The sequence below is a fragment of the Methylomonas aurea genome (genome assembly GCF_024505045.1).
GTDB lineage: Bacteria > Pseudomonadota > Gammaproteobacteria > Methylococcales > Methylomonadaceae > Methylomonas > Methylomonas aurea.
The window spans coordinates 1-115,343 of sequence record NZ_JANIBM010000003.1 but is presented as its reverse complement, the minus strand read 5'-3'; the positions used below and the strand labels follow the sequence as shown (position 1 = coordinate 115,343).

Below are 115,343 nucleotides of genomic sequence, written 5' to 3'. Positions count from 1 at the left end.
CGGCAGCGTTTGTGCATAAGTTGAATAGGTTGTTGCAGGGGTTGTTGAAATAACCTGATTCGATTTGGAAAAGGCCGGGGAACCGGCCTTTTTTTTATCATGCCAATCAAACAGTTACCTCAGAATTATTAGTCACCAATTGTATTTGGCAATACCTTAATTTGAGGATGAAAAGTGACAATTGACTGGATGCTTGTAGCAAGTAGCCTCGATGGAATCGAGGATTCGGAGGCCGATTCCCTATCGTTTGCCGATGCTGTTTTGAGGTGTTGAAGGCCAATTTTGCCAATTGCCGAGGTGAGCTTGAGACCGGATAGCTAACGCCCTCGATTCCGCTGACGCTCCATCGAGGCTACACTTGGCTCGTCTCAAACTGATTGTGGAATTGTCATGGTGGTGTATCGGCGTAATTTCGTGGCGGGGGGAACGTACTTTTTCACGGTGACGCTGCGCGACCGCCGGGCACGTTTTCTGGTTGATTATGTCGATGAATTGCACGCTGCTTTTGCGCAATCACGCGCCCGCAAACCGTTTGTAATCGAGGCGATGGTGGTTTTGCCCGACCATTTACACACCATCTGGCGTTTGCCGGATCACGACACCGATTATCCTGGACGCTGGAAATCGATTAAATCCCTATTTACCCAATCGCTAGCACGCAACGGCCTCGATGTCGGAAAACGCCGCGACGGCAGCGCATCCATTTGGCAACGGCGTTATTGGGAGCATACCATTCGCGACGAACAGGATTGGCAACATCATATCGATTACATTCACTTCAATCCGGTGAAACACGGTTGGGTACATCGGGCTCGGGATTGGCCGTTTTCATCATTTCACCGTTATGTTCGGCGTGGGATATTGCCCTTGGATTGGGCTGGCGACGGAATTGAGGATTGGAGCCTAAAAGCCACGGATAAACTTGGTTGCCCGCATAGCCCCCGTAGCTCCGATTAGCAAAGCGTAATCGGAGGAATGTAAATTCGAATCTCAAATATTGTTTCGCTACCGAGAAGCTAAAGTTAACGCCTTGCAGATCAGCCCGATTAAGTGCCCAACCACGACGCGCTGTCGGTGTCCTCAGACGAAGCGTCGATCAAAGCCATTGCCAGCCAGCGACGGCCGGCGCGCTATAACTTGCGATCGCGGCGGTTTTTCTTAGCGCAGAACGACGACAATCGATTCCGCTTTGTCGGGTTAGCAAATGTATCCGCCGTTGCGGCAGGCATGATGGCTGTTTTCCAGCAAAGTCAAAGCCGAACCATTGCGCTGCGCCCTTGCCGCGAGAAACGTTGCGGTAACTTCCCGAAGCTGCATGGATTTCCCCGCTTTATGGCGCCAAAGACGGCGCCGGCCGGCGGTTTTAGAACAACTCGACCTTTTGGTCGGGCGTGAGCCGGCGGCGATCGGCAGATTGCGCTTCGAGCGCATTATCCAGCAATAATACGCGCAAGCCGCGAATGCGCTGGTCGAAGCGCTGCAGCCCGTCGGCTTGGTCGCGGTCCTGGTGCAGCCGCAAAATCGCCTGCAGATATCCGCCGACATTCTGAGTCTCTTGGGCGATGCCGTCTATCATCTGCGTGACGATATCTTCGAACTGGATCGCCACCACCCCCTCCTGGGCCAAGTACTGAATGCGGTCGCTGACTTCGGTAATGTGGCTGGAATGCCCGTGGGCCATCGTCGTCAACTCGAGCAGTTCCCGATTCAGGCTAGCGATGTTCTCGTGCGAACGTTCGGCCAAGCTCAAATCGGTCTGCGCCGCTTGCGCCACGCGCAAGCCTACCTCGCCGAGGGAACGAATGATGTCCTGCAACGTGCTGCCGATTTCGTCGCTGAAGCGGCGGGTCTGCGCCGCCAGATTGCGGATTTCGTCGGCCACCACGCCGAAGCCGCGGCCGGCGTTGCCGGCTCTTGCCGCCTCGACTGAAGCGTTCAAGGCCAGCGTATCGGTTTGCCGGGTGATTTTACTGACCGCCCGTAGCGAGTTTTCGATACGGGCCGCCTTTTTCTGAACTTCGCCGAAACTGGAGGCGACTTCCTGGCTGGAGTCCTGCAACTCGTCCATTTTCGCCACGAACTCTTTGACCAAGCCCTGGGTATGGTCGAAAAACTTCTGCAATCCGACGGAATCGCGGCCGGTTCCGCTATCCAGCCCGGTCATCTGCAACACCTCGCCGATCAGCGCGCGCAACACCCGACGCTGTTCGGCCGATTGCGTTTCCAACCCGGTCAGGCTCGCCGACAATTTGCCGGTCGAATCGCAAATGGTTTGCCTGGCCACGGCCATTTTGTCTTCCAGCGCCGAAAAACGCCGCTCGGCGTAATCGAGGGCCTGATGGGACAATTGTTGGTATTCCAGCATTGCCTGTTCCAATTGCTCCATGCGTCGGCGCTGGTTGTCCTGCCATTGCCTTCGGCCGCTGAACGAACAGAACAAGGAGCCGCACAGCAATGCGGCGACTAGCAGCGGCCAGTCGGCGAAAACCGGACCAAAGGTTCGGCTCCATAACCAGCAACCGCAGGTCAGCGCCAACGCCGAGTAAGTCAAAACGGTATCCGGCCGCTTCATATCAGGCCTCCGCCGGGCTGGCGTCCGCAACGACGCAATTGCGACCGTTGCGCTTCGCCCGGTATAAGGCGTTATCGACCCGCTCGAAGAATGCCCGCTCGGTTTCGGCGGCGGCGAACTCGCCGGCGCCGATGCTGACGGTGGCGCGGATCTGCTGCGGCAAGTCCATATTTTCGATGGCTCGGCTTGCGCGCGCGGCAAATTCGGAGGCGCGGGCAAGCGGCGTATGCGGCAGTAGGACTGCAAATTCTTCGCCGCCCCAGCGGGTCACGTGGTCGACGGCACGGACCAAACTACACAGGGTCGCCGCCACCCTTTTCAAGACTTCGTCGCCGACCACATGCCCGTAGCTATCGTTGATGCGTTGAAAATGATCGATATCGATCAGCAACAACGAAAACGGCGCAGACTGGTAACGGCGCATACGCTGAACTTCCTCCGCCAGGCGTTTTTGCAACATGCGCCGGTTGCCGATGCCGGTCAGCGGATCGTTCACTGCGGACTTTTCCAGGCCTTGCGCCTTCGATTCCAATACCCCGACCAGTTCCTTCAATTCGCAGGAGTGGTGTTTGACCAAATCGATCCAGGTTCCGTAAGCGAACCCGACCAGTTCGCTTTGGGTCACGACACCGACCAGGCGGCGGTTTTCGTCGACCACTACCGAGCGCTTGATCTTCAGGGTTTTCAGTTGCATCAAGGCATCGTTTATCGTCGCGTCGGTACGGGTGGTCACGACCGGGCTGGTCATGTATTTCGCCAGCGGCAAATCCGTGGCGCTGCCGGACGACAGAATCCGAAAAATGTCCTTGGTCGTGACGATGCCGACCGGTACTTCGGCATCGACGACGATAATCGAATCTTCCATTTTGCGCAGGTGGCTGAATACGTCCTCGAGGATCCAATCCGGCGAAAAAGTGACCGGTTCCGTGCGCGAGATCAGCTCGCCTATGGTTTTTTTTTGGACCAGCACGGTCGGATCAACGGCCGACAAGATATCGGTATAGGTCAATATCCCCACCAGTTCGCCGCCGCTGCCGACCACACCCAAGTAGCGGTCGCCGCTCTTCTCCAGCCGATCCAAGCCGGCCAGGATATGTTCGTTTTCGTCGATGCAGGCGACTTTGCGGATCGGCAGGTCACTCAGCTTAGCGGAAGTTTGGCCGCCGTCGTGGACATAGGACAACAGGTCTTCGACCGAAAATACATAATGTCCGTCCGCTTGCTCTATCACAACGCTGCTGACGTTGTACCGGCTCAGCAGCTCCGATACCTCGCGCAGGTCGGTATCGAGCGTGGCTCGTAAAATTTCGCGCTGGGCAATCTTGCCTACGGTGGGAAACAGAGTTAATTCCATGAAAGTTGAAATGGGGTTAACGGTTGGTTTGAGCCAGGATGGCGGAAGGTATGGCCGGTTGATGAATGGCGCGAATCGGCAGTGCCGACTGGCCATCTCTGCTGTCAGCGCCGGCCTCATGTACCGGCGGAAAATTTTTTCGCCGCGCCGGGTGCGGCATTGACCGAGGCCCTGAATTCGTCGTAGCCGCGCAACAACTCGGTAACCGATTTGGCCCGTACCTTGCGCATCAGGTTGGCGCGGTGGACCTTGACCGTTTTGATGGAAATATCCAATTGCTCGGAAATTTCCCGGTTGGTCAGGCCGCTGACCACCATCTCGCAGGTCTGCAACTCTCGGCGAGTCAAACTCTTGAATTCGCTGACCCGCCGGGTATCGCACTCATATGCCGTCAGTGCCTGCTCCAAGGCGATCTGCATCCGGTCCAGCCGAAACGGTTTCTCGATCAAGTCGAAAACACCGGAGTTGATTGCCTGCACCGCCTTGGACATGCGTCCGGCTCGACTGATACAGACCCGCGGACACTGGCCGAAAAAACCGTCCGCCGGCCAACGCTCGAAAACATCCAGAAACTCCGGATCGAACACCACGCATAAAGCCAGCTTGGCGGAGTCGAAACGCAAACGGTTTTCGGTGGTCCAGTGGCTTAACGCAGTTCTACAGGAAAAATGCACCACCTCGGCAGCAAGCCGTTCGGCCATCCGCAAAATGCCTTTGTAAGAGGAGATGTCTGCATCGACAACCAGAATCACTCTGTCGAATTTCATGGAATCGGATCAAAATTGTTAATTTTCGGTAACGCGGTGCGCCGGAAATTTTTTGGATTCTAGCTGCATACGTTGGTTTGTCTATAGGTCTAAATACCTAGGCCTTCAGCGGCCGCGCTGAGCAGGCATACTTTGCGCGAAGACTTTCCGCCTGCCTGTTTGTATAATCCAAACAACACATCCAATACAGCCTAATCCATGCCAAGTCCATTCCAGCGCATCGGCCTCGTCGGCAAGTTCGGCGACCCCGGTATCGCGCCGACGCTGAACCAACTTTACCGCTATCTGCTGCGCCGGGGTTTTCAAGTGGCGGTGGAAAGCCAAAGCGCCGATCTGATCGAGAACGCCGAGGTCACCGGCGTCTACATCGAACGTCTGCCGGAGCATTGCGATCTGATGATTGCATTAGGCGGCGACGGTACTTTCCTGGCCGCGGCGCGCGCGGTGGCCGATTTCGACGTGCCGTTGCTGGGCGTGAATCTGGGCCGGCTCGGTTTTTTGGCGGATATCTCGCCGGAACAACTGTCCGGCAGCCTGGAGCAGATTCTGGCCGGTAATTACATCACCGAACAGCGCCACTTATTGAATGCGGCCATCATCCGCGACGGCACGCTGATCCACCAGCAAACTGCGGTCAACGAGGTCGTGGTGCACCGTTGGGTCACGCCGAGCATGATCGAGATCGTCACCAGCATAGACGGCATCTATCTGAACACGCAACGCTCGGACGGCTTGATCGTCGCCACGCCGACCGGCTCCACCGCCTATTCGCTATCGGCCGGCGGCCCCATCCTGCATCCTGCGTTGCACGCCCTGGTCTTGGTGCCGCTGAATCCGCATACCTTGTCCAACCGGCCGCTGGTGATCGACGACAACGTCACCATCGAAGTCCGCTTCAGCCGCGCCAAACAAATCAATGCGTTGGTGACCTGCGACCATCTGGAAATTCCGGACGTCCGCATCAACGACAAGATCGTGATCAAGAAGGCCGAGAAACCGATTAAAATTCTGCACCCGGCAGACCACGACTTTTTCCACATCCTGAGAAGCAAACTGAACTGGAGCGGCTACCCCGCCTGAACCCATGCTGCTAAACCTGAACATTCTCGATCTGGCCGTGGTCGACGCCCTGGATCTGGACCTCGACCCGGGCATGTCGGTATTGACCGGCGAAACCGGCGCCGGCAAATCCATCCTGTTGACCGCGTTGGGCCTGGCGCTCGGCGACCGCGCCGATTCCGGTTACGTCCGTCCCGGCAGCAAGCGGGCCGAGATCAATATCGAATTCGATTTGAGCAAAGCGCCACTGGTCAAACAATGGCTGGCCGACCACGAACTGGACGACGACAGCCAGTGCCTGATCCGGCGCACGGTCAGCGAGGACGGCCGCTCCAAAGCTTACATAAACAACCGGCCGGTCAATCTGCAGACCCTGCAGACCCTGAGCCGGCAATTGGTCGAAATCCACGGCCAACACGCCCATTTGACCTTGCTGGACGGCGAAGAGCAACGCCGGCTGCTGGACGGTTTCGCCAACAACCAGGCCTTATTGGAACAACTCAACGCTTGCTACCAAAACTGGCGCCAGGCGCACAAGGAATTGCAGCAACTGTTGAAGGCCGGTAGCGACCAGGCCGAGCGCGAGGAATTGCTGCGCTACCAACTGGAGGAATTGCAGCAACTGGACCTGGAAAATTTCGATTACCAGGCCCTGGCCGACGAACACCACAAGCTGGCTAACCTCGGCAAAATTCTCGGCGTCGGCCAACAGCAACTCGAGATTTTGTACGACAACGACCAGCAGTCGGTTGCCGACATGCTGGGCCACGTGATCCACGCGCTACAAGAGCTGGGCCAATACGCGGCCGAGCTGAACGGCGTGGCGGAACTGCTCGGCGACGCCGAAATCCAGATCGGCGAAGCCACCCAGCAATTGCGCCGTTTCCTGGAAAACCAGGAGGCCGATCCGCAACAGCTGGCTTGGCTGGAAACCCAAATTGGCGTGATCCAGTCGCTCAGCCGCAAACACAAAGTGCAGCCGGAAGAACTGCCGGCCCTGGCCACGGGCTTGAGCGAAGAATTGCACAATCTCAGCCACAGCAGCGAACGCATCGAAGCGCTGCACGCCGATTGCCAACGCTTGCTGAACCAGTACCGCAAACTGGCCGCCGACCTCAGCGACAGCAGGCGCCAGGCTGGCGCCGAGCTGCAGCAACGGATTTCCGATGCGATCAAGGAACTGGGCATGCCGCACGGCGAATTCATCGTCAAACTGCAGACGCCGGAACCGGCCGAACCGCAGCGCAACGGCCTGGACCAGATCGAATTCCTGGTCAGCACCAATCCCGGCCTGCCGGCCAAACCTTTGGCTAAAGTAGCCTCCGGCGGCGAATTGTCGCGCATCAGTCTGGCGATTCAAGTTACAACCAGCACCGACAAAACCACGCCGACCATGATATTCGACGAGGTCGATTCCGGTATCGGCGGCGGCATCGCCGAAATCGTCGGCCAGAAATTGCGCCGGCTCAGCCGCAATCGCCAGGTGTTGTGCGTGACTCACCTGCCGCAGGTCGCCGCCCAAGCTCACCAGCACCTGTTCGTCGCCAAAAACCAGAAGGCCGCCGTCACCTCGTCCAGCGTCCGCCGACTCAGCGATGAGGAACGGGTGCACGAAGTGGCGCGGATGCTGGGCGGCGTCACCATCACCGAAAACACGCTGGCCCATGCCAGGGAAATGCTGGCCTCGGGCGGATCGGCCGACGACCGGCACTAAGGCCTGCGCCGCGGTTCATTTTCGCGACAGGCTCAACACCCCGGCCAACACCAGCGCCGCACCGGCCATTTGCAAGGTGCTCAGTTGTTCGCCGAGAAACACGTTCGCTAAAAACAGCGTCGCCACCGGCCCCAACGCGCCGATCAGCGAAGCATGGCTGGAGCCTATGATCCGGATCGCCGCCGACAACATGAATACCGGCAACACGGTCGACACAATCGCCATCCACAAACTCAATTGATAGACCCGAGCCGAGACCAGCAGCGCCTGCGGCGGATGGGTCAACAGGAATTGGATCAGCGTTGCCGCACAGGCCACCAGCATCGCGTAGGCGGTAAAGCGCGACGCGCCTATCCTGGCCACCGTCTCGCCGGTGCCGATCAGATACGCCGCGTAAGTCAACGTGCTGGCAAACACGAAACCGGCACCCAACCACAAATGTTCGGCCTGCAACGTCACTTGCTCGCTGAACACCACGCCGATCCCGACGTAACTGAGCAGCAAGGCGACGATCTCTTTGCGGCCGAACGGTTTGTGCAACAACAGCGCCGACAACACCACGACCAAGGTCGGGTACAAAAACAGAATCAAGCGCTCCAGACCGGCAGAGATATATTGCAGGCCGATGAAGTCGAACAGGCTGGACAGGTAGTAACCCAGCAGGCCCAATAACAACAGCGCCGCGTAATCTCGCCGGCTCAAGGCCTGCGTCGGTTTTCGCCAGGCATGGCGCAAGGCCACGATCAGGAAAAACGGCGCCGAAAACAGCATCCGCAACGCTAACAAAGTCACGGCATCGACCGCTTCGCCATAAGCCAGTTTGACGAAAATGGCTTTGCCGGAAAAACCGATCGCGGCCAAAGTCGCCAAACCGAAGCCGAGCAAACGGCGGTGTTGAAATGAATGGGTGGAAACGGTTGTTGCCATTAGGCCTCCTGAATCGATGCGGGCCTTTGGCAAATGACGAAGCAACTGCGGCAAGCCCGCGGTTGCTTGAAAGTTTTTAGAAAAACGCAAACACCACGGCGAGAGGCAAGCCCCATAGCCAGCGGCGTTTATTGACGAGAAATAACGGATTAGAAAATAACATGCGCAGGATAGTAGCCGGATTTGGTCCGTTAGTACAACAAAAATTGGCCATTGCATGCCAAGGTTGGAATGAAAGCCGCTGGGAGTTATGTTGAGCCACGTTACTTTGGCTGGATTTCGGTTCTCAGGAAATTCGCCGACTGGTGGGCAAGGGGGATTGTCTTGTTACGACCCATAAGCGACAATCGCTTTGGCTTTTCAAATGGCGGTAAATTGATTATAAGCCGACGTTGGGTTTGTAAAGGTAGGCTGGGTTGAATGATAATGAAACCCAGCTTGGAAGTGCTTAAATTTTCGAATCTAACGAGCCGTTTTAACGTAAAGAAACTTGGATAGTTCACTGCGATTGCTGGGTTTCGCGTTGCTCTACCCAGCCTACGCGCTAACATTGAGCTGAACCAAAATGTCTAAAATATCACCCCTTGATTCTAGCGTTCTCGGCTAGTGTAAGCCAACCTGTGCGGACACCGATCTATGATATTCAATGGCTAAACTTAACCTTTAGCAGTCATAATTCCTTTTTAAACGATGATATAGCGGTATGTATGCCTGTGCCGCTACCTTCAAACTTTTACCTGTACTCTAGACTCACGGATATATAGGATAAAAAAATGAGTATCACCCCTCGCGGAATGAGTGTCCAAGAAGCATATCGCCTGTTTCGAGATAATCGATTAATCGTAAATCGCAAGTATCAACGGAAGCTTGTTTGGACCTTAGAGGAAAAGCAGAGCCTAATTGATAGCTTGATCAGAGATTACCCCATACCCTTGATTCTCTTCGCCGACGCTTCTGAAGCTGGATCGACTTATTACGAAATCATGGATGGCATGCAGAGATTGAATGCAATCTTCTCATTTATTGATAACGTATTTCCAATAGGTGATAAATATTTCGACATCAATGAGTTCTCAAGGGCCAAACAAGCAGCTGAGGCAGGTATATTTATTCCTGTTAACCGTGAGGAGCACGCATTTCTACCTCCTTCAGTCTGTGCCGATCTTCTAGATTACCAATTGGCGGTAACTATTTTTCCGATCGAAACTGACGATCAGGTTACTGATGTATTTGGACGGATAAATTCAGGTGGGCGCCAGCTGAGTGCACAAGAAAAACGTCAAGCTGGCATGGTCGATGACTTCTCGATGTTAATTCGTGAGCTTGCATCTGAGATTCGTGGTGATTCTTCTAAGGATCGCCTCCCTCTCGCAGGTATGCCTGAAATTAGTATTGATACTAGTAGGACTGATATGGGCTACGCCTTAAAAGCGGAGGAAATTTTCTGGTGTAAGCAAGGAGTGCTTTGGACAAAGCAGTTACGTGATAGTGAAGATGAGGAAATGATTGTGGATATTTGCGCCTCAATAGTTCTCGGAGATCCCATCGCAAGAAGCAAAGAGTTTTTCGACAAAATCTATGAAGAAAATGACGTTGAATATGAACGATTACGCCGAGAGTTTTATCACTATGGTCCGGATCGTCTTAAGGAAGAGGTAAAGGTGACTCTTTCGGTACTTAAAGAGGTCATTGAGTCGTACAGTCTGGAACCGAATGCTTTAAGGGCTGTGGTTAATCCAAGTGCAAGAAACCCTATCAAGAGTTCTTTCTTTGCAATATTTATGGCCTTCCACAAACTCGTTATTGTCGAGGCGAAAACGCCAGACGATAGCTCAAAAATAATGGCCGCGCTTCAGGGTTTGCAAAAATCGCTAATTTCTAGTGCAAAATATTCCACTACCGAAGATCGAATAAAGAATGTTGATAAGACAACAGGCTTAATCCAAAGATATTTTATTAAAAAAGACCCTCCTTTACTTAGGCATGGCGCGGGCTTGGCTCTTGATATGGAAAACTCTCTTCGCAGATCAAGAATAGAAACTTCACGATACGAATGTAAACAAGGGTTTGTGGATCTATCTCCGAATAGGAAGTTCGATAAAAACTTGTGCAATAGAATTATTGAAACGATATGCGGTATCGCTAACGTCGGCCCAGATTCTGATGGATTTATTTTTATCGGCGTTGCGGACAAGAAAACGGATGCAGAGAGAATAGCCGAACTAGATGGTATAACGCCAATTGCTGTTGGAGCGCGTTATGTTGTCGGTTTAGATAGAGAAATGTTGTTGTTATCTATGAACCAAGAGCAATGCTTGGAAAAAATAATGGGGTTCGTAAGAAACTCCGAATTATCAGAGCCGTTGAAAAGCCAAGTATTGTCACAATCTGATTATGTAGATTACAAAGGAATGTCGGTTCTTAGAATAAGAATTCCGCCGCAAAAACAAATATCATTCGATGGCGAAAAGGTCTTTATTCGAGAAAACTCCTCGACTATCGAAGCTACAGGTAAAAAATTACTGGCAGCAAATGCACTCTTTAAATAACTTACAGCCAAGCTACAACTAAGATAGCAAACTAGAGAGTTGCATCTGTATGTCTCGGCGCTAAGCGGCAGCTTTCAGCTTTCTGCTGCCATTTACTGGCTATCTTTGAATGTCGCAAAATGGCCGGCATCAAACATTGCCCCCAACCAAGTTTTGCTTAAAACAGTCCGGGTTAAAAGCAAGAACCGATCTGCGTTCCAACCCTAGCATGCAAAAACCGCAAAAAATCGGACTCTCGGCAGCCGACGGCGATCATCGGACGTTTTCAGCCAGCATTGCCTTGCCCCGGCAACACCCCGCCCAAAGCGCGCACCAGCGCGACGTAACTCAACAAATTCAACGACGTCAATTTCCGGCTTTCCGCCTGAATTTTGCGGTAGCGGTTCAAGCCGGCCCGCAATTGTTTCTGTTCGATATATTCGGCGCAGGAACTGCAACCGTGGGCCAGCATTTGCTTGACCCATTCGCCGGCGAAACGGCGCAAATCCGCCTGCAATGCGGCGCAAACGCTCCGGACCCAAAAATCGCGTTGCGGAATCTGCGCCAATTGCTGAGCCAGCGGGCGAATAACCAAGGTTTGGTCGACGGATTGCAGCAAGCGGTCGACGCTGGCGAAATCGCGTCCCGATTCGCTGACCAGCGCCGCCAGCCACAAAAAGTCGGGCAGGCTTTCGATAAAAACCATCTCGGCCGCCAAAGCCCCCGCCATTCCGGCTTGCGCATACTCGCTGGTCTCCGGGACCGGATCGTCGGCAAGGCGGTAGCGCCGGTAATCCGCCAGCAATGTCCGATACGCAGCGACCGTTTCGCTATCAGGTTCGACGGCCGGCCGCCGGCTCGCAGCCCAGACACAAAAGTCTAATAAAGCCTGCTCCAGCTTGAGCAAAGCGCGGTAGCGGCTAGCGTTTGCCAGCTCCGGCCCGGCTGCCGCAATCCGCGTCCGCAATGCTTCGCCGGCCAACGCCTGATCGAAAGCCAGATAGGCGTCGACTACCGCCAATATGCTGCCGTTCTCACCGTCGTCGAGCGCCAGAAAGCTGCTGCCGGCCTGGTTGACGATCCGGTTGGCGATCACGGTGGCCTTGATCTCGGCCGCCAACGGATGCTCGGCCAGATGGGCGCCGAAGCGCTCGCGCAGCGGCGCGGGAAAATAGGCCGCCAGGTACGGCTGGTAGCAAGGCGCATCCAGGTGGGCGCGCGCTTTCTCCAATTGCCGCGCCAGAAACATTTTCGCGGCGGCCATCAACACGGCCAATTCCGGGCGCGTCAGGATCTGCCCCGGCCGACTCAGAATATCCTTGGTCTCCGGAAACGATTCGACGCCACGATCCAGAAAACCGGCCGCCTCCAGCCGCTCAGCGACCTGGATGAACAAGCCCGGATCGGCCTGGCAACGAATTTGGTCCAGCGACAGGCACTGGCTTTGGGCGATGTTGTCCTGCAATACCGCGGCACATACTGCGTCGGTCAGGCTTTCGAACAAGCTTTGGCAATCGTCGACCAGGCTTTGCTTGTGCAGGCCGGCGAGCAATATTTTCAGATTGACCTCGTGGTCGGAGGTATCGACCCCGGCGGAATTATCCACCGCGTCGGTGTTGATCCGGCCGCCGCGCAAGGCGTACTCGATTCTGGCGGCTTGGGTAAAACCCAGGTTGGCGCCCTCGCCGACCACCAGCGCCCGCAATTCGCCGGCGTCGATGCGGACGTTGTCGTTGCCGCGGTCGCCGACATCGGCGTGCCGTTCCGCACCGGCTTTAACGTAGGTGCCGATCCCGCCCAGCCACAGCAATTCCACCGGCGCCTTCAGCAGGTACTGGATCAAGGCTTCGCCGTCTATGCTGCGGTAGCGGATGCCGAGCCAGTTCTTCAGTTCCGGCGACACCGGAATGTCCTTATCGCTACGGTTATAGACCCCGCCGCCGGCCGAGATCAAATTTCGGTCGTAATCCTGCCAACTGGAACCGGGCAATTCGAACAAGCGTTTGCGCTCGTTGAACACGGCAGCGCCGGCCGGGGGGTTCGGATCGATAAAGATATGCTGGCCGCTGAACGCGGCTTGCAAGCGAATGCAGGGCGACAGCAGCATGCCGTTGCCGAACACGTCGCCATCCATACTACCGATGCCGACCACGCTGAAAGTCTCGGTTTGAATGTCCTTGCCCATTTCCCGGAAATGGCGCTTGACGCATTCCCAGGCGCCGCGGGCAGTGATACCCAACGCCTTGTGGTCGTAACCGTGCGAGCCGCCGCTGGCAAAGGCGTCGCCCAGCCAGAACCGATACTCGGCCGCAACGGCATTGGCGATGTCGGAAAATTTGGCCGTGCCTTTGTCGGCCGCCACCACCAGATAAGGGTCGGGATCGTCGTGCACCACCAGTTGCGGCGACCCGACCACGACGCCGTCTTGCAGGTTGTCGGTCAAATCCAGCAAGCCGCGGATCAGGCGACGGTAGGCCTGCTGCCCGGCCTGCCTGAAGTCCTGGTTCGAGCCGCCCGGTTTGACGACGAAACCGCCCTTGGCGCCGGTCGGGATGATCAAGGCATTCTTGCTGATTTGAGTCTGCATCAGATCCAGGATTTCGGTACGGAAATCGTCGATCCGGTCCGACCAGCGGATGCCGCCGCGCGATACCCGGCCGCCGCGCAAATGGATGCCTTCCATATCCGCGGCGTGAACGTAAATCTCGTATTGCGGCCGCGGCGCCGGCATGTCGATCACGCCCAGGCTGTTGAGTTTGATCGCAATAAAATGCTCGGCAGCCTCGCGCCGCAGGTGGAAATTGCTGCGTACCGTGGCGTCGATCAAATTGAACAGGCCGCGCAAAATCCGATCGTGCTGGATATTCGCCACCGCAGCCATGGTTTGCAACAGTTGCATGCGCAACGGAAACAACACCTGCTCGTCCCTGACGGCGTAATCCTGCCATTCCGGATCGGGGCGAAACCGGGCTTCAAAATAATCGAACAGCCCGCGCGCGGCGGCGGGATTGGCAGCCAGCGCCTGCTGGATGGTGGCTTTGCTGGTCCAGTTGTGCAACTGCAGAAAATAATTGCGGTAAGTCCGCAACACGTCGCAATCGCGCCAGTCCATGCCGGTCAAGGCCACCAGCCGGTTCAAGCCGTCGTTTTCGACCCACCCTGCCATCACCGCCCGGATCGTAGCCAGCAACTGCGGTCTGATCAGGTCCAGCGCCACGCAATCGGCCGCAGCCGGTTCGACGCTGAAACTTTTCAGATAAACCGTTTGCCGCTCCAGACCCAACACGAACTGAACCTGATCCAAAACCCGCAAATTCAGGTTCTCCAGCACCGGAATGAATTCGTCCAGATAACGTTGCCGAGTGCCGTAAAAATTCAGGCGGTAGGCTTCGGCAGCGCTGGCGGGTTCCAACAATTCGGCCGATTGCGCCGTTGGCCCGGTTAATCGCTCCAGATTCAGCAGATCCCGAACCGCTTGCTGCGGCGCGATCAGAGCCTGGTAATCGAAGGGTAAGACAGAGGCAAAGTTACGCCACAGTGCCGTCGCATGCTCGATGTCGAGCGCCTGCTGCAAGGCGGCGAGAAGTCGTTCGTTCCAAGAAGCGTCCTGATTCTGCATGATCGATGCCCTATGTTTTGAGGGGATTGCCGGTTACCTGGTTTCGCTAACAGCGGCGAACACGAAATCGGATCGGATTGATGGCCCCAGAATGCCACGGCGCCGGCTCATTTCAAATATTTGACCAGCTCCAGCACGTTGCAATCGGCTTGCCGGGTGTAACTGACCTTATCCATCACCGAACGGATCAGAAACAAGCCCATCCCGCTTTCCGGGGCGGCGGCAAAATCGGGGCTGGGCACGGTCTCCAGATCGAAGCCCTGGCCGTGGTCGTAGACCCTGATGGTCAGCGTCTCGTCCAAAAGCTGAATCGTGACCCGCACCATATCCTTGCTGGCGGCGTCGTGGGCGTGCTTGATCACGTTCGCCGCCGCCTCGGTCAATACCAGATTCAATTGGTAGGCCAAAGCTTCCCGGTCGCCGGCAAAGCCGTCCAACTCCCTGACGACACGCTCGCCGATACTGCCGACCAGATCCAGATACTTGGTGTGGGTCGGAATGACGACATCGACTTGGATGGAGGTGGGACTCATAGGCAACCTCGTCGGCTAATTCGGAAGCATATCCTTGGCATCGGCATAAATTTCGAACACGCGGTTCAGCCGGGTAATCTCGAACATGGACAACACTTGCGGCTGGACATTGCTCAACGCAAACTGCCCGGCATCGGCGGCGGTTCTTTTGTAGGCCGACAACAGTGCGCCCAGCCCGGAACTGTCGATGAAGCGGACGTCGGCCAATCGCACCAGAATCCGGTTTTCGCCGCTCTCGATCAATTGCGCCAGATAGTCTTTCAATTCGGCCGAGTTGTGAGCGTCCACCCGCGGTTCCCGAATTGTGACTACGCTTAAGCCGTGATTTTTTTCGAGTTCGAGTTTCATAGAAGTAAGTTGGGCAGAAACATTGGCGGCGGTTGTTGAGCCGCAGTCTAGCAGCAATCGCCGGTTACGGAACAGATTACCGCAATCGGCCGCAACCGGCGCACTGCGGAAACTTCGATAAACAATCCAGTCTTACGTTCAAACTTCGCGCTGGTTTTTTCCGGCCGGTGCGGAACAATATCAAGTCGTAGCTTTCCGGGAGGTCACGATGAACACGCAAAACGCCGAAAGTATCGGCCAATACTTGCTCGAACGGCTATACGCCTCGGGCGTCAGAGACATCTTCGGCGTGCCGGGCGACTACATTCTCGGCTTCTACGACCAAATGGTGCACAGTCCGATCCGCCATATCGGTACTACCCGCGAAGACACTGCGGCATTCGCCGCCGACGGTTACGCCCGTTGTTCCGGCCTGGGCGCCGTCGCGGTGACTTACGGCGTCGGCGCACTGAACACGGTCAATGCCGTCGCCGGTGCCTACGCCGAGTCCTCGCCGGTCGTCGTGATCAGCGGTGCGCCGGGGGTCGACGAACAGCGCAACGATCCGTTGCTGCATCACCGTTTCGGGCCGTTTACCTTTCAACGCGAAATTTTCGAGCGCATTACCTGCGCCAGCGTGGTCCTGAACGATCCGGTGATTGCCTGCCGCCAAATCGACCAGGCACTGGCCGCTGCGCGCCACTACTCCAAACCGGTGTACATCGAAATTCCGCGAGATCGGGTCAGAGTGCCGGGTTACTCGATGCCGGGTCCGGCACCGGAAGTTTGCGGCAGCGACGAAACCGCATTGGCCGAAGCAGTGGCGGAAACAATGGAACTGGGCGAAAAATCGCGCTCGCCGATCATCGTTGCCGGAGTGGAAATCCATCGCCGCGGCTTGCAAGGGGTTCTGGTCGACTTGGTGAACCGCTCCGGCCTGCCGGTCGCCGCGACACTGACCGGCAAATCGGTGATCGCCGAACGGCACCCGGCCTATCTCGGTATCTACGAAGGCGCGATGAGCGGCGAATACACCCGCTACCTGGTCGAGCAGGCCGATTTATTGCTGATGCTGGGCGTGACGCTGAACGACGTCGACACCGGCATCTATACCGCCAAGCTCGACCCGCAACACATGGTCAGAGCCGCGCAGGACGAAGTCGTGATCAGCTCGCACCGTTACCCGCGGGTATTGCTGAAGGATTTCCTGCAGGCGTTGGCAAAATCGGTACCGCTGCGGCCGGAAAAATTCGTTGCCGCGCCGGCGGCAGTGACCGCGCCGGATTTTCCTGTGCCGGATCGCGCCATCACCACCTCGCGCCTGGTCGGCCGCTTGAATCAAGCTCTCGGCCCCGAGTTCATCGTGGTCTGCGACGTCGGCGACTGCCTGTTTGCGACGATCGATCTGCAAGTGCACGAACAGTCGGAATTTCTGTCGTCGGCGTTTTACACCAGCATGGGCTTTGCCGTACCGGCGGCGCTGGGCGCCCAAATCGCCCGCCGCGACCGGCGGGCGCTGATTCTGGTCGGCGACGGCGCATTCCAGATGACCGGTACCGAACTGGCGACGTTTGCCCGCCTGGGACTGGACCCGATTGTGGTCGTCTTCAACAACCGCGGGTACAGTACCGAGCGCTTTATTCTCGAGGGGCCGTTTAACGACATCGGCGATTGGCGCTTCGACCGGCTCGGCGAAGTCTTCGGCCCGCTGCAAGGATACGCCGCCGGCACGGAGGAAGCGTTCGAGGCGGCACTCACGGCCGCGCTGGACAACCGCAGCTCGCCCAGCATCATCGACGTCCGCCTGGACCCGGCCGACGCCTCGGCCGCGATGCAGCGGCTGGCGGCGCATCTGCATAGCCGGGTCTAAGGCCGACCGCGCCGAGCCGAACCATGCGCCAACTGATCGATAGTCTGGCCTTCAATCTGTTACTGGTCGGCTACCCGACCGGCAGCAGCGAAACGTCATGTCCGCTTATCGACGGCGCGAATCGAGCCGCCGCCGCGCTGCTCGGTTACGGCGCGCACGAGTTATCGGGATTGGCGTTGGAGCGGATCATGGCGCCGGCCAGCCTAACGCTGTGCCGGGCGGCGCTGGCGCGGGCCGGCGACCGGGAGGTTGCCGAATGTTTCGAAGCGGAACTTCTGGCCAGATACCACAGCTTTCAGGCTCTGGTCACGGTCAGTACGCTACCAAGCCCCCGGTCGGACTCCGGCAAAGCCTTGTTATTGATCCAAGCCATCGATCCGGCCAGCGATTTTTTGGTCATGCGCCGAGTCATCGAACAAAGCGCAAGTGCGATGATGGTGACCGACGCTAGCGGCCGCATCGTCTACGTCAATCCCCGCTTCTCGCTGCTGAGCGGTTATGCTGAAGCCGAGCTGTTGGGGCAAAACCCCAGTTTGCTGCAATCCGGAAAAATGTCGGTCCAAGCTTATCAAGACCTATGGCGGCAATTGACGGTCAACGGCGAATGGCAGGGCGAAATTTGCAACCGGCACAAGACCGGCCGCGAATACTGGGTCGCGGAAAGCATCAGCGCGATCAAGGACAGCCTCGGCAACACCACGCACTATCTGGCGGTTGCCGAGGACATTACCGGCCGCAAAGCCGTCGAATCGGCACTGGCCGAAAGCGAACAGCGTTTCCGGCAAATGGCCGATTTATCCGGCGAATGGCTGTGGGAACAGGACCCCAAAGGTTACTACCTGTACAGCAGCATCGCGGTCGAACAAATCCTGGGGCTGACGCCGGAACAAATCATCGGCAAACATTACACCGAACTGCTGACCGCGCAAGACCAGCAAGTCCATGTCGGCATGTCGTCCAGCCAGCAATCGTTTCATGCCCTGGTCAACCATTACCGGCATCGGGACGGCCATCCGGTGATCACCGAATCGACCGGTTTGCCGTTAATGGATGATTCCGGCACTTTGGTAAAGTGGCGCGGGGTGGATAGGGACATTACGGCGCGAATGCAGTACCAGAATGCCTTGATCGAGTCGGAAAAGCGTACGCGGCTGATCATCGAAAGCTCGATCAACGCCATCGTCATCATGGATGCCGACGGCATCGTCACCGATTGGAACCGGCGCGCCGAGCAGATGTTCGGCTGGCCGGCGGAGTCGGCCATCGGCCGCCGCCTGGAAGAATTGATCATCCCGCCGCGGTTTCGCGCCGCGCACCGCAACGGCATGCGCCGATTTCTGGAAACCGGTGCCGGCACGATCTTGAACCGGCAGACCGAACAAGTGGCGCTCAGGCGCGACGGCAGCGAGTTCCCGGTCGAAATCAGCGTAGCGCCGCTGAAACTAGGCGACAGCTACATTTTCAGCGGCTTCATCCACGACATCTCCGGCCGCAAGGCGGCGGAACGGCAAATTCGCCAGGCCCAGGTCGAATTGGCGGTGGCGCAAAACGAGCTGAAAATCGCCCAGCAAATCCAGGCCGGCTTGTCGCCGGCCGAGCCGTTGAAAACCGGCGAGTTCGAGATCACCGGGCTTTGCCTGCCGGCGGACAAGGTTGGCGGCGACTATTTCGATTATTTTTACCGTGACGGCGGGCGGCTGGACATCGTCATCGCCGACGTCTCCGGCCATTCGATCGGCCCGGCCCTGTTCATGGTCGAGACCCGTAGCGCGATCCGGATGAAAAGTAGTACCGAGGCGGCGCCGGAAGCGGTACTGTCCGCGCTGAACCGGTTTTTATTCCACGACCTGAACCGGGCCGACTACTTTCTGACCTTGTTCTACCTGCAAGTCGATCCGGAACACCGGCAATTGCATTTCGCCAATGCCGGCCACCCGCCGCCGTTGCTGTTCAACCGCCATAGCCGGCAGTTCGCCGAACTGGATGCCGACGGCCTGATCGTCGGTTTGCGCCAGGATGTTTGCTTCGAACGAAAAAGCGTCGAGTTGGCCGAGGGCGATTTGATAGTGCTCTATACCGACGGCCTGGTCGAAGCGGAGAACACCGAATTAGGCTTTTTCGGCCTGGATCGGGTCAAATCCGAAATTGCCGCCAACGCCGATTTGCCGCCACAAGCAATAATCGATGCGTTATTCGGGTGTTTGCGCCGATTCTGCGGCACCGAAAAATTCGCCGACGATATCACCGTATTGGTGTTTAAATGGCATTAACCCCTTGGCTCAAAGGAGAAAGGTTCAACCGATAACCCCGATTTGCTAGGAGATCATGATGAGTACAGCCCCCTTCTTCCCGAAATTGCTGGTTTGCTGCGCAGTGTTGCTGGTATTGATTGTGTTGCACATCATCCCGCTACCGATTCTGGAACTCACTATTTTGTACGTCATGCTGTTTCGGCCGGCATGGTTTAAAAACCTGGTCGATCAGCTTTACCTGCGCTAGGCGGCTGGCGGTGCCGGAGCGGCTTTATCCCCGTTATTTCCGCCTGTCCCGATTCGGCAGCATCACATCACGCCGCGCAACCAGCGTTCCAACACGGACCGGATGTAGCTAAGTTCCTCAAGACTAAGTTCCCTGCCCTGCGCAATCGAGTGCCATTTTTCCAGGCAACCGCGGCAGCAGCAGGCCGTGGCGTGTTGGGCGACGAACACCGGATGGCCGCGGTAAGGCGTTTGCTTGCCGTCGTTGACCGGCTGGGCTGGGGCCAGACGTTTGCCGATAAAATCGTCGGCGTGGCTTAAGATGGTTTCGATGCCCTTGGTCTGCAGATACTGCAAATCCTTGACGTTCAAACGAAACTGGCTGCGAAACCGGGATTTGGCCAAGCCGGCGAACAACTCGTCCAAATCCCGCATCGTTTATCTAACGCAATACGCCCGGCGCCGGCGTATAGCTGTCCAGCACGTGAATGTAGTTGGCCCTTTCATAGGCGCTGGGGTCGATCGCGTGTTGCCGGCTGACGCTACCTTTCATCTGAGCTACCGATTCGTATTCGTGTTCGATCAGCCAATGCGCCAGTTCGCTGCGAATCTCGCCCAGTTTGTCGACGCCGTGCGCCAGCAACACGCTGCATAAATGCACCACATCGGCGCCGGCCAGCAAAGCCTTGATTACGTCGTCGGCCTGGTGAAAACCGCCGGTCACGGCCAGCGACAATCGTACCCGGCCATACATCAGCGCGGTCCAGCGCACCCGCAACAGCGCTTCGGCCGGCGTCGACAATTGCAGTTTCGGCACCACTTCCAGGGTGTCCAGATCGATGTCCGGCTGGTAAAAGCGGTTGAACAAGGCCACGCCGTCGGCGCCGGCCTGTTGCAACCGCTGCACGAAATGCAGCGGCGAGCTGAATTGCGGCGACAGTTTCACGGCCAACGGAATATTGATCTGCCGCTTCAATTCGCGAACGATGTCCAGATAGCGGTTTTCGACCGTCTCGCTGCTTTCGCTAATATCCGCCGCCAGATGGTAGATATTCAGCTCCAGCGCATCGGCGCCGGCGTCCTGCAAGGCTTTGCCGTATTCGATCCAGCCGCCGACCGAAGTGCCGTTCAGGCTGGCGATCACCGGAATGTTTAAAGCGCTTTTCAGGCGCTGCAAATGCTCCAGGTACTGGTCCTGGTAGGTCAATATCTGCGGCGGCAACGGATGAAACGAATCCGCTTCGCCGTAACCGATGCCCTGACCGAACAGGAAACGCTCCATCTGCTGCTGCTCGGCTTCGATTTTTTCCTCGAACAACGACGACAACACGATCGCTGCCGCGCCGGCATCTTCCAAACGCCGGGCGCTGTCCAAGTCCTTGCTTAACGGCGAAGCCGACGGCACCAGCGGATGCGCCAGTTTCAGACCCAAATATTCGGTGGCTAAATCAACCATTGTTCTGCTCCTGGGCCAGATCGGCTTTGACTTGGGCTTTGGCAGCGGCCACGCTGGTCGCGTCGCTCCATTCCAAAGCCGCCAGTTGTTGGTAATAACGGTAGCGGTTTTTGACGTCGTGCTGGGCCTGTTTCAAGAAAGCCTCGGCGTGGTCGGGATGGCTTTGCCACAACATGCTGAAGCGGGTTTCGGTCATGACGAAGTCGCGGTAAGGGATCGACGGTTCCGCCGAATCCAGTTGCATCGGATTCTTGCCCTGCTGAATCTTGGCCGGGTTGAACCTGAACAACGGCCAGTGCCCGCTCTTCACGGCCAGATTTTGCTGACGATGGTTATTGGACAAATCCACGCCGTGGGCAATACACGGCGAGTAAGCGATGATGATGGACGGGCCGTTGTGAGCTTCGGCTTCCAGGAAGGCGCTCAGCGTCTGGGTATCCTTGCCGGCATAGGCGACGTGGGCGACGTAAACGTTGCCGTAGTCCATCGCCAGCAAGGCCAGATCTTTCTTCGCGGTCGGCTTACCGCCGGCCGAGAACTTGGCCACTGCGCCCATCGGCGTCGATTTGGAAGTCTGGCCGCCGGTGTTGGAATACACCTCGGTGTCCAGCACCAGGATATTGACGTTGCGGCCGCTGGCCAACACGTGGTCCAGACCGCCGTAGCCGATGTCGTAGGCCCAGCCGTCGCCACCGATGATCCAGACGCTTTTCTTGCATAAATAATCGGCTAGCGGCAGCAAGGCCTGGGCGGCCGGCTGATTCAGCGAAGGAAGATGCCGCTTCAATTCGGCGATGCGTTGGCGTTGTTCGTAAATGCCGGCTTCGTCGCTTTGGTCTGCTTGCAGAATCGCATCGACTAATTCGACGCCCACGGTTTCGCGTAGCGATGCCAGTAATTCCGCGGCGTGCTCGGCTTGCTTATCGATCGCCACCCTCATGCCCAGGCCAAACTCGGCGTTATCTTCGAACAGGGAATTGCTCCAGGCCGGCCCCCTGCCTTCGGCGTTTTTGGTCCACGGCGTGGTCGGCAGGTTGCCGCCGTAGATCGACGAGCAACCGGTGGCGTTGGCCACCACCATCCGGTCGCCGAACAATTGCGAGACCAGTTTGACGTAAGGCGTTTCGCCGCAGCCGACGCAGGCGCCGGAAAATTCGAACAAGGGCTGCAACACCATCGAACCTTTGATGGTATTGGTTTTTAGCAGCCGGCGATCGTATTCCGGCAAAGACAGAAAGTAATCCCAATTTTTGCTCTCCGGCTCGCGCAGCGGCGCTTGCGGCGCCATGTTCAAGGCTTTGCGGCTGGCGTTGGATTTATCGCGAATCGGACAAATATCGACGCACAAGCCGCAACCGGTGCAATCTTCCGGCGCCACCTGGTAACTGATAGACAAACCTGGCGGGAAGTCCTTGCCCAGCATCGCCGCGTGTTTGAAGGTAGGCGGCGCGTTGTTCAAGGCCTCGTTCGGCACGATTTTGCTACGGATCGCCGCGTGCGGACATACCATCGGGCACTTGCCGCATTGGGTACATAAATCGGTTTCCCAGACCGGAATTTCCAACGCCAGATTGCGTTTTTCAAACGCGGCGCTGCCGGTCGGGAAAGTACCGTCGGCCGGCATCGCGCTGACCGGCAAGGCGTCGCCGCGGCCGGCGATGATCTCGGCGGTGACGCGGCGGATAAAGTCCGGCGCGCTGTCGGTAATCCGCGACATGATGTCGAACGCGCTGCTGGCCTGCTGCGGCAACGGCACTTGGTGCAGGCCGGCCAGGGTTTCGTCGATGGCCTTGAAGTTCAAGTCGACGATGCGCTGGCCTTTTTTGCCGTAGGTTTTTTCAACCGCATGTTTGATAGCGGCAATCGCTTGTTCTTGCGGCAACACCCCGGAAATCGCGAAAAAACAGGTCTGCATGATGGTGTTGATGCGCTTGCCCATGCCGGATTTCTCGGCCACCGCGTTGCCGTCGATCAGGTAAAAACGGATGTTTTTGTCCAGCATCTGTTGCTGCATCTTGCGCGGCAGGGTGTCCCAAACCTTGTCGGCCGGGGCCGGGCTGTTCAACAGAAACACGGCATTGGCGGCGGCGTTGGCCAGCATGTCGTAACGTTCCAGAAACACCGCCTGGTGGCAGCCGATGAATTGGGCGTCGTTTTCGCCGATCAAATAGCTGGAACGGATCGGCTGCGGGCCGAAGCGCAGATGCGAAACTGTCACCGCGCCGGACTTTTTCGAGTCGTAGACGAAATAACCCTGGGCGTACAACTCGGTTTCTTCGCCGATGATCTTGATCGTATTCTTGTTGGCGCCGACCGTGCCGTCGCTGCCCAGACCGTAGAACATCGCTTGAAAAGTCTGGTCGTGGGCGTCGGTGCGGTAAGCGGCGTCCCAGGCCAGACTGGTATGGCTGACGTCGTCATGGATGCCGATCGTAAACTGGTTCTTCGGCCGTTCGCTTTTCAACTCATCGTAGACGGCCTTGACCATGCCCGGCGTGAATTCCTTGGACGACAAGCCGTAACGGCCGCCGACCACGCGCGGCATTTGGACAAACTTTTCGCCCTGGCTGAAGGCTTGGGCCACGGCAGCCAGCACGTCTTTGTAAAGCGGTTCGCCGTCGGCGCCCGGTTCCTTGGTGCGATCCAATACGGCGATGTTGCGGACGCTGGCCGGCAGGGCGGCGATCAAATGTTGCGGCGAAAACGGCCGGAACAACCGGACTTTGAGCAAGCCGACCGCCTCGCCCTGCCGATTCAGATAATCCAGAGTTTCTTCGACCGCTTCGGCGCCGGAGCCCATCAACACGACCACCCGTTCGGCATCCGCGGCGCCGACGTATTCGAACAGACGGTATTGACGGCCGGTCAGCCCGGCGAAACGATCCATCGCCTGCTGCGCCATGTCCGGCAACGCCGCGTAGAACGGATTGACCGACTCGCGGCCCTGGAAATAGACATCGGGATTTTGCGCCGTGCCGCGCAGTACCGGCTTGTCCGGCGTCAAGGCTCGGCCGCGATGCTCGGCCACCCAGGCATCGTCGATCATGGCCCGTATCACCGCGTCGTCGACTTCGACGATTTTGGCCACTTCGTGCGAGGTGCGGAAACCGTCGAAAAAATGCATAAACGGCACCCGGCTTTGCAGCGACACCGCATGGGTAACCAAGGCCAGATCCTGCACTTCCTGCGGCGAATTGGAGCACAGCATGGCAAAGCCGGTCATCCGCGCCGCCATTACGTCGCTATGGTCGCCGAAGATCGACAGGCCTTGTGCCGCCAACGAACGGGCGGCGATGTGAAATACGGCCGGGCTGAGTTCGCCGGCGATTTTGTACATATTCGGCAGCATCAGCAGCAAGCCTTGCGACGCGGTAAAGGTCGTTGCCAACGTGCCGGCCTGCAACGCGCCGTGAATGGTGCCGGCGGCGCCGGCCTCGCTTTGCAATTCGACGACCTGCGGCACGGTACCCCACAAATTGGGTTGGCCGCGCGAGGCCCATTCGTCGGCCCATTCGCCCATCGGCGACGACGGCGTGATCGGATAAATAGCGATGACTTCGTTGAGTTTATAGGCGATACTGGCGGCGGCTTGATTGCCGTCGATGGTCAGAGTTTGCTTGGGCATGGCGCGACCTTTTGAGTGTGTTACGAACGGCCGTTCGGCGCCTGCCGACGGCTCTTATGCTCTATGGGGCATAAGCATAGCCAAAAAATCGGCTGGCTAATTTTTATCCAATTTAAAAACGCTGCAAACGCGACGGGCTTTTGGACGGTTTGCCCACGATTTGACCACAACTTTATCCACAGTTTCTGTGCATAACTGTACTTTCGTCCAATAAGCCCGGCACCGATATTCCGGATTCGGACTTGGCCGAACCGGGCTTGGCGCCCCACGCAGTCGGACGCCAAGCCGTTGTTAAACCTAGACTAACGTCAACTGGCATCACTCGTCGCGCAGTATGATCGGCAGGATTTTTTGCTCGACACTGACCACGGCTTTATTCAATACGAAAAAATGTTTGTCTTCGACAAACTGTACGCCAAGCATGTAAAAAATCGGCCCCCAGAACGGGTTGATCATCAGCCCGCCCAGAATGCTTTTCCAGGTGCGTTTCAGATTTTTCAGCGGATTGAAGGCGACCGCCAGAGTTTGCTGCGGGTGGTCTTCGAAAACCTGGGCGATCGGCTTCAGCGTTGCCTGTTCCGCATATTCCAACTTGTCTAAAGAAAGCGCCAATTTGCGCGCCATTTTGTAGAAATGCCAACGCGCGGCGCTGGCCGAAACGGCAAAGGTGATCGCCATTAACGGCAACAGAATACTGGGCGGCAGTAAGGGCGCGAAAGCCGGCGCCAGCAACACCAGTCCGTAGCCCAGCATGATGGTGTCTTCGCCGCGCTCCACGTCGCGGTCCAGATTCTGCACGATTGCCACGACCCGATTGCCGGAAGGGTCCAAATAACCTGATTCTTCAGCCATTTCAGCCTCCTGTAGCTTGATTTCGTATTTGAGATTTAATGCTTGGCCGGAGGAAATGTCAATTGCGCGGATCAATGCGGGTCGCCGGCCGCGATGCCCCAATGCCGCTCCAGGTAATCGCGCCGAGTATCGAAAATTTGGCGCAATTTTTTGCCGATTAACCAGCGGTGCATCAATCTGCCGAACCATCCGAACGGCATCGCATAAAACACGATGTCTTCGACCTCCACCCCGTTCGCCGATTCGCTGATCGCCACTTCGTGACTCCAGAACGCGAACGGCCCCACCCGTTGCTGGTAAACGAAGCGGCGCGGTTTATCGCAGTGGCTGATCTCGGATAGCCAGACCATCGGCCAGCCCCCTACCGCCTTCATCCGGTAACGGATCAGCAAGCCGCCGTAGATGGCGTCGGGCACCGGCGAGGTAATGTCGATATGAAAAAAGTCCGGCGTGATTCGGTTCAAGTGGTGCGGGGACGAAAAAAACTCCCAGGCCTGGCCGGCGGATAGAGCCAAGGCTTGCTTGCGGTAAAGATAATAGACTTTCATGACGGTCCGAAGACAACGAGCGCGCGGCCCCGAGTGCCTGAATTTACCGCAAAATTTTTGTTGTGGAAGTTTCAAGCGCAGCGAAGCTGCGCCTGCGGCAGCGCGGATATCCCGCACCCAATTGCGGCGCACCGCGGCCGGCGGCTTGACCGCCAAGCCGGCTTATCCGCCCGAGGTGGCGTTGCCCTTGCTGGTCAACTGCGCGCCGGTATCCGGCGCCAGCTTGTTCAGCGCATTGCGCAGCGCGGCGTCGTAACCGTAGATATCCGGATAAAAACGCGGTTTGCCGTCCCGGTCGACGAATGCCGTGGCGTAGAAGAACAAAACCGGCACCGATTTTTTCAAGCTGACACGCTGGGTCTTGGGGCCGGCCATCGCTTGCCTGATGCTGTCCGGACTCCAACCCTCCTGGCCGTCCAATACGAATTCGGCCAGCTTTTCGGCTTCGGCGACACGGACGCAGCCGTGGCTCAAATCGCGCCGGTCGCGGTTGAAAGCGGCCTTGCCCGGCGTATCGTGCAGATAGACGTCGGCCTTGTTCGGGAATACGAATTTCACCCGCCCCAGCGGATTTTTCGCACCCGGGCGCTGGCGGGCGCGGAGCCGGCCTTGCCGCAAATCGGCGACGACGTCTTCCGCCTGCTCGTCGTCGCTATAGCGCTCCACCAGTTCGATGTCTTGGTCGTCCAGGAAGGCTTCGTCGCCCTCCAGTTTCGGCAAAATTTCCTTGTCCATGATGCTTTTCGGAATATTCCAGTACGGCATGAACTCGAGATATTTCATGTCTTCGGCCAGCATCGGCGTCAAGTTTTCCGGCGCCTTACCGACGATGACTTTCATACGTAAAGGTTGCTCGTCCTGGGCGTCCTTGAACGCCCAGAGCTGGAAGGCCGGGATGTTGACGACGATGTGCGGTCCGCCGGCGGCTTCGGGCAACCAACGAATCCGTTCCATGGCCAATTCGATCGCCGCAATTTTTTCCGGCACCGATTGGTTCAGCAAGGCCAGGGTTTGCCGGCCAATAACGCCGTCGGCCTTCAAGCCTTGCCGTTCCTGGATCCGTTTGACCGCGGCGACGCTGGCGTCGTCGTAAACGTCGGCGGCCTTGTCGGCATCGGCCGCCGCCGGGATGTCCGGTTCGCCCAATTCCCGCAGCCGCCGGCGTAATTCCGGCACTTGGCTGTCGCGGTCGCCGGGATGCAACGATTTGGCGAACACCAAACCGGGGTTGGTTCCGGCTTCCGCCAAGCGGCGGCGATAGTCGGCCAGCGCGCGTTTCAGCAACCGGTATTGCTCGTTATTCGGCGCCAGTTCCGCCGGTAACTGCGCCAGGGTTTGCATTTGCAAATGGTGCTGCAGAACCCCAGCCAAATCGGGTTGCGCACGCGATGCGCCGAGTTGCGCCGGATAATCCAGTTTCCGCGGATCGACCCGTCCGGAATGAAGATCGCCGGCATAACGCAGCAAAGCCACCGTCAACGCCAGATCGTAACCAGCCACGACATCGGCCGGAGCGGCGGCGGCCTGCCGGGCGGCTTCGGCCAAGCGTTCCGCGTCGTAATGGCGCGGATCAAGCCCTTCGGCGGCGGCATCCCGCAACACGGCCAGGGCCTGTTCCCGATTCTGCGCCGGATTGGCATCGCCAAACCACAACAGCCGGTTGGCATTGGCGCGGTACAAGCGGGCCAACGCCGGGCTCTGCGCGGCAATGTCGGCCCGGGCCAGCAACGGCAGGCGCCCGCCGTTCAGCAACGCCTCGACCGCCTTGCCGGTTTCGGCTTCGTCCGCGCCGGCGACAGCCCAATGGCAGATTAGCAAAACCGCCAATAAGCGCGGCATAAAACGGAACAATGAATTCGGACGGAACATGGCAACAGCGTAACGCGGGTTAGTCGGACCACAGCGGGCTTAAGCCGAATCGCGGTTCTGCGATAGCTTCCTCGCCGCACTGAGGCATTTTCATAACTTTACATTCTCTCACACAAGTTTCGCTCCCAGCCAAGCCCGGCGCAACGGCACAGATGCCGTCGCGATGCGGCCGTTGCCGCCGAAACTTTTCCGGGCCGTGCCGTCGCCCACGTTAAAATAGCGGCAATGAATCCGCCCTCGCCGCACATTGCATGACCATCCATCCCCTGCCGAAACCGGCCGCTAGCGCCGAACAACTCAACCGAAGCTGCCGCTGCGCCTCGCTGAGCCGGGACCTGTTGCGCCGGGAGCTGAGCGATTGGGACGCCGCGCACGATATATATCGGATGGTCGGCGAGGAACGGCCTTATTTGTTTGCCGAAGCGCCGGTGTTTCTGGACCGGGCCAGCCTGCAGGCGCAGTTGGCCATCATCGCCGCGGCGGAAACAGTCATCGCCCTGCCCGCATACCAAGAACGGGTGTTGCGCTATGCGCCGGAATCGGCGCGCTTCCCGGCCAAGGCCCACGGCGTGTTCGTCGGCTACGATTTCCATTTGAGCCCGGACGGGCCCAAGATAATCGAAATCAACTCCAATGCCGGCGGCGGCTTACTGAACGCTTTGGCAATCCGGGCGCAGATGCGCTGCTGCGAAGAAGCCGGCAGCCAGCGCCCCGGCGACGGGCCGGCGTTGGCGGCAACCGGAAGTGCGCCGGAAGCGCAATTCATGCAGATGTTCGCCGACGAATGGCGATGCGAACGCGACGGGCAAGCCTTGCAAACCATAGCCATCGTCGACGAAGACCCGCAAAACCAATACCTATGGCCGGAATTTCTGCTGTTTCAAGCGCTGTTCGAACGCCACGGCATCCGGGCGCTGATCTGCGATCCGACCGAGCTGAGCCATCGCGACTCGGCACTATGGCACGGCGATATCAAGATCGATCTGGTTTACAACCGGTTGACCGACTTCGGTTTGGAACACGCCAAACAACAGCCCTTGTTGCAGGCTTATCTGGCCGCAGACGTGGTGTTGACGCCGCATCCGCGCAACCATGCGCTGTATGCGGACAAAAGAAATCTGGCCTTGCTCGGCGACACCGAATTCCTGGCCGAAATCGGCATCGACGCCACCAGCCGCGATATTCTCCGCCGCGGTATCGCCGCAACCCGTATCGTCGAAACACAACGTGCAGAGTGGTTCTGGCAACACCGCAAGCAGTTATTCTTCAAACCGGCCAAAGGCTACGGCAGCAAGGCGGCCTACCGCGGCGACAAGCTGACCTTGCGAGTGTTCGACGAGATTTTGCGCCACGATTATGTGGCGCAGGCGCTGGTCAAACCCAGCGAGCGGCAATTGGATGCCGGCGATTTGAAACTGGATTTACGCCATTTCGTCTATCGCGGTCAAACCCAACTGGTTTGCGCCCGGCTTTACCAGGGCCAAACCACCAATTTCCGCACGCCCGGCGGCGGCTTCGCCCAGGTGGTGGTTACGCCTTAAACGGCCTTGTTCAGCAAGGCGCGGTAGATATGCAAATCCGCTTCCGAAAAACAGCAAAAGGTCACGGCCAACCGATGCGCTTGTTCGCCTAAAAATTCCGCAACGGTATCGACTGCGATTTCGGCAGCCTCGCGCGGCGGATACCCGTAAATTCCGGTACTGATGCAGGGAAAGGCCAGACTTTCCAGCCGATACGCCACCGCCAGCCGCAGCGAATTTCTGTAACACGCCGCTAACAGCGTCGCCTCGTTTTCCCGGCCGCCGCGCCAGACCGGCCCCACGGTATGAATGACGTATTTGGCCGGCAAGCGGTAGGCTTTGGTCAGCTTGGCGTCTCCGGTCGCACAACCGCCCAAGCTGCGGCACTCGGCCAATAATTCCGGTCCCGCCCGGCGATGAATCGCGCCATCCACCCCGCCGCCGCCGAGCAGCGATGAATTGGTGGCATTGACGATGGCATCGACGGCCAGTTCGGTAATGTCGGCTTGAATCGCGGCTGGGGTAGGATGCATGACTTTAAAGTAACAATTGCCGATGGCTGAAACCTGGGCTGAGAATCAATTTGTCTGAATGGCAAGACCGATCAAGTGCGTTTCAGTTTTACCAGCATCAGCAGACCACCCAGCATCAGGCCGAATGCGCCGGGTACAGGAACGGGAGCCAAGTCGCCTTTGACATCTGCGGCCACCCAAAAGCCATCCCAAACATTGTTGACTGAATAGCCGCGCAATTCCAGCCGATTGATACCCGATACAAAAAAGCTGCTGCCCGCTGCCACGCTAAACGGCAGGCTGCTGCTAAACGCATAACCGTAAGTTGCAGTTCCTGCCAACAAATTTCCGTTCAGATAAATGCCGGTAGCGACATCGGCTACGCGCCACAAGCCATTCAGACTGACGGAACTGAGATCGAAATCAGACAAGTCGAATTCAGTGCGGGCGTAAACCATATTACTAATGCCCCAGCCGGTCGTCGGACTGGTAGGTAGCACGGATGGAGTGGTAATCCAGGCCGCATCCGCGCTTATAGTCTCCATACCGCAGCATATCTGGCCGGAGCTGTAGTTAGGATAACTCCCAGGGTATGCCACCCGAGCACTTGAAAAGTCCGAGCCGTTGGTCGAAATAGTCCAGTTGGGATCGATACTCCCGGCAGCAAGCACCGCACCCAAGTTGTCAACGCCGGTACGGACCGATACCACGGCAGCTTGGGTTGAACCGGCCAACAACAATCCACAAATCATCAACAATTTTTGCATAAGCAGAACCTCAGGATTTTCTCGTAATAGTTAACAAACAGGTCGCGAGAATAACAAAATCGGAAGGCGCCATAACTGTACCTTCGTTCGATTCTTGGCAACACATCGATGCACTCGAAGCGTTAACGGCAAATCCAGCAGAGAGGAATTGTTGAGCGAGTTTAGCGTCACATAAACAGGCCGATGCAGCATAAAATGACGCGGTCGGTTAAAAAACACAGGAGATACCATGGAACCCGGCAAAGCCTTGATAAGTATTGGCGCCCTGATTCTGGCCGTGGGTTTGGCAATCAACTACGCGCCCTGGCTGGTCAGTTGGTTCGGTAAATTGCCCGGCGACATTCGTATTCAAAATAAGAACAGCTTTGTATTCATTCCGATCACGTCGATGATCGTGGTCAGTTTGCTGATCACTGTGCTGGCTAATCTGTTTTTTCGAAAATGAGGGGGAAGAGATGAATAACCTGGTGGTATACAACCACGGCAAGGACAGTATTCCATGGGGCGAAAAAGCCCTGGCGCTGGCCGAGGTGGCCGAGGACCGCGGTTTCGAGTTCATCAGTCCGGATTATCAGGCCAGCAACGATCCCGAGTGGCGAGTCGATCGACTGTTGGCGATGGATTTGCACGGTTACGAGCGGATCGTGCTGGCCGGCTCCAGCATGGGCGCTTACGTGGCGACCGTCGCTGCCGAAACGATCAAGCCGCATGGCCTGTTTTTAATTGCCCCGGCTTTTTACCTGCCCGGTTATGCCCGCGACCGTTTCGCCCCTGGCACCGAAAATATCGAAGTATTTCACGGCTGGCAGGACGACGTAGTCCCGCCTGAAAACGCCTGGCGCTTTTGCCGCGAGCACCGCGCCCGCTTGCACGTGCTGGACTCGGACCACCGCCTGCTCAGCATTCTGCCGCTGATGGCGGCAGCCTTCGACCGCTTCTTGCGGGAATTAGCACCTTGACCGGGAGAGAACAGCCCATGGCCGATTACAAAAAATACCATTGCCGCGAATGCGAACACATTTACGACGAAGCCAAAGGCGATCCGGACAGCGGCATCGCTCCCGGCACCCGCTGGGAGGACATCCCGGACGACTGGCAATGCCCAATTTGCGGCGCGCCGAAAAGCTTTTTCCAACTGCTTACCTATTAAGCCACGGTCGCTGGCGGCCGACCGGACTCGGCAGCCGGATCAGTACATGCCGTTACCTAATAGTGCGCCGGCTGCGGCGCCGATGCCGGCGGCCAACGGGTCGCCACCGCCGAAGTGGTAGCCCATTGCGCTACCGACCATGCCGCCCAGCAAACCTTGCGGGTTGCGTTGGTCGTACTGGTAGTAACGCGGCGGCGGCGGTGCATAGTACGAGGGTGCCGGAACATATTCCACCACCGGCGGCGGCGCCGGTTGGTAGTAAATCACCCGCTCCCGGTATTCCGGATAATACCCATGGTGGTGGTGGTGATGATGGCCCCCATGGTGGCCCCAACCTTCGTGGTCGGCCAACGCGGCCGACGAAAACGTCAAACTGAAAACGGCAATTATGGTTTTCTTACACATATCAAAGCTCCTTTTCGCAAAATGATCGTGTCGGGATGCATCATGCGAGCGGCAGCTTAATTCCGACTTAACCGCGCGCGGCCGCCGGTAACGCCGTCACCGCCCTTTGGCATCGGCACGTTTCAACAGGCCGAATAAGTCGCTGTTGGTGGACAGCACCAGACTGGCTTCTGCGCCGATCACGGCCCGATAAGTCTCCATGCTTTTCAGGAATTTATAGAACTCGGCCGCTTCCGGCTTTTGCGCGTAGGCTTTGGCGTAAATTTCGGCCGCCTTGGCGTCGGCCTCGCCTTGAATTTCCTGCACCTGTTTGTAAGCAGCGGATTCGATCTCGTTGATATCGCGCTCCTTGTTGCCGTGGATACGGGCGGCTTCGCCCTCGCCTTCCGAGCGGAAGCGTTGCGCGATTTGCAGGCGTTCGCTGATCATGCGCTGGTGTATCCGCTCCAGCACCTGCGGGTTGTAGTTGATGCGTTTGAAACGGACATCCAATAGTTCGACGCCGAATTCAGCCAATTTCGGTGCCGCCGCATTGAATACGTCGCTCTCGATCGCTACCCGGCCAACACGGATCGGCCGTAACACGCCGATTCCGGCTTCCTCGCCGGTAAGGCCGGCCAAGCTCTCGTCCTGCAACGGTTTACGCTGCTTGTCGGTACGCACCACCTCGATCAACTCGTGGCGGGCGATCGCGGTGCGGGTTTCGCTGCCCAGGATGTCTTCCAGCCGGGATTGCGCGCTGCGTTCGTCGCGCAAGCGCAGGTAATAGCGCATCGGATCCGTAATCCGCCAGCGGGCGAAGGTATCGACCTGAACGTAGGTTTTGTCCTTGGTCGACATCTCCACCATCGGCCCGTCCCAGGCCAGATAACGTTTGTCGAAACTGTTGACCTGTTGCACGAACGGCAACTTGAAATGCAGGCCGGGGTCGGTGATCGGCAACCCTATCGGCCTACCGAATTGGGTGATGATGACTTGCTCGGTCTGGTTGACGGTATAGCTGCAAGTGAGCAGCAAAAATAGGGTTGTGGCGATGACGCCTATCGGCTTACCGAAACCGCTCATTTCGCCACCTCGACCACTTGCGGACTGGGCGGCGCCAACAACGGCAGAATCTGTTGCACCGAATCGTCGACGATGATTTGCTGTTTGGCCTGTGGAAGTACCTCAGCCATGGTTTCCAGGTAAATCCTGGCGCGTGTGACCTCCGGCGCCTTCAAATACTGTTCCAACACTTGGTTAAAGGCGGTAACGTCACCTTCGGCTTCGTTGATACGTTTGAAACGGTAACCTTCGGCGGCGCGTATCCTCTGGTCGGCTTCGCCGCGCGCCTTCGGCACGGCTTTGTTGTATTCGCCGTTGGCCAGGTTGATCACGTTCTCCCTATCCTGCTGCGCCCGGTTGACTTCGTTGAACGAGGGCTGCACCGGCTCCGGCGGATTCACGTTTTTTAATTGCACCTGGTTGATCGTCACACCCAAACGATAGCGCTCGGCCAGTTCGCGCACGCGCGCCAGCACGGTTTCTTCGATCTCCTGGCGGCCGATCGTGATAATTTCGTCCACCGTGCGATCGCCGACTACTTCCCGCATCGCCGCTTCGGAAATGTCGCGCAAGGTCAGCCCCGGATCGCGCACATCGAACAAGTATTTTTCCGGATCGGTGATCCGGTACTGCACGATCCATTCCACCAGCGCCGAATTCAAATCCCCGGTCACCATCGCCCGCTCCAGCTCCGGCTCTTCGCCGGCCTGATCCGGATTGGTGAAACCGGGGGTGGCAAAACCGAATTCCAGCTTTTGCTGGCGTTGGGTCGGCACCGTTATAACTTCATCGATTCCGAACGGTAACTTAGCATGCAGGCCGGACGGCACTTTCTCGATGAATTCGCCGAAGCGTAAGACGATACCTTCCGACTCGGCCGGAATCGTATAAAAACACATGCTGATGGCAATCAGGCCGCCAACACCCAGCAGCGCGGCCGCCGACGGAATCGGCAGCGACTGCGGCCAACGGTCGAAAATGGGTCGAGGATCGTTCATCGGCAAGCTCCGCATCGAAGCGGCCGCAAAAAGGCGGCCTACCGCGACAAGCTTAGCGCAAAAAATCCATCAGTTGACTGGCGGTTAAAGGCCGGCTGAACAAATAGCCCTGCATTTCATCGCAACCCTGCTGTTGCAAGAAGGCTTTCTGCTCCGGCGTTTCGACGCCTTCGGCGATAGTCGCCAAACCCAGGCTGTCGGCCAGGCTGATCACCGCGCTGACGATCGCCTTGTCTTCGGCGTCGGTGCTGATATCGCGCACGAACGACTGGTCGATTTTCAATTTGTAGACTTTGAATTTCTTCAGGTAGCTCAACGACGAATATCCGGTGCCGAAATCGTCGATCGACATCCGGATGCCGCGCCGGTGCAGATTGTCCATCGCGGCAATCGCGGCTTGCGGTTGGTTCATCGCTACCCGTTCGGTCAATTCCAGCTCCAGATATTCGGGCGGCAACCCTTCCTGGTCCAGAATGCTGCCAACCAGTTCCGGCAAAGTCGGTTGGCTGAATTGGACCGCGGACAGATTCACCGCCATGACCAGCGGCCCCAGCCCGTCCGCCATAATCTGCCTGGCTTGGCGCACCGCGGTTCTGATCACCCATTCGCCGATAGGCAAAATCAGCCCGCTATCCTCGGCGACCGGAATGAATTCGGCCGGCGAGACCTGGCCCAACTCCGGATGCCGCCAGCGCAACAAAGCTTCGGCACCGGTGACTGCGCCGGTTTTCAACGACAGTTGCGGCTGATAGTGCAACTCCAGTTCGCCGCGCTCCAACGCATGGCGCAGGCCGTTGACCAACTGCAGATTGCGCGCCGAATTAGCGTGCATTTCCGGCGTGAAGAAGCGGCAACCGTGGCGGCCTTCCAATTTCACCCGGTACATCGCGGTATCGGCGCTTTTGGATAAGGTTTCCAGATCCTCGCCGTCGTTCGGATATAGCGCGATGCCGATCGATGCGCTCATGTTCAAATCGTAGTGCTCGATTCGGAACGGCGCGGAAATCGCGTCCAGCAATTTTTGCGCGATGTAGGCGGCAGCGTTGGCATTGGCGCCGGGCAACAGCACGATGAACTCGTCGCCGCCCAGCCGGGTAACGATATCCTCGGCACGCAACGCGGCGCGCAAACGCTTGGCCAATTCGACCAGCAGGGCGTCGCCGATGCTGTGCCCCAACGTGTCGTTGACGTCTTTGAAATGGTCGATATCCAGAAACATCAATGCCAGTTGGCCGTTGGTACGTCTCGCCAAACCCAGCGCATATTTCAAATGGTTGTTAAGCTGGCCGCGGTTGGGCAGGCCGGTCAACGGATCGTAATTGGCCAGGTGATAAATGTGCTCCTCGGCCTGCTTGCGCTCGATGGCCAACGCCACGAAATGGGCAACCATATCCAACAGACGTAATGCAAAATTGTCCGGAGACGCCGGATAGTGCTGGTAAATGGCAAAGGTACCCAGCACTTTTTTGGCGGAACCCAAAATCGGCTCGGACCAGCAGGCGGCCAAGCCGGCTTGCGCCGCCAACTCTTTAAAACTTTCCCAATACGGATGTCGAGCGATATCGGCGACAACAGTACGTTGGCCGGTAAATGCGGTATTGCCGCAAGAGCCGACTCCGGGGCCTATTTCGACACCGTCAATTGCCCGGTTGTAAAAGTCCGGCAACCCAGGCGCCGCGGCAACACGCAAATGCCGCCCGCCTTCGTCCAACAGCAATATCGAACAAATACAATCCGGCATCGCGCTTTCCAGTTTGCGTACCACTTCGTCCAGCAACTCCCGCAACGAACCGCCGCTGTTCAGCCGTTCCAGCATGAAGGTGCGCAAGATTTCCATTTGCAGGGCGTGCTGGCGCTCGGCCTCGCGCTCGAACCCCTTCAAGGCGTGGTCGATGTCCATCGCCATTTCCAGCAGCAAGTTGCGGGCGGCGAAATCGAACGCGTTGACGCTATCGGCGTACAAATTAAGGGTTCCGACCGGTACGCCGTTTTTGTGCAACGGTAACGCCGCCGACGCCCGCCAGCCGAATTGGACGCCGCGTTCGTGCCAAGCCGCCGTGGCCGGATCGTTCAGATAGTCCTGACACCAGTAAGCCTTATCCTCGCGCAGCGCGGTTCCGGTCGGGCCGTAACCGTTGCTGGGTTTGGCATCGACGCCGATGCTAATGCCGGAAAGATATTCGATGCCGCTACCGTAACTCGCCACCGGCACCAACGTTTGCCCGGTTTGATCCAACATGCCGATCCAGGCCATTTTCATACCGCCGAACATAACGGCGTCGCGGCAAATTTGCGGAAACAATTCGGCTTCGGAATTGCAACGGACGATAGCTTGGTTACATTGGCTCAACGCGGCGTAAAGCTGGGTCAGGCGCTGGGTTTTCGCCTCGGCGTTGCGGCGGTCGGCGTCGATCCGGGCCAATTGGCGCTGGGTTTCCGACAACCATCCCAACACGCTATCGCGCAACTCCGGCGGCACCGGTAAAGCCTGGCTGAAATCGCCGCGGCCCAATTCGGCGATTTGTTCACACACTTGTTCCGGCGATGCCCCCAGGGTGGCATAGACGGCACGGTAGACCCGCCACAAAGCCCATACCAGCATCAGACCTGCGAGGGCGACGCTAAGCCGCAGCAGCCAAGCCATTTCGGCCTGTTGCCGAGCCAGCCGCTCGCTACGCGTCCTTACCATGCTGCCCGCTTCCCCGACGACATGTCTCCAATCCGCGTAAGCCTGGCGATAAGGCTGGCTTTCCAGCATGGACGCCGCCCGGTAACGGTTCGCAGCATCCGCTGTGCCGCCGGTTTCGGCCAGTTGCATCGCCGCAAGCTCGATCTGCGCCAACTGCGCGGCCAGGCCTTTCGCTTCCGCCAGTTGCGCCAGCTCCGCGGCGGTGAATCCGGCCGCAGACAAGGCCTCCAATCGGCGGCCGTCGCGAATTTCCGCGACGTCCCGGTATCGGTGCCGGTATTCCGGATCGCCGCTGATGATGTAGCCGAGCGCCATCCGCCACGCATCGTCTGAAGTTTTAGCCAATTCGTCGACCAGACGGTACGCGTCGCCCTCATGGCGGAAGACATGGCCGATCCGATTTTCGTAGTGAATGCAATAGGCAACCGCACCGGCAAGCAACAGCAAGGCCAGCGCACTGCTCCAAACGCTAACCGATAGACGGGAATGACGGCGCTGCCAAATCATGGGGGTATTCCTTGGTGTTAAACCTAAAGGCGTCGGGCGGACCGGACGCCGTGCCGGCAAAACACCTGCTGCAAACGAGACGATTATTCCATACTGCCGGCTACGCCGCCGCGCGTCCGGCGCCGGAACTTAGCGGCACGGCACAACTTTTTTTCGCCGCCGGTCAACAAATGCTACCGTAACCGCCCTGCTTCACCGACAATGGCCGACGCCAGCACCGATTTCGCCACTCTTCCGAGGAGGATTTGATGAAAAAACTGATTACCGTGTTGATCCCGCTAATGCTGTTGTGTTGCCGGCTGCCGTCGGCTGCTGCCGAACAATTGCAGGTTGGCGATTCCGCCCCGGCGTTTCAAGTCAAAACCCACAGCGGCGGCGATTTCGATTTGAACGCGCGCCGCGGCAACGGCTGGACCGTATTGTATTTTTATCCGAAAGCCGGGACGCCGGGATGCACCGCCCAAGCCTGCGCCTTCCGCGACGCGATTCAAGCCATCCGCCAGCAAGGTGCCGAGGTTTACGGCATAAGTACCGATTCCGTTGCCGATTTGGCCAATTTCCACCGCGAACATAAACTCGGCTTCACGCTGCTATCCGACCCCGACGCCAAGGTTATCGAGGCTTACGGCGCGAAAATGCCAGTTTTAACCATGGCCAAACGCTGGACCTTCCTAATCGATCCCGACTTGAAGGTACGCCGGATCGATGACGACGTCGATCCGGCCATGGACGCGCAAAAAGTGGCGGCGGCGCTGAAGCAATTGCAAACCAAGCCTTAACATACGGCCGGTTTGCCGCCGGCCGGAGCCTTATTGGATCCTGACCAAAAAGCCGTCGGTTTTCTCGCAGCCCGGCTTGCTGTGGGCCGTCACGCTAACCCTGACGAAACCGTGCTCTATCGGTCGCTCTATCTTGCCGCGTATGTCGTAGCGCCCGCTCTTGTGCTGGCTGATATAGAGTTCCTTGGCCGTATACTCGTACTTGATATCGCCGGCGCTAACGTGCACGACGATGGACGCCGGCGTCGTGTTGGCCGATGCCGACAGCGAGAATTCCTGGAACGACTGCAAATATTTGTTGGGCGTCGGTTGAAACTCGGAAAACGCCGGCTTATCGCAATGGCTCGAACTTTGGCCGCTGCCGTAAGCGTAAACGCTGTCGGCGCTCAGGCTTAACAACAAGGCGGCGGTAAGGCGAAAAATCGTGGTCATCTATAACTCCGTTGGCAAGCATTGGTTGAAATGGCTGCATAGCTTACCAAGAAAAACCGCCCCGGCCGGAACCTGGAAAACGGCTGCGCACAAAAAGGAGCCTGCGGGTCGGGCGCGGTATCGGCACGAGCGGCGGAAAAAAGCCGTTGGCAGCCGCACAGCCGGTTGCGTGTTCCAATCCCGAAGCCGGCGAAGTTCGGCTGAAGAAGCTACCGTTCCGGTGCAGAATATGCTGAATTGGCCCTAGCGGCAGAGGACAGCAACCGTCACGCCGGACGGCGCGCTGTTGTAGCCATACAGGCTGATGAAGTATTTGACGTTCCCTTGGGTCATGCTGCAAGCCTCGGTATTGCTGGATGACTCCGATACGCAGTTCTTGCTCGCATAGCTCGGCCAGCCGCCCACCTTGACGTAGAGATCGGCGTCCGGGCTTCCGCCCGCCGCAGTAATCTGCGGATTGTTGCAGGTAACGGTCCCAATCGGCGCCATTTGATTGCGGCCAATCGACAGATTGGTTTGCGGCCAGGTTGTGCAATTCGCCCCGGGACAATTGCCGCCGGCGCCGCCTTGGCAATCCCCGGCGCAACTGGCGGCTGTCTCGGCGCCGTTACATACGCTATCGCCGCAGCGAGTACCAAAGCTTTGCAGTAGTAAATTCGGCGCCGCATTGCCGGCTGGGCCTAAATTGCCGCTGATCTTGCCGTTAGCGGCGGCATTGAGCATCGCCTGTTTAACTTCGGCGACCGTGGCGTTGGGGTTCTGCCCACGATAAAGCGCCGCGACGCCGGCCGCGAGCGGGGCCGCGAACGACGTGCCGTCGTCGGCGCTAAAAGCGGTTGCCGAGCCGTCGGTGGCGACCCGCACATTACTGCCCGGCGCCCAGATATCCACCGCCGCGCCCCAATTCGAGTAATCGGCGACGCTATCGCCCTGCGCGGTGGCGCCCACCACGAAGGCGTCGGGCGACGAGCCCGGCGAGGTTATCGCTGCGTCTGCCCCGGCATTCCCGGCGGCGACAGCAACGAATATGCCGGCATCGACACAGGCGGCGATGGCATTGTCTTCGGTAGCGTAAACGCCATCCTCGCCGATACTGAAGTTGATCACGGCAATATTCGAACCTTTATTCTCCAACACCCAGTTAAACCCCGCGACCTGGTCCGACAACAGCCCATAGCCCGAATTGGGCATGGTACGAACGCTATGCAGAATGGCCGATTTGGCGACGCCGGCGCTGGCTCCGCCGGAGAGGCTGAGCGTGGCGGTACCGTGCGGCCCGGCTTTGCCGCTGGCGCAGGCGTTGCCATAACTACCCTGGCCGGCGGCGGCGCAGGCATCGTAACTTTGCAGCGTCAGTCCGCTCACGGCACGGTAGCCGTAAACCATGATGTAGTAAGTCCCTGCGCCCTGCGCGGACATGTCGCAAGTTTCCGTATTGCCCGAATCGTAAGGGCGGCAATCGTAGCTCGAGGTGGTGGGCGGGCTGCCTTTGCGTACGTAAAGATCGGCATCGCCGCTGCCACCGGCGATGCCGACGACGATTTTGTTTCCGCTGACGGCGGCCGGCGTCGGAGTATAGCGGGCGCTGCGCGCGATAGCGATATTGCTGATGGCGGTTACATCGCCCGCGACACAGCCTGCGGCAATACCGCTTTGAATGTCAGGGCTTTGGTTGGCGCCGCACAGCAGCCTCCCGCTAAACTCGCTATGGCCGGGCAGCGCACCTTGGTCGAGGTTATAAATATGAACGCCCGCCCCGGTCAGCTCGGTCGCAAACGAATTGTTCAACGTCGGACTGGCCTGGTCGATACGGTCCAACGCCCAACCGGGATTCGGGTAAACCTTGTCGACATGAACGTAGGCATCCTGCTCGACCAGCAAAACGCGAGGGTCTTTGACCAGAGCCGCGGCGTCCGCTTGTGTCATCCTGGCGGAAAAGCCCCTGATCGCCGCATTGAAGACGTGGCCCATCTTCACGGTTTTGAGTAGGTTGTCTTCAACCACCCGGTTTGCCAGACTTTTTGCCGCATTCATGTTCAAAATCAGATTTTGGCCCGCGGGTACGACCCTATCGTCTTTGAACTGAACGATGTAGGCATCCGGCGCCGCGTTTTTATGAACGATAATGCCGTAGGCGTCTTTTTGCAGCGCGTCGACGACATCGCTTCCACCCGCTCTGCTCGCTTGTCGAGTTGAAACCGCCGGCGTCGGTCCAGCCATAACCGGGGCTTGCGGAGCGTCGACGCTACAACTTGCAATAAATCCGCCGCCCAGCGCAGCCGACAGCGTAATCAGCAGGCGAATCGGAAAGGTCAAATTTTTGTTCATGGTTGCTCCCCCAAATCCTGCGGAAATTACCGCCAACTACCCGGCGCCATCTGTTGCAGCGCCAAGCCCTGACGGCGCTGAATTGCCGAAACCGACGGCGCCGTTTCAACCAGGGGACTTTCTCCGCAAGATTAACGTAAGCCGATAATCCTCCGGCTTAAGCACTACCCCGTCGATTCTTGCCGGTTGTAACGAGATCAAATGCAAGGTGTGACGCCTGAAACGTATCGCTTGCGCCGGGTCTTCCGTATTCAATACCTGCGATAAGGGTTGGCCGTCGGCAACAACGATTTCGAGTTCTATCCGGGCATTACCCGCCCACATGCAAACCGCATTTGCCGGACAGCGCGAATCCTCCGACACCGCCTTGAATTTGATTCGTAAATCCTCGCCGTCGACCGTAACCGTATCGCCGAGGCCAACGGTAAATGCCAGATCCGGCAAAACCTTGCCGGATTGTCCCGCCGCCCCGCTCAATCCGGTGCAAAACAAGGCCAAGGCAACGTATCGATATAACGCTCGGAACATAGGTTTCCTCCGAATGTGCGGCCGGAATCGCGAGAGTTGGCCGAGCGGCCGCCTCTCGCGATGCTCGCTTTACCGATTTATGGCAAGGTTGTAAGGCTCTGTCACGGCATAAGCGCCACCAAACGCAACCACTTTGATGAAATAACTGGCAGTCGTTGCACTGGCATTCTTGTAGGCGACCGCTTCGCTGGGGCCGACGTTGGCACTGGTTCGCAGGGTTTTGCCGGCGCTGCTCAGCAAATAAAGGTCGTAATCCCGCGCCGGCCCGGTCATATTGACCGTCAAAGTGCGCCCGGCGGCCACGTTGATCTTGAAATAATCCTGATCGTTGGCATTGCCGATGAAACCGGTGATCTTGGTGACGCTGTCGCCGACCTTATTCGCCAAGCGGGTTGAGCCGTTGTTCTCGACCTCGGTGTAAGCGGTGGCAATCGGACCGCCATTATTGATGGTAAACGCCACGGAGCTGGAGGCGCCGATATTGCCGGCGATATCGTAGGCCTTACCAAGCAGGACATGATTGCCGTCGCCAAGCGTCAGCGAATCCAGGGTCATACCGTAAGGCGCGGCGGTATCGGTACCTTTTAAGGTGCCGTCAACCAAGAACTCGACCTTGCTTACGCCGACGTTATCGCTGGCGACCGCACTGAAACTGATCGCACCGCTGCTGCCGCTGGCGCTGACCGAAATCAACGGCGGTTCGCTATCCGCCGTAGTATTGTCGATGCTGAAAGCGACGGGGGTCGAACTGCCCACGTTGCCGGCTGCGTCATATGCTTTGGCCAGCAGCGTATGGCTTCCTTTGGCCAGGACTCGGCTATCCAGTGCGACGCTGTAGGGCGAGCTTTCGTCGCTGCCCTTGAGCAGGCCGTCGACATAAAACTCGACCTTGCTCACGCCGACGTTGTCCGTGGCTGTGGCGGACAAGGTAATCGTGCCGCTGGACCCGCTCTCGCTGGCAGCGACCACGGGAGCTTCCCGATCGACGCTGCCGCCGCCCTCGCCGACCAGCAGATTCACCTTGTCCAGGATAAAGCCGGTAGCCAACGCCGCGTCCTCGGCCCCGACGAAATAGACCTGAACGGTCTGGCCTTTATAGGCGGACAGATCGAGGCTATAAAGCTGGTAACCGGGCACAGCCTGCAGGTTGCTATAGGTCGCCAAATTTTTCAGGATGGTTCCCGCCGGATTGCGAATCTGCACGTTGAGCGTGTCGCGGGCGGTGCCGGAAGTTTCCTTGGTTTCGATATGCAACGCAAAGCTCAAGAACGCCGACGCCGCATTGGCCGGGATGGTGACGGTTTGGAACAGACTGACGCTCATTTGCGAGCCGGTGCCGCAAAACTTGGCCATTTTGGTCCCGTCGTAGGGCGTCTGATTCAAAATCGCGCCGATCTGCATGCCGGTGGTATTCGACCAACCCACGCCATAACCCTTTTCGAAACTGCCGTTGCGAATCAACTGGCCGTTGGCAATGGTAAACGCCATCGACGCGGTGCTGTACTGGCCCGTGGTATCGGTCGCTTTGGCCACCAGGGTATGGCTGCCGTCGTCCTGCATCAGCGAGTCGTAGGTCATCGTATAAGGCGGCGCTGTTTTCGAACCGACCAAACTGCCATCGAGCAAAAATTCAAGCTTGACTACGCCATTGTCGTCGCTCGCGGTCGCGGAAAACGTCAAGGTACCCTTGGTTCCGGATTCGCTCACCGTTACTGCGGGCGGCGAATCGGGTCCCGACCACGCGTTGCCGACATTAATGGCGGCAAAGGCATTCCATACCGCGACTTCCTCCGGCCCAGAGGCCGGAAATAAATCTCTTACCGCCTGAATATTGGCGATTCGGGCGCCGAGGTAGTCGGTTGACGGGGTCATATAGGTCGTCAAGGCGCGAAACCAGATTTTCGCCGCCTTGTCGTTACCGATCCCTTTCATGCCCTGCGGCAGATAGCTGCTCGAGGTATCGCCACTGGTGGTCGCACCCTGGCTCAGAAAATAAAAGGCACGGTTCATCGGCCCGGAACTGTAGTGCACGTCCAGATTTTGCAAGGTCGGACTCCAGGCGTCGGCGCTGTGGCCGTCCTTGCTCGGTTTGTAAAGGAAACGCATTTTTAACGGATAGGCGGGCGTGGTGATTTGCTCGCCTTGGGTCCAGGTGCCGCCGGTGTCCGGAATGAGGTTGCCCTGGCCGTTGGCGCCTCTGGCATAAAATTCGGCCATCGCCCCGATGATGTCGGAATTGGCCTCGTTCAACCCGCCTGACTCCTTGTTGTAAATCAGGCCAGCAGTGGTCGAGCACACGCCGTGGGCAAATTCATGGGCGGCGACATCCAGCGAAGTCAGCGACTGCAGTTTAGTGCCATCGCCATAGGTAACGCACCGGCAACTGTCGGAATAGAAGGCGTTATCGTAGGCAAAGTCGTAATGGACGCGGGCATAGCTAGCGGAACCCAGACCATCGATGCCATTGCGCCCGAACACATTTTTGTACATATCCCAAGTGATTTGCAGACCGTATGCCGCATCGACCGCAGCGGTCTGGCCGTTGGCGGACGTCGTCGGTTCCGGGTCTTCCTTGAAATTGACACCGTCGCCCCAGGCGTTGTCGGAATCGGTGTAGATCGCGCCGGTACCCGACGTGGCATGATCCAGGTTGTACACCAGATTGCCGCCGCTGGCCGGCCGGGTCAAATCCCGCAATTCGAATCCGCTTGCCAAACTATTGGTGTTGAGAGCGACTGTGCCGCTGTATTGGCTTTTGCCGGTACCGACGGCGTTAGCGGTCTGCAAGCTATCCCACTTCTCGATGATCGCGCCGGTATGGGCATTGATCAGATAATCGGTGTGTCGGGTATCGCCCGGGCTTTCCAATTCGGTGTGGACGTAATAGGCCAACTGATAGCCTTTTACCTCGCTGGTGAAATCTTCCGCATTCAACTTGCTTTCGGCAACCAGGGTTTTGCGGGGTAAAACTCGTCTAACCGTCTCCGGATACACCACGAGTTCCGTTAGCGGCCCGATCGCAAAACCTGTGCGCGGAGCGATGTCTTTTCGAACAACGGCTAAGGCATCGGAACTCGACAATTTGGGCGAGGTATCGAGCCGAATGTCCTGCCTGAGCGTCGAGGTGGGCGCACGCTCCTGTTGGTTGGCTGCGGTATGGGTGATGACCTCGCCGCCCCAGACGCGAATGCCGTTGTAAAACTGTTGCAAGCGGACGTGGGTCTGGCCCAGTTTATCCTGGTTCAGGCTGCGCAACTGAAAGCTATGGTTTTCGTCGATGCCCAGCGCCCCTTGCATACGGCTAAGGTTTTGCTGGGACTTTATTGCGATCTGTGCGGTGTCAGACGCCGCCGCGGATGCAGATGCCGCAGCCAATAGCGATGTGACGAGTCCGACGGTGGTTTGGCTATATTTCATAACGCACTCCTGGTATGTAGTTATTATTTGGAATGGGCGTTATCAACTTCCGAACTATCTCCTTGTTTAAGCTGAAAATACCGGACGATTGTGGTTCAAAGGATGAGCGCTTCTGCCTGAATCCGGCTGCCGACGGCACTCCGTCGCTAGCCTCAACGCCAAAAGGGCTCGGATGGAGGCTTATTTACGCTGCATGGCGATGACTCGGCAATGCATCACAGGCCAAAGTTCTTGGTCTCCAGATATTCGTGCTTGAGCAAACTCCACCAATCGACCGCCAGGCCTTTCAGCACGTAGTCGTACGGCAGCCAACCGTAGCCTTTGTCGCCCCAATCGCTTCCCCACGAGTTGCGGATTAATAAAGCGCCTGTCGTGGCTGACCCGCAATTGGCGTTCTTGACTTTCATGGCATCGTCGTAGCCGACCGCCACCACGGCATGGCCGCCGACCAATTTATCCTTCGGGCACGGAAAAGGGATTTTGCCGTTAGCGTCAGCTTGTTTATAGGAGTCGTAAACCGGAAAACCGAACATCGCCGGCATGTTGCCGGCCAGATTGGTTTTGATCCGAATCAGCAGATCTTTCGGCGAGATGCCGGGCGGGTCCAGCCGATAGTAGTTAATCGATTGGAAGGACTGGGCGAAAGCGTACAAGAACGCGGATGGCTCAACATCGAAATCCTCGATGTCATAAGGCCAATATTTTTCCGGCGGCACGCCAAACAAAGCCATCGCACCCATTGTGGTCCGCAAATAGGCCCCGCTATCGCCGGTCCAGCCGAGCAGATTGCGCGTGGCTTTGTAAAGAAATAAGCGCGAAGCGTCGAGCCACGTCCCGAAGGCTCTTTTTTCGTAGAACTCGATCATGCCGACACCGGCGTTGGCGGTACAAGAGCCCAACGCGCCTTGGTCTTCGATGGGGGCGCACCAAGCTCTCAAATCGATGCTGGCGGCCAACGTTGCGGGTGCCGAAAGTACATTCAGCTTTTTGAGCATCGGCTTGATTTTTTCATGCTCGGGCGAATAATCGCGGACGTCGGGCAAATCCCTCATCCATCCCAGGCCGATATTTAAATTTTTTGCTTTCATAGTCTTATCTCCGCTGAAAATTTGGCAATTAGCATCCGGCGAAGAAAGACTAGTACAGAAATTTACAGAATACTACTGAGGATTTTTGTCAACAATTTTGTACTAAAAACGTGACAAGATTCCAATATATTGGGCCAAAGCATTAGATCCATCACATTAAAGAGACGCCTCCGCCCCCCCGCTCGGCACCGCTGGCGGGCAGCGGCCTTTCCTGTCCCGGCCGCGGCAACGGCGGCAGAACGTCTCGTCAGAAGCGCGGTTTGGCCAGCGATTGTCGACACGCGATTGCCAAACTCAAAGCGACAACCGAGCAATCCCTGCCCCGGCGCTCAGTCCGTCCCCGCCAGCATATGGCGGGCCAGTTGGTTGCCGGCCTCCACCAGCGGATGGATCACAAAGTCGGCGCCGTTTCGCTTCAGTTCCTGCTCTTCGTCGTAGTGGTAGCACAGGGTGCCGATCTGTCCCTTGAACCCGCGTTTGCGCAACTGGCTGATCGCCAGCAGCCGGGTCTCGACGTCCGGCACCGTGATGACGATGCCCTTCATCCGCTCCAGGCGCAGCCCGCTCCACAATTCGCTGTCCTCGGCATCGCCGTAGACCACGCGCCGCCCATCAGCTAACAGATTCTCCAAAACGGTGGGGTCGGCGTCCAGACCGACCACCCGCTGATCCTGGGCCGACAAGGCCTGGTAGGCCGACACGCCGGTCCGGCCCATGCCGATCACCAGCCACTCGGCGACGCCGAATGATTCCGGCAGCCGGTCGGGATTGCCGGTTTTCTTTTCGAAGCGCACCAGAAACGGCTCGAACCAGGAAAACAAACTATGCGAGTAGCGGTTCAGCGGCGCCGCGATCGCCAGCGAGCCGGCCACCGCCAGACTGATGACCGCATTCCACTCGGCCGGCAGCAGTTTGGCGTCGACCACGGCTCGGGTGGTAATCAAGGCGAATTCGCTATAGGTGGTCAAGGCCAGCGTCGAGACGAAGGCGGTACGGGCGCGCAGGCCGGCGAACAGGAACAGCCCGAAAAACAATACGCCTTGAACCGGCAGCAGAGCCAACAATTGCAAGGCCATGAACACCTGCTCCCGGCTCGGCAAATCGCTGACGCCGATCTGCAGAAAAAACGCCACCAGGAACAGTTCCTTCAAGCCCCACAAACGGTCGGCCAATTCGTTGATTTTGGTGTGGTTGGCCAGCATCACGCCGGTCAGTAGCGCGCCGATGTCGGCGGAAATGCCCGAACGCTCAGCCGCGACGCCGCCGGCCAAGGCCAACGTCACGCCCAACAGCAACAACAATTCGGAGGAGCGGCTGGCGGCCAATATCCGATGCGCCAACGGCCGCAACAATGGCAACAGGAACAGGGCCAACGCCCATTGCGTCGGCTGCTTTCTCTCCGCCACCGCCAGCAGGCCGATCGCAACGATATCCTGCAAAATCAGAATGCTCATCACGTCGCGGCCGTGCAGCGACGACAATTCGCCGTTGTCCTCCAGCACCTTTATCGCCAGCACGGTACTGGAAAAAGCCAGACTAACGCCCAGCACCAAGCCGCCAGTGATATGTTGTTCCAACCAAAAAAACACCAGACCCGAAATCAGCGTCGTCATCAGCAAGTGGGCGCCGCCGACGCTGACCACCTCGCGGCGGATCAAAGACGCCGGTTTCAATTTCAATCCCACCGAAAACAACAGCAACTCGATGCCGATCTCGGCGATGTGGTTCAGATCGGCCAACGGCGCGACGCCGAGCGCGTTGAGCGCGTAACCGGCAGCCAGATAACCCACCAGGGGTGGAAAAGACAGCCGACTGGCGACCAGACCGGTCAGGTACGCTGCGCTGACCCAAATTAATTCCATCATTTGTAAATTACGAAAAAATAAATTGACACGATTGGCTGCGGCCGGAATGCAATTACCGCAACGCACGGATGTTTTATAACACGGCTTGACCGAGTTCGGCTGTTACCGGGCGCCGGCCGCATGGGACAAGCGATTGAATTTGCGGCGCCGGCCCCGTTATGATTGGCGGCAACCCAAGCGCCCCGTAGCCCGTTCGCGAGGCATTTTTTCCTCCAGCCGGAACGCCGATCATGAAACATCCCGAATTCCCACTCAGCGATGAGTTGATCTACTTGAACCATGCCGCCGTGGCGCCGTGGCCGAAACGCACCAGTGCCGCCGTCATCGCCTTTGCCGAACAAAACCGCGACTGGGGTTCGCATTACTACCCGGATTGGCTGAAAAAGGAATTGCTGATTCGGCGCCAGTTCAAGGAATTGCTCAACGCGGCTGCGGCCGACGACATCGCTCTGGTCAAAAACACCTCGGAGGCGCTGTCGTTCGTGGCCTGCGGCCTACCTTGGCAAGCCGGCGACAACATCGTCTCCAGCAACGAGGAATTCCCCTCCAACCGCCTGCCCTGGCAAGCCCTGGCGGCCCAGGGCGTGGAATTCCGCGAGGCCGACCTGCGCAGCGCGGCGACACCGGAAGACGCGCTGTTTGCGCTGGTGGACCAAAACACACGGCTGCTGACCGTCAGTTCGATCCAGTTCGGCTCCGGCCTCAGAATGGATTTGGAGCGTATCGGCGAATTTTGCAAGCGGCGCGGTATTTTATTTTGCGTCGACGCGATTCAAAGCCTGGGAGCGGTGCAATTCGACGTGCAGGCCTGCCAGGCCGATTTTGCGATGGCGGACGGCCACAAATGGCTGTTCGGCCCGGAGGGCTTGGGCGTGTTTTACACGACACCTGAGGCGAGGGAGCGGCTGAGTTTGAGCCAGTACGGCTGGCATATGATGAAGGACACCCACAATTACGAGAACCGGCCCTGGGAGATTCACCCGAGCGCGCGCCGCTTCGAATGCGGCAGTCCGAACATGCTGGGCATTCACGCCCTGTCGGCCAGCCTGTCGTTGTTATTGGAAACCGGGATGGCAACGGTGGAAACGCTGGTACTGGAACGCAGCGACTTTTTACGCCACGCCATCCGCAACCAGCCGAATCTGTTGTTGCTTTCCGAAGCGGCGCCCAGACTGAAGTCCGGCATCGTCGTGTTCAAACACCGCCAAGCCGGTAACGAGACGCTGTACCGGCATCTGCAACAACATGGCGTGGTCTGCGCCTTGCGCGGCGGCGGCGTGCGTTTCTCGCCGCATTTTTACAATTCTCTGGACGAAATCGGCCGCGCCTTGACGATTGCCGCCGACTGCCCGCCGGCTGACTAAGCCTTAGTTCCGCCAGTACAGCGCCGCCAACGCCAATACGGCTAACCCGGCAAATTGCCAGGCGATGCCGGTTTCGGCCTGCCCGGGTTCGGCAAACCCGGAGTCTTGCAGCGCTACGCCCAGGCTGCCCGTGTCGGTCAAGCGCTGATAGCGCAAGCCGCTGTCGCCGGCCAGTTTACGCAGATAGTCCTCGTGCAAGCGGCTCAAATGCTCGTCGCCGCTCACTGCCCGACTGCCGAACGGCGCGTTGCGGGCGTCGTAGCCTTCGATTTTTTCCGGATTCAAATCGGACTCGCCGAAGGTGGAGCGGTGCGGTACGTCTTCCGGCCGGTAAAACCCCAAACGCTTGCCGTTGGCATCGAATTTCGGAATCGGCGCCGCCTGGTCGCCGCCGACGCCGACGATCAAGCCCTTGACCTGACCTTTGAATACGGTCAAATCCGGCTGGTAGCGCGGATTCGGCGGCGGCGCTTCCTGGCCGTCGCTGAAAAATACCAAACTATCCCGGCTGTTTTTGAAGGCTTCCAGCGTCGATGCCAGGCCGGAGGCGATGCGGCTGTCCGCGGCCCAGGCCATGCGCCAATCCAACGCGGCGATGGCCGCATCGATTTCGGCAAAGCCGGCACAGACTTCGATCGGCTCGAACAACACCACCGAACGCCGTTCGGTAAACACGCCCAAACCCACTTGCGATTGGCAGGGCAAGGCCAGCAGTTGTCGGCGCAGGGTCTGTTTGACGAACTCCAGCCGGCTGACGGGCTGGCCGTCGCTCTGGTAGTCCTCGGTGTTCATGCTGCGGGTGATGTCGACGACGAATACCAACCGGTACAAGGGCTGGCGGGCGACGCGGGTCGGCCCGGCCGCAGCGATCAGGGCCAGACCCAGCGCCGCGGCCAACAGCCAGAAACGAAAATCCTTCACTAGCGTCATTGGCAATAGCTCCGGCTGGGAAACCTAGCGACTGGATTAGCGAATGCCATGTTCCAACCTGAAGCTAGGCATTACGGCAATCCGCGCGGAAAGCCCGGCAACGAAGTCCACAGCTCGGACTTTTGCGAACCGTCGTCTTCCTGATTGCCGCTGTTGATCCGGTCCATTTCCGGCAGCAAACGCATCGCCACTTCCAGATTGTATTTGGCATCCCAAAAGCCGGGGTCGGCGGCCAGCGCCTCGCGATAGGCCTGCTTGGCCAAGCCGACCAGCGGCGTCGCACTATCGACACCGCCTGCCTTCAACTTTTCCTGGGCCTGGGTCAGATACAGATTGCCCAGATTGTAGCGGGCCTGAGCGCGCAAGGCCGGCGGCGCCTGCTGCAACAACAGGTTCAAGGTCGCCAACGCATCGTCGTAACGCCCGGCTTTGCGTAAATACACCGCCCGCGCCAGTCGCAGCGCCGGATCGGCATTGGCGAAATCCTCGACCGCGACATCGCGTCCGGCCAGCAACTGCCCGATCAGCCGGTTTTGCCCGGCAATCCCGGCCCAGAGCCAGGCCTGGCTCAGTGCCACCGCCAGTGCCGCGGCCAGCGCGGTCCACCAAAAACCGTGTTTGATGCGTCGGATTAACATTTGGCCTCGCAAGCTTTAACAGCGATCAGGAGTAACAGCAGCAACGCCGCGCTGCGGTAGCACAGCGGCGCCAAATCCTGCTTCGGAATCCGCTCGAAATAATGTAGCGGTTGCTGTTCCAGCCGGTTGATATCCTCGATCGCCTGCCGCATCGCGCCGGGGTCTTCCGCTTGGTAGGCCTGATAGGGAATGTGCAGGCTGGAAAAAAACAAATGCAAATAGCGCTCCGGCATGGCCTGGGCGTTGTCGTCGCGCGGATCGCTCGGCTGGTCGAACAGGCCTGGGCTATTGGCGGTGCGTAAAAACACCCAGTACAAGCGCACCTGCTGGCGCTGAAACAATTCTCTGAGCTTGGCTTCGCTGTCCGGATCGATCACCGCGGCGCCGTCCGACACCAACAAAACGATACGGGCGCCGACCGCCGGGCGTTGGTCGAAGTAGGATAAGGCCAGCGCCAAACCCTTGCTGACGTTGGTATAGGCCAGCGCCGGCCGCGCGGTTGCGGCGATGGCGGCGGCTACGGCCTGCTTGTTCTCGGTCAGCGGCGTGACGAATAGCGGCGAGGTACTGTAAGCAGCGACGCCGATCAAATCGTGTTCGCGGCGCTCGACGAATTGGCTCAGCAAACGCCGGGCGGCGGCGGCCTTGCTCTCGGCGCCGCCGGTTTCGGCGGCGGTGCCGGCAAAGGTCTGGTCCATGCTGTTGCTGCGGTCCAGCAGCAACACGATATGCGCGCCGTGGCCGATGCGCTCGACCTGCTGTTCGGTGCGATAAATCCCGGCCATCCCCAGTACCAGCCCCGCCAAGGCCAACGCACCCAGCAGCCGGATGGCGGCGTCGACCGCCAGCGATAGCCCGTCCGCCGGTATCAAGTCCAACGCCGGATGGCCGGCCACGCGCTGGCCGTAGCGCAGCAGGGGCAACGCGCAGAACAGCAGGCCGGCCAGTAGCCAGGGTTGTTCGACGGCCAGATTCACCGGCTGCCCCGCTCTATGGCCCGGCACCAGCCGCACAGTTTTTGCAGGCGTTCGCAATCGGCGCTCGCCAAGTCCGGCTGCACGGCAAAGAAAAACCGGTTGGAGTAATCGAAAAACCAGACCAGTTCGGATTGGATTTGGCCGAATTCGGGATGCGCCCGCAAAAAGTCCGGCAAACGATGACCGAATACCGGTGCACCGTAAGTCGCATTAAACGCGCTGTGCAACGCCGCCAGTCCGGCAGCCAATTCGGCCGGCGCCAAGCGACGCAAACGCTTTTCGGCGGTTTTGAACGGACTGCGCCGGGCAAACCAGGGCAGATAACCGTACTGCCGCGCCAGCTTCAAGCCCAACACCGCCGCGGCCATCAGCGCCAATGCCAGATTGGTGCGCACGCCAGCGGTCGACAACAAGGCCGGCGGTTGATCCGGCCGTAAATATTCGCCGTCGACATCCTGCCGGGCGATCAATTCCCGCAACGGCGCCAGCGTGAACTGCCACGGCGGCACGCTTTCCTCGACGGTTTGGCCGTATTGGCTGAAGCGCAAGGCAAAGCCGGGAATGGTCAGGGCTTTCACTTCCAGCGGCGCATAAAACACCTGGTATTCCAGGTCGATCCGGTACGCGTCGGCGCCGGCCTCGACCAGTTCGATCCGGCGCAGATTCAACCAGCGGTTCAGCGGGCCGGGTTTGGGCAGGCTGGCCGCCTGCAGTTGCACGCCGGGCCGGGTCTGCACCAGAATCCGCATCGGCACGGTATCGCCGATCTGATAACCGAACGGCCGCGGCGTTTCCAGATTGAAGGCCTCGACCGGCCGACTCGGGCCGCCGGCACATGCCGCCGCCAACGTTGCCGCGCTCGCCAACGCCGCCAAACGCGAGACTTTGACTAGGTATCGGCGCCGCTTCACGCTGCCCGCTCCAGGAAATAGCGATTGAATTGTTCGACCCGGTAACCCTGTTCGATAAATAGCGGTTCGCTGCCGGCGGCGCGAAACAAGCGCTGCAACAGGCACCGGCGCCGGCTGTAGGCTAGCTCGATGCGCCGTTTCAGGGACGGCCGCAGCCACAATCGCCGGCGGCGACCGCTTTCCGGATCCTGCAGCGCCAGCAACCCCCAATCCGGCAAGGCGCGGTATTCGGCGGCGTCCCAGATCAACAACGGCACCAGTTCATGGCGGCCTACGCTCGCCAATAAAGCGGGCAATTGCGCGGTCGGCCAATGGCCGTCGCCGAGCAAAAACAACAAGGCCCGCCGCCGCGGCAGATAAGCGTCGGCCTGCCACAAGCCATGGCAGCCGCGTTGCTGCGGCAGTTGTTCGAGTACGCCGTTCAAGGACGATAACCAACTCAGATCGCCGCCGGGCGGCGCATACAACAACGGCTTCTCGCCGGCGCCGAAACCGGCAAAACCGATCCGATCGCCGCAAGCCAAAGCCGATTCGGCGATAGCACGAATCAGGTCGAGCATGACTTGGCGTTTATCGAAAACTCCGCTGTAAGCCAGGGACGCCGACAGGTCCGCCAGCACCATGACCTCGACCCGGTCATGTTCCTGGTAGGCCTTGACCCGGTATTGGCCGAACGGATCGAGCAGACTGGCGCGCAAATCCAGCCGGCGCGGATCGGGCCGGGCCAGTAGCGCCTCGTGGCGTTTGAATAATTGGCCGTTGCCGACCATCTGGCCGGGATGGGCGCCGGGGTAAACCTCGACGGCCGGTCTGGGCAAGCGATAGCAGAAAGGTTCGATACGAGAGGCCATGGCACGGTTAGCCGGAGACATGCTGACGGAATGAGGTGCGGCTATTGGGTGACGACGACCTGCACCACCAGCCCGGTCACCAGCAAATAACCCGGCAAGGCATATTTCAACGGCGCATTTACCAGCAGCTCCACCACGCCGGAGTAACCGCGCTGATTGCGGCTGTAAATCGCCTCGCCCAACAGCCACAGCAGCGAGTCCAATAGCAACAGCGCGACGATGGTGAAGAAGCCGACGTCGCTGAACAGGAACGACTTATTGGCCAACAGCGAGATGCGTTCGTTGGTATCGAAAAAGTTGGCGGTCAAAATGCCGATCATCAACGCCCCTTCGTCGAACGCGACCAGGAAGAAGGTATAGGTAAAGCGGCGCAAGCGCGCCGAAAATCCGGCCAGTTGCGGCAAGCGCAAGGACAAGTACAGCACCGGCACGCTGACGCAAAACAGCAAAATGCCGATCACCGACAACAAAATCCAGAACTTGAAGCCGACCGCGTCGTTCAGCGCGCTGGTGTAGTAAGCGGCGTACGGAATGTCGGAATAGGCGTCCAGCATGCTGGCAATCAAGGAACTGATGATGCCGACGCCGGACCAGGTCAAATAGGTTTCCAGCAAATGGCCGAGCCCGGCGTGCGGGACCAGCGCGGGTAAAAATCGTTTCCAATCCATAAGCTTAGGGAGCGGCGATGCGTTGCAAGATTTGGTTGACCAGTTCCGGAAGCAAAACCTCCCGGCGATAGGCGTAAATCGGGTTTAAAAACAGGCGATGGCTCATGGTCGGCGCATACACGGCCTGCAAGTCCTCCGGCCACAAGCTATCGCGGCCTTCCAGCCAGGCCCTGACCTTGGCCGCACGAATCAGATAGCTCATGCCGCGCGGGCTGGCGCCGGATTGCAGCAATTGGCCGATGTCGACGTCGCTGACGCTAATGCCGTAACTCTGCGGCTGAGCGGTCGCCTGCCACAGCTCCAGCGCGTATTTGTGCAGTGCCGGCGCGGCCTGCACCCGCTGTTGAATCGCTGCGCCCAGCGCATTCAGGTTTTGGTAACCGATCGCGGACTCCGGCATCGCCTCGATCAAGGCATCGACATCGTGGAACCGCGGGTCGAACATCAACTGATCCAGTACCGCGTCGTCATCGGGCGCGGCGATGTTGATTTCCATCAGAAAACGGTCGCGGGCCGCGGCCGGCAATTCGAAGGTTTCCTCGCGTTCGACCCGGTTGCGGTCGGCGAATACCAGCATGTGCGGCATCCGGTATTCGCGGTTGAAGGCGCCGACGGCGCGCTCGGCCATCACCCGCAGCAGCAGCGAATGCACTTGCGGCCGGGCGCGATTGATTTCGTTGAAGAAAAATACCGCCAGTTCCTCGCCCTGTTTCAATAGCGGCCCCGGATCGACCCGCGGCCGGCCGTCCTGGTCGAGATAGGTGTAATACACCAAATCCGACGGCATCAGATCTATCGTGCCCTCGATGCGTTGGTAACGGCCGCCCAAGCCCTGAGCGACGGTACGCAGCAAGGTGGTCTTGCCGACGCCGACCTGGCCTTCCAATAATACGTGGCCGCGGGCGAACACCGCGATGGTCAGATTGCGCACCGCGGCCTGCTGGCCGATCACGATGCGGTTGATGTGCCGTTCGAAATTCAGGGCCCGTTCGCACCCGTCGCTGAATTGATGTTCTGAATTCATATTCGTAAAAAAGCTCCGGTGCATTACTTTGCCGGAGCAGAGTGGTTTTATCCTGTTGGGATGCGTTTACCGCACAGTCCGTTGCCGAGAACGCCTATCGGCTGGTTCACATCCTGTAGGAGCAGGCCATGCCTGCGACCGAAGCCGTTTGATCGCGGGCGTGGCCCGCTCCTACCATCCTTAAGTTAACGGCATTGGCTCAAACCGAACAGCAGTAAGCGGGCTAACAGGTAAATGGCCGAGATTCGTGGAAATTAGGCCCCGCCTTCCCTGGCGGCTTCCTAAGGGTTCTGTAAATCGTGGTCCGCGTTATTTGCCTTCCACGTCGTAAACGAACTTGCCGGTTTTCGCCAGGACTTCCGTGCGTTTGGCGTTACGCGCTTCCATTTCCTTGATCGACTGCGCTTGTTTGTTCAACTCGTTCGGATCGTGTTTCGGATCGTATTTGCTGCCGGCCACTTGCGCCGGATAACCCGGTTTCGGTTCCCAGCAGTTGCCGGCTTCTTTGCATTTGGTGCCGTCATAGGCTTTCGCCGTGCCGGACAGCCCCAGGGCCAGCAATACCGCACCTAACAGTACTAATTTGTTCATGTTGATCTCCTAATAAATGAATTGGATTTCCCCTTACCCTCTCTGGGCGTGTCGCAAAAAGTAGGTCGGGTTGAACACAATGAAGCCCAACATTTTTATTTTGTTGGGTTACGCTACGCTAACCCAACCTACATTTTGTTTTTTACGGCAGCCTTCTCTGGAAGAGGGGCCGGGGGTGCAAGCGTTTATTTCAACCACTCCGCCTTCTTCGGATCGCCCTTATAAATGCTGCGCAAGAACGCCATGATGTGCAGCATGTCGTCGGTGCTGAAGTTGACGTATTGCGGGCCCATCATGCCGTTGGCGCCGCCGAACAGGATTTCGAACAAACCCTGATCGGTAAGACCGCGCGGATAGGTCCAGTAGTCGTCGGCCAGACCGGGGCCCAGTTTGCCTTCGGCCTCGTGGCCGTGGCAGCCGGAGCAGCCGGTCATGTACAGGCTCTCGCCCTTCTTGGCGGCTTCGGCGTCGCCGTTGTAAGGGTTTTTGCCGGTTTGCATGAATTGCTTGAATTTGTCGGTATTGCCGCCTTTCTTGGCGAAACTCAAATCCAGCGTTTCGCCGGTCAAGGCATGGCGTAAGGTGATGTCGGCCTGAACGGCGGACACCGTTGCCAGCGACAGTGTCAGCGCTACACCGTTGAAAAATGTCTTCAATTTCATTAAATGATTCCTGTTAGTTCATGGACAAGGCGCTGGCGGGTTCCTCCAGCAGCGGAATACCCTCCGCTTCCAGCAGTTCCTCGATGTCGTCCTGTTTCTCGCGCACGATTTTGTTCAATTGCTCCAGCAACGCGGTATCGCCTTTGCGCACGCCAATTGCGGTGCTGTAGTGGAAACCGACTTTTTCGCCGTCGGCACGCTTGGCGTTATCCGGGATCAGCGTCATGGTCAGCGGTGTCGACGCAGCCTTCACGTAACGCGCTGCCGCCGGTCCCCACAAAATCGCGATTTCGGCTTTGCCGGATGCGACTTCGTTGACCAGTTTGTCGTTGTCGTATTTGACGTACTGGTTACGCTTGGACTTGAAGCCGGCCAGTTCCTGCTGGTAATTGAACATGTCGTTGTAACGACCGATGGCCCGCAACATGGTCTCGGCCGGCGTACCCGGCGCGAAAGCGATGCGTTTGGCTTGTTTCAAGGCCGGACTGTCCCAGTTCTGCAGATCCAGCGCATCCTGCTCGCGGCTGATAAAGACGTAACCGGAGCGGTAATACGGCGCCGTGGTCAGCAGACGCGGATCGCCGGCATCGACACCCATCACCACGTCGCACAAACCCTTGTCCAGGTAGTCGCGGATGAAGTAACGCGGGTCGGTCCAGGTCACCGTTTCCAGCTTGCGGCCCATTTGCTCGGCTACGTAGTGCGCCAGCTTGTTCTCGAAGCCCTCGCCGGCTTGGTTGGCATAAGGCATTTCGTTTTCGGCGGTGCAGACTTTCAACGCCGGTTGCTCGGCTTGGACCGTGGCAAAGCCCAGGCCCAGAGCCAATGCGGTAAAAATACGTGTCGTTGTTTTCATGGATGTTCTTTAAATAAATTTGTAGGTTGGGTTAGGCAAAGCCGTAACCCAACAATTGGCCATCAATGTCGGGTTACGCTATCGCTAACCCGACCTACGTTGTTATAAAGAGAACACCATCACGCCGCCGCCCATTTGGGTGTAGTGCGCCAATTCCTTGAACGCACCCACCGCACCCAGACCTGCAGTCGGGTCGGCCAAGTCGAATACCAAGCCAACGCCGGGCCAGCCGCCGACACCGTAATAAATCGCAACGTATTGTTTATTATTGTGTTTATAGGTGATCGGATGACCGATAACGCCGGAAGGCAGTTTGAACTTCCACAACTCCTCGCCGGTTTTGGAGTGGCGGGCTTTGATGTAACCGTCCAGGGTGCCGTAGAACACCAAGTCGCCGGCGGTGGCCATGGTGCCGCCCCAGACCGCGAATTTCTCCTGAACTTCCCATTCCATTTTTCCTGTCACCGCGTTCATGGCTTTGACTTGACCCAGGGTGCCTTTAGGGCCCGGATACATGTTCAAAGTCGCGCCGACGAAGAATTGGCCGGCCCGGTAAGGCAGCATGAACGGTTCCCAGTCCATACAGATGTGGTTGACGCCCATGAAGAACAGTTGTTTGTTCGGGTCGTAAGACTCGATGCCCTGGTTGTGGTAACCCATCGCCGATGGGCAGATGCCGGTAGCTTGGTGGTCCATGTGGGTCGAATATTCCGGGTCGCGCACCGGCAGACCGGTTTTTAGATCGACTTTCTTGACCCAGTTGACGGTGTCGTCGATCTTGAACGCGTTGATCAGATCGCCGTTCTCGCGGTCCAGGGTATAGACGATACCGTTACGGTCCGGATGAGTCAGCAGTTTGCGTTTCTTGCCGTCCACCACTTGCTCGGACAAGCCCATGTAGTTGACGCCGGCATAGTCCCACTCGTCATGCGGGGTTTTCTGGTAGCCGAATTTGGCTTCGCCGCTGTTGATGTCGCGGCCCCAGATGGTCATGGTCCATTTGTTGTCGCCGGGACGCATGGTTTCGTTCCAAGGCGCCGGGTTACCGGAACCGTAGTACAACATCTCCAGGTCGCTGTCGTAGGCATACCAGCCCCAGTTGGTGCCGCCGCCGATTTTCCAGGCATCGCCTTCCCAGGTTTTCAGACCCAGACCGAACTGGCCGTAATGCGGGTTGGCTTTGTTGAAGTCTTTCGACAACTTGATGTCTTCGTCGGGACCGGTCGCGTAAACCCGCCACTCTTGCTTGCCGTCTTTGATATTGAACGCGGTGGCGTAACCGCGCACGCCGAGCTCGGCGCCGGACGAACCGACGATGACTTTATCCTTGGCGACGAAAGGCGCCACGGTCAAAGTCGAACCCATGGCGATATCGGAGTTTTCCATTTTCCAACGCAGCTCGCCGGTCTTGGCGTTCAGCGCCACGACATGACCGTCCAACTGATTCAAAAAGATCGTGGCCGGATAATCCTTGCCGGCCGGGGCGTAGGCCAAGCCGCGGTTGACCACGTCGCAGCACGCTACCGCGCGGGCTGCCGGGTTTTGTTTGGGTTTGAACTGCCACAGGATCTTGTCCGGCTCGTTCAAATCGATGGCAAACACGTTGTTCGGATATGGGGTGTGCACGTACATGATGCCGTCGACCACCAGCGGACCGCCTTCGTGGCCGTTCAGTACGCCGGTCGAGAAAGACCATGCCACTTTCAGGTTCTTGACGTTGTTGGCGTTGATGTCGATCATCTCGCTGAAATGGGTGGAACCGTAATCCTTGGTCTGCATCACCCAGTTGGTATTTTGTTTGGAAAGTTGCTCCAGCTCTTTATTCGCTTGCGCCGATTGCGGCACGCTCAACGCTGCTCCGGTCAAAACGGCCGATGTCGCCACGTTCTTGGCAAACCGTGAAATTTGCATGAATCCTCCTGTGTTGTTTATTAGAGTGCATGGCCCGGCAAATCGGTTGGTTAGGGGAGCCTTCCGTTCAAAGCGGATACGCACCCGGCGTATCCGGGCAAAATCAATAGCTAGATGCGCTTTGATTTTGGCGTTCATCCTTTAACGCGAGACGCCACAATCCGGCAATCTCCTGACTTTTTCAGATCAGCAGTCTCGATCAATTCGCACACATCATTGACTTAGACCTACCGGGCCATGCTGACGAGAAATGGTAAAGAAACCGCCCGGCCCGGCGTTACGGAATAATCCATGAAAAACACGGGAAAATCGCGAAAAAACAGCTGGAATCTTTCCCAGAACGCATCAAATCCGCCAGAAGCATAAACAGGAAAAGCTCCCATGGTTTCGGGGACGAAAAAGCGGCATCATGAAAATAAGTCCGACCGACCCCGCGTACCGGACCCGCTTTTACACAATCCGCGAAAGAGGAAGTATTGCCTGTGGCAAACAAAATCAGCGTGTTATTGGTGGACGACCACGCCGTGGTCCGAGCCGGTTACAAGACTTACCTGTCGCTGTCCGAGCGCATCGGCGAAATCTACGAAGCCGACCGCGGCGAAATCGCCTGCCAAATTTATTCCAGGCACACCCCGGACGTCGTAGTCATGGATTTATCGATGCCCGGCCTGGGCGGTCTGGAATCGGTACGCCGCCTGCTGAGCCGTCATCCGGCCTGCCGCATCCTGATCTTCAGCATTCATAACGAACTGGTCTACGTTACCCGCGCGATCAAGGCCGGCGCCAAAGGCTACATCACCAAGAACAACGAGCCGGACACCTTGGTCACCGCCGTCTGCGCCATCGCCGAAGGCAACACCTACATCGATCCCGACCTGGCCCAGCAATTGGCGGTCAACATGGCGGTAGGCCAGGACGAGTCGTACAAAATCAAATCGCTGTCGCCGCGCGAGTTCGACATCTTCTGTCTGCTGGCCAACGGCCTCAGCACCCGCGAAGCGGCAGAGAAACTGTGTTTGAGTTACAAGACGGTCTGCAACCACAGCACCGCGATCAAGGAAAAGTTGGGCGTTAAAACCATGTCGGAAATGACGTTGCTCGCCAGCCGGCAGGGGATTATTAAAAGTACGGCGGCTTGAGGGGATTGGAATTCAACGCTGCTGCGGCGTTGGAGTCCGATTTGTTGTGTCGCTATCGCGACGGATTTTTGAATGCCGGTTCCCGCACCGGCGGGCGTGATACTTTTCTTTGCTTGTCCAAAGAAAAGTATCCAAAAGAAACGACACCCCCATGCCGCTTGACTCCTGCGCTCCGAAGGGTTTGAGCGGGTTTTTCGGAAGGGCTGTCCTAGCCCTCCGAAAACGCGATGCATCCCCGCATCGCCCCTACGGGCTGATCCGCCCAAACCCTCCGGTGCTCGGCGCGGCATAAGGGGATAAAAACCGCGCCCAAAATTTAAAGCTGTCTTGTTTGTTATCGCTCCGACGCTCCAGCGTAGGAATGCAACTTCTACCTCTTCGCGGATCGAGATGCGGGAGCGTCTCCCCAACTTGTTCCAACAAGAAATGTATAGTAGTCAACTTTTTCGGACACCGAGATAGGTTGCTGAGCTGCCATTTTCATTTCATAGCCACAGGGTAGCAGCTACCCCAATGACGTACTTCCCAAACCGAGTACTAATTCCCGCGGAGGGCCGCTCGCCGTTATACACATCTATGGTCGATAACCGTGATTCCGGCGGGGATTAATGTCAGGCTGTCCTGCCTGACACCCTGCGGGCATGACGGTACTTTTGTAAAACGATGAGCGGAAAGCGTTGGAACCAGAGCCAGCATGCTTAGCGCCAATTGGCGAAGCGTTCACCGGCTCGATGCAAACGCACCGACCCCAAGACTCGCGACAGCATCCAGCCGAACATTTTTGCCGTTAATTGGCTAACATATCCTGTCGGCTTACTTGGCCGACTAACGCAACATAAACTCTATAGAGAACCGAACATGATTCATCATTTATCGATTTCCGCCCATGACCCGGCCCGAGTGGCGTCAGTCGTTGCCGAATTGATCGGCGGCAAGGCCTACCCGTTTCCGTCCGCACGCGGCAGCCATGTCGCGATCTGCGACGACGGCCACGCCACGCTGGTCGAGGTTTATCCGCTCGGTACCGTGATGGTGCCCGGCTCCGGCGAGCAGGACGTGCAATTTCAATACGATGCGGATCGGCCCGATTACGTGCCCAGCCACGCCGCGTTGTCGGTGTCTTTAGACGAAGCGTCGATCAAAGCGATTGCCGCCCGGGAAGGTTGGCGGGCGCTAACGTGCGACCGCGGCGGATTATTTCAGGTGGTGGAAGTTTGGCTGGAAAACCGGGTGTTGTTCGAATTACTCACCGCCGAAATGGCCGAAGCCTACTTGAACACGGTGACGACCCGGAACTGGGAAGGTTTTTTGGCGCAGTTCGGCGGAAATTAGACCGGAACAATGCTCTCCCGGCCGAACCGGCGTCGGCAAATTCGCCGGGGCCGGTGCTGCCGTTGACTCCGATCTGCTGCGCGAGCGGCAAACTCGTTGCCGCCGCTACTTTTCCAACTTGGCCTTAAGCCCGTTCAAGCCGTCTTTAAAAAACCGGGTCATGGCCTCGACCGCGGCGGCGTCGTTCAGGTTGTCCGGCGGCGTGTTGCCGGTGTCGCCGCGGTAGAAGCGGCTTTTCAGCGTGACGACGCTGGAATCGGCGCTGTCGCCGTGCGCGACTTTCAGATCGACGGTATGCGAACTGGTCGGCAAGGCTTTGACGTTTTCGGTTTTCAGCCGGTAGCTGTATTCGTGTTCGGCGTCGTTGTAGTAATCGAGTTCTTCGACGATGCTTTCGCCGTTTTGGAAGGTCAGTTTGCGAGTACCGCCGGACTGGTTTTTACCGTCGCCCTCGGCCGCCTTCAAATCCGGATGCCAATTGCCGATATCGTCGAAGTTTTTCACCGCCTCCCAGACCTTGGCGACCGGCGCCTGAATCATCACACTTTCTTTGGCCTTTTGCGGGGTCGGGCCGTGGGCCTGAGCTTGGCTACACAGTAGAGAGAGTCCGAGGGCATATATGATCTGGCGCATGCTAAATACCGGTAATAGTTAAAACCGGCATTATCGGCAACGGCAGCCATTCTGCCTTGGGAAGAATGCCCGTTATGGGCCGGGCAGTTTTCATTTATTAACCCGGTACGATTGCCCCTTGGCGTTCGATTCGGGGCTGATTGAGCCCAATGCGGCGCGCCCTTCGACACACTCAGGGCGAACGGCATCCAGGGCCGGCAAGCGCCGGGGCGGCTCAAACCGGCTTGCTGATACCCAAACGCTCCATCCGCGAGCGTAGCGTGGTCGACGGCACGCCGAGGATTTTGGCGGCGCCTTGGTTGCCGGCGATACGCCACGAGGTGGCTTCCAGCGCTTTCAGAATGTGCTGGCGTTCGGCTTCGTCCAGCGTGACGATGGGCCCCGAGGCTTGCGCCGCGTTGGCGGTGGCGTGTACGCATTCGACGTTGGCCAGTTGCGAGCCGTTGGTCAGGATCACGGCGCGTTCGATGATGTGCTGCAATTCGCGGATATTGCCGGGCCAGATGTAGCTTTGCATGTCCGACATCAGCCTATCCGGAATCGTAGTGATCTTCTTGCCGAATTTGGCGGCGTACTTGCCGATGAAATGCCGCACCAAATGCGGGATGTCTTCCTTGCGTTCGCGCAGCGGCGGCAAATGGATCGGAAACACGTTCATCCGGTAATACAAGTCGGCGCGGAACCGGCCCTCCTGTGAAAACTGGGCCAGATCGCGGTGCGTCGCCGCGATGACCCGCACGTCGCATTTCAGGGTTTGGGTGCCGCCGACCCGCTCGTATTCGCCCTCCTGCAATACGCGCAGCAGTTTGGCCTGCATTTCCAACGGCAGTTCGCCGATTTCGTCGAGAAACAGCGTACCGCCGTTGGCTAGCTCGAACCGGCCCAGTTTGCGGTTGATCGCGCCGGTGAAGGCGCCTTTTTCGTGGCCGAACAATTCGCTCTCGGCCAGATTTTCCGGGATCGTCGCGCAGTTCAATTTGACCAGCGTCTTGTCCTTGCGCCCGCTCAGATTGTGAATCGCCCGGGCAATCAACTCCTTGCCGGTGCCGGTCTCGCCGGTGATCAAAACCGTCGCATCGGTCGCCGCCACCTGCTTGACCAAGGCCATGGCCTGGCGCAGGCCGGCCGAGTTGCCGATCAATTCCTCGCCGTCGCGGCTGGCCAAAACTTCTTCCTGCAGGTAGGAGTTGATGCCGCGCAGGGTATGGCATTCGGCTTCCGCCTGTTCCCGCGCCTTGCGTTCGTTGATGTCGCGCAGAATCAGGATGTAAAGCTGCTGCCCGGACGCTTCGACCCGCGATATCGTCGCCTCGATCGGAAATTCGCTATCGTCGCCGCGGCGGGCGGTCGTGCCCTCGGAAATCCAGATCGCCTGCTTGGCCGGCACGCCGGCGCGAAAGTTGGTCACGGTCTTGTACAGCTCCGGCGACAGGAAGCGGTCGACGGCGCGGCCGATGGTATCGCCGGCCTTGCAACGGAACATCTGCTCGGCGGCGGCATTGAACATGGTAATCCGCCCGTCTTGATCCAAAGCCAGGATCGCATCCATCGCATTTTCGAAGATGCGCGACAGGCGTTGCTCCTTTTCCTGCAACTCCGATTTGAGTTTTTGCAGGGTCAAATGGGTTTGCACCCGGGCGATGACTTCCTCGTATTGAAACGGCTTGGTGATGTAATCGACCGCGCCGACATGAAAACCCTGCACCTTGTTGGCGGTGTCGGCCAGCGCCGTCATGAACAGCACCGGAATCTCGCGCGTGGCCGGATGGCTTTTCAACGTGGCGCAAGTGGTAAAACCGTCCACGCCCGGCATCAGCACATCCAGCAACACCAGATCCGGCTGCCGGCTTTTCGCCAGCTCCAGCGCCGTCTCGCCGGTCTCGGCGCGCAGCACGTCGAAACCGGCATCGTTCAATAAAAACGCCAGCTCTTCCAGATTCACCGGATTATCGTCCACCATCAGGATGGTGGGCTTGGCGTCGGAGCGGGCGGACATCGTCATACGCTGTACTCGGCCAGGAAAGTTTGGATTTCGGGCTCCAGGCGCAGCATCGCCGCGCGCAGCAAGGCCAGATCGGCGTCGGCGTCGTCGTAGGCCGCTTCCAGTCCGGAGGACTCGATGCGCTGAGCGATTTTGCCGAACTCGAAGGCGCCGATGCTGTTGGCCGAGCCTTTCAAGGTATGCGCCGACAGGCGCAGGGCTTCGCCGTCGCGGCGCTTGATGGCCTCGGCCGCATCGTCCAGCAAACCGGACGCCTGCTCCAGAAACAGCGACATCATCTTGGCCAACAACTGGTTACGGCCGCGCACCCGGTTCAGGGCCTCCTGCCATTCCAGTGCCGGCGCGTCCGGCGCCGCGCCGCTTTGGGTTTCGGGTTCTATCGCCGCCATATTCCAACACTCCACAGTCGCTAGTAATTCCTGTTCCTGCACCGGCTTGGCGATGTAATCGTCCATACCGGCGGCCAAACAACGTTCGCGGTCGCCCTTCAAGGCATGGGCGGTCATCGCCACGATACGCTGGCGTTTGCCGGTTTGCGCTTCCGCTGCGCGAATCGCTTCGGTGGCCTGAAAGCCGTCCATCACCGGCATCTGCACGTCCATCAGGATCAGATCGAATTGGTCCTGCTGCAAAATATCCAGCACTTCCCGGCCGTTGTTGGCGACCTGGACGCTGTGGCCGCGTTCTTCCAGCAGTGCCACGGCCATGAATTGGTTCACCGGGTTGTCTTCGGCCAATAAAATTTTCAGTAATTTCGGCGGTTTCGCCAAGACCAACGGCCCGCAGTCGGCAGAGCGGCTTTCGGCCTTGCCCAGCGCAGACTGGATCGCGTGCCACAGCTCGGAGTGTTTGACCGGCTTGCGTACGTACAAATTAATGCCCAGATCGCGGCAGCGTTCCGAGTCGTCGGGGCGGTCGGCCGACGATAGCATCATGATCGTCACCGGCTCCAGCCGCGGGTCTTCCCGAATCATTTTTGCGACCATGAAGCCATCCATGATCGGCATCATCGCATCGAGCAGAATCAATGAATAAGTGCCGCCGGTTTCGGCCATGCGCTGCAGCGCAACGATCGCCGCCTCGCCGCTGTCGACCGTGGTCGGCGCCATGCCCCAATGGTGCAGGATTTCTTCGAACACCCGCAAATTGATGTTGTTATCGTCGACGATCAATACCGGCAGACCTTTGACGTCGATCAGCGTCGGCACGGCGGCCTCGGCGTCGCTGCGGCTGTGGCGGTCGAACCAGGCGCTGAAATAAAAGGTGCTGCCTTTGTGTTCCTCGCTTTCCAGCCACAACTGGCCGCCCATCAATTCGACCAGCCGCGACGAGATCGACAGCCCCAGCCCGGTACCGCCGAATTTGCGGGTGGACGAGGCGTCGATTTGAGCGAAGGCTTCGAAAATCAATTGCTGTTTGTCGCGCGGAATGCCGATCCCGGTGTCCTGCACGGCAAAATGCAGCCGGACCCGGTCGTCGTTGACCGCCTCGGGCTTGACCTGCAACACGATCTCGCCGTGTTGGGTGAATTTGATCGCATTGCCGACCAGGTTGATGATGACCTGGTTCAAGCGACCGATATCGCCCATCAAGTCGTCCGGAGTTTCCGGGTCGATGCGCAGCATCAGTTCCAGGCCTTTTTCGTGGGAATGGCCGGCCAGCAATTTCAAGGTATCGCCCAGGCTCTCCCGCAATTTGAACGGCGCGTGGTCCAGTTCCAGTTTGCGGGCGTCGATCTTGGAAAAATCCAGAATGTCGTTGACGATGCGCAACAAGGCGTCGGCCGAACTGTTGGCCATCGACAAAAACTCGCGCTGCTGCGGCGTCAAATCGGTACGCAAGGCCAAACCGATCATGCCCATGATGCCGTTCATCGGCGTGCGGATCTCGTGGCTCATGTTCGCCAGGAATTCGGTTTTGGCGCCGGCGGCTTGCAACGCCGCGTCGCGGGCCGACACCAGCGCCTGGCGCATTTTCTCCAGATGCTCAGTCAACGCCAGCACTTCGCTGATCTTGGTGCCGGAGCTGAATTGGCGGGTGTGGTTGCCGGCGGCGATTTGCTCGGCCTCGTCGCGCAGGCGCTCCAACGGGCTGACCAGGCGGCGGCCGAACAAACCCACCACCAGCAGCGATAAGCCCAGGTAAATCGCGACGAAGTAGGCGCTACGCTGGTAAATGACGACGATGTCGCGACGCACCTGGCGCTCGTCGTAACCCAGCCGCAGCATGGCCAGCGAACCGTCGTTGGGATTGGCGACCGGCACGGCCAGGAAATAAATATCGTCGCCGTGTTCGCCGAAGAAGAAATCTTCCTGGAATTGCTGCTTGGCGTTCAATTCGACGTCGGCGTGCAATTCGCCGCTCTCGCTGACGATGTCGGCGTAGGCCAGCCGGCCGTTCAACAAAAATTCGCCCAACAACTCCTGCACTTCCCGGCTCTTGCCGCCGCCCAGGCGCGGCGCGATCAAATTGCCGAACAACAGCGCGTCGGAGCGGACGAAGTTGACGAATTGAGCTTCCACGCTGGGCTTGATCACCCGATAGATGCCGAATAACAACACCGGCACCAATAGCAAATGGATACCGACCACCGCCAAAATCATGCGTCCGTTGAAACTATGGAAAAACCGCTTCATTCCGCTGCTCCCTGCCATAACACGTTAACCGTTTTGATAGCTTGATTGCCCCGGACCTGGTCTTCCCATAGATAGGTGACGGTGCCGGGATGTTGTTGCAATGCCGCCAGCAAATCCTTCAGATCGCTATAACTTTCCGGCCGTTTGCCGCCCAGGCGGAACACGATGGAAATGGTCTGATTCTCATAGGCGTTCGCCGACATGAACGCGACTTTCTGCAAAAACACTTCGTAAATCAACGGATCGCTGACGTTCAGCAACGGCACCGGGCGCTCGCCGCCCTTCTCCAGCGGCACGCCCAGAAACAGTTTTCTGGCTTCCTGCACGGTCAAGGCCGGCACCGACGACGCGGTGCCGGTGACCAACACCAGCGACTGTCTGGTAACCGCCTTCAGGCTTTGTAGGCCGAGCAGGAATAGCAAACCGAACAGGCACAGGCCGCGCAACAACAGCTTCATGGAAATACCGCACTCCACTGAAACATCACGACGCCGAAATGGTCGTCGCGCAGATGGTCGCGCGAGGCCTCGACCTTCAACGCCATGTTGTTATTGACTTTATAACGCACGGCGCCCATGAAGCGGTCGTCGACGAATTTGGGGAACATCGCCAGATAGGGGTCGCGGTTGGCGCCGAAAGTGCCCTCCACCCGGCCGACCAAAGTCCAGTGCGGTAACACCTCCCATTCCACCTGGCCGTAGGCACTGAGAAAATCGTCGTTCTTGGCGCCGCCGCGAGGATTTTCCAGGCGGTTGTTGACATAGACCAGTTCGCTGAGCAGCGTGACCGCATCGATCTGGTGATTGGCGTAGGCGGTCGCGACGTATTGAGTGACGTTGTTGACCGCCAATTCGTCGGAATGGATCTGGTTGTAAGCGCCGGATATGCCGTACTCGTCGACGCCAAAACTGACCGGTTGGTAACCGAGGCGGAATGAAGCGGCCGGCCGGTGCGAGCCAGCCGGCTCGACCAGATTGAACGCTTCCAGGCCGCGGTTGATTTGCGGGCCGGCGCCGGCGCCGATCGTGTAATAGACGCCGCCTTCGCCGAGCTGGTGCACACCTTCCCACAGAAAGCCGGTCAGATGGTTGGGAATCACGCCGCCGGCGGTTTCGAAAGCCATGATGCCGGGTCGGCTAATCGTCGTCTGCAAAAACGCGCCGTGGTGAAACTGCATGTTCCAGTAGCCGATCGGGTTGTGAAACCGCCCCAGCCACAGGCTGGATTCGTCGCCGAGATGCAGGCCGAGTTGAAACCGTTCCAGGTTGTGGGTTTTGCTGCTGATCAGCCATTCGCCGAGAAAGCGGAAGCGTTCGTAATCGGCGGTATAAAACACGTTGATGGCCGGAATCACGTCGCCGGTGCTGAGTTTTTTTTGCGGTTCCTGATCGTAGCGGACGATGCCGGTCAAATCCGGAAACAACAGCAGGTCGCCCGGCAACATGCTGGAATCGGAGCCCGAGGCGTGGCCGGCGTGGCCGAGACCGGCCGCTTGCGCCGCAGCGCAGGGCAACGCAAGTACATGAACCGCCGCGGCAAGCGTACGCAGCTTACGGAAAAAGTTCGCTGAACGGTGTCGTCGCCGCATGTTGGGTTCTCTGCCGAAAGAAGCCTGGCTCGATTGCTATTGGTTGAAAGTACAAGTCCGGGTCGAAATTTAGCGAAATGTATCACATTTCAAGTCGGAGTTGACGCTATTTCGTAACTGCCAGCCTCAGCCGCAACGCCGGGCCGTGACAATACGCCATCTGCCGCCATTATTTACGAAATGTCGTATCCGCTACGAATAATAGTAACGACTTTGGCCGACTCCGCCCGCCGCCAGCCGGCAAAACATTCGACTCAACCAAAAAATCCATTAAATTTCATTGCTTTATAAAAACAAAGCCGGCAGCTAGGTTATTTGGCCCGGGATTTGCCATAAGTGAAATAGTTCTCTTACCTAACGACGCCAAACAACGTTTAATCCAACCAGACCGAACGGGAGCCGATTGCCATGAACAGATTACGCCTTCCCCATTATTGCGACAGATGCGGCGACAGCTTGTCCCAGCACGAACAACGCCTGTATAACGGCGGCGAGGCCCTATGCGCGTTCTGCGAACAAATGCGTAGCGAAGCGCTGGAAATTTATCGGCAAAACCAGGCGCGCAAAGCCGAGATGCCGCACCTGCGGCCGGTCAAAAACGCCAGCCTGTGAAATCCGCCCAACCGGCGGCCAACAACAAAAACCATCGGGAGCATGCTAATGAACCATTCCAAACTGTTAACGGCCTGTCTGCACGAGTTGAAGCGCTGCGCAATCAGCCTGCTGTTCATCGTCATCGGCCTGATTCTGGCAACGGCGAATGCACCGGCGGCGGAACGCTCGGCGCCGGCCGGCACGTCGGAGTCGGTTGCCGATACAGCCTCCGCTAGTGCCATCCCCGTTCTAACACGCCCGAATATCGAATTTTTTTAGTCAGCGGTAACAGCAACCTCCAATCGGGCGAACGCCAACCGGCGTCCGGCCCGTTTTTTTTTGCTCCGCGGCCGCCATTGACTGTCTAAGAGCACGCGGTAAGCTGCTGCGCACGGGGTTGGCGCCCGGTCAAGACTGTATCCCTCGAAGCGCATCCGAAGGCGATCGCCGCCATCCCCACCCGATTACCGCCGCGGCTTGACTATGTCGAGTTGCGAGGTAACTTTGCTCCGGTGGTGCTTGTGATGCTTCGGTTTAGGTTGGAGATAGCTAAAACGGACACATTAGCGCCACTGACTTTTTTCTCGCACCCGGCAAAATTTCCGACAATTTCAATTACTGCCATTTCGAGGCCGCTATAGCGGAATGAACACGAAGGCCAGCACGTCGTTACGGTAACCGTCCGCAGTTTTGTATTCTCGGTAGCCCTTCCCAGCCGCAACCCCCAACACGTAATGAGCTCCTTCGTGGCGAAGCAGCGACGAACTGGTCTGACCGTTTTTCAACGCAAAGTGGGTGGAATCCAGCGGCAAACGTTCGCCGACCCGGTAATGGCGATGGTTGGCAAGCGCCAGAATGCGTCCCTGGCGATCGGTAAACACGGCAAAGCTGTTTTTCAGCGGGGCGCCGTCCGATTCTCTGGGCAGAATCTCCTGCAGCATCGCACTGAATTGCGGTTCGCTGTCGAACACAATGCCGATACCGCCGACGACTCGACCGTGATCGGCCGGATCGGTCACCGCAGCGTTATAAATATAGGTGTGGCGACCTTGGTAGAAGCGAGTCGGCACGAAATCGGATACTCCGTAATGCTGACTGTCCGCGTCGTTCAATACTGTTTTATATCCGGTGGTTTCGTCGACCTTGCTGCCGATCAACGGCGTTTGCGCAGCATCCGATACGGCGATAATTTCGCCTTGCGCATCGTACAGGTACAGGTTGGTATAGACCGTATATAGGGCATTGATATAAGCCAGGATTTCGCACATCTGCCGCTTTTCGGCGGCGCTGATTTCGGCTTTCGCCAGATTGCGCCGAAAGGCCGAAGTCAGAGCCCACCAGCGACAATCGTTGGCCCGCTCGTACAGGTTACGGTCCATGATGTTGACGGCCAGCGACGCCAAGAAGCCGGCGTTGTTCAGATGCGACGACATCACCGTCACTTCCTGCAAGCTGTTCACCGAAGCCGCGAAAATGCCGGCGATATCGGTACCGATTTGCTTGATCGCTTCCAGCACCGGCATGAATTCGGCCGCATTCTGCCGGGCGGAGGCGATTTTCCCGTTCAATACCAGTAGCCCCAAATCGGCATTGATATCGACCGAAGCCTTACGGATTTCCCTTAGCTCCTGCGGGAAGCTGTCGGATTGGCCGATGATCTCGCTGTAGTCGAAATCGATCCGCTCGCCCGATTCACGGCCGAAAGCAAAATCCAGTCGCGTCATCATCTGCCCGCACCAACCCAAGCCGTAATATCCCTGGTAGCCGTTCCTTGGCCGGGTATTGACGATATAGTCGTGGCCCTGAAAATTGACCAGACCGATCGCTTCGCCGCCACGGAATCGCGTATCCACCGGTAACAACTGTTCGTTACTGCTGGCAATCACCCGCCGCTCGGCATCGAGGATGGCGATGATGCCCCGGTCGCCCGCCGCCAACAGATCGGCGAATATGCCGCGCATTTCGTCTTCGAACCGAAAACACAGGCACAGTACGCCCAAAACCCGGGAGTTTTTCTGGTCGGTTTCGGTGATCTTGCAGGAATAAATCAGCGAGCGGCGGCGGTCCGCTTGCAGCACGCTGTAACGAAAGGTTTCCAGGTAAGGGCAATCGCTCTGTAACGTCTCCGCCACCAGCGGATCAATAGCTTCGATCCGGTTATCGGCGTCCAGATGCGCCCTGAGCCGGCCTTGCGCATCGAATATGGCGATTTCGTCGTAAACGCTATATTTTTTCACGTATTCGCGCAGCCGGTTTTCGATGAAGCGAACCTGTTCCGGCTCCGGCTCGGCTTCAGCCAAAAACACTCGAATATCGTCGTCGGTGGCCAGAAAGCCGACGTCCGCGGTGCGCTCGAACAGGTTGCGCACCAGCAGGTCGATCGCCACCTGCGCTTTCGAGGCATTATCCAGCACCAATTTCTGTAAGTTCTCCACCAGCAGGTTATGCGTCAACTTGCGTTGCAGTTCGCCGAATTTGCTTTGCGTACGCGCCATGTCGTCCAAAATGGTCGGGGCGACATTGTGGCTGTTGATCTTGCCGATCAACGCGATTTTTCCCCACCAGTCGTTCAGTTGCGCCAGACGCGTTTCGAAATTTCTGACGTCGACCATTGCGTTCAGCAATTTGGGCGTGTGTTTCTCGATCAATAAGTTCATAAGGCTAAATCCCTGCAAAGTTACCGGATACGGAACGGCGGCCGCGAATTTGCCGCGTCCTCGGCGGAGTCTTGGAGCAGGATTCGTACCAGCGCCAATAGCAGCGGTTTTTGCGAAGCGCATCGCACCCCACCCAACAACGCACCAGACCGGCGCATCGCGCACCAACTCAGACGCCTCTGCTTTGCCCAAAATTAGATCCAAGGCACTATAACCGGGCAGAGCAGCGTCGATCGGGTGCGATTTGCCGGCGGCGATGCCCGTCTTTTGGCAGCAGGTACGAAAAGTGCTTGGCTCCTGGTTGGTTTATTCATCGATCACCTTCATGCCAGCCAACTCCGAACCTTCCGCTGTAGCCGAATTCTCGCCGCGCCTGAGCCCGAAACTGCGCGCGCTGCTGCAAGACCGCGAACGTATGCTCGGCATGCTGATGAGCAATTTGCAAGGCGTGGTGTATTGTTGCCTGCTGGACGCCGACTGGACCATGGTCTTCGTTAGCGAAGGCTGCCGGGCGCTGACCGGATACGCGCCGGAAGATTTACTGTTCAACAAGCGCATTTCCTACGAGGAATTGACACTGGCGGAAGACCGGCGCTGGGTGCGCCAACTGATCGAAACAGCCGCCCACGCCCGAAAAAAATTTGATCTGGAATACCGTATCATCCATGCCGACGGCAGTATCCGCTGGGTCCAGGAAAGCGGATTTCCGCTATTCAACGATCATGGCGAACTGGTGGCGCTGGAGGGCTTCATTCAAGACGTGACGGCGCGCAAACACAGCGAACAAGCGGCCCGCGACGCCGAAGCCCGTTACCGATCGATTTTCGAAAACGCCATCGAAGGCATTTACCAGACTACGCCGCACGGCCAATACCTGGATTTTAACCCGGCTTTGGCCCGTATCTACGGTTACGAATCGACTCAGGATTTACGCAACAGCATTTCCGACATCCAACGCCAGCTTTATGTCGATCCGGAAAAACGCGCCGAGTACATCGACATCATGCAGGCCCACGGCGAAGTGCGTAACTTCGAAGCCCAGGTCTACCGCAAAAACGGCGACATCATCTGGATTACCGAGAACGCCCGCGAAGTGCGCGACCGCGACGGCCGGCTGCTGTTTTACGAAGGCACGGTCGAAGACATCTCGGAACGCAAATATTACGAGCAGCAAATCGAATACCAGGCCACTCACGACATGTTGACCGGCCTGCCCAATCGCACCGTGTTGTCCGACCGGCTGCAGCAAGCCATCAATTTCGCCGCCCGCTACGGCAATATTCTGGCGGTGGCCTTCGTCGATCTGGACCAGTTCAAATTCATCAACGACAGCATGGGCCACCACGTCGGCGATTCGCTGCTGGTGGTGATGGCGGAACGGCTGGCGCAGTGCGTGCGCGACTCGGACACGGTGGTCAGGCTGGGCGGCGATGAGTTCGTGCTGCTGCTGTGCAGTCTGCAAAAGATCGAAGACGTCAGCCATAGCATGCAGCGGATTCTGGCTGCGGTGGCGGCACCCTGCACCATCGACGGTTTGGAGTTCGTCGTATCCTGCAGCATCGGCATCAGCGTCTATCCCGGCGACGGCCACGAAGCCGCCACGCTACTGAAACACGCCGACTCGGCGATGTACAAAGCCAAACAACTCGGCCGCAACAATTTCCAGTTCTACACCCGAGAGCTGAACCAGGTTTTGACCGAGCGGATGGCGATCGAATACCGCCTGCGCCACGCCATCGAAAACGAAGAGTTTCTACTGTACTACCAACCCAAAATCGAATTGGCGAGCGGCCGGATTTGCGGCGCCGAAGCCCTGATCCGCTGGCAACCGCCCGACGCGCCGCTGGTATCGCCGTTGAGCTTTATCCCGATCGCCGAGGAAACCGGGCAAATCGAGAAAATCGGCCGCTGGGTGCTGTATCAAGCCTGTCTGGCGGCCAACCGCTTCCAGCGCATTTTGGGCCGGCCGCTACCGGTGGCAGTCAACGTATCGCCGCGCCAATTCCGCCAGCGCGATTTGATCGGCACCATCGCCGAAACCCTGGCGGCCACCCAAATCGCCGCGCACACCCTGGAACTGGAAATCACCGAATCCTGCCTGGCGCACGACACGCCGCAATTCATCAAAACCCTGCACGGTTTGAAAGCGCTGGGTTTGACCTTGGCCATCGACGATTTCGGCACCGGCTACTCCAGTATGGCCTACCTGAAGGACTTTCCGGTGGACCGTTTGAAGATCGACAAGGCGTTCGTCGGCAATCTGGAACACGAATCCACCGACGCCGCGATTCTGAAAGCCATCATCGCGCTAGGGCACAGCCTGGGCTTGAAGGTGGTGGCCGAAGGCGTGGAATCCGGCCAACAATCCGCATACCTGCTGCAAAACGGCTGCGACGAAGCCCAGGGCTATTGGTTCGGCCAACCGCTGCCGGAAACCGAATTCTGCGAGCTGCTGGCGCGATCCAACGCAGACGACGGCCGCCGTCCTCAAAATCCCGATCCTTATGATAGAGCCGATCCCGACGATGCCGGCAACGCCAAAGCGAACCCGACGCCTCGGGCCCGCCCAGGTTGATGCCTTACCGATTCCGCGCCCTTGCCTGGCGGTCTATCGGCAACCCGCAGGGCCCGCTGCGCAGCCCTTGCGCAGTAAGCTTCGCTTAGCAGACACGCGCAACATGCCCAACACGCCGCTGCCGAACAACCACACCGCGGCCGGGACCGGCACCGGTGCCGCATAATTGCCCAAGTCGGCGGCGGATACTTTATAAGCATGCAGTACGCCGGGCAGCAGTTTGTAATCGGCGCTCAGCGTCGCGCCGCTGCCGTTTGCGGTCCAGACGCAGGCCTCGGTCTGGCCCAACGGGCATTGAATCGAGCCGGCGTAAGGATCGGCATCGCTGAAGCGAAAATAGACGTCGAACTGAGTGCCGCCGGCATTCTGGGTCACGCTGTAATCATTATCGGTGCCGGCCAGCAACAGGTAGCTACCGTCGGCCAGTTTCGGCCCGATCGCCAGGCCTTCCCATTTTTCCGGCGATTTGTTGCCCAGTTCGGCCAGCGTATTAGCGTCCAGATCCAGAAATTGAGCGGATTTGACGACCTTGGTGTAGACCGCGCCGGCCGCATCCAGATCGATGCCCGAGACGTCGGTGGCACCGGCCAGATCGATTTTATAGACTTCCTTGTCGGCGGTCGCCAGATCGGCGCCGACACCAACGCCGCGGTTGTTACGTTCCAATACCAAAAATTCGTGGTCGTTCAGGGCCACCAGCGCCGACACGCCCTGGCCTTGGCCGGAGCGTTTCATTTGGTAGGCGTACTGCGCCACGGCCTCGCCGGTCGCGGTATCGAACTTGACGATGCGATTGACCGAACCGTTGCCGGCGCCTTCGTCCAACATCGCACTTTGTAACATCGCGAACGCATACTTGCCGTCCGGGCTGACGGCCAGGCCTTCGAAGCCGCGATTGGTGCGTTTGCCGGCGTTGTTGCCGGTATCGGCGGCGTAATTGGCGACGCCGCTGGCGGCATTGCGCGGCATCAGATTGGCCGGCGTGGCGTAGGTTTTGACGACGGCGCCGCTATTGCGGTCGATTTCGTACAGCGACGGGCCGTACTCGTCGGATACCAGCAAATTGCCGTTGTTGGGATTGACGACGATGCCTTCCGGATCGAAAGCGTTACCCACTGCGTGGGTTGGATTAGGTGCCAAGCCGTTCAAGGCGGCACCGTTTTTGTTGAATTTCAAAGTCTGGGCGATCTGGAAATTCGAGATCGCGCCGGATACCGGATTGATGTCCAATGTGAAGCGCTGCACCCGGGTTTCGTAGTTCAGGCTGCCGCCGCCCGGACCGCGGTCGGACAGGCCCCACCACTCGTTACGGTGGGTGTCGTAATAAATGTCGGAAAAGAAGCCGACGCGGCCGTCGTTGACGCTGCTGCCGAACTGGTCGGCGGTAGCGCCGGGAATTGCCAGGCCGTTGACGAAGGTCGGCGCGGCGGAAACGGTTTCGGCCAGCAGCAAACCGGCCATCAGCAAAGTGGATGTAAAACGCATAACGGATTCCTGAATGGTTGAAAATCTTGTGATCGGATTCTCAACTTTATCCGGCGTTTGTTACATCGGCGTGACGGTTGGCAGCGAGTCGACGCCCGCTAGCCTCACCAATGGCTTTGGGCGGTCAGACGCTCGACGCCAACTTCAAAAAAGCAGCCGTTTATCCCTGGACCGGCTCGGAACACCATGATTTACAACAAAAGCCGTTGCCGCCGAGTTCGAAGATGCGAAATTACCCAAGTCCGCTAACGCTTGAATTGTCCGACTAATTGGTTCAATTGTCCGGCCAGTTTTACCAGTTCGCCGATTGCGGCGTTGGTTTGCTCGGCATCGCGCGAGGTGCGCTCGGTCAGTTGGCCGATGTTGCCGACGCTCTGGCCGACATGCTGCGCCATCCGGCTTTGAATGTCGGCCGCTTCCGACATTTTCGAGTTCAGGTGGCGGATTTGCGTGACGCGCTCGGCAATGGTACTCAAACCCTGATCGGCGCTTTGCACCTGCTCGCGGCGCTGCTCGGCACTGATTTTGGCCTTGCTCATCACGTTCACCGCATCCTTGGCCTCGTGCTGCAGTTGCTCGATGATTTTATGGATTTCCTCGGTGGCCTGATGCGAACGCGTGGCCAGGGTCCGCACTTCGTCGGCGACCACGGCAAAGCCTCTGCCCTGCTCGCCGGCGCGAGCCGCTTCGATCGCGGCATTCAAGGCCAGCAGATTGGTCTGCTCGGCCAAACCTTTGATCACATCCAGCACCGCACCGACACCGTTGCTGCGTTGGTCCAGGCGTTTGATCACCTCGCTGGCCCGTTCGATTTCGTTGACCAACTCATAAATGCCGTCGATCGCGTTTTTAGTGGTTGCCGCCCCCTGCGCTGCGTGCTGATCGGCTTCGACCGACGCTTGCGCCGCACCGTTGGCGCCGCTGCGCACGTCCCGCACCGAGGACTCCAACTCGTGGATCGCTCGAACCACCGATTCGGTCTCGCTCCGTTGCTGGCTTGCGGCCTGAGCGGTTTGACGGGCGACGTCGGAAATACGGTCGCTGGCCGTGACCAATTGTTGGCTGACGGCCGAAACCTGCTCCAAACTGTCGGAGAAATGGGCCAGCATCGAATTGAACGATTCGCTGACCTGACCGATTTCGTCGCCGGATTCGACCAGCAGGCGCTTGCGCAAATCGGATTGGCCGGCAATGGCGTTGACTGCATCGCGCATCGCCACCAGCGGATTGACCACCACTTTGCGCATCAACACGTTCACCAACAGCAGGCCGGCGGCGAACATCGCCAGCGAAATTGCCGAAGCCGTCACCAGATGGCTGTTGATTTGCGCATCCAGGTTCGCCAACGAATACGACACGCGCACCGCGCCGACCACGGTACCTTCCGGCACTGCATGGCAGGTCAGGCAGTTGGTACCGCGAAAATCGGCACTGGCCTTGATCGGTTCCACTACCGTGATCAAGCGGCCGGCGTCGTTTTCGCCGTAGTGGGTAATGCGTTCGCCGGCCAGCGCACGCTGATCCAGATCGTCGACCGGCCGCTGTTCGGCCTTCCCGGGGCCGAAAGCGTCGCTAATCGCCTTACCTCGCAGCAAACGCACCTCGGTGATATCAGCATGAGCACGGGCTTTGTCGCGCAGCACCTCGCTTTGGCCCATGGCTCCGGTCAACATCAAGGTATTCAGGCCGTCGAAGTAACTGTTGGCGGTATCGCGCGCTTTACCGGTGGCCAGACTGGCAACCATATCTTTTTGGCGGTCGGCCATGAACAGCGTGCTGACGAACATCAGCAACAAAAATACGCTGGCGATGCTGAGCAGGATTTTGGATTGGATCGTGGAATGGTTAGTCATGAAATATCGGCCGGCTGTTCTGAATTTAAGGGGACATCCAATTTCATTATCGGCGGCGGTTGGCAAAACTCAATACATTGCCTGAACCGGCAGCCTGTAATCTTACACTGACAAGCATAGCCCAAGCCGCCGCCAAAAAGCGTGTCGCGCATGACATCTTTATTCGCATTCCGTTCGGCAAGCGGCTATGCTGCCGGCTGTCGAGATTTTGTAATTCCGGGAGCGTTGCCGTGGACGATTTTTGGGGATTTATCGCCGTTTTGCTGCTGGCTTTGCCTGTCGGCCTGATCGTGATGCTGGGCATGCTGCTGTCGCGGCAACGGCAGGCGCGGGAGGAAGTCGCTGCCGCGTTTGAACAGATCGAACGCCGTTTGCAGGAGCAACACCGCTTGCTGGAAAGGCTGGGCTCTCGGCCGCCGCAGCCGACGTTCGCCGGCGAAGCGCCCGCCGCCGCGGTGGAGCCGGCGGCAGAGCCGCTACCAACTCTGCAGCCGCCCCTCATTGCGGCAACCGAACTGCCGAAGCAAATTTCGCTCGCCGAAACGGCGGCCAGCGCCGAACAAGCTGCAGCCGACCCCTGGCAAACCGCGGACTGGCAAGCAGCCGAACCCAGCCGGTTCGAGCTGGCGGCTCAGAAAATCCTGAAAGAAATCTGGAACTGGATCATCGTCGGCGAAGGCCACCGGCCGCAAGGCGCGGCGATGGAATACGCGGTGGCCAGCAACTGGCTGTTGCGGATCGGTGTGTTGATCCTGGTCACCGGCATCGGTTTCTTCTTGAAATATTCGATAGACAACGGCCTGATCGGCGAACAGGCGCGGGTCGCTTTGACCTTGCTGGCCGGGGTCGGCATGGTGGCCGGCGGCGTCAGGCTGGTCGGCGGCCAATACCATTTGTTCGGCCAGGGCTTGCTGGGCGGCGGCATCGCCGTACTGTATTTCGGCGTGTTCGCCGCCTTCGCCTTCTACCACCTGCTGAGCGTGTATCCGACCTTCGCCATGATGGTATTGGTCACCGCCAGCGCGGCCTTTCTGGCGGTACGCTTGGATTCGATGCTGGTGGCAATCTTCGCCATCATCGGCGGCTATTGCACGCCGCTGCTGCTATCCACCGGCCAGGTCAATTTCCCCGGCCTGTTCGGTTACATGCTGTTGCTCGGCGGCGGCATGCTGGCGATCAACTGGTACAAGCAATGGCACCTACTGAATTTCCTGAGTTTCGCTTGCAACTACCTGTTGTTTTTCGGCGCGATGCAGAAATACCAAATCGAGCATTTCTGGCAGGTGTTGCCGTTCCTGACCGGTTTTTTCGTGCTGTATTCGACGATGGTGTTCCTGTTTTGCCTGGTCAATCGCCGCAAATCGACCTTGCTGGATTTGATTGCGTTGCTAGTCAACGCCGCGATTTTCTTCGCCACGGCCTACCAACTGATAGACGAGGCTTACGGCCAAATCTGGACCGCACTATTGGCCGTCGCGTTGGCGGCGTTTTATGTCGGCCATGCTTATTACTGCCTGGCGCGAAAAATCGCCGACCGCGAATTGCTGGTCAGCTTCATCGGCCTGGCGGCGTTTTTCCTGAGCGTGACGCTGCCGCTGTTGCTGTCGGCGCCTTGGCTGACCGCCAGTTGGTCACTACAAGCGCTGGCCATGGTATGGATGGCCGGCAAGGTCAACAGCGCGTTTCTGCGCCAAGCCGCCTATTTGCTGTATTTGATCGTGATCGGCCGGTTCTGTCTGGTCGATCTGCCCGGCCACTACGCCGCCGCCAGCGACTACGGCGCCAGCCTGGCCGGCTTCCTGTTCGGCCTGCTGCAACGCCTGGCCGGATTCGGTATCCCGATTGCATCGCTGGCGCTGGCTTATCGCTTGATCGAGCAGCCGGCCTCAGCCTCGACGCTGACCTGCACTCCGGAAACCGATACCCCGCTGTGGATCAAGGATAACTGGCTGCTGCAGGCCATTGCCATCGCCGGCGCCGGCTTACTGTTCGTGGCGTTGCAACTGGAGCTTTACCGCAGCTTCGCCTTTCTGTACCCACCGCTGCAACTGCCGATGCTGAGCCTGGTCTGGCTGGCGATGTGCTGGTTGCTGCTACAGCGTTTTCTGGCCGGTTCCGGCGCCTGGTTGTTGCCGGCGTTACAGTGGCTTTTGGTTGGCGTTGCCATCAAATTATTGTTGTTCGATTTGCCGTCCTGGGATCTGACGTTCGGCGCCATCGGCGGCGGCGACGATTTGTTCACGCTGCGTTACGCCGGCGATTACCGCTTCGAATCGGCAGTGATGCGCCTGTTCGATTTTGCCGCGATCATCGCCTTCTTGCTGTTTGCGCTGCGCCGCTTGTCAGGCACGGAAGGAGATGCCGGCAATATCAGGCCCTGGCTGGGCGGATCGGCGCTGGCCTTGCTGTTTACTTTTCTGAGTCTGGAGATAAATTCGATTTTGTATCAATATGTGCCCGGTTTGCGCTCCGGCGGCGTGACGATCTTATGGTCGATATTCGCGTTGGCGCTGGTGTTCAACGGCATCAAGCGGCGGATACCCGCCCTACGCTTGGTTGGACTGGGCCTGTTCGCGCTGGTGGCCTGGAAGGTGTTTTTCGTCGACCTGGCCCGGTTGGAGCAAATCTACCGAATCGTCGCCTTTATCGTACTCGGCATGCTGGCGCTGGGCGGCGCGTTTTTTTACATGCGTTACCAACAAAACTTTATCGGCAACGACACCGCAGAGAATTCGCCATGATCGCCAAAACCGCTTTGCTGCTCTGTCTGGCGTTGACCGCCGTCGCAGCCGACCAGACCCTGCCGCAGCGTTTCAGCCGCGCCGTGCTGCGCACCGGACAAGACCAGGCCTTGCTGGCCGTCACGCTCGATAGCGCGGTCTATGCCGCCAGCGCCGTCGACTTCCGCGACCTGCGCCTGACCGACCAGAATGGCGTCGAAACCCCGTATCTGTTGCAAAAAATTACCGGGCAAAAGACCGTGGTCAGGCGTATCCCCAGCGCCGGCAAAATAGTAAGTCTGAATCGATCCGGCGAAACCGGTATCGAACTGGTCGCCGAGTTGGACAAATCCGCCGCCGTAGCCGACGGCCTGACCATCGTTACCGCACAGCGCGATTACGAATATTTACTGCAAATTTTCGGTTCGGCGGACGGTAAAACCTGGCAAACGTTGGCGGAAAACGCGCGGATTTTCGACTATTCCCGCTACGCCCAGATCGGCAATAGCGATATCGAACTACCGGCCAACCAGTACCGCCAGTTCAAACTGGTCGTGGCCCAGGCCAGCCAAACTCGGTCCGACGGCTTGATGGAACTGACCCGCACCTTTGCAAATGGCAGCGAACAGCAACGCAGCGAAAGCCTCGAACTGCACAGCGAACCTTTGCATATCGACCGCATCGAGTTCTGGCAAAAAGTCACGGAAACCGTGGCGGATGCGGAGCAACGCTTCGATTACCCGGTTGCCTTCAAGATCGGCCAGGACGCCGCGCTCAAGGCCAGCGTAATCGATATCGACAGCAAGCGCCAACCGCTGACCGGTTTCAGCGTGCAGAGCTTCAGCCCCAATTTCAACCGCCGCGCCGAAGTCCAGATCAGCGAAAGCCAGGGGCTGGAAACCCATACCCGCTCGCTAGGCCAGACTTATTTGCAGGCCCTGCATTTCCAAGGCTTCAACCGCGACCAAACCGCGATCGAATTTGCCGAACAGCGCCGCGAACGCTACCGGATCGTCATTTACAACGACGACAACCCGCCGCTGCACATCAATTCGGTGGCCGGCATCGGTAACGGTTACCGTTTGCTGTTTCTGGCTCAGCCCGGCCTTAGCTACCAACTCGGCTACGGCGCCGACAAAGCCGAAGCCCCACGCTACGACGTTGCGCCGATCCAGGAGTTGCTGCGCCGCGGCTACCAAGCCAGCGGCGCCGAACTAGGCGAAGAAATCGCGCTGGCGCCGCCCGAACCCGAATTCGACTGGGCGCAATGGGTCAACAGCCGCTGGTTTCTGGGTTTGGCAATCGCGTTGGTGGCGCTGGTACTGGCCTGGAGTTTATTCAAAATCGGCAAACGCATCGGCGATTTCGATTGACTGTCGGCCCCGGCAATGCCGGCCGCTCGCCTGCCAATGGCGCTTGGCTAAGCCGTTCGCGACGAACCTGCGGAACCGCGAACGGCATTTGAGGGCTGGATTAATAGTCGCAGAGTCTGCCCGCCACCGCATCCGCTACCAAGGAACCCAGCCTGCTCAACGCATTCTCCAGCCTATCGTTCCAAGGTACGGCACAACTCAAGCGAATGAAATTGCCGTACTTCTGTTGCGTAGCGGAGAACAACGGGCCGGGCGCGATAATGACGTTTTCCCGGCTGGCGTGGCGGTGCAGTTGCATTGCATCCACGCCGACCGGTAGTTCGACCCACAAGGCGAAGCCGCCTTCCGGATGGGTAACCCGGGTCGCTTCCGGAAAGTACCGAGTAACGGCCTTATGCATCAAAGCCATATTCCGAGCATATTCCTGGCGCGCATGGCGTAGGTAACGGTCGTAACCGCCCTGCTCCAGCAAATGCGCGACAATCAGCTGGTTTAGCGTCGGCACGGCTTGGTGCTGCATATATTTCAGGTTTTCTACCCGCGCCATGTAGCGTCCCGGCACCAGCCAACCGACGCGCAAGCCGGGCGATAAAGTCTTGGCGAAGGAGTTGCAGTACAGCACTTGGCCGCGCCGGCTCCAGGCTTTGCAAACCGACGGCCGGCGCAAGCCGAACCCCAGGTCGCCGTAGACGTCGTCTTCAATCAGCGGAATTTCATGCCTTTCCAACAAGGCAACCAGAGCTTGCTTACGTTCGTCGCTCATGCAGGAACCGAGCGGGTTGTTGTAATTGGTGACGATCAGACAAGCTTTGATCGGCCATTGTTCGATAGCCAATTGCAGCGCGTCCAACGACAGGCCGTCGCGGGGATGCGTCGGAATCTCCAACGCTTCCATGCCGCAAGATTCGATGGCCTGCAGCAGCCCGTAAAAGGTGGGCGATTCGATCGCAATCAAGTCGCCGGGTTCGCAGACGGCCATTAAGGCCAATCGCACCGCCTCGCGAGCGCCGTGGGTGACGACGATGTCCTCCGGGCTGTCGGCGCATTGCAGTTCCACCATGCGCTTGGCGATTTGCCGGCGCAATTCCTGATTGCCGAGCAATTCGTCGGCATCGAAGCAGCGCTTACCGAAGCTGCGCGACACCTTGCCGGTGGCTAGCTGCAAAGCATGCGCCGGCAAAAAGTCGGCATGCGGCACCGACGAGCCCAAATTGATTTGATACGGGTCCCTGGCCGCACGCAAAATTTGCCGGGTCAACGATTGACCGGTAACTTTGGTCGGCACGACCGGCGCATTGGAGATATCCGGCTCCACCATGGCTTGCCGGCGAAAATCGCTGACATAGTAGCCGGATCTCGGCCGGCCCTCGATGCGGCCGGCGTCTTCCAGCAAACGATAGGCTTCCAAGGCGGTGGCGATACTGACATGCAATTGCCGGCTCAGCTTTCTGACGCCGGGCAGTTTTTCGCCGGTTTTGTAGACGCCTTGTTCAATGTGAGCGATCACCGTTTCCGCGACGGTCTGATATAAGTGTTTCATGCACCCTTCCAGGTTGATCCGCCGGGCGTTGCCTGGCCTTGTTCGGGTTGGCGCCGCAGCGCGGCGGGCTATGATAACTCGTCAAGCAAGCAACGCGGTCGAGCGAAATACCTCACAGCGAATAGCCCTTCCAGTCAAAACCAAGCCTCTAAGCCATGGTCTTGGCCGCCAATTTGCCTTCGATGATGCCGGCCAGATATTGCGCGTCGTCGGCGATCCCCAAGAATCGACCGGAACCCCAGGTATGCAGCCAGGGCAGACCGATGAAATACAGGCCTGCTTCGGGAGTAATGCCGCGGTCGAATTGCGGGTAGCCGCGGCCGTCGAACACCGGCAGTTGTATCCAGCGGTAATCGGGCCTGAAGCCGATCGCCCAAACGATACTGGTAATGTTTTCCTGATCGGCGTCGATGCCGGTCGGATCGAACTCGGGTTCCCAAACCTTGCGGAACGGCGGTTCGACCGGCGCGTCGATATTGTTGTCGGCAATATATCGGTCGATGTCGTTACGGATGTTGACGTAGACCTCGTCGGCTTCGTCGAGGTTTTTGGTCAAGTCCGGCCGAAATTCCAGCTGGGTGCCATGGATGTTGGCCATGCTGCCATAGAGCTTGACGCCTTCCAACGCGAATTTGCGCAGGTCGATTTCGTGGCCGCCGCTACGCCCGGTCAGATAATGGTTGGTCTTGTGCTTGGCCTCGTCGCCCAGCGGGTGGCGGTCGATGGTCAATTGGTAGAAGCCCAGGTCGTAAAGCCACTCGGTGGTTTCTCGGCCGCGATAGATGCGCGGCGAGCGCGGCGCACTGCCGACGGCCAGATGCACCTTGCGTCCGGCCAGATGCAGATCTTCCATGATCTGCACTCCGGACTGGCCGGAACCGACCACCAGCACCTCGCCCTCGGGCAATTGGTCCGGATTGCGGTAATTCACCGAATGCACCTGATGAATGCGCGGCGGCAGGCTATGGGCGTAATCGGGCACGATGGGTATGTCGTAACCGCCGGTAGCGACTACCACGTGGTCCGCCGTAAACTCGCCGGAACTGGTAACGACATGCAGCACGCCATTTTTACCTCGCCACACCCGATTGACAGACACACCCACCATGATCGGCGGGTTGACTTTTTTGGCGAAGGCTTCGACGTATTCGACGATTTCGTGTTTCAGCATGAAGCCTTGCGGATCGTCGCCCTGGTACGGAAAGTCCGGCAGTTGGCATTGCCAGTTGGGCGTGACCAGGCAGAAGCTGTCCCAGCGGTCGTGGCGCCAGGAATGGCCGACGCGGTTCTTCTCGAAAATCATGTGGTCGATGCCGTGTTTTTGCAGGTAATAACTGACCGACAAACCGGCTTGGCCGCCGCCGACCACGATCGCTTCGTAATGCAGGCGGGTGTGTTCGCGTTTTTCTTTCATGGCTTCCTCTGTTTCTGATGATTGTTTTTTATGCCCAATCGACACCGGGCTCGTTGCATGGCGTTGTTACCCGAACTGCGACAGGCTCAGCCCGAACCGAATACCGCCGATAAGACGGGTCGGGTTGCTAAGCCTTAAGCGCATCGCGTCGGGCTCAGGATTTATTCGATAAATTCGATTACGGTGACGGTGGGCGCTTGCTCTTCCCAAAACCGCATCGCGCCGGCTTCGATTTGCGCCAGCTGATCCAACGCACTGGAACAGGCATAGCCGTACTTCTGTCGCACCCGCTCACTGGCGATGTTCAGGGCCTCGCGGCTGCGGCCGACAAAGTCGTCCAACGCATAGCTCCGGCCGGGTTGGAAATAGTCTTTGATCACCAGCGACGGCGAATAGCACAGGCTTTCGCTGCTATCGGGCCAGCGGATTTTGAAATGCATTTCAGGCATGGGCGGTTCCTTGGGTTGCGAATAACGAACGGTAATGGTTCAAATGGGTTTGCGCCGAACGCTGCCAGGAATACTCGGCGGCCAAGCGTTCGGCGATGGCGGGCAGGCGCGACCGAGGAAAGGTTTCGGCGGCGGCCAGCATGGCGCCGGCGATCGAATCGACCCGTTCCGGGTCGCACCAGACGCCGTCGTCCCGCCGCAAATAGCCGGTAAACGGCGGCCGGTCCGAAACTACCACCGGCGTGCCGGAGGCGATGGCTTCCAAAACCACTAAACCGAAACCTTCGGTCAGCGACGGAAATACCAACGCGTCGGCCAGGCGGAACAAAGGCGGCAGATCGGCGTCCGGCAACGGGCCGGTAACCAGCAGTGGCTGGCCGGGACCGTCCGCGATGCCGCTGGCGGCCAGTTCGACTGCGAACCGGCGGCGATAGTCGTCGTGGTCGAGCAAGCTGGCGCCGCCGGCAATCACCAATTGCGCGTCCGGGCGTTGTCTGAGCAGTTGCCGAAAAGCTTGGCATATCCGCAACGTGTTCTTGCGCCGCTCCACGCCGCCGACCGCCAGAAATACCGGCCCGCCGCGGTTCAGGCCCAGCAAACGGCGCAAGGCTTCGTCGTTGGCGTGCGGGAGCGGATTAAAGCGCCGGGTATCGACGCCGTTGTTGATCAATTGCGCGGCGATGCCGTAGTCCTGAAGTAATCGGTCTTGCCAGAGCCGGCTGACGCACAGCACATAATCGGCGGCGAGAAACGATGCGGTTTGCCATGCGTTGAGCCGGTCGTCGTCGAAACGGTCCAAGTGATGCACGGTACGAATGAACGTCCGGATCATGCCGGCTTGCTTCAACTCCGCCAGCGCGCAGCCGCTGATCGCGTCCTGGGCGTGGTAAATGTCGTAGTCTTCCCGGTTGCTGTGGACGAAATAATCGACATAGGCCTGGATGCGTTGGCCAACGGTGGCAACCAAATCGCCGGCCAAACCCATTAGCGGTATCAACACCGTCTTGCAGCGCACCGGCCGGAACAAGTCTTTGCCGAGCTCGGCGGGGGCGATCAAGCTCACATCGTGGCCCAGGTCGTGTAGAGCTTCGGCCAGTTCCAGGGCGTGGACCACGCCGCCGCGCGGATTGACCGAATGAGTCAGCATCGCGATTTTTAATTTCTGCATGTCAAACCTCGCTAGCAGTGATCAAGCCGCAGCCGGTCAAGGGCTGTTCGTCCAAATCCCAGAGTGTTTGCCGTTCATCGCCAAGCGCCAGTCGGATCTTGCGGCTGGCGTCGGTGAGACCTATCGCTGCGCAAGCGATGCCGCGTTGGCTGAAGCGTTTAATCACCGCCGTACTGTTCTCGCTGTCGACGGCGAGCACGAAACCGAAGCTTGGAAAGCAGCACAGCCAGCGTTCCATCTCGATAGCCTCCGGCCGCGGTATCGCGTCGATATCGATTACGGCACCGAGGCCCGAGCATTCCAGCAGCATCAATAAGGTGCCGACGACGCCGGCATTGCTAATATCTTTAGCGGATGCGCACAGGCCGTTTTCAGCCAGCGTCGGCAGGATTTCCAAATCCTGGCGCAGACGCTCGGGCGGCGCGCCGGTGCTGGCGTCCCACCATATAAAAGGTTCGCGGAAGTGGCCGCGCAGGTCGATGGCCGCGAGCAGTTGTTGGCCCGGTTTGGCGGCGAAACTGCTAAGCAACTGCTTGGCGCGGCCCAGGATCGCCACCGACAGCTGCGGCCGGTCGTTTCTTAGGTTGCTATGCCCGCCGACCACCGGCACACCGTAAATTTGCGCGGCGGTCGCCAAGCCTTCCAGGATCGGTTTGGCTTGATTTGCGCCGTCGCTCCAAAGCGCATCGACCACCGCGATCGGCCGGCCGCCCATCGCGTAAATGTCGCTGACGTTGACCATCACCCCGCAATAGCCGGCAAACCAGGGCTGGCTGGCAACGAAGTCGTTTAAATAGCCTTCGGTTGCTAGCAATAAATAACCATCGCCGTCCGGAATCGCCGCGCAGTCGTCGCCGACCGGTGTGAGGCCATCGTTCCGATGCTCCGCGTCGGAATGGAGACTGAACCGCTTCGCGGTTCTGGACGCTGGAGCGTCCGGGGTTAGGTTCCCACGCGGAGCGTGGGAACCATAAAGCCTCTCAACCACCTCGGCGATGTCGCGCTTATGTGCCAGCCCCAAGCCTTGCCGGATGCTCAGCGTCAATTCGGCCAGCGCACTCATGCCGCAATCCGGGAGGTGGCGACGAAACCGATGGCGCCGTCGGCATAGGGCGGATACCAATCCAGATCGGCCTGCATCAGATAATGCGAACGGCCGTGGACTTCGATTTCCTTTAGCGAGCGCCAGTGCAGGCGCCGGAATAGCAGTTGGTTGCGTGCCTGCACCTGCGCTAAAAAGGTATTGCAGCCCTGGGCATGGGCGGAAGTCACCGCTAGCTTGATCAAGGCCGCGCCGAGACTGCCTTGCTTGCGGTAGTCCTGATCGACCGCCAAGCGCGAGCCCCACCAGACGCCGGGTTTTTCTTCGTGTATGCGCACGGTGCCGACCACTCGGTCGGGTGTGCCGGCTAGACAGGCGATAGCGACGATCGGCGTGGCGATATTGTCGATATCGTCCCGGTCGTCGCCGGCGAAGATGCCTTGCTCCTCGCAGAACACGGCTTGGCGCAAGGCCCGCATTTGTTGGCGCTCCCAGTCCTGGGTGACGAACTTGATCAGGTATTCGTTGGCGAAATAGGGTTTAAAGTCGTCGATCCACATCTCACACCTCGTAGCTGGCCAGTGCCGAGCAGGCCCCGCATTTGGCGCAGCCGGCTTTGATGTCTTGGGATAGCAGGTTCGCTTGTTTCAACATCGCGCCGAGTTTCGGCAGGATTTGCGCCATGAAGGCAGGCGTCGGCGCCGGATGGTTTTCCAGCGGCGTGCCGGTGATCGGCACGAACGGCACGACGAAGGGGTAAACGCCTTTGCCGATCAAGCGTTCGGACATCGCCAAAATCGCTTCCGGCGTATCGCCGAGTCCAGCCAGGATGTAAGTGCTGACTTGACCACGGCCAAATACTTTTACCGCCGCGTCGAAGGCGTCCATATAGCGTTCCAGCGGTACGCCGGCCTTGCCGGGCATGATGCGGGCGCGCACGTCCGGCGTCACGGCTTCCAGATGCATGCCCAAACTATCGATGCCGCAGGCTTTCATGCGTTCGAACCAGATGTCGTCGTCCGGCGGCTCGCATTGGCCTTGAATGGGCAGATCGACTGCCGCTTTGACGGCTTGGGCGCTTTCGCAGAGCATGGCTGCGCCCCGGTCGGTCAGATTCGGCGTACCGGTGGTCATCACCATGTGCTTGACGGCGTCCAACTCGACGGCGGCTTTGGCGACCTCGGCCAGTTGCTCGGGCGTCTTGCGCAATATGGTCTTGCCGGCCGCCAGCGACTCGCCGATGGCGCAAAATTGGCAGGAGGTGTTGCGGTTGCCGTAGCGGATGCAGGATTGCAGTAGCGTGGTGGCCAGTACGTCCGATGAATGCAATGTGGCAATCTGCGAGTATGGGATGCCGTCGGCAGTTTGCAACTCGTAAAAGCGCGGCTGGCGCGGAAATTCGATGTGGTTGACGACGACGCCGTCGCGGCGAATTTCGCTGATGCCGTGCTGGTCGGGCTTGCCGGCGACGAAGGGCGACTCGCAGGCCGAGGCGGTGGCGATCGGAACCATCACCGTCCGCCCGCCGAATTTGACGGCCTTGTGGTCGGAAGGCCCGGCGCCGCCGCGCCGGCCGGCGATACCAACCTCACTGTCTTCCAGGCGTAGCCCAAAGGATTGCAGATCGAGCAGCAAAGCCGCCGTGCCGGCGTCAGCCAAGGCTAATGGACTCATGGCGTTCTCCTGCTTGGCTGATGGGTGAGGTGGCGGCTGGATTGTTGAGCGACTGTCCGCTGAACATCGGCACGGCCGGCCTGTCGTCTAGGCGCAGGCTGAGCAGTTCCGGGCGGGCGTAGTGTCCGACCGAATCCATCATGCGCTTACGCTTGGCGATCAAATTGAGATCCAGATCGGCGATCAGGATGCCTTCGCCTGCGCGCAAGGGTTCGACGACGTGTTGGCCTTCCGGCGAGATGATGGCCGTGCAGCAACCGCCGCGCAGGGCTTTTTGCAGGCTCGGATCGGCGGTGACCGCATCGATTTGCTCGTCGCTCAGCCAACCGGTGGCGTTGACCACGAAGCAACCGGATTCCAGGGCGTGGTGGCGTATCGTCACTTCGATTTGCTCGGCGAAGATGGGCCCCACCAGGGAACCCGGAAACTGGCTGCAATGGATTTGTTCGTGCTGGGCCATCAACGCGTAGCGGGCCAGCGGGTTGTAATGTTCCCAGCAGGCCAGGGCGCCGATGCGGCCGATGCCGGTTTCGACGACTTTGAGGCCGGCGCCGTCGCCTTGGCCCCAGACCATGCGTTCGTGGTAGGTCGGAGTGATCTTGCGGCGTTTCAGCGCCAGTCGGCCGGTTTCGTCGAAAATCAATTGGGTGTTGTAGAGGCTGCCGTGGTCACGCTCGTTGATGCCCAACACCACGACTACGCCATGAGCCTTGGCTTGCGCCGCCACCGCATCGGTGATAGGGCCGGGTACCGTCGGCGCATTATCGTAGAGTTTCAAATGTTCGCGTCCCTGGGCGACCGGTGGCAATACGAAGGAAAAGTAGGGGTAATAGGGCACGAAGGTTTCCGGGAATACCGCGATTTGCGCGCCTTTCGCGGCGGCATCGCTGATGGACTGGCAAACCTTGTCGCCGGTGGCGGTCGCCGATTCGAACACCGGTGCGATCTGCACCGCCGCGGCTCTGACAATGTGGGGCGTGGTCACAATTGAGTCTCCTGTGGCTGGGTCTGGATATGAGATACGCATCGAGTACCTTCCGCAGCGTTAGCCTTGAAAGGCGCAAATAAGGTACGCGGTGCGTACCCTGCGGCTGATTTGGGCTTACAAAGTCCAGGTATCCAGGATGAAGGCGTTATCGCGCTGGTGCAGCAACACGATATCTAACACGTCCAATGGGCTGATCGGGAGAATGCCCGGCAGCAGGCTGGGTTCGCCGTGACCGTACAAAGCTTGCAACGCGAAGCGGCAGGCGTAGACCTTGCCGCCCTCCTCGATGAATTTGGCAATTTGGTTGGCGTAGTTTTGGTGACCCGGAAATGACTCGTCGCCCAGGCGCGGAAAGCCGCGTTGCAGACCCAGCGTCACGCCGGGGCCGTACAGCAGAATGGAGGTTTCGAAACCTTTGCGTTGCAGGCGCGTGGCTTGCAACAAATTGACGAAGCCGATCGAGCCTTCGAAGGCGACGGTGTGGAATTTGACCAGGGCTTTCTGGCCCGGCTCGGCTTTGACGTCTTCAAATACCTTTTCTTCGAAATCGACAAAAAAGTCGCCTTTCTGGTGGGCGGGCGCGGTAACGGCTGGCATATAAATCTCCTGATGATCGCAAAAAAAACCCGGCGCCGGAGAGCGGCGCCGGGAACAACAATGACTGTCAATCCTGTGTTCGATCGACGGGAGATACTTAACTGACGCGCATAGAGGCGGAACAGATTCAGTCAGTCGTATAATTTTTCGGTACAGATGCAACTGAAAACGGATCTGTATGGCGCCAAAACGCGCCTAACTGTTACGTTTGAATTTTGCCCGGACCGATAGCGCTCGAAACACCCCTGCCGGCTTTGGCTGCGCGGTTTGTGCGATGATGGCCGGACCGGATTCACTTTATCGACCATGACGCAAAAACGCTTTCTCGGCCATCCGGCCGGCCTGTTCGTACTGTTTTTCACCGAGATGTGGGAACGCTTTTCCTATTACGGGATGCGCGCCCTGTTGGTGCTGTACATGACCGAACATCTACTGCAGCCGGCGCAAAACGGCCAGGCGGTATATGGACTGCCGCTGCTGCAGCGGCTTCTGGAATCGGCTTTCGGCCCGCTCGGCCAGCAGGCGCTAGCCTCGCAGATTTACGGGCTGTATACCGGCTTGGTCTATTTGACACCGCTGTTCGGCGGCATGCTGGCCGACCGGGTGCTAGGCCGGCGCCGCGCCGTACTGCTGGGCGGCAGCCTGATGGCGGTCGGCCATTTTTTGATGGCCGGCGAGGCCTGGTTCCTGCTGGCGCTGTTGTTTTTGATCGTCGGCAACGGTTGCTTCAAACCCAATATTTCCGGCCAGGTCGGCGACTTGTATCCGCCCGGCGATCCGCGCCGCGACGGCGCCTTCACCATTTTTTATATGGGCGTCAACCTGGGCGCATTTTTCTCGCCGCTGGTGTGCGGCACCCTCGGCCAGCGCTACGGCTGGCATTACGGCTTCGCCGCCGCCGGCGTCGGCATGCTGCTGGGCTTGCTGGTTTACGGCTGGGGCCGACGATATCTGCCGGCGACCGCGCAGCCCGCGCCGCCGCTGAAACATGCCGAAACGCTGTCGGCCAGGGATTACCAGGCCATCGCCGCGCTCTCCGCGATTGCGCTACTGAACGTGATGTTCTGGGCGGTTTACGAACAGCAAGGCAACACGCTGCAACTGTTCGCCGAACACGAGACCGATTGGCAGGTGTTCGGCTGGCAAATGCCCTCCACCTGGTTTCAATCAATGAATCCGGCGTTTATTTTCATCCTGGCACCGCTGATCGACGCCCACGCCCGCCGGCAAAGCGCGCGCGGCCGCCAAGCCTCCAGCATCGGCAAAATGGCCTTGGGCGCCGTTTTGTTGGGCGCTTCGTTCTTCGTGTTGATTTTTGCGGTCGGCGGCGGCACCCAGGCCGGCAAAACCAGTTTTCTATGGCTGGCTCTGTGTACCCTGATCTATACGCTGGGCGAGCTGTACCTGTCGCCGGTCGGTTTGTCGCTGGTCAGCAAAATCTCGCCGCCCGGCCTGATCGGTTTGTTGATGGGGGTTTGGTTCCTGTCGTCCTTCTTCGGCAATCTGCTGTCGGGTTATATCGGCAGCTTTTACCAAACCATGCCCAGACCGGAGTTTTTTCTGTTGCTGGCCGGCCTGGGCATCGGCACCGGCTTGGCGATTCTGGCGGTGAAACCGCTGCTGCGCAAGGCGTTGGGACCGCTGTGACAGGTGGTCACTGCGGCCAGGGCACGGCCGGCGCGCAGCCTTCGACGTAAAGCTTGCCTTTTGCGTTATCGTTCGGAATGAAGACCTGGTTCGCGGCGGATGGCGGATAACTCGAACCGTCGGCACACTGCGCGCTTTGCCCCGGACCGACCGCAATCCGGGCACCGGGCTTGAGCCGGCAGACGCTGAGCCGGTCCGGCGCACTCCATTCCGGACAAATCGCTTCGGCTTCGCGGTAGGCGTCGAGATTGGCGGCCGGCGGCGAAAACGACCACCAGCTACCGAACTCGCTGGCAGGCCGGCTACTGTCCCATACCCGGTACACCGGCAACGCTTGCTGAACCTGGTAGGCCTTGCCGGTGCAAAGTTTGCCTTCTCCGGGCGCGCCGCGGGCGAGCTCGATCAATTTCACATCGTCGATCGGCTCCAGCCCCGCCGCCGGCACCGCGACACTGCCGATGCAGGCAGAATCGCCCCCCTGAAACACCAGCGTCCCGTCGATGACGACCATATCGGCGCAGCCGGCCAACCCCAATAACCAAATACCGATAAGCCGCGTCCGGCCGAATCCGCTCATATGTCCAGTCTCCCCCGGCCGGTGGCGGCCAATTCCGCGCAGACGCCTCGTCCGCAATCCGTAGCATAATAACCGGATCGCCCGCAAACGCCGCCATTCATTCTGCCGATGACTCAATTACCGCACCCTGCCCTGCCTTCGCCGCGCCTGTATCTCGCCGTATTGGCCGCCATCGTTTGCGGCGCTCTGTTCGGCGCGCTGGATGCCGGACACGCCGTGCAATTCAAGCCGGTCGGCGACGCCTTTATCGCGCTGGTGAAAATGCTGATCGCGCCGGTGATTTTTTGCACCATCGTCCTCGGCATCGCCGGCGCCGAAGACATGAAGAAAACCGGTCGGGTCGGGGCCAAGGCCTTGTTGTATTTCGAAATCGTCTCGACCTTTGCCCTCGGCGTCGGGCTGCTGGTCGCCAATCTGTTGAAACCCGGTGCCGGTTTCAATGCCGATCCGGCAACGCTGGACCCGCGCGCTGTGGCCGGCTTCGTCCAGCAGGCCGAGACCCAAAGCGTTGCCGATTTTGTATTGCACATCATCCCGAAAACCTTCACCGACGCCTTCACCGGCTCCGGCGATTTGCTACAGGTGTTGCTGGTGTCGGTGCTATTCGGCTTCGCATTGCAGCGGATGGGCGACGCCGGCCGCTCGGTGCACCGCTTCGTCGAGGAAAGCGCGCAGTTGTTTTTCGCGATGCTGAATCTGGTGATGAAACTGGCGCCGCTCGGTGCCGGCGCGGCCATGGCGTTCACGGTCGGCAAATACGGCATCGCCGCGCTGAAACCGCTGGCGGCGCTGATGGGCTGCTTCTATCTGAGCTGCATCTTGTTCATCAGCCTGGTATTGGGCGGTATCGCCGCTCTGGCCGGATTCAACCTGGTTAAATTGCTGGGCTATCTCCGCGCGGAACTGCTGATTGTGCTCGGTACTTCATCGTCCGAATCGGCGTTGCTGCCGCTGATGCAGAAACTGGAAAGGCTGGGTTGCTCGCGCGCGGTGGTCGGCCTGGTGGTACCGTCGGGCTACTCGTTCAATCTGGACGGCACCAACATCTATCTGACCATGGCGGCGCTGTTCATGGCCCAAGCCCTGAATATCGAGCTGCCGCTCGGCCAACAACTGAGCTTGTTGCTGGTGGCGATGCTGACCAGCAAGGGCGCGTCCGGCGTCAGCGGCGCCGGCTTTATCACGCTGGCAGCGACGCTGAGCGTGGTGCCGGCCGTGCCGGTGGCCGCTCTGTCGCTGATCCTGGGTATCGACCGTTTCATGTCCGAAGCCCGCGCCCTGACCAACTTGGTCGGCAATGCGGTGGCGGCCATCGTCATCTCCCATTCCGAAGGCGAACTCGACCATAACAAATTGCGGACGGAATTGAACGCCGCAGGCGGCAAAGGCCGCAACTGACTTTACGTTGTCGGATTCTGAAAAGTGCTCGCCATATCGACAGGGGCTCGGTTGCGCGTTCTTACGCGTGCCGAAATCCGGACGCCAGGCTAGCTCCAAACTTGCATCCCTGGCGCTGGATGCCCGTTTCCGGGCGGGCATGACGTTGTCGGCCTAAATCCGACAGGCTGATCTAAGCCCAAAGACTTAATTCAGACAAATTTCCTGGTGTTTTCTTCGGCACCGACTCTAGTGTATAAAGTATCACGCCCCAAGCGACAGCCGGAGCCAATCCGGAACACAGCGCGGACGGACGCAGGCACATCCCTACTGCGGCGGCGGCTTCGGCGCCATGGCCGCCGCACACCGAACCGACAATTGAGTGAGCAGATTATGGAGCATGCGTCGCTGGCCGCGAACAAAGCGTTCGCTTTCCCCAAAAGCAACAGGCAACGCGGCAGCTTGAAAGATTTTCTACTGTTGTTTCTGCCGATCACCGCACTGATCCTGGTCGGTGCCTGGACCCTCGGCGAGGCGCGCCTGCACAGCGAGCTGGCGATGTTGATGGCCGAGGAACGCACCTATGTCGACCTGAGCCAGGGCCGGCTGGACCAGGAATTGGCCGTGCCGATACGGCATTTGCTGAGCCTGGCCAGCGAACGGCCGGTGCGCCAGGTCTATGAGGCTGCAGAGGGCAGCGAAGTCCAACCCATGGTGGAAGCCTTCATGTCGCTGATGGCGCGCAATCCCAGTTACGACAAAGTCCGCTGGCTGGACGAGTCCGGTCGCGAGAAAGTTCGGGTCAACAATGTCGACGGCCGGCCCTACCTGGTTCCGCAGCAGGAATTGCAAAACAAGCGGCAGCGCTATTTCTTCCAGGAAACGCTTCGCCTCAGCCGCGGTGCGGTCTATATTTCGCCGCTGGACTTGAACATGGATCGCGACCGGATCGAGTTCCCATACAAGCCGACGCTACGGGTTGCCACCCACGTGTTTCGCGCCGACGGCAGTCCGGCCGGGGTTTTGATGATCAACATCGCCGCGCGCTCGATGTTGCAGACCTTTGTCGCCAGCTCCGGCCCGGCCGCCGAACGCCTAATGCTGCTCAACGCCGACGGTTATTGGTTGAAGAGCCCGGATCCGGCCGAGGAATGGGGCTTCATGTTCCAGCGCGACCTGACACTGGCGGTCAAGAATCCCGAGGCCTGGGCCGCCGTTTCCCGACAGAGCCGCGGCCAAGTCCGGCTCGGCGACGGCTTGTGGACTTGGACTTCGGTATCGCCGGTCCCCGACGGCGAGGCGCCGCTAGCCCATAACATCCGCTGGATAGTCGTCACCCATGTGCCGGAAAGCGCGTTGGCCGAATTGGAGCAAGAGGTATGGCCAGCCAAGATCGCCGGCGCGCTGGTGCTACTGTTGCTATTCGGCTTTGGCGTCGGCCGACTGGTCCGGGCCAAATCGGCCCAGGCGTTGGCCGAAAAGGACGCCGCGCTGGCGCGTAGCGAAGCCGAGGCGACGCTTCGGCTGCACGAAGCGCAGGCCGGTTTCCGAATGCTGTTCGAAGCCAATACCAACGGCCTGCTGGTGGTCGATGGCGAGGGCCGGATTGCGATGGGCAACCCCGCTTTCGAGGCCATGTTCGGCTACCGCCTGGCCGAACTGCGCGGCCAGCCGGTCGAAGTGCTGCTGGCCGACGCCGACCGCGCCGGACACGCGTTGAAACGCGCCCAGTACATGCGCGAGCCGTCCAGCCGGGCGATGGGAGCCGGCCGCGATTTGTACGGCACTCGCAAGAACGGCAGCCGCTTTGCACTGGAGATCGGCCTGAGCCCGTTTTGGGACGACAAACAGTTTTTCGTCCTGGCCACCATCGTCGATATCTCGGAGCGCAAACGCACCCAGGACGAAATCCTGCGGATGAACGAAACGCTGGAGCAACGCGTCGCCGAACGCACCGCCGAATTACAGGCTGCGCGACGGGAGGCGGAGCGTCTGGCCCACGTCAAAGGCAATTTCCTGGCCAATATGAGCCACGAAATCCGCACGCCGATGAACGCCATACTCGGCATCGCTTATTTGTTGGAAAAGGCTCCGCTCGGCGCCGAGGAACTGTCGCTGGTGAAAAAAATCCGCGTCGCCGGCCGGTCGCTGATGGGGATCATCAACGACATTCTCGATTTTTCCAAAATCGAATCCGGCCGCCTGGAAATCGAACGCGCCCCGTTCCGCCTCAACGACGTGCTGGATAACGTCGCCACCTTGATGTCCTCGGTCGAAGCCAACAAAAACGTCGAATTCATCATGGGCCCGGCGCCGGAGGGCGTCGAGTTCCTGCTCGGCGATGCGCTACGTCTGGAGCAGGTTCTGGTCAACCTGACCGGCAATGCGCTGAAATTCACTGCGCACGGTAGCGTCGCGCTGACCGTCGCCCGCTGCAGCGTCGGCGGCAAGCCCGGCCTCCGTTTCAGCGTCACCGATACCGGCAAGGGCATTGCCGCGGACAAACAGGCGGAAATTTTCACTGCCTTCTCCCAGGAAGACAGCTCGACCACACGCCGCTTCGGCGGCACCGGACTGGGCTTGTCGATCTGCCGCTGCCTGGTGCAGATGATGGGCGGCGAAATCGGCGTCGCCAGCGAACCGGGCAAAGGCAGCGAGTTTTGGTTCGAGATTCCGGTAACACCGGTCGAACCGCAGGATTACGTGCATCCGGCGCTGGCCTTTCAAAACGTGCTGATTGCCGACGACCATCCGCTGGCGCGGGAAATGTTGGCGGCGACGGTGCGCAGCCTGGGCTGGAACCCGGAAGTGGTCGCGTCCGGCGAAGAAGCGATACAACGCATCCGCAGCCGCGCCGCCGGCCACGGCAAGCTACCGGACATCCTGCTGCTGGACTGGCGCATGCCGGGACTGGACGGCTTGCAGGCCGGAAAAGAAATCAAGCAGATACTCGGCGGCGTGCCCGAGGCGCCGTTGATCGTGATGGCCACCGCCCACGACCGCGAAATCTTGAGCCACGAACCGGGCGCGGAACTGGCGGATGCGATTCTGAACAAACCGGTCACCGCATCGGCCTTGTACAACGCAATCAGCGAAGCCAGACGCCATCTGCAGGGTTCGCTTGGCCCGCGGCCCAGCGCCGCGGCCGGCAAGGGCCAGCTCGAACAAATGCGGATACTGGTGGTCGACGATAGCGAAATCAACCGCGACATGGCGAAGCGGATTCTGGAAGCGGAAGCTGCCGAAGTGTTTCTGGCCGACGACGGCGCGGCGGCTTTGGCTTGGTTGAAAGCCAATCCGGGCCGGGCCGATGTGGTATTGATGGACGTGCAGATGCCGGAAATGGACGGCCACGAAGCTACGCGCCGTATCCGCAAAGAACTCGGCCTTGCCGATCTGCCGGTCATCGCGTTGACCGCCGGCGCATTCAAATCCCAACAGGACGCCTCGCTGGCGGCGGGCATGAACGGCTTCATCGCCAAACCGTTCGACGTCGATAAATTGATCGCCTACCTGCGCCAGTACGCGGCGGAGCCGCAACTCTCCCCCGCGGCTACCGCCAAGGCCGAAGCCGAAATCCCGCCTGCGCCTTCGGCGGCGGTGATCGATCTGCCAAAAGGCTTGCAGGCCTGGAAGGACCTCGGCATTTACAAAAAATATTTGGAAAAATTCGTCGCGACCCACGCCGGCGATGGCGATGCGATAGCAAAAGCCCTTACCGCCGGCGACGTCGAACTAGCGCGCGCCATGACCCATAAGTTGAAAGGTTCCGCCGCCAATCTGGCTCTGACCGCGATTTCGGAGGCCGCGGAAAATTTGGAATTGGCGCTGTTTGAACACCGCGAGACCGAAGATTGGCTGCAACGTTTGCGGACGGCTTTGCAGCGCAGCGGCGCGGCAATCGCCAGGTTGGTGTCGGATAGCGAGGTAGCGCCCGGCACACCCTGCCTTACCACCGTCGACCGAACCGACAGCGCCCGTCTGTTGCGCAATTTATTACAGTCGTTGGATCGAGACGATCCGCAACAGGCCGAACCGTGGCTGCGCGCATTGGCGCGGCAGTTACCCGCCGAGGAACTGGGAGCGATCCGCGAGCGGGTGGAGAGCTTCGATTTTCGCGGCGCCGAGATTAGTGTCCGACAGTTGCTGGCTCGGCTAAATGCCGCCGGTGCGGCGGACGACGGCGATTGACCCAGAACCGATAGAGCTCACTTTGCCAGACAACCGGCCAAAAACAAACGCACCGCCGGTTCGACCCAGCGCTCGATTTCAGCCTGATCGGGAGTCGGTTCCAGCCCCAACTGCAAGCGCTGCAAACGCTCGCCACGCACGGCGCTGACGAACTGGTCGGCGAGAAAATCGGCATCGGTATCGGCAATCAATCCGGCTTGCTGATGCCGGCGGAAATACTGCGCCAGCGTCGCCAGCGTCCGCCGCGGGCCCTGTTCGTAAAATTGCGTCGCCAGTTCCGGAAATCGCGGCGATTCGCCGATCAGGATCGCCCGCATCCGCAGTACGTCGGGGCGGGTGATGCGGAACAAAAACTGGCCGGCAAAACTAACCAGGGCTTCCTCCGGCGGCAACTCAGTACATAAACTGTCGATGAATTGGTCGCTGCAGCGCCGGATCAATGCGCCGAACAAGCCGGCTTTGCCGCCGAACTGGCTGTAGACGGTCCGCAACGAGACCCGCGCGTCGCGGGCGATGGTTTCCATACTCAAATTGCCGTATCCGTGCTCCAAAAAAAGCCGCAAGGCCGCGTCGAGCAATCTGTCCCGACTTTGTTGCTCGTCACCCTTACACGGGCGGCCACATTTAACCATGCTGTCTTACTCGCGAAATAAATTGACTTGCCGAACGATGATACCCTAGACTAAACGGTAATAGGTATTACCATTTTTCATAAGCCACATTTCAAGGGTAAGGACATGGCAAACATAATGGACTCGACGGCGGCCACTCGCCAGCGCCGTGCATGCGCGCAACTCGTTTCGGCCTGCGCCATTGCCAACGGCCTGCGCCTGAGCTTGCTCGGCGCGGCACTGCAACTGGCGATGCTCGGTTGCAGCGATACCGCCGCCCCCGGCGCCGCTGCGCCCGCGATGCCACCGGCCAACGTCAAAATCGCCCAACCCCTGAGCCGGGATACCAGCGACTGGGACGAATACACCGGACGCATCGAAGCCATCAATGCCGTCGATATCCGCGCCCGGGTCGGCGGCTACCTGGAAAAGGTTAATTTCCATGCCGGCGATAAAGTCAAAAAAGGCGATCTGCTGTTTCTGATCGACCCCAAACCGTTGCAGGCGCAATTAAATTTCGCCAACGCCGAACTGGAACGGGCCAAAACCAAACGCGAACTGGCGAAAAACGATCTGGCCCGCGCCGAAAACCTGTTCGATGCCAAAGCGATTTCCGCCGAAGAATACGACGCCCGCAGCAAAGGCCTGCGCGAAGCCGCCGCCGCCGTGGTATCGGCCGAAGCCAGCGCTTACGCCGCCAAACTCAATCTGGAATACACCGAGATCCGCGCCCCGATCAGCGGCCGGGTCGGGCGCGAGCTTTTGACTGTCGGCAATCTGGTCAAAGCCGACGACACCTTATTGGCCCAAATCGTCTCGACCGATCCGGTTTACGTCTACGTCGATGCCGACGAACAATCGGTGTTGAAATACCGGCGCCAAGCCAAGCAGGCAGGCAACGCCACCGCCGATCTGCACGGCGCGGCGGTCGAAGCGGCGGTGGCCGACGAAGACGGCTTTCCCCACCAGGGCAAACTGGACTACATCGCCCCGCGCGCCGACGCCGCTACCGGCACCTTGACCCTGCGCGGCGTGTTTGCCAATCCCGACGAACTGCTCAGCCCCGGTTTCTTCGCCCGCTTGCGCCTGAAAGGTTCGGCGGCTTATCCGGCCCTGTTGGTGCCGGATCGCGCCATAGGCGCCGACCAGGCCCAGCGCTTCGTTTGGGTGGTGAACGCCAATAACCAGGCCGAATACCGGCCGGTCAAGCCCGGCGCCCGCATCGGCCAATTAAGGGTGGTACGCGACGGCTTGAAAGCCGATGACTGGGTCGTGGTCGAAGGCCTGCAAAAATTGCGGCCCGGCGCCACGGTGCTGCCGGAAAAAACCGCGCTCGACGGCCAGGGAGGCCAATAAACCATGGATAAATTCAGCCACTTTTTTATCGACCGGCCGATCTTTGCTTCGGTTTTGTCGATCGTGATCGTGCTAGTCGGCGGCCTGGCGCTGATCGGCCTGCCGATTGCCCAATATCCGGAAATCGCTCCGCCCACCGTCGTTGTCACCGCCAACTACCCCGGCGCCAACGCCAAAGTCGTCGCCGAAACGGTGGCAACGCCGGTCGAACAGGAAGTCAACGGCGTCGAGGACATGCTGTACATGTCGTCGCAATCGACCAATAGCGGCGTCATGGCCTTGACCATCACCTTCAAACCCGGCACCAACCTCGACAAGGCCCAAGTGCTGGTGCAAAACCGGGTGGCACTGGCCGAACCCAAACTGCCGGAAGAAGTACGCCGCCAAGGCTTGAGCGTAAAAAAACGCAGCCCCGACTTAAGCCTAGTTGTGAATCTGGTATCGCCGGATAAACGCTACGACAGCGTTTACATGAGCAACTACGCTTTGTTGCAAATCCGCGATACGCTGGCCCGGCTGCCCGGCGTCGGCGATATTCTGTTGTTCGGGGCCCGCGACTACAGTATGCGCCTGTGGCTGAACCCGGAAAAAATCGCCGCCCGCAATCTGACCGCCGCCGAGGTGGTAAATGCCGTGCGCGAACAAAACGTGCAAGTCGCGGCCGGCGTGGTCGGTCAGCAACCGTCGCCGACCGCCGCCGAATACCAATATACGGTCAGCACGCTGGGCCGCTTGAGCGATCCGGAGCAGTTCGGCGAAATCGTGATTAAACCCGGCGCCGACGGCCAGGTCACCAAACTCAAGGACGTAGCCCGCATTGAACTCGGCGCCAAGGACTATAACTCCGGCCTGTTCCTGGACGGCCAGGAAACCGTCGGTCTGGCGATCTTCCAATTGCCCGGCTCCAACGCCATCGACACCAAAAAGGCCGTGGTCGAAGCGATGGAGAAACTGAAAACCCGCTTCCCGGAAGGTCTGGATTACGTGCTGGTCTACGACACCGTGGTGTTCGTCCAGCAATCGATCGACGCCGTGGTCAAGACCCTGTTCGAAGCGCTGGGTTTGGTGGTGCTCGTGGTCATCGTGTTTCTGCAAAACTGGCGGGCGGCGGTGATTCCGTTACTGGCGGTCCCGGTGTCGCTGATCGGCGCCTTTGCCGTGATGGCCGGCTTGGGTTTGTCGCTGAATACTTTGTCGTTATTCGGCCTGGTACTGGCGATCGGTATCGTGGTTGACGACGCCATCGTCGTCGTAGAAAACGTCGAACGCCATATTGCCGAAGGCATGCACGCCCGCGAAGCCACCCGTCTGGCGATGAGCGAAGTGGTGGGGCCGGTCGTCGCGACGGCACTGGTGTTGGTCGCCGTGTTCGTACCAACCGCCTTCATCACCGGCGTCTCCGGCGCGTTTTACAAACAGTTTGCCTTGACCATTGCCGTCTCGACGGTAATTTCGGCCTTCAACTCGCTGACCCTGAGCCCGGCGCTTTGCGCGTTATTGCTGGACCGCGCCCACGAAAACAAGGACGCCTTCACCAAACTGTTCGACAAGTTATTCGGCTGGTTTTTCGTCCGCTTCAACCGTTTCTTCGAACGTTTCAGCCTCGGCTATTCCAGACTGGTCGCGCGACTGATCCGGATGGTCGCCGTGGTTCTGGTTCTGTACGTAGGTTTGAACGGCCTGAATTTTCTGGCCTTCGAAAAAGTGCCGACCGGCTTCATTCCGGACCAGGACCAGGGCTATTTGATCCTGTACGCGCAATTGCCCGACGCCGCATCGCTGGCCCGCACCAAGGACGTGGTGCAACAAGCCAGTAAAATCGTGCTGGACACCGAAGGCGTCAGCCATATCAACGCCTACGCCGGCTGGTCGATTCTGAGCGGTGCCAACCAATCGAATGTCGCGACCATGTTTGCCCGGCTGGATTCGTTCGACAGCCGCGCTCAGCGCCCCGATCTGCATGCCTCGCAAGTGGTGAAGACTTTGAACCAGCGATTGGCCGCCATCCCCAACGCCCGCATCGCCGTATTCACGCCGCCACCGATCCGCGGCATGAGTTCGGTCGGCGGTTTCAAATTGCAAGTGCAGGATCGCAATAACGCCGGCATCGACGAGTTGCAAAAAGTCACCGGCGAAATGATCGAAAAAGGCAACCAGCAACCGGGTTTGGTCGGCTTGTTCACCACCTTCCGCGCCGGCGTGCCGCAGTTGTTCGTCGACGTCGACCGCACTCAGGTCAAATCGATGAACCTGCCATTGAAAGACGTGTTCGACACCTTGCAGATTTATCTGGGCTCGTTGTACGTCAACGATTTCAACATCTTCGGCCGCACCTATCAGGTCACGGCCCAGGCCGATGCCGATTTTCGGATGCTGCCCGGCGACATCACCCAGCTCAAAACCAAAAACCTGAGCGGCGGCATGGTGCCGTTGGGCGCGGTCGCCGACGTCAAGGAAATCAGCGGTCCGGACAAAATTACCCGCTACAACATGTACACCGCCGCCGAAATCAACGGTAGCACCCTGCCCGGCGTCAGCTCCGGCGATGCCATCGAGAAAATGGGCCGGGTATTGCGCGACAACCTGCCGCCCGGCTTCGACTTCGAATGGACCGAGCTCAGCCTGCAACAGGTGTTGGCCGGCAACGTGGCGTTGTTAGTGTTTCCGCTCAGCGTGATCTTCGTGTTCCTGGCCCTGGCAGCGCAATACGAAAGCTGGGCCCTGCCGTTCGCGGTAATTCTGATCGTGCCGATGTGTATTTTGTCGTCGATGACCGGGGTCTGGATCGGCGGCATGGACAACAACATCTTCACCCAGATCGGCTTTATCGTCTTGGTAGGCCTGGCCAGCAAGAACGCGATTCTGATCGTCGAGTTCGCCAAACATCGCCAGGAATCGGGCTTGAGCCGCTTCGATGCAGCAGTCGAGGCGGCGCGGATTCGGTTGCGACCGATTTTGATGACCTCGTTCGCTTTTGTGATGGGCGTGTTTCCGTTGGTGATCGCCAAGGGCGCCGGCGCCGAATCCCGGCACTTGCTGGGCACGGCGGTATTCAGCGGCATGATCGGCGTGACGATTTTCGGTTTGCTGCTGACGCCGGTGTTTTTCGTCGCGGTACAAGGGCTGGCCGGCAAACTGCGCCGCAATGCCAGCGTTCAACAAGCCAGCGCGGAGTCAATGCCATGAATCTTAGTTTGAAACTTCGCGCTTTATTGGCCCGGCCCTTAGATACCGTTCGCACTGAGCGTGTCGAAGGGCGCACCGCATCAGACTTCGACGGGCTCAGCCTTTATGCCCCAGAGGGTACGAACGGAATACCGGATTTAATAAGGACCGGTTTAATAGCCCAAGCCATGCTCGCCACCGGCCTGCTGGCCGGCTGCGCGGTCGGCCCGGATTACCGGACGCCGGCCACCGCTGATTTGCCCGGCCAATTCGTCAACGCCCCTGCCCCGCTGTTTGCGGCGGACAGCAGCGAGGTGGCCTGGTGGAAATTGTTCAATGACGGCTTGCTGGAACATCTGGTCGAGCAAAGCCTGCAACACAACCGCGATTTGCAAGCCGCCAAAGCCAATCTGGCCGAAGCCAGGGCCTTGTATCTGGAATCGGGCTTGAGTTTGTTGCCGACCGTCACCTCGCGCGCCAGCTATAACGAACAAAAACGCAGCGCCGGCTCGTTGAACAACCGGGCTTTCGTGCCGCGCGAGTTGAAACTGTACAGCATGGGCTTTGACGCCTCGTGGGAATTGGATTTCTTCGGCCGGGTCCGGCGCGGCGTCGAAGCCGCCGACGATCAGGTCGCCGCCGAGGAAGCCAGCTTGCGCGACGTCGAGGTCAGCCTGACCGGCGAAGTTGCCCGGAACTATTTTTTGCTGCGCGGCCTGCAAAATCAGTTATCCGTGGCGAAACGTAACGCCGAGAATCAGGCACAAACCCTGCAGATCACTCAGGTCAAAGTCGGCAACGGCCGCGGCACCGAACTGGATACCACGCGCGCCGAAGCACAGCTGGCCAGCACCCGCGCCGGCATCCCGCCGCTGGAAAATGCCATCTCCCAGGCCATCCACCGCTTAAGCGTGTTGAGCGGGCAGATGCCGGATGCCTTGGTTACTATGTTAAGCGCCGAACAAGCATTACCCAAAGCTCCGGAAACGATCCGGATCGGCGATCCGGCGCAACTGCTGCGGCGGCGGCCGGACATCCGGATGGCAGAGCGCCAACTGGCCGCAGCGACAGCACAAATCGGCGTTGCCACCGCCGACCTGTTTCCGCGCGTGACCTTCGTCGGCAGTATTTCTCTGGAAGGCAACACCTTGACCAACTTGGTCGCTCCGGGCGGCGATGCCTATTCGATCGGTCCGCGCATCACCTGGGCGGCGTTCGATCTGGGCCGGGTCTATGCCCGAATCAAGGCCGCCGACGCCCGTGCCGAGGCCAACTTGGCCCAATACGAACAAACCGTGCTCAATGCGTTGGAAGAAACCGAAAACAGCCTGGTGGCCTATCGCCAGGAATTGAGCCGGCGAGCGGATTTAAGCAAAGCCGCGGCCGCCAGCGCCAAGGCCCGCGAGCTCGCGCAATTGCGCTACCAGGAAGGCATCAGCGATTTTCTGACGGTACTGGATGCCGAACAACGCCTGTTACAGGACCAAAGCCAGTTAGCACAAAGCGAAACCGCCGCCGCGACGGCGCTGGCCGCGGTCTACAAGGCGCTGGGCGGCGGTTGGCAAACGGCCGCCGAGCCGGATAACGCCAGCCGATAAAGCCCGGATGCCGGTCGAATATCCGGATCGGCGTGCCGTTAGCGCCGTTACCGGAAATCGGCGGCGACGGTTTCCGGCCGGTTCCGTTCGCCGGCCCGGCCACATTTTCCCGGCAAGGTCAACTGCCAAGCCGATACATTGTCCTGCCGTCTGCCGGCGTGCTACCCTGCCGCCGTCTGTCTTAAATCTTCAATAAAATTCAAGTAGTTCTCAGAAAAAACTAGAATCTTGCGCATATACCATCTTTCGCTACAGTTATCATAATTCTTTCACAATTGCCGCCTCGCAAGGTTTATCCCCGCCTCGCCGCCATGAAAAAAAATAATCCTTTATTTCGGTTCGCAACGGTGGTTCTGGCCTTGCCAAATAGCCTGTCTGCGGCCGACCTAACCGATCTGAACCTGGAAGAACTGATGGCGGTGAAAATTACGTCGGTGGCGAAAAAAGTGCAATCCTTGCAGGATTCGGCCGCCGCGGTATTCGTGATCACTAATGAAGATATCAAGCGCTCCGGCGCCACCAGTATCCCCGACGCGTTGCGGCTGGCCCCCGGCATCGACGTCGGCCGGATCGACTCCAACAAGTGGGCGGTCAGTTCGCGCGGTTTCAACGGCCGTTTCGCCAATAAATTGCTGGTACTGATCGACGGCAGAAGCCTGTACACACCGGCCTTCGCCGGCGTGTATTGGGAATTGCAGGATGTGATGCTGGAAGACGTCGAGCGCATCGAAGTAATCCGCGGCTCCGGCGCGGCCTTGTGGGGCGCTAACGCCGTCAACGGTGTGATCAATATCATCACCAAGCATACTTCCGACACCCAGGGCGGATTGGTCAGTGCCGGCGGCGGCAGCGAAGAACTCGGCTTCGGCGCCTTTCGCTACGGCAAGCAAATCGACGCCTCGACCAGCGCCCGGGCTTATCTAAAAGGTTTCGAACGCGACGCGTTGGCCCGCGCTGCCGGGCAAAGCGCCGGCGACTCCTGGAGCAAGATGCAGGGCGGCTTCCGCATCGATTCGGATCTGTCCGATGCCGATTCGCTGACGGCGCAAGGCGACATGTATTCGGCCGACCTGAACCAGCAACTGACACTGCCGATATTGACCGCACCCTACCAACAAATCGTCGGCGACCGGGCCATGGCCAGCGGCGGCAATGTGGTCAGCCGCTGGCAGCACACTTTCTCCGATACCTCGAGCAGTACGCTGCAACTGTATTTCGATAGCTACAACCGGCGCGAAGCCATTATCGAAGAGGAACGCCACACCGGCGACCTGGATTTTCAACACCGCTTCGCGCTCAACGATTGGAACGACATCATTTGGGGCCTGGGTTACCGCTACTCGTTTTCCGACGTTACGGAAGTCCGCCCGGATATCGCATCCTTCGCCCCCTCCAACCGCGGCAATAGCTATTACAGCGGATTTGTGCAGGACCAACTGACGCTGATAGACGATACGCTATGGCTGACTCTGGGATCCAAACTGGAGCGTAACGATTTCACCGGTTTCGAAGTTCAACCCACGGCACGTTTGATGTGGGGGCCGCACCCCAACCACCGCGTGTGGGGCGCGGTATCGCGCGGCGTTAGAATTCCGTCGCGGGTTGACGTCGATATGGCTTTGGTCGGCCAAACGCTGCCGCCGTTCACAGGCCCGAACCTTACCCCCTTTCCGTTAGCGCTTACGGTGATGGGTTCCGGAAACTTCAAGGCCGAACAATTGCTGGCTTACGAAATCGGTTACCGCTTCACCCCCAATCCGGCATTTTCGCTGGATATCGCCGGCTTTTACAATAACTACAGCACCCTACGCTCCGATCACCCTGAAGCAATAGATACTTCGCAGCTGCCAGCCTACCTGCGACAGCCTTTTTACATCGATAACGGCAGCGCCGGCCGCACTTACGGCATCGAAACTTCGGCAGTCATGAAAATGCTGGACTGGTGGCGCTGGGACGTCAGCTACAGTGCGCTGAAAAGCGAACTGAGTAGCAACGCCTATTATCAGGAAGCAATTTCGCCGCAACATAAACTCTCGTTGCGGGCGTCCGTGAATCCAACATCGGATGTGACGCTGGACGCCTGGCTGCGTTACGTCGACAACGCCAGCGCCTTCACCCTGACCGGACCGGCCTACGTCCGCTCCTATACCGCGCTGGATCTAAGACTGGGATGGAAGTTGAACCGTGCGGTCGAACTGGCATTAGTCGGGCAAAACCTGCTGGATAACCGCCATCTGGAATACATCCAGGAATCGTTCACGCTACCGACAGAAGTTCAGCGCGGCGTTTACGGCAAGATCACCTGGGAATTTTAGGTATCCGGCGCATCGCCAGCCAACCCGTAGCCGCGGTTTGTCGCAAACCTATGCGCAGCCTGCGGGCCTTACCGAGTAAGATGCGTAAGCAGGCTGATATCCTTGGGCGCCGTCGCCGGCGACATCTCCCAACAAAAAGCCAACGAAGGGGCATCATCCCGCCCGGGATAGCCGAATTCGAGCATGATCAACGACGACAAACTCGACCGTCGCATTTGGTTCGACAGCTACCGCCAAGCCATGGCAAAGCCATCCTCAAGGCCATGGATCATAAGCCGGACGTCATTTGGCTACTGGAAAACCAAAAAGAAGTTCGTCCACAAATACTTCCAAATGGGTCTGGACTGCAAGATTTAAGCGCTTTACGTCCCGCCCAGAACTAATAGCGTATCAATATTAATTTGACAAGCCGGCAAAATCCGCCTAAAAAGACAAACTGATTTCGATTCGAAATCAGTTTGTCTTTTTACAGGGGAGATTTAGCCATGAATACGCGCTTTTCAATGTCCACCGCCGGATTGTTACTGACCCTTTTTGCCTCGGCCCAAGCCGCCGAACACAGCGTGGCTTACCCGGAAGGCTATCGCACCTGGCTGCATGCCAAAAGCATGCTGATTCAGCCCGGCCACGCCCTGGAAAATCCGTTTCAAGGCCTGCACCACGTCTATGCCAATAAAAAAGCCGAAAGCGGATTGAAATCCGGCAAATATCAAGACGGCTCCGTGCTGGTATTCGACCTGTTGCAATACCAGGAAAAGGATAAAACCATTCAGGAAGGCGAGCGCAAACTACTGGGTGTGATGCAGAAAGATTCGAAAAAATATGCCGCGACCGGCGGCTGGGGCTTCGAGGGCTTTGCCGGCAACAGCAAGACCGAACGTTTGGTCAAGGATGGCGGCACAAGCTGTTTCGCCTGCCATGCTTCGGAACAAAAAACCGACTATGTGTTTTCCCAATATCGGCCCTGATTCGGATTTTCCGGCCTTCGGTCAGGCGCCGCTTGCCGGCGCCTTTATCGCTCGACTTATTTGGCCGTCGCTTGATCCAGCAAACGAATACCGTCCGCCTCGATCAATATCCGCCGCTGTTTGTACAAACCGCCGATGGCTTGTTTGAACACCTTCTTACTGACGGCAAAGGTATCGTAGATCAACTCAGGGTCGCTTTTGTCGGTCAACGCCACATAGCCGCCGCGCCGGGCCAGAATATCCAGTATCTTCGCCGAGGTGGCGTCCACTTTCTGCCCGTATTTTTCCTGGCTGAGGATCAAATCCAGCTTGTGGTCGGGGCGAATCTTCTTGATATAGCCGGTCAATTTCTGACCTTTTTTCAGCGGCTGGAACACTTCGTTTTTATACAGCACGCCCCAGTATTGGTGGTCTACCACCGCTTTGAAACCCAGTTCGGTATGCTCGGCAATCACCAACTGCACGGCCTGGCCTTCCTTGTAGTAAAACGCCTGGTCCTGAATGAAATCGTCCAGCACCATCGACGCGGCGATACGATTATCTTCGTCCAGAAACAAGCGGACCAAATAGGAGCGGCCTTCGATGACCTTACCTTTTTGTTCGCTGAATGGCAGCAATAAATCCTTGGGCAAACCCCAATCCAAAAACGCTCCGGCATGGCTCAGCGAGACGCACTTTAACCAGGCCACTTCGCCGGCTTGTGCCAGCGGCATTTGCAAGGTCGCCACGGTTTGGCCTTTGCCGTCGATATAGACAAAGGCCTCGACTTTGCTCCCGGCCGGCAAATCCGTTACCGGCTGCTTATCGGCCAACGCAATTTCTCCCCATTCGCCGCCGTCCAAAAAATATTGGTTGTCGCGCCGGCTAAGCACGGTTAACGCATTGACTTTACCTAATTCGATCATGGGATTCCGGGAGATTGAGACGAGACCGGCCGCATTGCGCCGGCGTTGGGAAACTAACGAAGCGGCATTATACAAGCAATCGCGCCAAGGCTTACCGCCACTTGCGCAGTGATAAAACGGCAACAATTGACGCAGCTCAATCGATTTAGCGCTACGACCGACTATAATGGCCGGTTTTTTCAGCACGTTACGGCGCTCGAAACCGAGTGCAAGCACACACCATGACTTTATTACTCAAATACCTGTCCTCCTGCTGGTTTCTGAATAATCCGGCCGACTTAGTCCCGCCCAATTCCTTTATGTGGAAAAACGTGGCGTTTTATTTGGTCTCCGGCATCATCGTCGAGAGCTTGATTGCCGACCCGGCCGACGGTACGCTGGAAGTATTGGGCCGTACCATCATGGCTTTCAGCTCGGTGGCGGTGTTGCTGCTGGTCGAAAAAAAATGGAGCCTGTTCAGCCAGTTATATACGTCGATTTTCGTCTGCGAAAACTTCATCATGACCCTGGCCATCGCCGCCGAAGGCCTGGATTACTGGCTGGTGTTGAAACACCACCCCTACCGCGAGGAAATCGGCATCGGCATCGCGGTATTTCTGGTGGTCTGGTATATCAGCATCGTCAGTTACATCTTCCGCGGTTTTTTCAAATACCCGACCAGCACCAGCGTAATCTATGCCTTCAGTTATTTCGTGATGACCTACGGCATTCCGATGCTGTTGATGGACATTTGACCGGTCTCCGGGCGGGCACCAACTCGGTAGCCGCCTTGCATTACAAAATCTCGGCCAGATTCCCCTTGTCCTCCAGCCAACTTTTGCGGTCGGCGGCGCGTTTCTTCGCCAGCAATAAATCCATCTGCTGAAACGCCTCGGCGTGGTCCGGCACCGTCAACTGCACCAGTCGGCGCGTGTCCGGGTTCATCGTGGTTTCGCGCAATTGCGACGGATTCATTTCGCCCAAGCCCTTGAAGCGTTGGATATTGACCTTGCCGCTAAGTTTTTCGGCTTCGATTCGCGCCAGCACACCCAAGCGTTCCGATTCGTCCAAGGCGTAAAACACCTTTTTGCCGACGTCGATCCGGTACAGCGGCGGCATCGCCACGAACACGTGGCCGGCTTCGACCAAGGCCTTGAAGTGTTTATAAAACAACGCGCAAATCAAGGTGGCGATATGGTTGCCGTCGGAATCGGCATCGGCCAGGATGCAGACCTTGCCGTAACGCAGGTTTTGCAAATCGTCGCTATCGGGCTCTATGCCCAGCGCCACGGCGATGTCGTGCACCTCTTGCGAGGCCATGACCTCGCCGGAATCGACCTCCCAGGTGTTCAAAATTTTGCCTCTGAGCGGCATGATGGCCTGGAACTCGCGGTCTCTGGCCTGTTTGGCGGAACCGCCGGCCGAATCGCCCTCGACCAGGAACAGTTCGGTACGGCTGAGATCCTGTCCTGAGCAATCGGCCAGTTTGCCGGGCAAAGCCGGCCCTGTGGTAATCTTTTTACGGACGATTTTCTTGGCCGAACGCAAGCGCTTTTGGGCGCTGGCGAGGATGATCTCGGCGATTTTTTCGCCTTCCTGCGGATGCTGGTTCAGCCACAGGCTGAAGGTATCCTTGGCCACGCCGGAAACGAAAGTCACGCATTCGCGCGAACTCAAACGTTCCTTGGTCTGCCCGGAGAATTGCGGATCTTCCAGTTTCACCGACAGCACGAAATGGCAGTTTTCCCAGACGTCTTCCGGCGCGATCTTGACGCCGCGCGGCAGCAGATTGCGAAAATCCAGAAACTCGCGGATCGCTTCGGTCAAACCGGCGCGCAGGCCGTTGACGTGGGTACCGCCCTGCGCGGTCGGCACCAGATTGACGTAACTTTCCGCCACCGCCTCCGGCAAACTGTCCGGCGTCCAGACGATGCCCCACTCCACCGCCTCGTTGCTGGCGGCCATATTGGCCATGAACGGCGGCTGCGGAAAAATTTCGGCGTCGCCGACTCGATCCAGCAGATATTCTTGTAAGCCGTTCTGGTAACACCATTCCAGCCGCTCGTCGCTGAGTTCGGACAGCAGCACGATTTTCAGGCCCGGACACAAAACGGCCTTGGCGCGCAGTACGTGCTTGAGCTTGCTGACCGATACCCGATTGGAATCGAAATATTTGGCGTCCGGCCAAAAATGCACGCTGGTGCCGGTGTTGTTTTTGCCGACGTTGCCGGTTTGCTGCAATTCGCCCACCTTGTCGCCGCCGGCAAATTCCATTTGATACACCCCGCCGCCGCGCTTGATCTCGACCAGCAGCTTTTCGGACAAGGCATTGACCACAGACACACCAACACCGTGCAAACCGCCGGAGAATTGGTAGTTCTTGTTGGAAAATTTGCCGCCGGCGTGGAGTTGGGTCAGGATCACTTCGACGCCGGGAATACCTTGCTCCGGATGCATGTCGACCGGCATGCCGCGGCCGTCGTCGACGACCTTGACCGAACCGTCTTTAAACAAGGTCACTTCGATGTTTTTTGCGTATCCGGCCAGCGCTTCGTCGACGCTATTGTCGACCACTTCTTGCACCAAATGGTTGGGCCGGGTGGTATCGGTATACATGCCGGGGCGCTTGCGCACCGGGTCCAGGCCGCTCAGCACCTCGATCGCAGCGGCATTGTATTCTTGGGTCATGATGTGTTTTTGAAGATGTTAAGCCAGTGTCGGCCGACCATTATATGCCAACCCACCCGCGCAACGGCTGCTAAGGGCAAATGTCGGCTGCCATGACCGCCGGGAACGCCTGCACTCAGCAATAGCCGAGTCGGTGCCGAGCCCAGTCCCGCCAGTTCCAGATCAAATTACCGGTCTTTGAGGGGGTAGAAAGAAAGGCCCTGCGAAAAACCGGACGAACGACGTTTCCCAGGGCTCATTTGCTTTTTTCGGATGCAAGCCAACCATTTTGGCGGCGTCACGGTTTAGATCAGCGCAGGCGTTGCACTTGGTCAGCGGCGAATACAATGGTTTCTTTGCCGGGCGTCGTTTCGTTGAAATCGATCGATGCCGGCCACACCCGGCTAAAGCTCCATTCCGCGATAGGAGTCATCGTCTGGTCATAGGCAATCAGAGTCGCATCGACCCGCGCCCGGCCTGAACGTCCGCTAACCACCTGCTGTCGCCAATTCCAAAAATCCATCGACTTGGTCAAGCCTCTGCTACAGGTAAGATTTTTTACCAGCAGACGCCCAACTATCGTACTGGTAACGCTCTCTTCGCGCGGGTTACCCCTCACACGCTCAACTTCGTTCTGCGACCCAATACCTTTGCAATCGGTGAAATAGGTGGAAATACCGCCGGCGTTAAATTCGTAATAGACCGACACGCCGGAATCGCCGGCGACATCCTGAGTGGCAGCAGCGCTGGCTGACGAGGCCATCAAGGTACCCAATACAATGCTTATACAACGGCTAGTTGTTTTCATGACATATCCTCAAAAGGTTCGATAATTTGGCTTAGAAGAAAGCCACCGACGCGATGATTAAAAAATCCGCCGTAACAGTCGATGAACTTCAATTTGTATTGGCAAAGGGGGTGCCATGTTTCGCGAACCGAGACAAGAAGCAGCTAAACCATTGAATACATCTAATTATTTACAAACAACGCCTAAGAAACAGCAGCACCAATAACGCCTATTGACCACGACATATCGCTTTTACACGAAATATCGTACGAAATTCAAAAGCTCAATTGACCCGGTTCATATTGCGGATATCTTTTCTCCATCGTCCCGAATTTGGGCGATGGGGCGGCGAAGCCAATGGCGCTAGTCCGTGTCGTGGTTGCAATTTTGCGCGAGATAGGCCGCCCAACCTAGCGGACAAGCTATTCAACCGCCCATTGGAAAATAGCAAACGCCTTCGCAAGTTGGCCCGCAATCTCGGTTGCCGATGGCCGAACCCGGCAATTTCAATCCGAACTCATTCGGCCAGCAATTCATACTATAATACTCGGTCATTTTTTTGAGCATAACCGCGCATACCATGACGAGACGCAAAAACGCTGCCCAATTTGAAGAGGCTATGGCCGAACTGGAAAAGTTGGTCGAACTGATGGAGCGCGGCGACATTACGCTGGAAGAATCGTTGAAATTCTTTGAACGCGGCGTCGGCTTGACCCGGACTTGCCAGCAAGCGCTGCAAGATGCCGAGCAAAAAGTACAGATTTTATTAGAAAAAAACGGCCAGCAAACTTTGGAGCCATTCACCGATGAGTAAGTTGAAAGAATATTTAGTCGCCTGCCAGAACCGCGTCGAGCGTGCGTTGGACGCCAGGTTGCCCGGCGACAACATTTTGCCGCAGACGCTGCATGCGGCAATGCGCTATAGCGTTTTGGACGGAGGTAAGCGCACTCGGCCATTGTTGACCTACGCCACCGGTGTGGCCGTGGGCTTGAGCGAAGACGAGCTGGACGCCCAGGCCTGCGCGGTGGAGTTCATCCACGTTTACTCGCTGATCCACGACGACTTGCCGGCTATGGACAACGACGATCTGCGCCGCGGCAAGCCGACCTGCCATAAGGCTTTCGACGAAGCCACGGCGATCCTGGCCGGCGATGCCTTACAAGCCCTGGCGTTCGACGTCCTGGCAAACGACGCTGCGATCAAAGCCGGACCAGAGGCACGCTTGAAAATGATTGCCGCGCTGGCCCGCGCCAGCGGTTCGCAAGGTATGGTCGGCGGCCAGGCCATCGATTTGAGCTCGGTAGGGCGCAAATTGACCTTGCCCGAACTGGAAAACATGCATATCCACAAAACGGGCGCCTTGATCCGGGCCAGCGTCAATCTGGCCGCGCTGTCCAAGCCCGGCCTGGATGTCGACGCCGCCAAAAAACTGGACCATTACGCCAAGTGCATCGGCTTGTCGTTTCAAGTGAAAGACGACATTCTCGACATCGAAGCCGATACGGCAACTCTGGGTAAAACGCAGGGCAAGGACGTGGATAACGACAAACCGACCTACCCAGCTTTATTGGGTCTGGCCGGCGCGAAGGAAAAAGCGCAAGCGCTGCACGAGCAAGCGGTGGCCAGCTTGGCCGATTTCGGTCCGGAAGCCGACCTACTAAGGGAACTATCCCTATATATTATCGAGCGCACCCACTAGACACCTGCTTTTCTCGCTGCCCTGCGACCCCAAGGAAATAATAACAACATGACATCTTCCGGAAACTTCCCGCTACTCGACACCATCGCCGGCCCGACCGACATACGCGCCCTGAAGAAAGAGCAACTGCCGCAGTTGGCCGATGAGGTGCGTTCTTATCTGACGCATACCGTCAGCATTTCCGGCGGCCATTTCGCCGCGGGCCTGGGTACGGTGGAACTGACCGTGGCGTTGCATTATGTGTTCGATACGCCGGTGGACCAGTTGGTGTGGGATGTGGGCCATCAGGCCTATCCGCACAAGATTCTGACCGGGCGCAAGGATCGGATGACGACGATTCGCACGCTGGGCGGGGTGTCGGCATTTCCGTCGCGCGACGAGAGCGAGTACGACGCGTTTGGCGTCGGCCATTCGTCGACTTCGATCAGTGCGGCCTTGGGTATGGCGATCGCGTCGCAGTTGCGCGGCGAGGACAAGAAGATGGTGGCGATCATCGGCGACGGTTCGATCACCGGCGGCATGGCGTTCGAAG

Annotated in this window: 92 protein-coding genes; 34 read left to right on the top strand and 58 right to left on the bottom strand. The window is 58.6% G+C overall.

Annotated features, from left to right (window positions below; translation table 11 throughout):
- Positions 1-390 precede the first annotated feature (390 nt).
- Positions 391-957 carry an REP-associated tyrosine transposase gene (locus NP603_RS03725; protein ID WP_256609585.1) on the top strand — a complete coding sequence of 189 codons (567 nt, stop codon included), beginning with the start codon at positions 391-393 and terminating at the stop codon, positions 955-957.
- A 93-nt stretch (positions 958-1,050) separates the two neighbouring features.
- Positions 1,051-1,395: a hypothetical protein gene (locus tag NP603_RS03720; protein WP_256609584.1), complete on the top strand. Its 345-nt coding sequence runs from the start codon at positions 1,051-1,053 to the stop codon at positions 1,393-1,395.
- On the opposite strand, the gene NP603_RS03715 is transcribed toward NP603_RS03720, so the two are convergent.
- The 3 genes from NP603_RS03715 to NP603_RS03705 form a co-directional block, all read right to left on the bottom strand.
- The gene (locus NP603_RS03715) at positions 1,364-2,572 is read right to left on the bottom strand and encodes a methyl-accepting chemotaxis protein (protein WP_256609583.1); all 1,209 of its coding nucleotides are present in this window, start codon (positions 2,570-2,572) and stop codon (positions 1,364-1,366) included. The genes NP603_RS03720 and NP603_RS03715 overlap by 32 nt on opposite strands.
- Position 2,573: 1 nt before the next feature.
- Positions 2,574-3,926 carry a diguanylate cyclase gene (locus tag NP603_RS03710; RefSeq protein ID WP_256609582.1) on the bottom strand — a complete coding sequence of 451 codons (1,353 nt, stop codon included), beginning with the start codon at positions 3,924-3,926 and terminating at the stop codon, positions 2,574-2,576.
- Between the two features lie 116 nt (positions 3,927-4,042).
- The gene (locus tag NP603_RS03705; protein WP_256609581.1) at positions 4,043-4,693 is read right to left on the bottom strand and encodes a response regulator transcription factor; all 651 of its coding nucleotides are present in this window, start codon (positions 4,691-4,693) and stop codon (positions 4,043-4,045) included.
- Positions 4,694-4,891: 198 nt separating this feature from the next.
- Here NP603_RS03705 and NP603_RS03700 point away from each other — a divergent pair, with 198 nt between their 5' ends.
- Positions 4,892-5,773, top strand: a complete 882-nt coding sequence (locus tag NP603_RS03700) for an NAD(+) kinase (RefSeq protein ID WP_256609580.1) — start codon at positions 4,892-4,894, stop codon at positions 5,771-5,773.
- 4 nt (positions 5,774-5,777) lie between these two features.
- On the top strand, positions 5,778-7,466 hold the full coding sequence (gene recN / locus NP603_RS03695; RefSeq protein ID WP_256609579.1) for a DNA repair protein RecN: 1,689 nt from the start codon (positions 5,778-5,780) through the stop codon (positions 7,464-7,466).
- A 15-nt stretch (positions 7,467-7,481) separates the two neighbouring features.
- Here the strand turns inward: recN and NP603_RS03690 are convergent, their stop codons facing one another.
- Positions 7,482-8,393 (bottom strand): DMT family transporter, encoded by a 912-nt coding sequence (locus NP603_RS03690; protein ID WP_256609578.1) that lies wholly within the window; start codon positions 8,391-8,393, stop codon positions 7,482-7,484.
- A 773-nt stretch (positions 8,394-9,166) separates the two neighbouring features.
- Here NP603_RS03690 and NP603_RS03685 point away from each other — a divergent pair.
- Positions 9,167-10,942, top strand: a complete 1,776-nt coding sequence (locus NP603_RS03685; protein ID WP_256609577.1) for a GmrSD restriction endonuclease domain-containing protein — start codon at positions 9,167-9,169, stop codon at positions 10,940-10,942.
- A 265-nt stretch (positions 10,943-11,207) separates the two neighbouring features.
- On the opposite strand, the gene NP603_RS03680 is transcribed toward NP603_RS03685, so the two are convergent.
- The 3 genes from NP603_RS03680 to NP603_RS03670 all read right to left on the bottom strand — a co-directional run bounded on the left by NP603_RS03680 (position 11,208) and on the right by NP603_RS03670 (position 15,421).
- Positions 11,208-14,540: an NAD-glutamate dehydrogenase domain-containing protein gene (locus NP603_RS03680; RefSeq protein WP_256609576.1), complete on the bottom strand. Its 3,333-nt coding sequence runs from the start codon at positions 14,538-14,540 to the stop codon at positions 11,208-11,210.
- A gap of 107 nt (positions 14,541-14,647) precedes the next feature.
- Complete coding sequence (locus tag NP603_RS03675) at positions 14,648-15,073, bottom strand: ATP-binding protein (RefSeq protein WP_256609575.1); 426 nt, start codon at positions 15,071-15,073, stop codon at positions 14,648-14,650.
- A 15-nt stretch (positions 15,074-15,088) separates the two neighbouring features.
- Entirely contained in the window at positions 15,089-15,421 is a 333-nt protein-coding gene (locus NP603_RS03670) for an STAS domain-containing protein (protein ID WP_256609574.1), read from the bottom strand.
- A 208-nt stretch (positions 15,422-15,629) separates the two neighbouring features.
- Between NP603_RS03670 and NP603_RS03665 the strand changes: the two genes are divergently transcribed.
- Genes NP603_RS03665 through NP603_RS03655 form a run of 3 tightly spaced genes read left to right on the top strand, consistent with a single transcriptional unit; the run spans position 15,630 to position 19,769 of the window.
- Entirely contained in the window at positions 15,630-17,270 is a 1,641-nt protein-coding gene (locus NP603_RS03665) for an alpha-keto acid decarboxylase family protein (RefSeq protein WP_256609573.1), read from the top strand.
- A 23-nt stretch (positions 17,271-17,293) separates the two neighbouring features.
- Entirely contained in the window at positions 17,294-19,540 is a 2,247-nt protein-coding gene (locus NP603_RS03660) for a SpoIIE family protein phosphatase (RefSeq protein ID WP_256609572.1), read from the top strand.
- A 58-nt stretch (positions 19,541-19,598) separates the two neighbouring features.
- Positions 19,599-19,769, top strand: coding sequence for a hypothetical protein (locus NP603_RS03655; protein WP_256609571.1), 171 nt, complete (start codon positions 19,599-19,601; stop codon positions 19,767-19,769).
- Positions 19,770-19,831: 62 nt separating this feature from the next.
- Here the strand turns inward: NP603_RS03655 and NP603_RS03650 are convergent, their stop codons facing one another.
- The 6 genes from NP603_RS03650 to NP603_RS03625 form a co-directional block, all read right to left on the bottom strand.
- The gene (locus tag NP603_RS03650; RefSeq protein WP_256609570.1) at positions 19,832-20,182 is read right to left on the bottom strand and encodes a DUF4186 domain-containing protein; all 351 of its coding nucleotides are present in this window, start codon (positions 20,180-20,182) and stop codon (positions 19,832-19,834) included.
- A 7-nt stretch (positions 20,183-20,189) separates the two neighbouring features.
- Entirely contained in the window at positions 20,190-21,203 is a 1,014-nt protein-coding gene (locus NP603_RS03645; RefSeq protein WP_256609569.1) for a dihydroorotate dehydrogenase-like protein, read from the bottom strand.
- Complete coding sequence (gene nifJ, locus NP603_RS03640; protein ID WP_256609568.1) at positions 21,196-24,828, bottom strand: pyruvate:ferredoxin (flavodoxin) oxidoreductase; 3,633 nt, start codon at positions 24,826-24,828, stop codon at positions 21,196-21,198. The genes NP603_RS03645 and nifJ overlap by 8 nt, the downstream gene beginning before the upstream one ends.
- A gap of 318 nt (positions 24,829-25,146) precedes the next feature.
- Positions 25,147-25,680 (bottom strand): hypothetical protein, encoded by a 534-nt coding sequence (locus tag NP603_RS03635; RefSeq protein ID WP_256609567.1) that lies wholly within the window; start codon positions 25,678-25,680, stop codon positions 25,147-25,149.
- Between the two features lie 71 nt (positions 25,681-25,751).
- Positions 25,752-26,228, bottom strand: a complete 477-nt coding sequence (locus NP603_RS03630) for an SRPBCC family protein (RefSeq protein WP_256609566.1) — start codon at positions 26,226-26,228, stop codon at positions 25,752-25,754.
- A gap of 162 nt (positions 26,229-26,390) precedes the next feature.
- The gene (locus NP603_RS03625) at positions 26,391-28,097 is read right to left on the bottom strand and encodes a L,D-transpeptidase family protein (RefSeq protein WP_256609565.1); all 1,707 of its coding nucleotides are present in this window, start codon (positions 28,095-28,097) and stop codon (positions 26,391-26,393) included.
- 251 nt (positions 28,098-28,348) lie between these two features.
- On the opposite strand from NP603_RS03625, the gene NP603_RS03620 reads away from it, so the two are divergent.
- Positions 28,349-29,638 carry a hypothetical protein gene (locus NP603_RS03620; RefSeq protein ID WP_256609564.1) on the top strand — a complete coding sequence of 430 codons (1,290 nt, stop codon included), beginning with the start codon at positions 28,349-28,351 and terminating at the stop codon, positions 29,636-29,638.
- On the opposite strand, the gene NP603_RS03615 is transcribed toward NP603_RS03620, so the two are convergent.
- Both NP603_RS03615 and NP603_RS03610 read right to left on the bottom strand, forming a co-directional pair.
- Positions 29,635-30,150, bottom strand: a complete 516-nt coding sequence (locus NP603_RS03615) for an O-acetyl-ADP-ribose deacetylase (RefSeq protein WP_256609563.1) — start codon at positions 30,148-30,150, stop codon at positions 29,635-29,637. The two genes, NP603_RS03620 and NP603_RS03615, sit on opposite strands and share 4 nt — an antisense overlap.
- Before the next feature lie 71 nt (positions 30,151-30,221).
- On the bottom strand, positions 30,222-30,896 hold the full coding sequence (locus NP603_RS03610) for a hypothetical protein (protein ID WP_256609562.1): 675 nt from the start codon (positions 30,894-30,896) through the stop codon (positions 30,222-30,224).
- 229 nt (positions 30,897-31,125) lie between these two features.
- Here NP603_RS03610 and NP603_RS03605 point away from each other — a divergent pair, with 229 nt between their 5' ends.
- The 3 genes from NP603_RS03605 to NP603_RS03595 are packed head-to-tail and all read left to right on the top strand — an operon-like array spanning position 31,126 to position 32,046.
- The gene (locus NP603_RS03605; RefSeq protein WP_256609561.1) at positions 31,126-31,341 is read left to right on the top strand and encodes a DUF2905 domain-containing protein; all 216 of its coding nucleotides are present in this window, start codon (positions 31,126-31,128) and stop codon (positions 31,339-31,341) included.
- A 10-nt stretch (positions 31,342-31,351) separates the two neighbouring features.
- The gene (locus NP603_RS03600) at positions 31,352-31,855 is read left to right on the top strand and encodes a YqiA/YcfP family alpha/beta fold hydrolase (protein WP_256609560.1); all 504 of its coding nucleotides are present in this window, start codon (positions 31,352-31,354) and stop codon (positions 31,853-31,855) included.
- Positions 31,856-31,872: 17 nt separating this feature from the next.
- Positions 31,873-32,046 carry a rubredoxin gene (locus NP603_RS03595; protein WP_054763429.1) on the top strand — a complete coding sequence of 58 codons (174 nt, stop codon included), beginning with the start codon at positions 31,873-31,875 and terminating at the stop codon, positions 32,044-32,046.
- Between the two features lie 39 nt (positions 32,047-32,085).
- On the opposite strand, the gene NP603_RS03590 is transcribed toward NP603_RS03595, so the two are convergent.
- The 4 genes from NP603_RS03590 to NP603_RS03575 form a co-directional block, all read right to left on the bottom strand.
- Positions 32,086-32,451 carry a hypothetical protein gene (locus tag NP603_RS03590; RefSeq protein WP_256609559.1) on the bottom strand — a complete coding sequence of 122 codons (366 nt, stop codon included), beginning with the start codon at positions 32,449-32,451 and terminating at the stop codon, positions 32,086-32,088.
- A gap of 96 nt (positions 32,452-32,547) precedes the next feature.
- The gene (gene hflC / locus NP603_RS03585; RefSeq protein ID WP_256609558.1) at positions 32,548-33,516 is read right to left on the bottom strand and encodes a protease modulator HflC; all 969 of its coding nucleotides are present in this window, start codon (positions 33,514-33,516) and stop codon (positions 32,548-32,550) included.
- Complete coding sequence (hflK, locus tag NP603_RS03580; RefSeq protein ID WP_256609557.1) at positions 33,513-34,493, bottom strand: FtsH protease activity modulator HflK; 981 nt, start codon at positions 34,491-34,493, stop codon at positions 33,513-33,515. Before hflK ends, hflC begins: the two co-directional genes overlap by 4 nt.
- Before the next feature lie 52 nt (positions 34,494-34,545).
- The gene (locus tag NP603_RS03575) at positions 34,546-37,689 is read right to left on the bottom strand and encodes a sensor domain-containing phosphodiesterase (protein WP_256609556.1); all 3,144 of its coding nucleotides are present in this window, start codon (positions 37,687-37,689) and stop codon (positions 34,546-34,548) included.
- Between the two features lie 248 nt (positions 37,690-37,937).
- Here NP603_RS03575 and NP603_RS03570 point away from each other — a divergent pair, with 248 nt between their 5' ends.
- The gene (locus tag NP603_RS03570; RefSeq protein ID WP_256609555.1) at positions 37,938-38,468 is read left to right on the top strand and encodes a peroxiredoxin; all 531 of its coding nucleotides are present in this window, start codon (positions 37,938-37,940) and stop codon (positions 38,466-38,468) included.
- A gap of 30 nt (positions 38,469-38,498) precedes the next feature.
- Here the strand turns inward: NP603_RS03570 and NP603_RS03565 are convergent, their stop codons facing one another.
- The 6 genes from NP603_RS03565 to NP603_RS03530 all read right to left on the bottom strand — a co-directional run bounded on the left by NP603_RS03565 (position 38,499) and on the right by NP603_RS03530 (position 48,126).
- Entirely contained in the window at positions 38,499-38,900 is a 402-nt protein-coding gene (locus NP603_RS03565) for a hypothetical protein (RefSeq protein ID WP_256609554.1), read from the bottom strand.
- 243 nt (positions 38,901-39,143) lie between these two features.
- On the bottom strand, positions 39,144-41,228 hold the full coding sequence (locus NP603_RS21860) for a S8 family serine peptidase (RefSeq protein WP_305891313.1): 2,085 nt from the start codon (positions 41,226-41,228) through the stop codon (positions 39,144-39,146).
- Positions 41,229-41,333: 105 nt separating this feature from the next.
- Positions 41,334-41,756 (bottom strand): hypothetical protein, encoded by a 423-nt coding sequence (locus tag NP603_RS03545; RefSeq protein WP_256609553.1) that lies wholly within the window; start codon positions 41,754-41,756, stop codon positions 41,334-41,336.
- Positions 41,757-41,825: 69 nt separating this feature from the next.
- Complete coding sequence (locus tag NP603_RS03540; protein ID WP_256609552.1) at positions 41,826-45,173, bottom strand: Ig-like domain-containing protein; 3,348 nt, start codon at positions 45,171-45,173, stop codon at positions 41,826-41,828.
- 215 nt (positions 45,174-45,388) lie between these two features.
- Positions 45,389-46,261 carry a C1 family peptidase gene (locus NP603_RS03535; protein WP_256609551.1) on the bottom strand — a complete coding sequence of 291 codons (873 nt, stop codon included), beginning with the start codon at positions 46,259-46,261 and terminating at the stop codon, positions 45,389-45,391.
- A gap of 329 nt (positions 46,262-46,590) precedes the next feature.
- Positions 46,591-48,126 (bottom strand): cation:proton antiporter domain-containing protein, encoded by a 1,536-nt coding sequence (locus NP603_RS03530; protein ID WP_256609550.1) that lies wholly within the window; start codon positions 48,124-48,126, stop codon positions 46,591-46,593.
- A 230-nt stretch (positions 48,127-48,356) separates the two neighbouring features.
- On the opposite strand from NP603_RS03530, the gene NP603_RS03525 reads away from it, so the two are divergent.
- The gene (locus NP603_RS03525; RefSeq protein WP_256609549.1) at positions 48,357-49,490 is read left to right on the top strand and encodes an aminotransferase class V-fold PLP-dependent enzyme; all 1,134 of its coding nucleotides are present in this window, start codon (positions 48,357-48,359) and stop codon (positions 49,488-49,490) included.
- A gap of 3 nt (positions 49,491-49,493) precedes the next feature.
- Here NP603_RS03525 and NP603_RS03520 read toward each other — a convergent pair whose 3' ends face one another.
- The 11 genes from NP603_RS03520 to NP603_RS03470 all read right to left on the bottom strand — a co-directional run bounded on the left by NP603_RS03520 (position 49,494) and on the right by NP603_RS03470 (position 59,509).
- Positions 49,494-50,420, bottom strand: coding sequence for a vWA domain-containing protein (locus NP603_RS03520; protein ID WP_256609548.1), 927 nt, complete (start codon positions 50,418-50,420; stop codon positions 49,494-49,496).
- A 71-nt stretch (positions 50,421-50,491) separates the two neighbouring features.
- Positions 50,492-51,058, bottom strand: a complete 567-nt coding sequence (locus NP603_RS03515; protein WP_140911129.1) for an MxaK protein — start codon at positions 51,056-51,058, stop codon at positions 50,492-50,494.
- Entirely contained in the window at positions 51,052-52,035 is a 984-nt protein-coding gene (locus NP603_RS03510; protein ID WP_256609547.1) for a vWA domain-containing protein, read from the bottom strand. The genes NP603_RS03515 and NP603_RS03510 overlap by 7 nt, the downstream gene beginning before the upstream one ends.
- Entirely contained in the window at positions 52,032-52,946 is a 915-nt protein-coding gene (locus tag NP603_RS03505) for a nonribosomal peptide synthetase MxaA (RefSeq protein ID WP_256609546.1), read from the bottom strand. Before NP603_RS03505 ends, NP603_RS03510 begins: the two co-directional genes overlap by 4 nt.
- Positions 52,943-53,797, bottom strand: coding sequence for a DUF58 domain-containing protein (locus NP603_RS03500; RefSeq protein ID WP_256609545.1), 855 nt, complete (start codon positions 53,795-53,797; stop codon positions 52,943-52,945). Before NP603_RS03500 ends, NP603_RS03505 begins: the two co-directional genes overlap by 4 nt.
- Positions 53,798-53,838: 41 nt before the next feature.
- Complete coding sequence (locus NP603_RS03495; RefSeq protein ID WP_256609543.1) at positions 53,839-54,465, bottom strand: MxaP protein; 627 nt, start codon at positions 54,463-54,465, stop codon at positions 53,839-53,841.
- A gap of 4 nt (positions 54,466-54,469) precedes the next feature.
- A complete protein-coding gene (locus tag NP603_RS03490; protein ID WP_256609542.1) occupies positions 54,470-55,489 on the bottom strand; it encodes an AAA family ATPase in 1,020 nt (339 codons plus the stop codon).
- 309 nt (positions 55,490-55,798) lie between these two features.
- Positions 55,799-56,080 carry a methanol dehydrogenase [cytochrome c] subunit gene (locus tag NP603_RS03485; RefSeq protein WP_256609541.1) on the bottom strand — a complete coding sequence of 94 codons (282 nt, stop codon included), beginning with the start codon at positions 56,078-56,080 and terminating at the stop codon, positions 55,799-55,801.
- A 185-nt stretch (positions 56,081-56,265) separates the two neighbouring features.
- Positions 56,266-56,742, bottom strand: a complete 477-nt coding sequence (moxG, locus tag NP603_RS03480) for a cytochrome c(L), periplasmic (RefSeq protein WP_256609540.1) — start codon at positions 56,740-56,742, stop codon at positions 56,266-56,268.
- Positions 56,743-56,755: 13 nt separating this feature from the next.
- Positions 56,756-57,598, bottom strand: a complete 843-nt coding sequence (gene moxJ / locus NP603_RS03475) for a methanol oxidation system protein MoxJ (protein ID WP_256609539.1) — start codon at positions 57,596-57,598, stop codon at positions 56,756-56,758.
- Positions 57,599-57,700: 102 nt separating this feature from the next.
- Positions 57,701-59,509: a methanol/ethanol family PQQ-dependent dehydrogenase gene (locus tag NP603_RS03470; RefSeq protein ID WP_256609538.1), complete on the bottom strand. Its 1,809-nt coding sequence runs from the start codon at positions 59,507-59,509 to the stop codon at positions 57,701-57,703.
- A gap of 482 nt (positions 59,510-59,991) precedes the next feature.
- On the opposite strand from NP603_RS03470, the gene NP603_RS03465 reads away from it, so the two are divergent.
- Together NP603_RS03465 and NP603_RS03460 are read left to right on the top strand one after the other, a co-directional pair.
- Positions 59,992-60,648: a response regulator gene (locus NP603_RS03465; protein WP_256609537.1), complete on the top strand. Its 657-nt coding sequence runs from the start codon at positions 59,992-59,994 to the stop codon at positions 60,646-60,648.
- Positions 60,649-61,506: 858 nt separating this feature from the next.
- The gene (locus tag NP603_RS03460; protein ID WP_256609536.1) at positions 61,507-61,980 is read left to right on the top strand and encodes a hypothetical protein; all 474 of its coding nucleotides are present in this window, start codon (positions 61,507-61,509) and stop codon (positions 61,978-61,980) included.
- A gap of 105 nt (positions 61,981-62,085) precedes the next feature.
- Here NP603_RS03460 and NP603_RS03455 read toward each other — a convergent pair whose 3' ends face one another.
- The 5 genes from NP603_RS03455 to NP603_RS03435 form a co-directional block, all read right to left on the bottom strand.
- Positions 62,086-62,613, bottom strand: coding sequence for an SRPBCC family protein (locus tag NP603_RS03455; protein WP_256609535.1), 528 nt, complete (start codon positions 62,611-62,613; stop codon positions 62,086-62,088).
- Positions 62,614-62,827: 214 nt separating this feature from the next.
- Positions 62,828-64,615, bottom strand: a complete 1,788-nt coding sequence (locus NP603_RS03450; protein ID WP_256609534.1) for a sigma-54-dependent Fis family transcriptional regulator — start codon at positions 64,613-64,615, stop codon at positions 62,828-62,830.
- Positions 64,612-67,251, bottom strand: a complete 2,640-nt coding sequence (locus NP603_RS03445) for a hybrid sensor histidine kinase/response regulator (protein WP_256609533.1) — start codon at positions 67,249-67,251, stop codon at positions 64,612-64,614. Before NP603_RS03445 ends, NP603_RS03450 begins: the two co-directional genes overlap by 4 nt.
- Complete coding sequence (locus tag NP603_RS03440) at positions 67,248-67,709, bottom strand: hypothetical protein (protein ID WP_256609532.1); 462 nt, start codon at positions 67,707-67,709, stop codon at positions 67,248-67,250. Before NP603_RS03440 ends, NP603_RS03445 begins: the two co-directional genes overlap by 4 nt.
- Positions 67,706-68,839, bottom strand: a complete 1,134-nt coding sequence (locus tag NP603_RS03435) for a hypothetical protein (RefSeq protein ID WP_256609531.1) — start codon at positions 68,837-68,839, stop codon at positions 67,706-67,708. The genes NP603_RS03440 and NP603_RS03435 overlap by 4 nt, the downstream gene beginning before the upstream one ends.
- Positions 68,840-69,247: 408 nt before the next feature.
- Here NP603_RS03435 and NP603_RS03430 point away from each other — a divergent pair, with 408 nt between their 5' ends.
- Both NP603_RS03430 and NP603_RS03425 read left to right on the top strand, forming a co-directional pair.
- On the top strand, positions 69,248-69,451 hold the full coding sequence (locus NP603_RS03430) for a hypothetical protein (protein ID WP_256609530.1): 204 nt from the start codon (positions 69,248-69,250) through the stop codon (positions 69,449-69,451).
- Positions 69,452-69,499: 48 nt separating this feature from the next.
- The gene (locus NP603_RS03425; protein WP_256609529.1) at positions 69,500-69,712 is read left to right on the top strand and encodes a hypothetical protein; all 213 of its coding nucleotides are present in this window, start codon (positions 69,500-69,502) and stop codon (positions 69,710-69,712) included.
- 356 nt (positions 69,713-70,068) lie between these two features.
- Here the strand turns inward: NP603_RS03425 and NP603_RS03420 are convergent, their stop codons facing one another.
- Positions 70,069-72,090 (bottom strand): cache domain-containing protein, encoded by a 2,022-nt coding sequence (locus NP603_RS03420; RefSeq protein ID WP_256609528.1) that lies wholly within the window; start codon positions 72,088-72,090, stop codon positions 70,069-70,071.
- Positions 72,091-72,415: 325 nt separating this feature from the next.
- Between NP603_RS03420 and NP603_RS03415 the strand changes: the two genes are divergently transcribed.
- Positions 72,416-74,665, top strand: a complete 2,250-nt coding sequence (locus tag NP603_RS03415) for a sensor domain-containing protein (protein ID WP_256609527.1) — start codon at positions 72,416-72,418, stop codon at positions 74,663-74,665.
- 33 nt (positions 74,666-74,698) lie between these two features.
- Here NP603_RS03415 and NP603_RS03410 read toward each other — a convergent pair whose 3' ends face one another.
- Positions 74,699-76,150: an esterase-like activity of phytase family protein gene (locus NP603_RS03410; RefSeq protein WP_256609526.1), complete on the bottom strand. Its 1,452-nt coding sequence runs from the start codon at positions 76,148-76,150 to the stop codon at positions 74,699-74,701.
- 245 nt (positions 76,151-76,395) lie between these two features.
- Positions 76,396-78,003 carry a methyl-accepting chemotaxis protein gene (locus tag NP603_RS03405; protein WP_256609525.1) on the bottom strand — a complete coding sequence of 536 codons (1,608 nt, stop codon included), beginning with the start codon at positions 78,001-78,003 and terminating at the stop codon, positions 76,396-76,398.
- A gap of 230 nt (positions 78,004-78,233) precedes the next feature.
- Here NP603_RS03405 and NP603_RS03400 point away from each other — a divergent pair, with 230 nt between their 5' ends.
- Both NP603_RS03400 and NP603_RS03395 read left to right on the top strand, forming a co-directional pair.
- Positions 78,234-80,744 carry a DUF2339 domain-containing protein gene (locus NP603_RS03400; RefSeq protein WP_256609524.1) on the top strand — a complete coding sequence of 837 codons (2,511 nt, stop codon included), beginning with the start codon at positions 78,234-78,236 and terminating at the stop codon, positions 80,742-80,744.
- Entirely contained in the window at positions 80,741-82,096 is a 1,356-nt protein-coding gene (locus NP603_RS03395; RefSeq protein ID WP_256609523.1) for a DUF3999 family protein, read from the top strand. The genes NP603_RS03400 and NP603_RS03395 overlap by 4 nt, the downstream gene beginning before the upstream one ends.
- A gap of 100 nt (positions 82,097-82,196) precedes the next feature.
- On the opposite strand, the gene NP603_RS03390 is transcribed toward NP603_RS03395, so the two are convergent.
- From NP603_RS03390 to NP603_RS03350, 9 genes are all read right to left on the bottom strand, one after another.
- Positions 82,197-83,636 carry an aminotransferase-like domain-containing protein gene (locus NP603_RS03390; protein ID WP_256609522.1) on the bottom strand — a complete coding sequence of 480 codons (1,440 nt, stop codon included), beginning with the start codon at positions 83,634-83,636 and terminating at the stop codon, positions 82,197-82,199.
- Positions 83,637-83,784: 148 nt separating this feature from the next.
- A complete protein-coding gene (locus tag NP603_RS03385; RefSeq protein WP_256609521.1) occupies positions 83,785-85,050 on the bottom strand; it encodes an MSMEG_0569 family flavin-dependent oxidoreductase in 1,266 nt (421 codons plus the stop codon).
- 161 nt (positions 85,051-85,211) lie between these two features.
- Positions 85,212-85,499: an MSMEG_0570 family nitrogen starvation response protein gene (locus tag NP603_RS03380; protein ID WP_256609520.1), complete on the bottom strand. Its 288-nt coding sequence runs from the start codon at positions 85,497-85,499 to the stop codon at positions 85,212-85,214.
- Positions 85,492-86,667, bottom strand: coding sequence for an MSMEG_0565 family glycosyltransferase (locus NP603_RS03375; protein WP_256609519.1), 1,176 nt, complete (start codon positions 86,665-86,667; stop codon positions 85,492-85,494). Before NP603_RS03375 ends, NP603_RS03380 begins: the two co-directional genes overlap by 8 nt.
- Before the next feature lies 1 nt (position 86,668).
- Complete coding sequence (locus NP603_RS03370) at positions 86,669-87,730, bottom strand: sll0787 family AIR synthase-like protein (protein WP_256609518.1); 1,062 nt, start codon at positions 87,728-87,730, stop codon at positions 86,669-86,671.
- Positions 87,727-88,269 (bottom strand): MSMEG_0567/Sll0786 family nitrogen starvation N-acetyltransferase, encoded by a 543-nt coding sequence (locus NP603_RS03365; protein ID WP_256609517.1) that lies wholly within the window; start codon positions 88,267-88,269, stop codon positions 87,727-87,729. Before NP603_RS03365 ends, NP603_RS03370 begins: the two co-directional genes overlap by 4 nt.
- A 1-nt stretch (position 88,270) precedes the next feature.
- Positions 88,271-89,383: an MSMEG_0568 family radical SAM protein gene (locus NP603_RS03360; RefSeq protein WP_256609516.1), complete on the bottom strand. Its 1,113-nt coding sequence runs from the start codon at positions 89,381-89,383 to the stop codon at positions 88,271-88,273.
- A complete protein-coding gene (locus tag NP603_RS03355; protein WP_256609515.1) occupies positions 89,361-90,368 on the bottom strand; it encodes a Nit6803 family nitrilase in 1,008 nt (335 codons plus the stop codon). The genes NP603_RS03360 and NP603_RS03355 overlap by 23 nt, the downstream gene beginning before the upstream one ends.
- Before the next feature lie 117 nt (positions 90,369-90,485).
- Positions 90,486-90,968, bottom strand: coding sequence for an MSMEG_0572/Sll0783 family nitrogen starvation response protein (locus NP603_RS03350; RefSeq protein WP_256609514.1), 483 nt, complete (start codon positions 90,966-90,968; stop codon positions 90,486-90,488).
- 306 nt (positions 90,969-91,274) lie between these two features.
- Here NP603_RS03350 and NP603_RS03345 point away from each other — a divergent pair, with 306 nt between their 5' ends.
- Complete coding sequence (locus tag NP603_RS03345) at positions 91,275-92,615, top strand: peptide MFS transporter (RefSeq protein ID WP_256609513.1); 1,341 nt, start codon at positions 91,275-91,277, stop codon at positions 92,613-92,615.
- Between the two features lie 7 nt (positions 92,616-92,622).
- Here the strand turns inward: NP603_RS03345 and NP603_RS03340 are convergent, their stop codons facing one another.
- Complete coding sequence (locus tag NP603_RS03340; RefSeq protein WP_256609512.1) at positions 92,623-93,192, bottom strand: hypothetical protein; 570 nt, start codon at positions 93,190-93,192, stop codon at positions 92,623-92,625.
- A 108-nt stretch (positions 93,193-93,300) separates the two neighbouring features.
- On the opposite strand from NP603_RS03340, the gene dctA reads away from it, so the two are divergent.
- Both dctA and NP603_RS03330 read left to right on the top strand, forming a co-directional pair.
- Positions 93,301-94,590, top strand: a complete 1,290-nt coding sequence (gene dctA, locus NP603_RS03335) for a C4-dicarboxylate transporter DctA (RefSeq protein ID WP_256609511.1) — start codon at positions 93,301-93,303, stop codon at positions 94,588-94,590.
- A 357-nt stretch (positions 94,591-94,947) separates the two neighbouring features.
- Positions 94,948-98,760, top strand: coding sequence for a response regulator (locus NP603_RS03330; RefSeq protein WP_256609510.1), 3,813 nt, complete (start codon positions 94,948-94,950; stop codon positions 98,758-98,760).
- A 17-nt stretch (positions 98,761-98,777) separates the two neighbouring features.
- Here the strand turns inward: NP603_RS03330 and NP603_RS03325 are convergent, their stop codons facing one another.
- Positions 98,778-99,392: a TetR/AcrR family transcriptional regulator gene (locus NP603_RS03325; protein WP_256609509.1), complete on the bottom strand. Its 615-nt coding sequence runs from the start codon at positions 99,390-99,392 to the stop codon at positions 98,778-98,780.
- Positions 99,393-99,497: 105 nt separating this feature from the next.
- Here NP603_RS03325 and NP603_RS03320 point away from each other — a divergent pair, with 105 nt between their 5' ends.
- The 6 genes from NP603_RS03320 (at position 99,498) to NP603_RS03295 (ending at position 108,773) form a co-directional block, all read left to right on the top strand.
- The gene (locus tag NP603_RS03320; protein ID WP_504137647.1) at positions 99,498-100,727 is read left to right on the top strand and encodes an efflux RND transporter periplasmic adaptor subunit; all 1,230 of its coding nucleotides are present in this window, start codon (positions 99,498-99,500) and stop codon (positions 100,725-100,727) included.
- 3 nt (positions 100,728-100,730) lie between these two features.
- The gene (locus NP603_RS03315) at positions 100,731-103,913 is read left to right on the top strand and encodes an efflux RND transporter permease subunit (protein WP_256609508.1); all 3,183 of its coding nucleotides are present in this window, start codon (positions 100,731-100,733) and stop codon (positions 103,911-103,913) included.
- Positions 103,914-104,080: 167 nt separating this feature from the next.
- On the top strand, positions 104,081-105,490 hold the full coding sequence (locus NP603_RS03310; protein ID WP_256609507.1) for an efflux transporter outer membrane subunit: 1,410 nt from the start codon (positions 104,081-104,083) through the stop codon (positions 105,488-105,490).
- Positions 105,491-105,801: 311 nt separating this feature from the next.
- Complete coding sequence (locus NP603_RS03305; protein ID WP_256609506.1) at positions 105,802-107,805, top strand: TOL_0244 family TonB-dependent receptor; 2,004 nt, start codon at positions 105,802-105,804, stop codon at positions 107,803-107,805.
- A 183-nt stretch (positions 107,806-107,988) separates the two neighbouring features.
- Positions 107,989-108,162: a hypothetical protein gene (locus NP603_RS03300; RefSeq protein WP_256609505.1), complete on the top strand. Its 174-nt coding sequence runs from the start codon at positions 107,989-107,991 to the stop codon at positions 108,160-108,162.
- Positions 108,163-108,290: 128 nt separating this feature from the next.
- Positions 108,291-108,773, top strand: a complete 483-nt coding sequence (locus NP603_RS03295) for a cytochrome P460 family protein (RefSeq protein WP_256609504.1) — start codon at positions 108,291-108,293, stop codon at positions 108,771-108,773.
- A gap of 56 nt (positions 108,774-108,829) precedes the next feature.
- On the opposite strand, the gene NP603_RS03290 is transcribed toward NP603_RS03295, so the two are convergent.
- Positions 108,830-109,678, bottom strand: a complete 849-nt coding sequence (locus NP603_RS03290; RefSeq protein WP_256609503.1) for a CvfB family protein — start codon at positions 109,676-109,678, stop codon at positions 108,830-108,832.
- Between the two features lie 221 nt (positions 109,679-109,899).
- Here NP603_RS03290 and NP603_RS03285 point away from each other — a divergent pair, with 221 nt between their 5' ends.
- A complete protein-coding gene (locus NP603_RS03285) occupies positions 109,900-110,412 on the top strand; it encodes a hypothetical protein (RefSeq protein WP_256609502.1) in 513 nt (170 codons plus the stop codon).
- A gap of 40 nt (positions 110,413-110,452) precedes the next feature.
- Here the strand turns inward: NP603_RS03285 and parE are convergent, their stop codons facing one another.
- Entirely contained in the window at positions 110,453-112,345 is a 1,893-nt protein-coding gene (parE, locus tag NP603_RS03280; RefSeq protein ID WP_256609501.1) for a DNA topoisomerase IV subunit B, read from the bottom strand.
- A 289-nt stretch (positions 112,346-112,634) separates the two neighbouring features.
- Positions 112,635-113,132, bottom strand: coding sequence for a phage tail protein (locus tag NP603_RS03275; RefSeq protein ID WP_256609500.1), 498 nt, complete (start codon positions 113,130-113,132; stop codon positions 112,635-112,637).
- Positions 113,133-113,691: 559 nt separating this feature from the next.
- Here NP603_RS03275 and NP603_RS03270 point away from each other — a divergent pair.
- The 3 genes from NP603_RS03270 to NP603_RS03260 all read left to right on the top strand — a co-directional run.
- Positions 113,692-113,925 (top strand): exodeoxyribonuclease VII small subunit, encoded by a 234-nt coding sequence (locus NP603_RS03270; protein WP_256609499.1) that lies wholly within the window; start codon positions 113,692-113,694, stop codon positions 113,923-113,925.
- Entirely contained in the window at positions 113,918-114,811 is an 894-nt protein-coding gene (gene ispA, locus NP603_RS03265) for a (2E,6E)-farnesyl diphosphate synthase (RefSeq protein ID WP_256609498.1), read from the top strand. The genes NP603_RS03270 and ispA overlap by 8 nt, the downstream gene beginning before the upstream one ends.
- A gap of 48 nt (positions 114,812-114,859) precedes the next feature.
- Positions 114,860-115,343, top strand: a 484-nt coding sequence (locus tag NP603_RS03260; RefSeq protein ID WP_305891311.1) for a 1-deoxy-D-xylulose-5-phosphate synthase N-terminal domain-containing protein, incomplete at its 3' end; no start/stop codon positions are given.

What these genes read in the sequence shown, in the direction of transcription:
- NP603_RS03725 (WP_256609585.1), top strand. Translation starts at nt 391, where the DNA reads ATGGTGGTGTATCGGCGTAATTTCGTGGCGGGGGGAACGTACTTTTTC.
- NP603_RS03715 (WP_256609583.1), bottom strand. Translation starts at nt 2,572, where the DNA reads ATGAAGCGGCCGGATACCGTTTTGACTTACTCGGCGTTGGCGCTGACC.
- NP603_RS03710 (WP_256609582.1), bottom strand. Translation starts at nt 3,926, where the DNA reads ATGGAATTAACTCTGTTTCCCACCGTAGGCAAGATTGCCCAGCGCGAA.
- NP603_RS03705 (WP_256609581.1), bottom strand. Translation starts at nt 4,693, where the DNA reads ATGAAATTCGACAGAGTGATTCTGGTTGTCGATGCAGACATCTCCTCT.
- NP603_RS03700 (WP_256609580.1), top strand. Translation starts at nt 4,892, where the DNA reads ATGCCAAGTCCATTCCAGCGCATCGGCCTCGTCGGCAAGTTCGGCGAC.
- recN (WP_256609579.1), top strand. Translation starts at nt 5,778, where the DNA reads ATGCTGCTAAACCTGAACATTCTCGATCTGGCCGTGGTCGACGCCCTG.
- NP603_RS03690 (WP_256609578.1), bottom strand. Translation starts at nt 8,393, where the DNA reads ATGGCAACAACCGTTTCCACCCATTCATTTCAACACCGCCGTTTGCTC.
- NP603_RS03685 (WP_256609577.1), top strand. Translation starts at nt 9,167, where the DNA reads ATGAGTATCACCCCTCGCGGAATGAGTGTCCAAGAAGCATATCGCCTG.
- NP603_RS03680 (WP_256609576.1), bottom strand. Translation starts at nt 14,540, where the DNA reads ATGCAGAATCAGGACGCTTCTTGGAACGAACGACTTCTCGCCGCCTTG.
- NP603_RS03675 (WP_256609575.1), bottom strand. Translation starts at nt 15,073, where the DNA reads ATGAGTCCCACCTCCATCCAAGTCGATGTCGTCATTCCGACCCACACC.
- NP603_RS03670 (WP_256609574.1), bottom strand. Translation starts at nt 15,421, where the DNA reads ATGAAACTCGAACTCGAAAAAAATCACGGCTTAAGCGTAGTCACAATT.
- NP603_RS03665 (WP_256609573.1), top strand. Translation starts at nt 15,630, where the DNA reads ATGAACACGCAAAACGCCGAAAGTATCGGCCAATACTTGCTCGAACGG.
- NP603_RS03660 (WP_256609572.1), top strand. Translation starts at nt 17,294, where the DNA reads ATGCGCCAACTGATCGATAGTCTGGCCTTCAATCTGTTACTGGTCGGC.
- NP603_RS03655 (WP_256609571.1), top strand. Translation starts at nt 19,599, where the DNA reads ATGAGTACAGCCCCCTTCTTCCCGAAATTGCTGGTTTGCTGCGCAGTG.
- NP603_RS03650 (WP_256609570.1), bottom strand. Translation starts at nt 20,182, where the DNA reads ATGCGGGATTTGGACGAGTTGTTCGCCGGCTTGGCCAAATCCCGGTTT.
- NP603_RS03645 (WP_256609569.1), bottom strand. Translation starts at nt 21,203, where the DNA reads ATGGTTGATTTAGCCACCGAATATTTGGGTCTGAAACTGGCGCATCCG.
- nifJ (WP_256609568.1), bottom strand. Translation starts at nt 24,828, where the DNA reads ATGCCCAAGCAAACTCTGACCATCGACGGCAATCAAGCCGCCGCCAGT.
- NP603_RS03635 (WP_256609567.1), bottom strand. Translation starts at nt 25,680, where the DNA reads ATGGCTGAAGAATCAGGTTATTTGGACCCTTCCGGCAATCGGGTCGTG.
- NP603_RS03630 (WP_256609566.1), bottom strand. Translation starts at nt 26,228, where the DNA reads ATGAAAGTCTATTATCTTTACCGCAAGCAAGCCTTGGCTCTATCCGCC.
- NP603_RS03625 (WP_256609565.1), bottom strand. Translation starts at nt 28,097, where the DNA reads ATGTTCCGTCCGAATTCATTGTTCCGTTTTATGCCGCGCTTATTGGCG.
- NP603_RS03620 (WP_256609564.1), top strand. Translation starts at nt 28,349, where the DNA reads ATGACCATCCATCCCCTGCCGAAACCGGCCGCTAGCGCCGAACAACTC.
- NP603_RS03615 (WP_256609563.1), bottom strand. Translation starts at nt 30,150, where the DNA reads ATGCATCCTACCCCAGCCGCGATTCAAGCCGACATTACCGAACTGGCC.
- NP603_RS03610 (WP_256609562.1), bottom strand. Translation starts at nt 30,896, where the DNA reads ATGCAAAAATTGTTGATGATTTGTGGATTGTTGTTGGCCGGTTCAACC.
- NP603_RS03605 (WP_256609561.1), top strand. Translation starts at nt 31,126, where the DNA reads ATGGAACCCGGCAAAGCCTTGATAAGTATTGGCGCCCTGATTCTGGCC.
- NP603_RS03600 (WP_256609560.1), top strand. Translation starts at nt 31,352, where the DNA reads ATGAATAACCTGGTGGTATACAACCACGGCAAGGACAGTATTCCATGG.
- NP603_RS03595 (WP_054763429.1), top strand. Translation starts at nt 31,873, where the DNA reads ATGGCCGATTACAAAAAATACCATTGCCGCGAATGCGAACACATTTAC.
- NP603_RS03590 (WP_256609559.1), bottom strand. Translation starts at nt 32,451, where the DNA reads ATGTGTAAGAAAACCATAATTGCCGTTTTCAGTTTGACGTTTTCGTCG.
- hflC (WP_256609558.1), bottom strand. Translation starts at nt 33,516, where the DNA reads ATGAGCGGTTTCGGTAAGCCGATAGGCGTCATCGCCACAACCCTATTT.
- hflK (WP_256609557.1), bottom strand. Translation starts at nt 34,493, where the DNA reads ATGAACGATCCTCGACCCATTTTCGACCGTTGGCCGCAGTCGCTGCCG.
- NP603_RS03575 (WP_256609556.1), bottom strand. Translation starts at nt 37,689, where the DNA reads ATGATTTGGCAGCGCCGTCATTCCCGTCTATCGGTTAGCGTTTGGAGC.
- NP603_RS03570 (WP_256609555.1), top strand. Translation starts at nt 37,938, where the DNA reads ATGAAAAAACTGATTACCGTGTTGATCCCGCTAATGCTGTTGTGTTGC.
- NP603_RS03565 (WP_256609554.1), bottom strand. Translation starts at nt 38,900, where the DNA reads ATGACCACGATTTTTCGCCTTACCGCCGCCTTGTTGTTAAGCCTGAGC.
- NP603_RS21860 (WP_305891313.1), bottom strand. Translation starts at nt 41,228, where the DNA reads ATGAACAAAAATTTGACCTTTCCGATTCGCCTGCTGATTACGCTGTCG.
- NP603_RS03545 (WP_256609553.1), bottom strand. Translation starts at nt 41,756, where the DNA reads ATGTTCCGAGCGTTATATCGATACGTTGCCTTGGCCTTGTTTTGCACC.
- NP603_RS03540 (WP_256609552.1), bottom strand. Translation starts at nt 45,173, where the DNA reads ATGAAATATAGCCAAACCACCGTCGGACTCGTCACATCGCTATTGGCT.
- NP603_RS03535 (WP_256609551.1), bottom strand. Translation starts at nt 46,261, where the DNA reads ATGAAAGCAAAAAATTTAAATATCGGCCTGGGATGGATGAGGGATTTG.
- NP603_RS03530 (WP_256609550.1), bottom strand. Translation starts at nt 48,126, where the DNA reads ATGATGGAATTAATTTGGGTCAGCGCAGCGTACCTGACCGGTCTGGTC.
- NP603_RS03525 (WP_256609549.1), top strand. Translation starts at nt 48,357, where the DNA reads ATGAAACATCCCGAATTCCCACTCAGCGATGAGTTGATCTACTTGAAC.
- NP603_RS03520 (WP_256609548.1), bottom strand. Translation starts at nt 50,420, where the DNA reads ATGACGCTAGTGAAGGATTTTCGTTTCTGGCTGTTGGCCGCGGCGCTG.
- NP603_RS03515 (WP_140911129.1), bottom strand. Translation starts at nt 51,058, where the DNA reads ATGTTAATCCGACGCATCAAACACGGTTTTTGGTGGACCGCGCTGGCC.
- NP603_RS03500 (WP_256609545.1), bottom strand. Translation starts at nt 53,797, where the DNA reads ATGGCCTCTCGTATCGAACCTTTCTGCTATCGCTTGCCCAGACCGGCC.
- NP603_RS03495 (WP_256609543.1), bottom strand. Translation starts at nt 54,465, where the DNA reads ATGGATTGGAAACGATTTTTACCCGCGCTGGTCCCGCACGCCGGGCTC.
- NP603_RS03490 (WP_256609542.1), bottom strand. Translation starts at nt 55,489, where the DNA reads ATGAATTCAGAACATCAATTCAGCGACGGGTGCGAACGGGCCCTGAAT.
- NP603_RS03485 (WP_256609541.1), bottom strand. Translation starts at nt 56,080, where the DNA reads ATGAACAAATTAGTACTGTTAGGTGCGGTATTGCTGGCCCTGGGGCTG.
- moxG (WP_256609540.1), bottom strand. Translation starts at nt 56,742, where the DNA reads ATGAAATTGAAGACATTTTTCAACGGTGTAGCGCTGACACTGTCGCTG.
- moxJ (WP_256609539.1), bottom strand. Translation starts at nt 57,598, where the DNA reads ATGAAAACAACGACACGTATTTTTACCGCATTGGCTCTGGGCCTGGGC.
- NP603_RS03470 (WP_256609538.1), bottom strand. Translation starts at nt 59,509, where the DNA reads ATGCAAATTTCACGGTTTGCCAAGAACGTGGCGACATCGGCCGTTTTG.
- NP603_RS03460 (WP_256609536.1), top strand. Translation starts at nt 61,507, where the DNA reads ATGATTCATCATTTATCGATTTCCGCCCATGACCCGGCCCGAGTGGCG.
- NP603_RS03455 (WP_256609535.1), bottom strand. Translation starts at nt 62,613, where the DNA reads ATGCGCCAGATCATATATGCCCTCGGACTCTCTCTACTGTGTAGCCAA.
- NP603_RS03450 (WP_256609534.1), bottom strand. Translation starts at nt 64,615, where the DNA reads ATGACGATGTCCGCCCGCTCCGACGCCAAGCCCACCATCCTGATGGTG.
- NP603_RS03445 (WP_256609533.1), bottom strand. Translation starts at nt 67,251, where the DNA reads ATGAAGCGGTTTTTCCATAGTTTCAACGGACGCATGATTTTGGCGGTG.
- NP603_RS03440 (WP_256609532.1), bottom strand. Translation starts at nt 67,709, where the DNA reads ATGAAGCTGTTGTTGCGCGGCCTGTGCCTGTTCGGTTTGCTATTCCTG.
- NP603_RS03435 (WP_256609531.1), bottom strand. Translation starts at nt 68,839, where the DNA reads ATGCGGCGACGACACCGTTCAGCGAACTTTTTCCGTAAGCTGCGTACG.
- NP603_RS03430 (WP_256609530.1), top strand. Translation starts at nt 69,248, where the DNA reads ATGAACAGATTACGCCTTCCCCATTATTGCGACAGATGCGGCGACAGC.
- NP603_RS03425 (WP_256609529.1), top strand. Translation starts at nt 69,500, where the DNA reads ATGAACCATTCCAAACTGTTAACGGCCTGTCTGCACGAGTTGAAGCGC.
- NP603_RS03420 (WP_256609528.1), bottom strand. Translation starts at nt 72,090, where the DNA reads ATGAACTTATTGATCGAGAAACACACGCCCAAATTGCTGAACGCAATG.
- NP603_RS03415 (WP_256609527.1), top strand. Translation starts at nt 72,416, where the DNA reads ATGCCAGCCAACTCCGAACCTTCCGCTGTAGCCGAATTCTCGCCGCGC.
- NP603_RS03410 (WP_256609526.1), bottom strand. Translation starts at nt 76,150, where the DNA reads ATGCGTTTTACATCCACTTTGCTGATGGCCGGTTTGCTGCTGGCCGAA.
- NP603_RS03405 (WP_256609525.1), bottom strand. Translation starts at nt 78,003, where the DNA reads ATGACTAACCATTCCACGATCCAATCCAAAATCCTGCTCAGCATCGCC.
- NP603_RS03395 (WP_256609523.1), top strand. Translation starts at nt 80,741, where the DNA reads ATGATCGCCAAAACCGCTTTGCTGCTCTGTCTGGCGTTGACCGCCGTC.
- NP603_RS03390 (WP_256609522.1), bottom strand. Translation starts at nt 83,636, where the DNA reads ATGAAACACTTATATCAGACCGTCGCGGAAACGGTGATCGCTCACATT.
- NP603_RS03385 (WP_256609521.1), bottom strand. Translation starts at nt 85,050, where the DNA reads ATGAAAGAAAAACGCGAACACACCCGCCTGCATTACGAAGCGATCGTG.
- NP603_RS03380 (WP_256609520.1), bottom strand. Translation starts at nt 85,499, where the DNA reads ATGCCTGAAATGCATTTCAAAATCCGCTGGCCCGATAGCAGCGAAAGC.
- NP603_RS03375 (WP_256609519.1), bottom strand. Translation starts at nt 86,667, where the DNA reads ATGCAGAAATTAAAAATCGCGATGCTGACTCATTCGGTCAATCCGCGC.
- NP603_RS03370 (WP_256609518.1), bottom strand. Translation starts at nt 87,730, where the DNA reads ATGAGTGCGCTGGCCGAATTGACGCTGAGCATCCGGCAAGGCTTGGGG.
- NP603_RS03365 (WP_256609517.1), bottom strand. Translation starts at nt 88,269, where the DNA reads ATGTGGATCGACGACTTTAAACCCTATTTCGCCAACGAATACCTGATC.
- NP603_RS03360 (WP_256609516.1), bottom strand. Translation starts at nt 89,383, where the DNA reads ATGAGTCCATTAGCCTTGGCTGACGCCGGCACGGCGGCTTTGCTGCTC.
- NP603_RS03350 (WP_256609514.1), bottom strand. Translation starts at nt 90,968, where the DNA reads ATGCCAGCCGTTACCGCGCCCGCCCACCAGAAAGGCGACTTTTTTGTC.
- NP603_RS03345 (WP_256609513.1), top strand. Translation starts at nt 91,275, where the DNA reads ATGACGCAAAAACGCTTTCTCGGCCATCCGGCCGGCCTGTTCGTACTG.
- NP603_RS03340 (WP_256609512.1), bottom strand. Translation starts at nt 93,192, where the DNA reads ATGAGCGGATTCGGCCGGACGCGGCTTATCGGTATTTGGTTATTGGGG.
- dctA (WP_256609511.1), top strand. Translation starts at nt 93,301, where the DNA reads ATGACTCAATTACCGCACCCTGCCCTGCCTTCGCCGCGCCTGTATCTC.
- NP603_RS03325 (WP_256609509.1), bottom strand. Translation starts at nt 99,392, where the DNA reads ATGGTTAAATGTGGCCGCCCGTGTAAGGGTGACGAGCAACAAAGTCGG.
- NP603_RS03320 (WP_504137647.1), top strand. Translation starts at nt 99,498, where the DNA reads ATGGCAAACATAATGGACTCGACGGCGGCCACTCGCCAGCGCCGTGCA.
- NP603_RS03315 (WP_256609508.1), top strand. Translation starts at nt 100,731, where the DNA reads ATGGATAAATTCAGCCACTTTTTTATCGACCGGCCGATCTTTGCTTCG.
- NP603_RS03310 (WP_256609507.1), top strand. Translation starts at nt 104,081, where the DNA reads ATGCTCGCCACCGGCCTGCTGGCCGGCTGCGCGGTCGGCCCGGATTAC.
- NP603_RS03305 (WP_256609506.1), top strand. Translation starts at nt 105,802, where the DNA reads ATGAAAAAAAATAATCCTTTATTTCGGTTCGCAACGGTGGTTCTGGCC.
- NP603_RS03300 (WP_256609505.1), top strand. Translation starts at nt 107,989, where the DNA reads ATGATCAACGACGACAAACTCGACCGTCGCATTTGGTTCGACAGCTAC.
- NP603_RS03295 (WP_256609504.1), top strand. Translation starts at nt 108,291, where the DNA reads ATGAATACGCGCTTTTCAATGTCCACCGCCGGATTGTTACTGACCCTT.
- NP603_RS03290 (WP_256609503.1), bottom strand. Translation starts at nt 109,678, where the DNA reads ATGATCGAATTAGGTAAAGTCAATGCGTTAACCGTGCTTAGCCGGCGC.
- NP603_RS03285 (WP_256609502.1), top strand. Translation starts at nt 109,900, where the DNA reads ATGACTTTATTACTCAAATACCTGTCCTCCTGCTGGTTTCTGAATAAT.
- parE (WP_256609501.1), bottom strand. Translation starts at nt 112,345, where the DNA reads ATGACCCAAGAATACAATGCCGCTGCGATCGAGGTGCTGAGCGGCCTG.
- NP603_RS03275 (WP_256609500.1), bottom strand. Translation starts at nt 113,132, where the DNA reads ATGAAAACAACTAGCCGTTGTATAAGCATTGTATTGGGTACCTTGATG.
- NP603_RS03270 (WP_256609499.1), top strand. Translation starts at nt 113,692, where the DNA reads ATGACGAGACGCAAAAACGCTGCCCAATTTGAAGAGGCTATGGCCGAA.
- ispA (WP_256609498.1), top strand. Translation starts at nt 113,918, where the DNA reads ATGAGTAAGTTGAAAGAATATTTAGTCGCCTGCCAGAACCGCGTCGAG.